This window comes from Leclercia adecarboxylata (assembly GCF_035787115.1).
Classification (GTDB): domain Bacteria; phylum Pseudomonadota; class Gammaproteobacteria; order Enterobacterales; family Enterobacteriaceae; genus Enterobacter; species Enterobacter adecarboxylatus_E.
Map to the genome: position 1 here is coordinate 1 of NZ_JALKTL010000001.1, position 112,683 is coordinate 112,683.

Sequence of the window (112,683 nt, forward strand, 5' to 3'; positions counted from 1 at the left end):
TGATTACATCGAAATGTTTTATAACAGTAAGCGTCGGCATGGTTCTAGCGATCAGATGTCACCGACAGAATATGAAAACCAGTATTATCAACGGCTCAGAAGTGTCTAGATTATCCGTGGCGATTCACAATGGCATTCTCGCAAGAGATAGTTAAGGTGCCAGCGGATGCATAGCTAGACAGAGCGATTAACAATACAGGTAGTAATTTCTTCATTTATTTATCCTTTATACGCTTTAGCTTTTTCAGCAGCGATATCCTTGATGCGTTGTAGCTTCTGCTGTGGTCGATTCAGTAAATCATCTAAGAGGTTTCGTTTAGAAAATCATACAACTCGTTACACCTCTCAGGAAATGTGACATACTCCACACCGCCTTTTGGTGGTAGCCATACAGTACACCTAATGAGCGACGGCTAATCTAAATCTCCTTAAATTTCAAGTGTGTAATAGAAATTAAAATGAAGCTCTTAAAGACAGTACCCGCTGCGATGATGTTAGCGGGAGGCCTGCTTGCGTCGTTAAATGCAGCAGCCGATGATTCCGTTTTTACTGTCATGGATGATCCCTCCACTGCACAGAAACCCTTCGAAGGCAACCTTAACGCAGGTTATCTGGCACAATCGGGCAATACGAAAAGCTCCTCCCTGACCGCTGACACTACTCTGACCTGGTACGGTAACACTACCGCCTGGTCACTGTGGGGCAACGCCAGCAACACTTCCTCTAACGATGAGCGCTCTTCCGAGAAATATGCGGTAGGTGGGCGTAGCCGTTACAACATGACTGACTATGATTATCTGTTCGGCCAGGCGAGCTGGTTGACCGACCGCTACAACGGCTATAAGGAGCGTGATGTGGCGACGGTGGGTTACGGTCGCCAGTTCCTGAATGGTCCGGTACACAGCTTCCGTTTTGAATTTGGTCCGGGTGTTCGTTACGACGAATACACCGATGGCGATACTGAAACCCAGCCACTGGGCTATGCCTCCGGCACCTACGCCTGGCAGCTGACTGATAACGCTAAATTCAGCCAGGGTGTTTCTGTCTTTGGTGCCGACGATACAACCGTCAACTCCGAGACAGCCCTGAATGTTGCGATTAACGCCCATTTCGGGCTGAAAGTTGCATATAACGTGACCTGGAATTCTGAGCCGCCAGCGTCTGCACCGGAACACACCGATCGCAGGACTGTCGTCTCTCTGGGCTACAAAATGTAATTATCACGGGCCAATAATATATTGGCCCGTTTTTAATTTTTGTGCTGATAAATAATAAACGCTGTTTTAAAATATAGCGGTAGCTAATATCTCCATATTCTCTCCATAATCCCTCGTTTTGATAACTGTTCAATTTATTTGACACGAATTGATAAATATTTTGACTATGCAAAAGTGTGATCCAGATCTAAACTGTGAGTACAGGCTAGATATTGCCTTAAGTTGGTCTGTATTAATTCAGTAAGAGAAAAACATTATGAATAAAATCACAACTGCATCTGCAGCATTAGTGCTTTCAGCACTGTCATTCGGCGTATTTGCCGCTGACGCTGTATATAACACTGCCAGTGACACCTCTACACAAATCGGCATCACTAAAGCCTCTGATGTAGAAGCCGGATCAAACATCGCCCCGGGCTCGCAATCCACCGGGCAATCCATGGATGACGCGTTCGACGTGCATAAACTGGTTGCCGGTGAATGGTCCTGATTGATTTTTCAGGCACAATAAATTCATTTGCGGGCAATTATTGCCACTAAAAAAACCGGATTTTGATGTACCGGTTTTTTTATTTTTGTCATTTTTGTAAAGATAATTAAAACGTAAGTTTATATTTGCATCAGGGCTGTAAACCAAACGTGAAATACTATCACGCGATAAGGGGAGGCCAGATTATCCCCATAACATCGCTGCCCAGCGTAATAACAGCATGGCACCACATATGGCGATTAACACAATCACCATCTTCCAGTGTTTTTTTGAAAAGCGTTTCGTCGGCATCAGATCGTCCTTGTCCAGTGGTTTGGTAAGTTTACCAAAGAACAAAGAGTATTGCGCTTCAGCGGGATACTAAAGCCTCAGGCACCTGCAACAACACGCGTCAAAACCAGTGAAACTTATCCGCCAGAATCACGAATAATGCGGTGGCAGAAAGAATGTTCAGGATAACGACGGTTCTGCTGGATACGTTCATAATTTGCCCCATAAAGTGTTGAAGGACCTGTTCAAGAATAGCTCAGCAACCCGGTATTGCGAGAAACTGTCTGAAATTCCACGTTAATCTCATGCAAAAGTACTAAAGCGTACAATCTGCTGTTAAGGGTGTTTTCACCCTTTTGTTAGTGTTACCATCAACGGGCTGATCGTAAATTGCCATTTTTCTGATTTCGATCCTGTGCATGATTGCGAGCCAATTTGACGATTGTTGGTCAGATGGTTTTGCAATTCACTGTAAATTAAAGATTATTCTCTTTGTATGTGCTCTTACGTGTGGGGCACCACTGCAAATAAGGACATAAAATGCCTGTAATTACTCTTCCTGATGGCAGCCAACGCCATTTTGACCGCGCCGTCAGCCCAATGGATGTTGCGCTGGATATCGGCCCTGGTCTGGCGAAAGCCACTATCGCTGGCCGCGTAAACGGTGAGCTGGTTGATGCTTCTGATTTAATCGAAAACGATGCGAAGCTGTCGATCATTACCGCCAAAGACGAAGAAGGTCTGGAGATCATTCGTCACTCCTGCGCGCACCTGCTCGGTCATGCAATCAAACAGCTGTGGCCTAATACTAAAATGGCTATCGGCCCGGTTATCGATAACGGCTTCTATTATGACGTTGACCTTGACCACACGCTGACCCAGGAAGATATCGAAGCCCTCGAAAAGCGTATGCACGAGCTGGCTGAGAGCAACTATGACGTCATTAAGAAGAAAGTGAGCTGGCACGAAGCGCGTGAAACCTTCGTGAAGCGTGGCGAAAGCTACAAAGTCACCATTCTCGATGAAAACATTGCCCATGATGACAAGCCTGGCTTGTATCATCATGAAGAATACGTCGACATGTGCCGTGGACCGCACGTGCCGAATATGCGCTTCTGCCACCACTTCAAACTGATGAAAACTGCGGGCGCTTACTGGCGTGGCGACAGCAACAACAAGATGCTGCAGCGCATTTACGGTACCGCGTGGGCCGACAAAAAAGCCCTGAACGCCTACCTGCAGCGCCTGGAAGAAGCGGCGAAGCGTGACCACCGTAAAATTGGTAAACAGCTCGACCTGTACCATATGCAGGAAGAAGCGCCGGGTATGGTGTTCTGGCACAACGACGGCTGGACTATCTTCCGTGAGCTGGAAACCTTCGTACGCTCCAAGCTGAAAGAGTACCAGTATCAGGAAGTGAAAGGCCCGTTCATGATGGACCGTGTGCTGTGGGAAAAAACCGGCCACTGGGACAACTACAAAGATGCGATGTTCACTACCTCTTCTGAGAACCGTGAATACTGCATCAAGCCAATGAACTGCCCGGGTCACGTTCAGATCTTTAACCAGGGTTTGAAATCCTACCGCGATCTGCCGCTGCGTATGGCGGAGTTCGGTAGCTGCCACCGTAACGAGCCATCAGGCGCGTTGCATGGTCTGATGCGTGTTCGTGGCTTTACGCAGGATGATGCGCACATCTTCTGTACTGAAGATCAGGTGCGTGATGAAGTTAACGCCTGTATTCGTATGGTCTACGATATGTACAGCACCTTTGGCTTCGAGAAGATCGTCGTCAAACTCTCAACTCGTCCTGAAAAGCGTATCGGCAGCGACGAGACCTGGGATCGTGCTGAGGCGGATCTGGCCGTCGCGCTGGAAGAGAACGGTATCCCGTTTGAATACCAGCTGGGCGAAGGCGCATTTTATGGTCCGAAAATTGAATTTACCCTGTATGACTGCCTCGATCGTGCTTGGCAGTGCGGTACTGTACAGCTGGACTTCTCCCTGCCGCAGCGTTTAAGCGCCTCTTATGTTGGCGAAGACAACGAGCGACAGGTGCCGGTAATGATTCACCGTGCGATCCTCGGTTCCCTGGAACGCTTCATCGGCATCCTGACCGAAGAGTTCGCGGGCTTCTTCCCGACCTGGCTTGCGCCGGTGCAGGTAGTAGTGATGAACATTACCGATTCTCAGTCTGAATACGTTAAAGAATTGACGCAGAAACTACAAAATGCGGGCATTCGCGTAAAAGCGGACTTGAGAAATGAGAAGATTGGCTTTAAAATCCGCGAGCACACTTTACGTCGTGTCCCGTATATGCTGGTCTGTGGTGATAAAGAGGTGGAAGCAGGCAAAGTTGCCGTTCGCACCCGCCGTGGTAAAGACCTGGGCAGTCTGGACGTAAATGAAGTGATTGAGAAGCTGCAACAAGAGATTCGCAGCCGCAGTCTTCAACAACTGGAGGAATAAGGTATTAAAGGCGGAAAACGAGTTCAAACGGCACGTCCGAATCGTATCAATGGCGAGATTCGCGCCCAGGAAGTTCGCTTAACAGGTCTGGAAGGCGAGCAGCTGGGGATTGTGAGTCTGAGAGAAGCAATCGAAAAGGCTGAAGAAGCTGGAGTAGATTTAGTTGAAATCAGCCCTAACGCCGAACCGCCAGTTTGTCGTATCATGGACTACGGCAAGTTCCTTTATGAAAAGAGTAAGTCTTCTAAGGAACAGAAGAAGAAGCAAAAAGTTATCCAGGTTAAGGAAATCAAATTCCGTCCTGGTACCGACGATGGCGATTATCAGGTAAAACTCCGCAGCCTGATTCGCTTTCTGGAAGATGGCGATAAGGCCAAGATCACGCTGCGTTTCCGCGGTCGTGAGATGGCCCACCAACAGATCGGTATGGAAGTGCTTAACCGCGTCCGTGACGATCTGAGTGAACTGGCAGTAGTCGAATCCTTCCCTACGAAGATCGAAGGCCGCCAGATGATCATGGTGCTCGCTCCTAAGAAGAAACAGTAAGGCCTTCAAGTAGCAATTCCTGTGGAGCCTACAGGCTTCGCAGGTTTTGTTCGCCTACGTTTCGTTTATTTAACAATGCGAAGTGGAAGTTATTAAAATGCCAAAAATTAAGACCGTACGCGGTGCTGCTAAGCGCTTCAAAAAAACCGGTAAAGGTGGTTTTAAGCACAAGCACGCTAACCTGCGTCACATTCTGACTAAGAAAGCTACCAAGCGTAAACGTCACCTGCGTCCAAAAGCCATGGTTTCTAAAGGCGATCTGGGCCTGGTAATCGCGTGCCTGCCGTACGCATAAGTCGTTAACGTTTAACTTTTTTAACTTAGAATAGATACAGGAGAGCACACATGGCTCGCGTAAAACGTGGTGTAATTGCACGTGCACGTCACAAGAAAATTTTGAAACAAGCTAAAGGCTACTACGGTGCGCGTTCACGCGTATACCGCGTTGCCTTCCAGGCTGTTATCAAAGCAGGTCAGTACGCTTACCGTGACCGTCGTCAGCGTAAGCGTCAGTTCCGTCAACTGTGGATTGCGCGTATCAACGCAGCAGCACGTCAGAACGGTATTTCTTACAGCAAATTCATCAACGGCCTGAAAAAAGCCTCTGTTGAAATCGACCGTAAGATCCTGGCTGACATCGCAGTATTCGACAAAGTAGCGTTCACCGCTCTGGTCGAAAAAGCGAAAGCAGCTCTGGCATAAGCCAGTTGAAAGGGGGAGCTCTGCTCCCTCTTTTCGTTTCAACAGCATCAAAACATTGACAATTTTCTGGCGACCCTTTTCAATAAGGCGACAGGTCCCATACCACACAAGGTAACGCAAGCATGAATGCTGCTATTTTCCGCTTCTTCTTTTACTTTAGCACCTGACATCAGGAGGCTAGCGCGTGAAAGACGAAACGGAAAACAGCGCCAGAAAGCCTCCTGATGGAGGCTTTTTTCGTATCTGCCGCTTGTAAATATCGCTACATAACGAGGAAAACCATGTCACATCTCGCAGAGCTGGTTGCCAGTGCAACGGCCGCCATTAACCAGGCCTCAGATGTTGCCGCGTTAGACAACGTCCGCGTCGAATATCTGGGCAAGAAAGGGCACCTGACCCTTCAAATGACTACCCTGCGTGAGTTGCCGCCAGAAGAGCGTCCGGCTGCAGGTGCGGTAATTAACGAAGCCAAAGAGCAGGTTCAGCAGGTGTTGAACGAGCGTAAAAACGCGCTGGAAAGCGCCGCGCTGAACGCCCGTCTGGCGGCTGAGACCATCGACGTCTCTCTGCCGGGTCGTCGTATTGAAAACGGTGGCCTGCACCCGGTCACGAGGACTATTGACCGCATTGAAAGTTTCTTCGGTGAGCTCGGCTTTACCGTGGCGACCGGCCCGGAAATCGAAGACGATTACCATAACTTCGATGCCCTGAATATCCCAGGCCACCACCCGGCACGTGCTGACCACGACACTTTCTGGTTCGATGCCACTCGCCTGCTGCGTACCCAGACTTCTGGCGTGCAGATCCGCACCATGAAAGAGAAGCAGCCGCCAATCCGCATTATTGCGCCAGGGCGCGTCTATCGTAACGACTACGATCAGACCCACACCCCAATGTTCCATCAGATGGAAGGGCTGATCGTTGATAAAAATATCAGCTTTACCAATCTGAAAGGCACCCTGCACGATTTCCTGAGCAACTTCTTTGAAGAAGATCTGCAGATCCGTTTCCGTCCGTCCTACTTCCCGTTCACCGAGCCTTCAGCGGAAGTTGACGTGATGGGTAAAAACGGCAAGTGGCTGGAAGTGCTGGGTTGCGGCATGGTTCACCCGAACGTTCTGCGTAATGTTGGCATTGACCCGGAAGTTTACTCCGGCTTTGCGTTCGGTATGGGCATGGAACGTCTGACCATGCTGCGTTACGGCGTCGCCGACTTGCGCGCTTTCTTCGAAAACGATCTGCGTTTCCTCAAACAGTTTAAATAAGGGCAGGACAGAACAATGAAATTCAGTGAACTGTGGTTACGCGAATGGGTGAACACCGCGCTCGACAGCGAGGCGCTCTCTAACCAGATCACCATGGCAGGCCTGGAAGTGGACGGCGTTGAGCCGGTTGCAGGCGCCTTTAACGGCGTGGTTGTCGGCGAAGTCGTGGAGTGCGGCCAGCACCCTAACGCAGACAAACTGCGTGTTACCAAAGTCAACGTGGGCGGCGAGCGCCTGCTCGATATCGTCTGCGGCGCGGCGAACTGCCGTCAGGGCCTGAAGGTGGCCGTGGCGACCGTGGGTGCGGTACTGCCAGGCGATTTCAAAATCAAAGCGGCGAAACTGCGCGGTGAGCCGTCTGAAGGCATGCTGTGCTCTTTCTCTGAGCTGGGTATTTCCGACGATCACTCTGGCATCATTGAGCTGCCAGCGGATGCGCCGATCGGTACCGACCTGCGTGAATATCTGAATCTTGATGACAACACCATCGAAATCAGCGTTACCCCGAACCGTGCCGACTGTTTAGGCATTATCGGCGTGGCCCGTGATGTGGCCGTTCTGAATCAAACCGAACTGAACGTACCAGAAATTGCGCCAGTTGCCGCCACCATCAGCGACACGCTGCCGATTCAGGTTGATGCTCCTGACGCCTGTCCGCGCTACCTTGGCCGAGTGGTTAAAGGCATCAACGTGAAGGCGCCAACGCCACTGTGGATGAAAGAGAAGCTGCGTCGCTGCGGCATTCGTTCTATCGACGCTGTGGTTGACGTTACCAACTACGTTCTGCTGGAGCTGGGTCAGCCGATGCATGCATTCGATAAGGATCGTATCGAAGGCGGAATCAAAGTGCGTATGGCGAAAGAGGGCGAAACCCTGGTTCTGCTCGACGGCAGCGAAGCCAAACTGAATGCCGATACCCTGGTTATTGCTGACCACAACAAAGCGCTGGCAATGGGCGGGATCTTCGGCGGCGACCACTCCGGCGTGAATGATGAAACCCAGAACGTGCTGCTGGAGTGCGCCTTCTTTAGCCCGCTGTCCATTACCGGTCGCGCGCGTCGTCACGGCCTGCATACCGATGCCTCTCACCGCTACGAGCGCGGTGTGGACCCGGCGCTGCAATATAAAGCGATGGAGCGCGCAACCCGCCTGCTGATCGACATCTGCGGCGGTGAAGCCGGTCCGGTTATTGATGTTACCAGCGAGGCGCATCTGCCGAAGCCTGCGACCATCACCCTGCGTCGCAGCAAGCTGGATCGCCTGATTGGCCATCACATTGCCGATGAGCAGGTGAGTGATATCCTGCGTCGTCTGGGCTGTGAAGTGACTGAAGGTCAGGATCAGTGGCAGGCCGTTGCGCCGAGCTGGCGTTTCGACATGGAGATCGAAGAAGATCTGGTGGAAGAAGTGGCCCGCGTTTACGGCTACAACAACATTCCTGATGAGCCAGTGCAGGCAGGCCTGGTGATGGGTTCCCATCGTGAAGCCGACCTCTCCCTGAAGCGTGTGAAAACCATGCTGAACGACAAAGGCTACCAGGAAGTGATCACCTACAGCTTTGTTGACCCGAAAGTGCAACAGCTGATCCACCCGGGCCAGGAAGCGTTGATCCTGCCAAGCCCAATCTCCAGCGAAATGTCCGCCATGCGTCTGTCGCTGCTGACCGGTCTGCTGGGCACCATCGTCTACAACCAGAACCGTCAGCAGAGCCGTGTGCGTATTTTCGAAACCGGCCTGCGCTTTGTTCCGGATACCCAGGCAAGTCTTGGCATTCGTCAGGATCTGATGCTGGCAGGCGCCATCTGCGGCAACCGTTATGAAGAGCACTGGGACCTCAGCAAAAACAGCGTTGATTTTTACGACCTGAAAGGCGATCTGGAATCTGTCCTGGAACTGACCGGTAAATTGTCTGAAATTGAGTTCCGCGCAGAAGCCATTCCGGCACTGCATCCGGGCCAGAGCGCCGCGATTTATCTGAAAGGTGAACGCGTTGGTTTCATTGGTGTTGTGCACCCTGAGCTGGAGCGCAAGCTGGATCTCAATGGCCGCACACTGGCGTTTGAGCTGGAGTGGAACAAGGTCGCAGACCGCGTCATTCCTGAGGCTCAGGAGATTTCTCGCTTCCCGGCGAACCGTCGTGATATCGCAGTTGTGGTGGCTGAAAATGTACCTGCCGCAGATATTTTGGCCGAATGTAAGAAAGTTGGCGTAAATCAGGTAGTTGGCGTAAACTTATTTGACGTGTACCGCGGCAAGGGCGTAGCAGAGGGCTTTAAGAGCCTGGCTATCAGCCTGATCCTTCAGGATACCAGCCGTACACTCGAAGAAGAGGAGATTGCCGCTACCGTCGCCAAATGTGTAGAGGCATTAAAAGAGCGATTCCAGGCATCATTGAGGGATTGAACCTATGGCGCTTACAAAAGCTGAAATGTCCGAATATCTGTTTGATAAGCTTGGGCTTAGCAAACGGGATGCCAAAGAGCTGGTTGAGCTGTTTTTCGAAGAGATCCGTCGCGCTCTGGAAAACGGTGAGCAGGTAAAACTCTCCGGCTTTGGTAACTTTGATTTGCGCGACAAAAATCAACGTCCGGGTCGTAACCCGAAGACGGGTGAGGATATTCCCATTACAGCTCGCCGCGTGGTGACCTTCAGACCCGGACAGAAGTTAAAAAGCCGTGTCGAAAACGCTTCACCCAAAGCAGAGTGAGATGATCTAACTAAAAAGGCCGCTAATGCGGCCTTTTTTCTTTGCGCAGCGCTAAACCCACCGTAAAATCAATCACATCATCCATCCGCAAAATGACGCTCATGCCCGACTTCGCCCGTCTGCAGTATCGCTCCGATCTGCGTAAATTGCTCTTTCTGTCACTGGGGCTGGTCATCGCGCTGGGACTGAGCCTTTGCGCGGGCGATCAATGGATCGGGCCGCAGTCATGGTTTACGCCCCGGGGCGAGCTGTTTATCTGGCAGATCCGTCTGCCGCGCACCCTGGCCGTGGTGCTGGTGGGCGCTGCGCTGGCGCTGAGCGGAACCATCATGCAGGCGCTGTTTGATAACCCGTTAGCGGAGCCTGGTCTGTTAGGCGTTTCGAACGGGGCCGGTGTCGGACTGATTGCCGCGGTGATGCTGGGGGGCGGAGCGCTGTCAGGCTGGCATTTGAGCCTCTGCGCAATCGCCGGGGCGCTTGTCATTACCCTTATTTTACTGCGTTTTGCCCGCCGCCATCTCTCGGTAAGCCGTTTGCTGCTTGCCGGGGTAGCGCTGGGCATTATCTGCAGCGCCCTGATGACCTGGGCGGTCTATTTTTCTACCTCGTTTGATCTGCGCCAGCTCATGTACTGGATGATGGGCGGCTTCGGGGGTGTGGACTGGGGGCAGGGCTGGCTGATGCTGCTGCTGGTACCCGCCATCGTCTGGGCCTGTTTTCAGGCCGCACCGCTGAACGTGCTGGTTCTGGGGGAGATTTCGGCCCGCCAGCTGGGTCTGCCGCTGACTTTCTGGCGCAACATCCTGGTGATAGCCATTGGCTGGATGGTGGGCGTGAGCGTGGCGCTGGCTGGCGCCATTGGCTTTATCGGGCTTGTTATCCCCCATATGCTGCGTTTGGGCGGCATTACCGATCACCGTCTGCTGCTGCCCGCTGCGGCCGTTGCAGGCGGCGCCACGCTGCTTATCGCCGACATCATTGCGCGGCTGGCGCTGACGGCGGCGGAGTTGCCGATCGGTGTCGTCACCGCTACGCTGGGTGCACCCGTATTTATCTGGCTATTATTAAAAGCTGGCCGCTAAGGCTGCCAATCTGAACGACAACCTGAGGGAATGCTATGCCGAACGATATTCTGAACACCGAAGTGACGACCATCGATGGAGAAAAGACCACCCTGGAAGGCTATAAGGGCCAGGTTCTGCTGGTGGTCAATGTGGCGTCTAAATGCGGTCTGACCCCACAGTACGAGCAGCTGGAAGCGATGCAGAAGGCGTGGGAAAAGGAGGGTTTCACCGTGCTGGGCTTCCCGTGCAACCAGTTCCTCGGCCAGGAGCCAGGCAGCGAAGAAGAGATCAAGACGTTCTGCAGCACCACCTATGGCGTGACCTTCCCGATGTTCAGCAAAGTGGATGTTAACGGTGAGAACCGCCATCCGGTTTATCAGAAAATGATTGCGGCAGCGCCAACCGCCGTTGCGCCAGAAGGCAGCGGTTTTTATGAGCGTATGGCCAGTAAGGGCCGCGCGCCGCTCTATCCGGACGATATTCTGTGGAACTTCGAGAAGTTCCTGGTAGGACGCGACGGAAAGGTAATCCAGCGATTCTCCCCGGACATGACGCCAGAGGATCCGGTTATCACCGCAGCGGTTAAACAGGCGCTGGCGAGCTAATGACCGTGCTGATGCAGCTCAGCGCCGTGGCGGTAAAAGGCCGGCTGGGCCCGCTCGATATTGCCGTTAATCACGGGGAGATCGTTCATCTCGTCGGTCCGAACGGCGCCGGGAAAAGCACTTTGCTCTCCAGGATGGCGGGCTTAACCCCTGGCGAAGGGGAGATCACCTTGCAGGGGGAGCCGCTTTCCCGGTGGTCTTCCGCGTCACTGGCCAGCCGCAGAGCGTATCTGGCGCAGCAGCAACCTGCGCCGTTCGCTATGCCCGTCTGGCACTACCTCATGCTGCATCAGCACAACAACCTGCATAAAACGTTGTTACATGACGTGGCGGCGATGCTGGGTATAGAAGATAAACTGTCCCGGCACGTGAGCCAGCTCTCGGGCGGAGAGTGGCAGCGCGTTCGGCTGGCAGCGGTGATCCTGCAAATTCATCCTGAAGGCAACCCGCACGGCCAGCTACTGCTGCTGGATGAACCGATGACAAGTCTCGATGTCGCCCAGCAGGTGGCGCTCGACAGAGCGTTAAGCGCCCTGTCAGGGAAGGGGATTGCGGTGATCATGAGCAGCCACGACCTGAACCATACGCTGCGCCATGCCCACCGTGTCTGGTTGCTGAAGCGAGGTCAGCTGATTGCCAGTGGGTCGCGTGACAACGTGCTGACGCCGCCGAACCTGGCCAAAGCGTACGATATGTCCTTCCGCCGCCTGGATATCGAAGGTCACAGAATGATCATTTCGACGTCACAGGAATAACCGCTTGTTGCAGAGCGACATATTCACAGGCTAAATTAGAGAAAACCTAAAAAATCAGAGGATTCGTCGGGAATGCGATTCTGTTTTCTCCTGGTAGCCGCGCTATTGCTTGCAGGATGCAGTAGCCATCGCGCTCCGCCGCCTAATGCGCGGCTGTCTGATTCTATCGCCGTGATTGCCGGTCTTAACGATCAACTGCACAGCTGGGGCGGTACGCCTTATCGCTATGGCGGCATGACGCGCGGCGGCGTAGATTGTTCCGGTTTTGTGCTGCTGACATTTCGCGATCGGTTTGCTCTGCAGTTGCCACGTGAAACGCGCCAGCAGGCGACAATAGGCACCGAAATTGACAAAGGCGACCTGTTACCAGGGGATCTGGTGTTCTTTAAAACCGGCTCTGGAGAAAGCGGACTGCATGTCGGAATATACGATACTGACAATCAATTTATTCATGCCTCAACCAGCCGCGGCGTGATGCGTTCTTCTCTCAACAACGTTTACTGGCGTAAAAACTTCTGGCAAGCCCGACGCATTTAACCCTGTCGCGCCTGGGTGGCGCGGCACTTTTTTAGCTTTAAATGAGATTCGTTTCCCGGTATTAATTTTTGGCTATCCAATGAATTGAATTAATTTTAAGCAATTCTGCTGGTTAGCGAAAACTGGCTATTAAACAGCAACCAGGATAAGATTATTTCAGGACTAAGGAAAATCCGAAAATTAAATGGAACGAATGAGATTATTCTTTTTAAAATCCAGAAGGTTGAATTGCTTCAGCATATGTTTCAGGATGTCTTGTATCGTCTTTAAATCAGGACGGACGCCATGATTGTGATGCTGGATGTTGCTTATCAAACAGAATTTTTATTAGTCCCCGCGCGCCATGACTCAGGAGCGCTCAAGGGTCTTGAAATAAACGTTAACTTTGTTGGCGTTAACAGCCCTGTGCGTATTCCTACCGAACTGATGCGCCCTTTGCTGACTCCCGCGCAGGAATTGATGCTGTTTCAGGAGCAACTCGCTCTGCTCGAAACCTGCAAACTCTTTTTTATTCAGCAACAACTTCTGGCATGGATAAATATATCTCCGGTGATTGTTGAATACCTGATAACGGAAGAGGAGGGTGTTTCAATATGTGAACGGTATCCGTGGCTGGAGTTCACCATTTATGAGAACTATCCAGGCCTTAACACAGGCAATTTAAATACCACGCTAATGAATTTCGCGCTGCGTTTTCCGCTGGTGCTGGGCAATTTTGGCGCCGGGGATGCATCAACCAAAGCCATTTTTGACGGCATGTTTAAACGTGTGGCCCTGGATAAGAGTTTCACTCAGCAGCATCTTACTGAAAATACATTTGATCCTTTTTTACGCGCGATCTTCACCCAGGTGTCGCCGTACTGTCAGTCGCTGATGGTGGCGGGCGTTGATGACGTCATGGCACTGGAGCGATTGTCGGTTTACGGCTTCAGCGCCATGCAGGGCAACCTGTGGCCTGCCGTCCCCCTTGAGCGAATCACCTCGCTGGTGCAGGGATAACCCTTGTCTTACCTGGTGTTTAACACCTGACAAACCCACTACACTAAAAGCAGGAGGACCTATGACCCTGTCTTTTACCGCGCACTGGCATGATGAACTACCCGGTTTTTATACGGCCCTGAAACCCACTCCCCTGAACAATGCCCGCCTGATCTGGCACAACACGGCGCTGGCTGACGAACTGGCGATCCCGGCCTCGCTGTTCAGTCCCGAACAGGGCGCTGGCGTCTTTGGTGGCGAAACGCTGCTGCCAGGCATGCAGCCGCTGGCGCAGGTCTACAGCGGCCATCAGTTCGGCGTCTGGGCCGGGCAGCTGGGAGACGGGCGGGGGATCCTGCTCGGTGAACAGCAGCTCGCCAACGGGCAAACTATGGACTGGCACCTGAAAGGCGCCGGGCTCACCCCTTACTCGCGTATGGGCGATGGCCGCGCCGTGCTGCGCTCCACCATCCGCGAAAGCCTGGCATCTGAAGCGATGCACGCCCTGGGTATTCCTACCACCCGCGCGCTGTCGATCGTCACCAGCGATACCCCCGTCGCGCGCGAGACCATGGAGCAGGGCGCGATGCTGATCCGCATTGCCCAGAGCCACGCCCGCTTCGGCCATTTCGAGCACTTCTACTATCGCCGCGAGCCGGAGAAAGTTCGCCAGCTGGCGGATTTTGTCATTCGCCATCACTGGCCACAGTGGCAGGACGACGCCGATAAGTACATTCTCTGGTTCCGCGACGTGGTGGCGCGTACGGCGTCGCTGATCGCCAGCTGGCAGACGGTGGGTTTTGCCCACGGCGTGATGAATACCGATAACATGTCGATCCTCGGGCTGACCATCGATTACGGCCCGTACGGTTTCCTTGACGATTATCAGCCGGGCTATATCTGCAACCACTCTGATTATCAGGGGCGGTACAGCTTTGATAATCAGCCAGCGGTAGGGCTGTGGAACCTGCAGCGCCTGGCCCAGTCGCTGTCCCCGTTTATCGAGGTGGAAGCGCTTAACGACGCGCTGGATAGCTATCAGGAAATATTGCTCCAGCAGTACGGCAAACTAATGCGCCGCAAGCTGGGGCTGATGACCCAGGAGAAGGGTGACAATACCCTGCTGAACAACCTGTTTGCGCTGATGGCCCGGGAAGGCAGCGACTACACCCGCACGTTCCGTATGCTGGGGCAAACCGAACAGCAAAGCGCAGCCTCGCCGCTGCGCGATGAGTTTATCGATCGTCAGGCGTTTGATGACTGGTTTGCCACTTACCGCGCACGACTGCAACAGGAGAACGTGGCGGATGATGTGCGCCAGGCGCAGATGAACGCCGTCAATCCGGCGATGGTGCTGCGTAACTGGCTGGCGCAGCGCGCGATCGAGCAGGCCGAAAAAGGCGATTACGCCGAGCTTCACCGCCTGCATGAGGCCCTGCGAACGCCGTATGTCGACCGCAACGATGACTATATCAGCCGCCCACCCGACTGGGGCAAGCGGCTTGAAGTGAGCTGTTCCAGCTAAGGTGCGAGAAAAACCTGTGGGGCAGGGTGCGATGGATGCTGGCCCACATGCACCTGCGCACCGTACCAGCGCGCCAGGTCATCAGCCTGTAAAACCAGCTGTGGCGTCCCCTGCGAGACGATCCTGCCCTCGTGCAGCAGCACGATCCGGTCTGCCCATAAGGCGGCCAGATTGAGATCGTGCAGCACCACGCAGACGTGCAGGTTTCCCTCGCCGGTGAGCGCCTTCAGCAGACGCAGCAGATGCTGCTGATGGTAAAGATCCAGCGCTGATGTTGGCTCATCAAGAAACAACCAGCCGCGTGGCGCCCCTTCGTACCACAGCTGCGCCAGCGCGCGGGCCAGCTGAACGCGCTGCTGCTCTCCGCCGGACAGCGCCGCATACTGGCGACCGGCCAGCGGCTGGCAGCCGGTAATACGCATCACCTCGTTGACGATCTGCGGCTCGGGCTGTGCTGTCCACGGCGAACGTCCCATGCCGATCACCGCCTCCACCGGCCAGTCAAAGCCGAGCTGGGTTTGCTGGCGCATCACTGCCCGCTGGCGCGACAGGCTCTGTGTACTCCAGCCCGTCAGCGCTTTTCCGTTAAGCCAACAGCAACCCGCATCCGGTTTGAGAAAACCGGTTAACAGGCGCAGCAGGGTAGATTTACCCGCGCCGTTGGGGCCGATTAGCGCCACCAGTTCTCCCTGAGAAAGCGACAGCGTTACGTCGCGCAGCACCGTCCGGCCCGCGACGCGGTAGGTTAAATCTTCGGCGAGTAAGGGTTCAGCCATGCTGGCCTCCGCGACGAAAGATAAGCCACAGGAACCAGGGCGCGCCGAGGATGCTGGTCAGCAATCCTACCGGCATCTCCGCCGGGGCGACCAGCGTGCGTGCGGCGGTATCGGCAATCAGCAGCAAAAACGCCCCCGCCAGCACCGAGCCGGGGATCGTTGCCCGGTGATCCGACCCCAGCCACATGCGCATCAGGTGCGGTACCACCAGGCCAATAAAGCCAATCACGCCGCTGACGGCCACCGCAGCGGCTACCAGAAGCGCGCTGCATAAAAGCAAAATGCGCTGGACGACCCGCACATCGACGCCCAGATAGTGCGCCTCTTCCTCGCCAAGCTGCAGCAGATTCAGGGCAGATGCCAGCCGCCAGATAACCAGCACCGTCGGGACCATCAGGGAGGTCATCGCCAGCAGGGTAGACCACTGGGCCTGGCCGAGGCTGCCCATTCCCCACAGTGAGAGCTGGCGCAGCTGAGCGTCATTGCTCACCCAGGAGAGCACCCCCACCGCTGAACCGCACAGGGCATTGATGGCGATCCCCACCAGCAGCAGGCGCGAAAGCGATCCTTCCCGCTGCTGGCTGAGCAGAAAAATAACGACTGTTGCCACCAGCGCGCCGAGAAAGGCCGCCAGCATCGGGGCGTAGAGCATCAGCAGCCCCGGCAGCGTAACGGGCAGCACCACCCACAGCGCGACGGCGCAGGCGGCACCGCTGCTGATCCCCAGCAAACCGGGGTCGGCAAGCGGGTTGCGAAACAGCCCCTGCATTACGCAGCCCGCCAGCGCCAGTGCCCCGCCGATCGCCAGTGCCAGCAGCACCCGCGGCAGGCGAATGGTGAGCCAGATCTGGCGCAACGCCTCGTCGCTGCCGTTCCAGAGCAGGTTCACCGGCAGACGCAACGCGCCAAAACCGGTGGCTAACAGCGTCATCAGGGCCAGCATCAGCGCCAGCCCCCATAGCGAGCAGAGGATTCTGCGCGACATCAGGGGAGCTGCTCCGCCCGGGTACGCAGCTCAACGATAGCCTGCGGCGTGCGCACGCTAAACCCGAGTAGCGCCATGTCGTCGATCTGTAACACCTGCTTATTGCGACCCGCCGGAGTTTGCGCCAGACCTGGCAGCTTCCACAGATTCGCTTCCCCACCCATCGCTGTTACCCCATCCTGAGAGATCACCACCAGATCCGGCTGGCTGGCTATCACTCCCTCCTGAGAGAGTGGCTGATAGCGGGTGAAGCCCTGCATGGCGTTACGTAGCCCGGCCGCGCGGATCGCCGCATCGGCGCCAGTATCCTGCCCGGCAGCCATGGCGGTCATTCCGCCGTGGTTGAGGATGAACAGCACCCGCTTGTTGAGCGGGGAAGAGGGGAGCGCGGCCAAAGCCTTTTGCAGGCTTTGGCGCAGAACTTCGCCTTCGGCAACGCGATGTGTTGCCGCAGCCACCACCCGCACTTTCTCGTCGATAACGCTCAGCGCATTGCTGCCCGGTACCGTCACCACGTTAACCTTGCTCTGTCCCACCTGTTTGAGCACCAGCGAAGGTTGCGCCTGGGCGCTGGCTAACACCAGCGTCGGCCGCATCGCCAGGATCCCCTCGGCGTTAAGCTGGCGCAGATAGCCCACGTCCGGCAGCGAGGCGGCCTGCTTCGGCCACTGACTGGTACTGTCACGCGCCACCAGCGAATCTCCCGCTCCCAGGGCATAGACAATCTCCGTCACGTCGCCGCCGAGGGTGACAATCTTCTCCTCAGGCGCGGCGAAAGCGGCCAGCGGCAGGGCGGCAATCAGGGCAAGCAGTTTCCTCATGCAGCCAGCCCTTTCACCGTCAGGGCGTCAATCTGAGAGCGCCACTGGCTCTGCTCCGGCTCGCCTTCAGTACGCTGACCATACAGCTGCGCGATTTGCGTGCCGTCGGCAGCAAACAGCTCAAGGCTGGTGACGTGGCCGTCGGCGGTGGGTTTACGCGTCACCCAGCTTTCAGCGATGGTCTCTTCCAGCAGATGCAGGGTGAAGGTCGGGTTGAAGATATTCAGCCAGCCTTTCATCGGCACCACTTTCTCTACCGCACCGGTGAAGATCTGCACGCAGCCGCGGTTGCCGACGAAAATCATGATCTCGTTACCTGCCTGACAAGCGGTGTCCAGCAGCTGCGCCAGGGCGCGGTTATCGACCCGACAGGCCAGATCGTCACCCACCAGACGAAACGCCTGCTGACGTGTCAGCGTGTGACGCTTAAGCAGGCCGAAAAACTGATGAACGTCAGTCATGGCGCGCCATTCGCTGTCCACCGTCGCCGCATCGACGTGAGCTACTTCTGCGCTGACATCGGCAGCCTTTAGTGAAAGCGGCGGGTTATCGGCGAAGATAAAGCGGGACAGCAGATCGCCCCAGGCGGGCATGTCCGTGTTATCGGTGGCGTAGACCTTCAGCAGCGCATCGCCCTGATGGTCGAAGAACTGGATGCTCTGGCGTTCGCCGCGGGCGGTGGTTTCACTGATATGAAATACGCTCGCCCACTGGTTCAGGAACAGGCGTAGATCCAGCGCACGCGGGTTAAGCACCAGTCCGGCATGGCCGTTCAGGTGCTGATTGGTAAAGGCGCCCACCTGCTCGTGGACCGCGTATTCATTGCGGCAGATGCATTTGGTTTCGCCTGCCGCTTCCAGCGCAGCGAGGATCTCGCGGATCTCGCCGTGCAGACGCCAGGCATCGTGCCCCACCCGCGTCCAGGTCAGTTCGGCTTCACTGATGTTCATCAGCGCCGCGATATCACGCGCGTATTTCCCTGGATTTTTTTCTTTTAATTCAAGCCAGCGTGTGTAGTGATTCATTGTCTCTTCCTTCCGGATAAATGCCCCGTAACCGGGGCAGGGGTATTACCACTGATAACTCACGAAAATCTTGCCGTTACGGCCATCCTGCGGGATGCCCTGCGGGGACCAGTACTCTTTGTCGAAGGCGTTGCCCAGCACCAGGGTAGTGGTCACGCCTTTAAGCGCCTGCTGGCCCTGATAGCTGACATAAAAATCGTTTACCGCGTACCCAGGCTGGTGGCTGTAGCTGCTGCTCACATGGGTGGAACGATCGGCAAAGGTGCCAATCCAGCCCACGTTGAAGCCGCTCTGCGCCAGCGGGATGTCCAGCTTGCTGGAGACGGTATCCGGATTGATGCTGGAGATATACTCGCCGGTGTCGGTGTCTTTGCCCCGGGTGCGGTTATAGGCCACATCCAGGCTGAACAGGCTGGCGGAGTATTTCGCCATCACGTCCCAGCCCCAGATTTTGGCGTTGGGTACGTTGTACGACATGGTGGTCGCGGCGGCAAAATCGACGGTGGTGGAGATGTAATCTTTTGCATGGGTATCAAAATAGCTGGCTTTGAACTCCAGCGCATCGTTGGCAAGCATCAGATCGTCAAAGCGCAGACCAAACCCGTACTCCTGGGTTTCGTTGGTTTCCGGGCGCAGGTTCGGGTTTGGCACCCAATAGTTAGTGTAGAACCGGCCAATGGAGAAGTGTCTGGCGTCGTTGTACATCTCGCCCATCGTGGGCGCACGGAAGGCCTGGGCATACGAGCCGAACATCATCAGCCAGTCCGTTGGCGAGACGGTGATCCCGGCGCGGGATGACCATTTATCGGCGTCCACATCCTCATAGCCGTCGCTGCTGCCGCTGTAGTTATCGTAGCGTGTACCGCCCAGCAGGGTGACGGGCAGATCGCGCAGGGTGATCTCATCCTGTAACCAGCCGGAGCTGAAGTCGATGCGCGCATCCGGGAAGCCGGTTGTGGCGCCAGAAGGGGACTGCTCCTGACGGTAATATTCACCGCCATAGGTAAGCAGGTGCGAGGCGAAGGAGTCAGCGAACAGGCGGGTGCGGTTTTCTACTTTACCGCCTTTGGTGGTCTGTTCGCGATATTCGCCGGTGCCGTCAATATTCTGGGCGTTAATGCGCGCCTCAGACCAGTAGACCCGGGCATCAGCATTCAGCCAGTCGTTACCTTCCGGGGCGATGTGATACCCCAACTGGACATCACGCTGAATGGTGGAGCGGTCAGTCAGCGGGTTGCTGCTGGCGTCCGCCTCGATGGTTTGCGGATTTTTCGGCTCCTGCGCCGCGTTATTGTAATAGCGCAATGAGCCGCTCAGGGACTGGGCCCGATCGATCTGCCAGCTGCCTTTTGCCAGCATGTTGTTGATCGACTCATCATTCGGCGCGGTCTCGCCGCCGCCCTGACGGATATCGCCACGATCCCGGCTCGACCATGCCACCAGGCCATCGAGCGTATCGGTACGGCCAAAGGCGCTGGCACCCATGCCGAAGCTGTGATCGCCGGTAGCGGCGGTGCTGAACACGCGGAAGCCGCTGTTCTCTCCGGCCTGGAGCAGATCTTTTGCATCCGCGGTGTCATAGGCAATCACCCCGCCCATTGCGCCGCTGCCGTACAGCAGGGCGGACGGCCCGCGCACGATCTCGATACGTTTGATCAGAGCCGGGTCAAGGAAGGTGCTGTTCAGGTGACCGGTATCGGTGCCCTGGCGGACACCATCCACCAGCACCAGCACGCCGCGACGATCGTAGCCGCGCAGATTCACGTCCTGGCCGTTGGTGCGCCCGGTGCCGTCGAGCGTCAGACCCGGAACGTGGCGCAGCAGATCGGCGGCAGAGCTCGCGGTCTGGTTTTCCGGGGCGGTGGCGTCAATAACGCTCACCATCATCGGGGCCTCAAAGGCGCTGCGGGCGTTACCGGTAGCGGTCACTGTTATATCGTCGGCGGCGGCAACGGCCGCTGCCGGCAGGGCACTGATAATTGCCAGCGCCAACAGCGACGGGCGTATAGACGCGGTGTTCAGGTATGGCATAGCCACTCTCCATTTAAAAGTGAAAAGCGCTGGCTGCCTGGGGGGAACCTGGGTGGCTGGCGAAGATGCTTATTTTGTGAGAATTAATTTTCCGGCATGGGTCTGGCGCAACAGATAGTGCTGGCCGTCATGCTCGATAATGACGCGTCCCTCCTCGCCCAACAGCTGTTTACTGTCGATGCGACGATCGGTTGCGCCCGGGGCAGGCTGTGTTTTGTCTTCAGGACGAGTAAGCGTTGCAGCAGTGTTATCCATACGTGACATAATGTTTTTCAAAATAGCAATCAATGTAACAATGATAATCATTATCAACAAATCGTTTTTAACGGCAAGCGTTTTATGAAAAAACAGTGACGGGAGCGAGAGTTGGGGAATGTGCGGCTTGTAAAAAGCCGGGTGGCGCTGCGCTTACCCGGCCTAGAGGATCGTGCTTTTCCAGGCCCGGTAAGCGCAGCGCCACCGGGCAGGGGATTTAAAAACGGCTATCGACGGCGGAGGCCAGCTTATCCAGCAGCACTTCGGTATCTTCCCAGCTCAGGCAGGGGTCGGTAATGGACTGACCATAAGTGATGGGCTGACCCACCACCACTTTTTGCGTCCCTTCGCGCAGGAAACTTTCGGCCATCACCCCGGCAATGGCGCTGGAACCGTTGCGGATCTGCTGACACACCTCATCGCAAACGTCCAGCTGGCGACGGTGCTGTTTTTGACAGTTGCCGTGGCTGAAATCCACCACCAGCTGCTCCGGCAGGTCGAATTCGCGCAGGGTGTCGCAGGCTTCCGCGATATCCTGAGGATAATAGTTCGGCTGTTTGCCACCGCGCATAATGATGTGGCCATAAGGGTTGCCGCTGGTCTGGTAGATAGTCATCTGACCGTTCTTGTCCGGGGAGAGGAACATATGGCTGGCGCGGGCGGCGCGGATGGCGTCCACCGCGATGCGGGTGTTGCCGTCGGTGCCATTTTTAAAGCCCACCGGGCAGGAGAGCGCCGAGGCCATTTCACGGTGGATCTGGCTTTCGGTGGTTCTGGCGCCAATCGCGCCCCAGCTGATCAGATCGGCGATAAACTGTCCGGTCACCATATCAAGAAATTCGGTGGCGGTGGGGACGCCAAGCTCGTTCACCTGTAACAGCAGCTTGCGCGCCAGCTGAATACCGTGGTTTACCCGGTAGCTGCCGTTTAAATCAGGATCGGAGATCAGCCCTTTCCAGCCAACCACGGTACGCGGCTTCTCGAAGTAGGTGCGCATGACGATTTCCAGGCGTGCCTGGTGCTTATCCCTGAGCCCCTTCAGGCGCCGGGCGTAGTCCATAGCGGCATCGAGATCGTGAATAGAGCAGGGACCTACGATCACCAGCAGACGGCGATCGTCCCCATTCAGGATTTTTTCAATACGTTTACGTGACGTTGTCACGTTATCGGCCACTGCCGCAGATACAGGGTACCGCTGGGCCAGCTCTGCTGGCGTCACCAGGCTGTCGATACGCGCTGTGCGGAGTTCATCGGTTTTATTCATGGTATTTCTCGGAATGTAGTGCTTCATCGGTAACTTACCGGGAAGTGATGGGCATCACCTTAAACCAATCCCCGCTGATTTCAAGTGCAGGGCACAAGCGTGCCCTGATAGGGATGCGAGTATAAAGGATTGCGAACCATTGTACTAGCCTGTTAGTACATGCGGCGGCTCAGGCCCATGATATCGAGGATCTTGGTGGCGATCTCTTCCACTGAATAGTTGGTACTGTTCAGCCAGGGGATATTGTTTTTGCGATACAGGGCTTCGACTTCGGCCACCTCCATGCGGCACTGGCGCATCGAGGCGTAGCGGCTGTTTTCCCGGCGCTCCTCGCGGATGGCGGCCAGCCGTTCAGGGTTAATGGTCAGACCAAACAGCTTATGTTGCAGCGGTTTCAGTGCCGCAGGGAGCACGAGGTTATCCATATCGTCGGCAATAAAGGGGTAGTTGGCGGCCCGGATGCCGAACTGCATCGCCAGATAGAGGCTGGTGGGGGTCTTACCGCAGCGCGAAACGCCCAAAAGTATCACCTGGGCCTGATCGAGATTGCGCAGCGAAATGCCGTCATCATGGGCAAGCGTATAGTCGATGGCCGCGATACGGGCATCGTACTTGGTAATGTTTGCCGGGTTCAGACCATGGGTACGGTGCGCTACCGGGGTGGGATCAAGCTTCATCTCCTGCTGGAGCGGAGCCACCAGCGCCTGCACAATGTCCTGACAAAATCCTTCGCTTTGCAGAATGATCTGGCGGATTTCCGGAATCACAATCGAGTAGAACACCAGCGGGCGCACGCCCGTCTGCTGGAAAATGGCGTCAATTTGATCTTTCACCGCTCTGGCGCGGCTTTCGTTTTCCACGAAGGGCAGCGTGATGCTGTTGATGGAAACCGGGAATTGCGACATGACCGCATGGCCCAGCACTTCGGCGGTGATCGCCGTACCATCGGAAATATAAAAAACGTGGCGATCGACAGCATTATCCATTTTGCACACTCGGTATATCAGATGTAATTGACTGAAAGCATAAATTAAAAAAGTAAAAAACGACAGTCATCCCACGCGGTAAAATAAAAATGAAACGGTATTTTTATTTTTAATGAAAGGGTTGTTTCATTTTTCAGAATCATGCTAAAGACCGATGTTTTTTGTGGTAACTCATAGGAATCATGAGGTTAGCATTTAAGCGGGAACAGTCTGAAAAGCTAAAAAATAAAAGTGCTTACACGATTCACCGTTTTTTTAGTGCGAATAAATATGACAGTATAAATACGCAGTAAGGAATTTCTCAAAACCCGTTCATATATCATAAAAGGATTGTTTCGATGTCCAACAATGGCTCGTCACCGCTGGTGCTTTGGTATAACCAACTCGGCATGAATGATGTAGACAGAGTTGGAGGCAAAAATGCCTCCCTGGGTGAAATGATTACAAATCTGTCTAGTATGGGTGTCTCCGTACCGAATGGATTTGCTACCACCGCCGATGCTTTTAACTACTTTCTGGATCAAAGCGGCGTAAACCAGCGCATTTACGAACTACTGGATAACACGGACATTGATGATGTCTCCGAGCTTGCCAAAGCCGGGACTCAGATCCGCCAGTGGATCATCGACACACCTTTCCAGCCTGAACTGGAAAAAGCCATTCACGACGCCTATAACCAGCTCTCCGCTGATGATGCAGAGGCCTCCTTTGCCGTGCGCTCCTCCGCCACCGCAGAAGATATGCCGGACGCTTCGTTTGCCGGGCAGCAGGAGACCTTCCTCAACGTGCAGGGCTACGACGCCGTGCTGGTGGCGGTAAAGCATGTGTTTGCTTCCCTGTTTAACGACCGCGCTATTTCCTATCGCGTGCATCAGGGTTATGACCACCGCGGCGTTGCGCTGTCGGCGGGCGTGCAGCGCATGGTGCGTTCGGATCTGGCCTCATCAGGTGTGATGTTCTCTATTGATACCGAATCGGGTTTCGATCAGGTGGTCTTTATCACCTCCGCCTGGGGTCTGGGCGAAATGGTGGTGCAGGGTGCCGTCAACCCTGACGAATTCTATGTTCATAAGCCAACCCTGACGGCGGATCGTCCGGCTATCGTGCGCCGTACTATGGGCTCGAAAAAAATCCGCATGGTTTACGCTCCGACTCAGGAGCACGGGAAGCAGGTGCGGATTGAAGACGTGCCGCAGGAGCAGTGCGACCGCTTCTCGCTGACCGATGCCGAAGTGCAGGAGCTGGCAAAACAGGCGGTGCAGATTGAGAAGCACTATGGCCGTCCAATGGATATTGAATGGGCCAAAGATGGCCACACCGGCAAGCTGTTCATCGTTCAGGCGCGTCCGGAAACCGTCCGTTCCCGCGGCCAGGTAATGGAGCGTTACACCCTGCATGACCAGGGCAAAATTATTGCTGAAGGCCGTGCCATCGGCCACCGCATCGGCGCGGGCCCGGTGAAAGTGATCCACGACATCAGCGAAATGAACCGCATTCAGCCCGGCGACGTGCTGGTGACCGACATGACCGACCCGGACTGGGAACCGATCATGAAAAAAGCGGCTGCGATTGTCACCAACCGTGGCGGCCGTACCTGTCACGCGGCGATCATTGCCCGTGAGCTGGGTATCCCGGCGGTGGTTGGCTGCGGTGACGCCACTGAACGCATGAAGGACGACGAGAACGTCACTGTCTCCTGCGCCGAAGGCGACACCGGTTATGTGTACGCGGAGCTGCTGGACTTCAGCGTGAAAAGCTCCAGCGTTGATACCATGCCGGATCTTCCGCTGAAGATCATGATGAACGTCGGCAACCCGGACCGGGCGTTTGACTTTGCCTGCCTGCCAAATGAAGGCGTTGGCCTGGCGCGTCTGGAGTTCATCATCAACCGTATGATTGGGGTCCACCCGCGTGCGCTGCTGGAGTTTGATGACCAGGATCCGAAGCTGCAAAAAGAAATTCGCGAGATGATGAAGGGCTATGACTCGCCGAAAGAGTTCTATGTCGGCCGTCTGACCGAAGGGATCGCGACCCTGGGCGCTGCCTTCTTCCCGAAACGGGTGATTGTGCGTCTGTCCGATTTCAAATCGAACGAATACGCCAACCTCGTGGGCGGCGAGCGTTACGAGCCGGAAGAAGAGAACCCGATGCTGGGCTTCCGTGGCGCCGGTCGCTATGTCTCTGACAGCTTCCGCGACTGTTTTGCCCTGGAGTGTGAGGCGGTGAAACGCGTGCGTAACGACATGGGCCTGACTAACGTCGAGATCATGGTGCCGTTTGTGCGTACCGTCGATCAGGCAAAAGCGGTGGTTGACGAGCTGGCCCGTCAGGGGCTGAAGCGCGGCGAGAACGGTCTCAAGATTATTATGATGTGTGAGATCCCGTCCAACGCCCTGCTGGCAGAGCAGTTCCTTGAGCACTTTGACGGTTTTTCCATCGGCTCAAACGATATGACGCAGCTGGCGCTGGGTCTGGATCGCGACTCCGGCGTGGTCTCCGCGCTGTTTGATGAACGTAACGAGGCGGTGAAAGCCCTGCTGTCGATGGCCATCCGTGCCGCGAAGAAACAGGGCAAGTACGTCGGCATCTGTGGTCAGGGACCTTCCGACCACGAAGACTTTGCCGCCTGGCTGATGGAAGAGGGGATCGACAGCCTCTCCCTGAACCCGGACACCGTGGTACAAACCTGGCTGAGCCTGGCCGAACTGAATAAATAACGGTTTTGCTCTGCAAGTGAAAAGGTGAGGATATCCATCCTCACCTTTTTTATTTTCTGCCAGACTTGCTCTCCATCACAAATAAAATAAAAAACGAAATATCATAATTTGCCTGTTAATTTAGACAATTGTTAGCGGGCAAAGTGTTGCTAATAATTGAGCCTCGAATGCGCGTGATACAGATACTTGCGCAACTGGTTGAAATAAGTTTTAACCTGATAAAAAGGCTCATTAAAAATGACAATTTCCTCTGTATTGAGTACGAAGGATAAAATAGGCTATGGATTAGGTGATATGGCCAGCGCGCTGGTCTGGCAAACGGCAACATTATTTCTTGCTTACTTTTATACTGATGTTTTTGGCCTGCCTGCCGCTATAATGGGTACCATGTTTTTAGTGGTCAGGGTGGTGGATGCGTTTGTCGATCCCTGCATTGGCGCCCTGGTGGATCGCACCCAAACCCGCCACGGTCGTTTTCGTCCCTGGCTGCTGTGGTTTGCCATTCCGTTTGGCGTCAGCTGCCTGATTACCTTCTATGTTCCGGACGCTGGGGCAACGGCAAAAATCATCTATGCCTGCGTCACCTACGCCATTTTGAGTCTTATCTACTCCGCCATTAACGTGCCGTACTGCGCCATGCCGGGTGCCCTGACGCTGGACCCGCGCGAGCGCCACTCTCTGCAATCCTGGCGCTTTGGCCTGTCGTTTATTGGCGGCCTGATCGTCACAGTTATCGCCTTACCGCTGGTCTCATATCTCGGCAATGGCAACGTCCAGAAGGGCTATTTTTATGCCATGAGCCTGATGGGGTTATTAGGCATTATTTTATTCTTCTGCTGTTTCTTCATGACCCGCGAGCGTTATTCTCCGCGTAATGACACCTCGGGCTCAATGCTGACAGATTTAAAATTACTGGCCGGAAATAGCCAGTGGCGAATCGTTTTTCTGTTCAATATTCTCCTGCTCACTGCGGTGGTGACGCGTGGTTCCGCGACCATGTATTACGTGAAATATGTCCTGCTGCGTCCTGAACTAATTTTTGCCTTTATCGTTTCGGGAATGGTGGCTTCGTTAAGCGGTGCCTTATTATCCGAACGTCTGCTGGGGAAATTTGACCGCGTTCGCGCTTATCAATGGACCATTATTTCCTTCGTCATTTTTGGGGCGCTGATTTTCTTCATTCCGCCTTCGCAGGTCTGGCTGATCTTCGGCCTGAACATTGTGTTTAGCTTCATACAAAACCTGACCACGCCGTTGCAGTGGACCATGTTCTCGGACGTGGTGGACTATGAAGAGCACCGGAGCGGTCGTCGTCTCGATGGGCTGGTGTTCTCAACCGCGCTGTTTGCCATCAAGTTTGGTCTGGCGCTGGGCGGTGCCGTGGTGGGATGGGTGCTGGGGATGGTGGATTACGCACCGGGTGAGGCCACTCAGGCCCCGCACGTGCTCGCCACGATTAACGCGCTGTTCACGCTGATCCCCTGTGGCCTGTTTATATGCATGGTGGTCCTGCTGGCTATCTACAAGCTCAACAGCCGCCTGGTGGACACTATTGCCCGTGAACTCGCGAGCAAGCGTGAAACCCGTAACGAGGCAGGGCATCTCAGCCCGGCAATACATTCTGCAACTCAGGAGTAACTGATGACTGCTATCTACAAGGACGCGGGACGTCCCGTACACGAGCGTGTCGCCGATCTACTGGCGCGCATGACCCCGGAAGAGAAGTTTGCCCAGATGCATGCATACTGGCTGATCCTTGATGAAAACGGCAACCACCGCGAACGTAGCGATTTGAGCGATGAGTTTGCCGGTGTCAGCGCCCAGGCCTCGTTAACAGAGCGGCTGAAGCTGGGCGTCGGACAGATCACCCGTCCTTTGGGCACCCATATCGTTGATGCCAGAACCGGCGTGCGCGCCGCTAATCGCCTGCAACGGATGATGATGGAGGAGACGCGGCTTGGCATTCCGGCGCTGTTTCATGAAGAGTGCCTGGTAGGGTTGCTGTGTAAAGACGCGACGCTCTTTCCCTCCTCGCTGAACTATGGATCGACCTGGGATCCGGAGCTGGTGCAGCGAGCGGCTGAGCAGATAGGTAAAGAGGCGCGCTCGGTCGGCTGCCAGCAGGGCCTTGCGCCGGTGCTCGACGTCTCTCGCGACGTGCGCTGGGGACGGACGGAAGAGACCTTCGGCGAAGATCCCTGGCTGGTGGGAGTGATGGCGACGGCGTATGTGAAAGGCTTGCAGGGCGATAAGCGCGATCTGCTGGCGACCCTCAAGCACTATGTCGGCCACTCTTTTAGCGAAGGGGCGCGTAACCACGCCCCGGTTCATCTTGGTTTTAGCGAACTTAATGACACCTTCCTGCTGCCCTTTGAGATGGCGGTGAAGCTGGCGAACGCCGGGTCGGTGATGCCGGCCTATCACGATATCGATAATCAACCCGGCCACAGCGATCGCTTCCTGCTCACCACGGTGTTGCGCGAACAGTGGGGCTTTGACGGCATTATCGTGGCGGATTACGGCGGTGTCAGTCTGTTACATCAGCATCACGGGGTATCTCATGATGCAGCCGAGTCGGCAGCGCTGGCCTTTAACGCCGGGCTGGACGTCGAACTGCCAAAAGATGACTGCGCCCGCCATCTGGCTGAAGCCGTAGAGCGCGGGCTGATACCGATGACGAAAGTCGACGAAATCGTGGCTCGCGTGTTAAGCGAGAAGTTCCGCCTCGGACTGTTTGAGCATCCCTACGTTGATGAAAACAGCATTGACCTGCAAAACGGCGAGACCAGGCAGGTGGCCCGCGAAGTGGCAACGCGCTCAATTACCCTGCTGGAGAACAACGGCATTCTGCCGCTGACTGGCAAGCCGCGGCTCGCCGTCGTCGGACCTACGGCGGACGATCCGCTGGCGCTGCTAAGCGGCTACAGCTTCCCGGTTCATCTGATTATCAGCGACATGCTGGAAGAGACCGCGCAGGTTACCACCCCGCTGCAGGCGCTGAAGCACTACCTTGGCGATGCTCACGTTCAGTACGCGAAAGGGTGCCATATCATCGAAAAGCGCATGGCGGGTGCGCCGGTTTTCCCGGGGGACAGCAGCGGTAAACCGATGCAGCAATCACCGGTCTCGCAGGATACCAGCCCGATCCCGCAGGCCGTGCGGATAGCCAACGACAGCGATGTTGTCGTGGCCTGCGTGGGCGATCTGGCAGGCCTGTTCCAGAGCGGCACCGTGGGAGAAGGCTCGGATACGGACAGCCTGAATCTGCCCGGCGTACAGCAGCAACTGCTGGAGGCGCTGGTAGAGACCGGCAAACCGGTGATCGTGGTGATGACCGGCGGGCGGCCCTACAACCTGCAGGGGCTGGAAGCGCGCGTGGCGGCACTGATGATGGCCTGGGCGCCGGGTCAGGAGGGCGGCTGGGCCATTGCCGACGTGCTGACGGGGCGGAGCGAGCCCCAGGGCAGGCTGGTGGTCAGCGTGCCGAAAAGCGCCGGGGCCATGCCTTTCTACTATAACCACAAGCTGAAAAGCGGCGGTACGCCGTTTGCCTTCCATTTTGGTGCCCGTTATCCCTTTGGCTATGGTCTGGGCTGGACGTCATTCAGCTGGGGAACCGCCCGACTGGCCGAGAGCAGGGTGCCCATCGACGGCGAAGTGACGCTGAGTATTGACGTGAAAAACAGCGGCGAGCGCAGCGGGAGCGACGTGGTTCAGGTTTACGTCCGGGACAAGGTCGCCAGCCAGGTGCGACCGCTGCAGGAGCTGAAAGCCTTTCAGCGCGTCACATTGTCTCCGGGCGAAAGCGCCACGCTCACCTTCACGCTGCCGGTGGATCTGTTCAACTTTACGCGCCGGGATGGTAAGCGCGTCGTGGAGCCGGGTGAGTTTGAGCTGCAGGTTGGGGCATCGTCAGCGGATATTCGCGAGGTGGTGACGGTGAAGGTGACCGGAGAGGAGCGGGTGTTGCCGGGTGAGTGGAAGATGCTCAGCGATTGCGTAGTGAGTCAGATTTAAGGTGCATGGGTTCCCCCTGTGCTTAATCAGGGGGAGCTAAATTAAAATGTGTAAAAAAAAACTCTCCTCTTCTTGAATAGCACAAATCCCTCAAAAAATCGGTTCACATAAGAATATTCTTGCGCACCTGAAATTAGCCCAGTACCAGTAGATATACTTTGCGTAAATATTGCCCGGTTATTGATGGCCTTTATTTCGAAAAGGCCTGTTTACCGCTAAGGGTCTGGATAAAAGTTACTTCTGCCTGTTTGCTCATGCGACAGACAGGTGACTGAATTAACAAAGATATATTTCATTTCAATATCAGGCGTAACATCGGTAATGATGAAGATTGATAACACGATTATAACAGTCAATCCTGTGACAGAAATGATGGAATGAATTCCGTAAATAATAATTAATGATGATAACAACATTCTTTTAATTTCTTCAGGGAACCTGTTTAATGAAATATAAAGCTGCGGCAATGGCTTGTATCTGTGCAGTATCTTTATCTGCTTGCTGTACTATTGTCGATGGAACAAAACAAAAAGTCGCGATTAACACTGACGCACCTGCGTTATTCAGTGTCAGGAATGCTGATGGAATGGAAGTCGCTAAAGGTATTGCTCCTGCTACCGTTAATTTAAAACGTGGTGATGCGCCTTATCACGTAGAAGTAAGAAGAACAGAAACAAGCCCTGTAACCAGAGGCGATATTAATGATAGTAGTAATGGCTGGATGTGGGGCAACATCTTGTTTGGTGGCCTAATTGGGATTGGTGTGGACCACTTTGACGGGGCAAGTCGTGACCTTGATAAGCAGATAATGCTGGTCACTATGAAAGACCCTAATCACCCAGAGCAGAACGCTAATGATTTTCAGCATGTAGGAGCTTTGGGTGAAATGCCAGTAACACCTGTCACCATTAACAACACGATAAATAACAAGCAGGGATAACTGTATTTACGTTAAAGCCTGAGTTGAGATCGGTATTGAGAGTCCATTCCTCAGCGGAACGGATAGAGAACTGTCGAGCAGAATAGAAAGAGCACGAGCCATATACAGGGCACCGTTTATTATCTCTGCTGTTTGCTAAGTAGCATTTAGCTAACATACCTGCACCATAGCCAAAGCGTCGCGCATTACCGCAACGTGATAGTGGTAGGGAGGCGCTTTTAAATGAACGCAAAGAAACAGCTAAGAGATGTGGATTGGATTTCACACTCCCTGGGCGGTGGAATGCGCACCTTAAGGCGCAACACAGACTGGGCATCTATCCCTACCATTCACAAGCAGACGACGTGTTTGTGGCACTCACTTCGGAATACCCTGGACGCAATTTAAGTGGTTGATTTGCAGAGGGAGAAAAGGAGCAGCTTCTTTGTGCTTCACACAGTTTGCACACTAACGCTTTACGAAACCGGTAACTCGCTGAAAAAAAAGCCCAACGTGGGAGTTGGGCAAAGACTACACACAGCAATTCGTTGTTTCACTCAGGGGATTTCCATGCTTATAAATCAAGGTGTTGTTGATTCATAACCGTGACCTAATAGTAGGCATAGCGAATTTTTGCGTCGATCAGATTCGTCTCAATAGTTTAAAAAGCATGAAGAATTTATGTAGTGAATTGAAGTAAATATAGGTAAAAAAGGGTTAAGCGGCGCTTAAGGTAAATTCAATTGATAAGTGTTGCTTAACATTCTGGTGGGTGGCCCCACCAGAACGGGAACGTTACTTTTTCAGCTCGTCCGTCTCTTGAAGCGCGGTAAGCAGAACATCAGGATCGGTCGGCGGCGAGGGGACTTCATGAACCCAGGCGGAGAAGAGGCGCCAGGAGACGGCAAGCAGCACCGGCCCGATAAACAGACCTATCATTCCGAAGGCAATCAACCCCCCGATAACGCCGGAGAGAATCAAAATCAACGGCAGGTCGGCTCCCATGCGAATCAGCAGTGGGCGGATCACGTTATCCATTGTGCCCACGACGCAGCTCCAGACCAGCAGGAAAGTGCCCCATGTGGTATCGCCGCTCCAGTAGAGCCAGATAATTGCCGGCACCAGAACCAGCAGAGGTCCCAGCTGCATCAGGCAGGTTAACAGCATCAGCACCGTAAAGAGGGTAGCGTAAGGTACCCCGGCGATCGCCAGACCAATACCGCCCAGCACCGACTGCACCAGCGCCGTCACGACCACGCCCAACGCCACGGCACGCACGGCCTGCGCCGCCAGCAGCATTGCCGCGTCGCCGCGCGCAGAGGCGAGGCGGGTGGCAAAATGACGAACCCCGAGCGCCACCTGCTCGCCGCGCCAGTAGAGCAGGGCGCTGAACAACAGCATCAGCACGCAGTGCACCACAAAGCGGCCAAGGTGAGCGGCGGTACCTACAAACCAGGTGGTGGTGGCGCCGATATAGGGCCGCACTTTCGCCATAATGGCGCTGCCGCCCATATCCAGCAGATTATGCCAGCCGGCATAGAGCTTATCGCCAATCAGCGGGATGTCGTTCAGCCATGCCAGCTCCGGCAAGGTCATATCGCCGCTGGTAATGCTGGTGATGAGCGGGCCGCTGCCGTCCACCAGGCTGTTCACCAGTAACGCGACAGGAATGACAAACAGCAATACCAGCAGTAGCGTCATCACCAGCACCGCCAGCGTCCGGCGGCCAAACAGCAAACGCTCAAGGCGAATGAACAGCGGCCAGGTGGCGATAACCACCGTGCCCGCCCACGCAAAGCCGAGAATAAAGGGCTGAACAATCCACAGACACGCAATAATCATGATTGCCAGAAACAGCACCGACAGCAAAATTTGCGCAACGTCCCTGGGCTGGTGTCGATTGACCATAAATGAAATTCACCTTTTAAGTACACCGGAAGACCGGCAAGAACATGAAACCGCATCACTACAATCATTAGTGATTTCAGCGATTTTTAACAGGCAGATTCTGCCTGTAATTCTGTCGGGCGGATACGCTTAAAATGTGATACAAAATGTGAGACACAACGCAAACGATTATCTACAACTATTCAGATTGGGCAGGGTCGACAGTAATGATCCCACAAATTTCTCAGGCACCCGGCGTCGTTCAGCTGGTGCTGAATTTTTTGCAGGCACTGGAGCAACAGGGTTTTACCGGCGATACCGCCACACGTTATGCCGACCGGCTGACCATGGCGACCGATAACAGTATCTACCAGCTACTTCCCGATGCAGTCGTTTTTCCCCGTTCTACCGCTGATGTGGCGCTCCTTGCCCGTCTGGCATCCCAGGAGCGTTTCGCTTCGCTGATTTTCACCCCGCGCGGTGGCGGCACCGGCACTAACGGTCAGGCGCTGAACACGGGGATCGTCGTCGACATGTCCCGCTATATGAACCGCATTATCGAGATCAATCCTGAAGAGGGATGGGTGCGGGTTGAGGCCGGGGTCATCAAGGATCAGCTTAATCAGTACCTGAAGCCTTACGGCTATTTTTTTGCCCCCGAGTTGTCGACCAGTAACCGCGCCACGCTCGGCGGGATGATCAATACCGACGCCTCCGGCCAGGGTTCGCTGGTGTACGGTAAAACCTCCGATCACGTCCTCGGCGTGCGGGCGGTACTGCTGGGTGGCGATATTCTCGATACCCAGCCGATGCCGGTTCAGCTTGCCGAAACGCTCGGGAAGGACAATACCACCACCGGACGGATCTACCGCACCGTACTGGAACGCTGTCGTGATAACCGACAACTGATTATTGATAAGTTCCCGAAACTGAACCGCTTCCTGACCGGCTACGACCTGCGTCACGTGTTCAATGACGATCTCAGCCAGTTCGATTTGACCCGCATACTTACCGGTTCCGAAGGGACGCTGGCTTTTATCACCGAGGCGCGCCTCGACATCACCCGCCTGCCAAAAGTGCGCCGCCTGGTAAATGTGAAGTACAACTCCTTCGATGCCGCGCTGCGTAATGCGCCCTTTATGGTGGATGCGCGTGCGCTGTCGGTTGAGACTGTCGACTCGAAGGTACTCAACCTGGCGCGGGAAGATATCGTCTGGCACTCGGTAAGCGAGCTTATCGCGGACGTGCCCGACAAAGAGATGCTGGGCCTGAACATCGTTGAGTTTGCTGGTGATGACGCTGAGCTTATCGAAAGCCAGGTCGATACCCTCTGCCAGCGGCTGGACGAGCTGATGGCCCGGGGTGAGGGCGGAGTAATAGGCTGGCAGCTGTGTAACGATCTCGCCGGCATTGAGCGTATCTATGCGATGCGCAAAAAAGCGGTGGGGCTGCTGGGTAACGCCAAAGGCGCGGCCAAGCCGATTCCATTTGCCGAAGATACCTGCGTACCGCCGGAAAATCTGGCGGACTATATTGTTGAATTTCGCGCCCTGCTCGACAGCCATGGCCTGAGCTACGGCATGTTCGGCCATGTTGACGCCGGGGTGTTGCACGTCCGCCCGGCGCTGGATATGTGCGACCCGCAACAGGAGATCCTGATGAAGCAGATCTCCGATGAGGTGGTCGCCCTTACCGCGAAGTACGGCGGCCTGCTGTGGGGCGAGCATGGGAAGGGCTTTCGCGCGGAGTACAGCCCGGCCTTCTTTGGCGAACAGCTGTATAGCGAGCTGCGTAAAATCAAAGCGGCCTTTGACCCGAACAACCGCCTCAACCCTGGTAAAATCTGCCCGCCAGAGGGCATTGAGGCCCCGATGATGCAGGTGGATGCGGTTAAGCGCGGCACCTTTGACCGCCAGATCCCTATTGCCGTGCGTTCTTCCTGGCGCGGCGCCATGGAGTGTAACGGCAACGGCTTGTGCTTTAACTTCGATGCCAAAAGCCCGATGTGCCCCTCGATGAAGATCACCAGCAACCGCATCCACTCCCCGAAAGGACGTGCGACCCTGGTGCGCGAGTGGCTGCGTCTGCTGGCCGACCGGGGTGTGGATCCGCTGGCGCTGGAAAAAGAGCTGCCGGAAAAACGCGCCAGCCTGCGCACCCTCGTCGAGCGTACCCGCAACAGCTGGCATGCGCGTAAAGGGGAGTATGACTTTTCCCACGAGGTGAAAGAGGCGATGTCCGGCTGTCTGGCCTGTAAAGCCTGCTCCACCCAGTGCCCGATCAAGATCGACGTGCCGGAGTTCCGCTCGCGCTTCCTGCAGCTCTATCACAGCCGTTATCTGCGCCCGATGCGCGATCATCTGGTGGCGAAGGTAGAGAGCTATGCCCCGCTGATGGCCCGCGCGCCGCGTACCTTTAACTTTTTTATCAATCAGCCGCTGGTGCGCAAACTCTCCGAGAAGCATATCGGCATGATCGACCTGCCGCTGCTCTCCACGCCTTCTCTGCAGCGCCAGATGGTCGGCCACCGATCCGCCAACCTCACCCTCGAACAGCTTGAGTCGCTAAGCGCTGAGCAAAAAGCGAAAACGGTGCTGGTGGTTCAGGATCCCTTTACCAGCTATTACGATGCGCAGGTGGTGGCCGATTTTATCCGTCTGGCCGAGCGGTTAGGGTATCAGCCGGTGCTGCTGCCGTTTTCCCCGAACGGCAAAGCGCAGCACATCAAAGGGTTCCTTACTCGCTTTGCGAAAACCGCGCAAAAGACCTCTGACTTCCTTAACCGGGTGGCGGAGCTGGGGATGCCAATGGTGGGTGTCGATCCGGCGCTGGTGCTCTGCTATCGTGATGAGTACAAACAGACCCTCGGCGACAAGCGTGGCGACTTCCACGTGATGCTGGTACACGAGTGGTTGCCAACGGTTGTCAATGCACAAACCGTGCAGGAGACCAGCGGCGAGCCGTGGTATCTGTTTGGTCACTGTACCGAAGTGACTGCGCTGCCGGGGTCGCCGGCGCAGTGGTCGGCTATCTTTGCCCGCTTTGGCGCGAAGCTTGAAAGCGTCAGCGTCGGCTGCTGTGGCATGGCCGGAACTTACGGGCACGAGGTGGTGAATCATGCCAACTCGCTGGGGATCTATGAGCTCTCATGGCACCAGGCGATGCAGCGTCTGCCGCGTAACCGTTGTCTGGCGACTGGCTACTCCTGCCGCAGCCAGGTCAAGCGCGTCGAAGGCAGCGGTGTGCGCCATCCTCTGCAGGCTTTACTGGAGATTATGGGATGATCTGGAAACGCGCGGTCACGTTGCAGGCATTAAATGCCATGAACAAAGGGACGCTGGCGGGGCTGCTGGATATTCAGTTCACCCGTATCGACGAGACAGAACTGGAAGCGACCATGCCGGTCGACAGCCGCACTCATCAGCCGTTTGGGCTGCTGCACGGCGGTGCGTCGGTCGTGCTGGCCGAAACGCTCGGTTCGGTGGCCGGCTATCTGTGCACCGAAGGTGAGCAGAAAGTGGTGGGGCTCGAGATCAATGCCAACCACATGCGCGCCGTGCGCAGCGGTCGGGTGCGCGGTGTTTGTCGCGCGCTGCATACCGGCTCGCGCCATCAGGTATGGCAGATTGAAATTCTGGATGAGCAAAACCGTCTGTGCTGCTCGTCGCGGCTGACCACCGCCGTGATATGAAGTAAAAGGCCGCAAATGCGGCCTTTTTATATTTTCTATCCTCTTGAGATACCAGTGTTTACTGGCGGTCCGCAAGAAATGCTAATTCGCGTACCCAAATTTATGGGATTATTCCTATGCTCCTTCAAGAGCTAAGCCATATTGAGTGCCGGAGATAAGCGCCGGATGGAGCGAGAAGCCCTTAAGATTACACTCCAGTAGTCTTAAGGGCTTTCTGTTTACTGCGCTCAATAATCGTTGTTAATGTCCTGCATGGCAGACAGGATAACCAGACCGGTAATGACGACGGCAACGACGGCGGCTGTCACAAGTGCAATGAGCATTTCCCCTCCGTATGCGGCCCTTTTGCAGAAGCATAGCGCATCAGGAGACGATCGCCTCAGCCATGCGACTGAGATTCAGAATACGCTTACAGTGGAAGGAGACCCTGTTGAGGTGCGTTCTGCCTCCAGCGTCGCTCAGTATTTTGCGGGAAGTTTGATGATTTTTATCAGCCGACCCTCTTTCATTTCCACATAACCACCGGCTTTCAGATCGGCCAGAATACGCATCACACCGCTACGGGAGAGCTGCGTTTTATCGCGGATATATTTTTCTGCGGTGATCCTGGCGCGGAAACCCTCATCCTCGTCCATCAACTCCAGCAGCTGCTTTCGAATTAATTCATAGGCTGTGGGCGCTCCTGCGGGCATAACATGGTGATAAAGCCGGTTATAGACAAACATCATATGGCGGGAGACCAGCCCCCACAAATCGTTTTCTTTGCAGATGTCGTTAACTTTATCGATCGGAAGAACGCCAATTGTGCACGGCTTAATTGTTTTGAAATAGTCGTCAAAATAGATATCCGTCATGTTCGCCAGACCAAAGACTGCCGGGCTGTTGGCGGTGGACAGCAGCATATTGTTGCTTCGGCGATAGAGCGCCACGCTGCCCTCGATTATCAGATAACACATTCCCTGACCTTTAATACAAAAATCGAACTGTTCTCCCCGCTGAACGTGGTGAAGGGTCGCGTAAGGTTGCAGATGGGAAATAAGCTCCTGTGACCAGGGCGACCCACGCTGAACCGAACCGGGAGGCGTCGTTGGCGATGACATGAAATGACCTGTTAGCTAAGGGTGACGTAATGTCGGTTATTATAGTGCCCATCCGCTTTACCGAGCCCTTGTTAAGCGATGCGGATCAATATTTTTGCGGCAGATGATGAATATCGAGCAGCACACCCCGCTGCATGGCGATATAACCTCCGGTGCGTAATTCCGACAGGATACGCATGATCCCGCTGCGGGAGAGGTAGGTCCGGCTTTTGATATACGCCGCAGCCGTGGTGTTGAGTCGTACCGATTCAGGCTCCTGTAACAGCTCGACTAATTGCAGACGGATGATGTCGTACGCAGACATTTGCGATATCTGCGAGCAGTGCTCGTAAATGCGAGAAACGGTATAAATCAACAGCCGGGAAAAATACTCCCATAGCCCGTCATTGGCCACGAGCTGATTGAATAGTTCCAGCGGCATGCGCGCCACCTCGGCATCTTCCAGCGCTCTCGCGTATAAATGTTCCGAACATAGCTGGCTGCTGACGCCAATAATAAAGGGGGCCGATTCTGAATTCAGCACTACCCCGTCGCCACGGCGATGCAAGGCCACGCTGCCACTTAATAACAGCCAGCACAGACGGATATCCGCTTCGTAATAGTGCACCACATCGCCTTTATTCATCGTCACGGTCTCGGTAAAAGGACGAAGATGTGCAATAAGTTTGTCTATGTCTGCAAAAGGTTTTAACGCCAGCGAAGATATGTTGGGATTGGCCTTTACCGCCGTCATTCGGGTATTCATCAGGTGACCTCAATCTTACTGAAACAATCGGGTGTTCAAAACCGGGCGGGATTATCGTAAAAAGTATTGATACTGGGAATATCAATCGCGGGTCTAAAATTAGACCGGAATAAGTATTTGAGGTTTAACCAGATGATAAATAAGTGTTTTTATCATGTAGTCTATTAATAGACCCAGCAGCGTGGCGGAGGGCCCTATTCACGAGGAAAAGACAAAAGAAAAGTTCCTGGGCTGATGCTCAACGCTGAGGTGAGTGGGATGAGGTCGTTGCAGAGTCTACAACTAGACTGAAAAATCATTTGAGTTTAGAAATGTCTTTATATAAATTGCCGCCATGTGAGTAAAAAACAAGCAGCGCCTGGTACAGGTAGATATCGCTTTACCTCTTTTACTTACAAAAAAGGAATCAGCATGTCGGATATATAAAAATAAAAGGTGATACACACCTTATGGATGCTTTTGCCTAAAAAAATGGTGATAACAAACGTTATTAAGGAAAGCGTTTTATGAAAAAAACAATGATTGTTTTATCGACTCTGGCTGCAGTTTGTTCATCCTCTGCCTTTGCAGCAGCTGGTACGGTTAATTTTTCCGGAAATATCCTTGATTCCGCCTGTGATGTTGCTGTCGCTTCGCAAAACCAGACGGTAATTATCGGCAACTTTTATAGATCAGAATTTACGGAAAAGGGGGACAGAACCGCAGCAAAAGACTTCGACATTATATTAAAAGATTGTCCGGATACTGTTACATCAGCGAAAGTCCGTTTTGACGGTGCGCCGGATAAAGTCGATCCGAGTCTGCTGGCAATTAACAGTGCAGTTGAGGGGGCGGCGAGCGGCGTGGCGATTAATCTGATGTCAGCGGATAAAACCGATCTGCCACTGCACGGTGAGAACAACTATAACTATGATCTGAGCAACACTCAGGATAATACTCTGAAATTTTTTGCGCAGTATATTTCGACGGCATCAAGCGTGACCGCGGGATCGGCAAACTCCGTTGCCAACTTCTCTGTCGTCTATAACTGATTTCCTGACTGAACATCAGGTGGGGCCGGAAACGGCCCCGTTTTTACTGAGGTATGCGATGAATTTTGTTCCCAAATGCCTGCTCGCCAGCCTGCTTATTATGCCGGGCGTTTCGGCTGTACAGGCAGGTATCATTATAGGCGGAACACGTCTTATATTTGATGGCAGCAAAAAAGAAGCCGCTCTCAACGTGAAAAATCCTGACGATTCACCGTATCTGGTTCATTCGTGGATAGATGCATTGAGTGACAGCGCTCAGAAACCGCCTTTTATTATTACGCCGCCTCTTTACCGGTTGGATAAAGGCCAGCAAAACGTTGAACGGATTGTATTAACCGGGGCATTACCGCAGAACCGGGAAACGTTGTTCTGGCTGAATATCAAGTCGATTCCATCAGCTACCACAGCAGAGAACTCGCTGCAGATAGCGGTAAAAACGCGAATTAAATTAATTTATCGCCCGACTAGTTTAAAGCGCTCAACACCAGAGGAACAGGCGGATAAATTAATCTGGCGACGCAACGGGAATAAAATAGAAATCACAAACCCCACTGATTATGTGATGAATTTTAACGAAATCATCGTCGGCGGTAAAAAAGTGCCCGAGGTAACCTGGATATTGCCGCATGCACAAGCGGCAATATCCCTCCCTGAACAAACGACGACCGGAGCAGTGATATTTAAATTAATTAATGATTATGGCGGCACAGGGGAAGCGCATACGGCAAACCTGTGACAAGTAACAGGGTGACAGGTGATGTTCATGGAGTAGCGCCAGGATGGGGAACAGCGGATATAAAATCACGTTGCTTGCAGGATTTATAACTCTCGCACTGACTGAGGGTGCAAATAAAATTTATGCGCGCGAATATTTTAACCCTGAATTGATTGAGCTTGATAATCCTGGCATCGACAGGGCTGATTTAATCGGCTTTGAAACAGGTTCTCAGGCTGCGGGGGTTTATCATGTCGATATTATTCTTGACGGTCAGCTAACGGAGACCCGGGACGTCGCCTTTGCTAACGTCACTGACAGTCAGGGCGAATCGCGGCTTGAACCCTGTCTTAGCGTCGACGCGTTAACGCAATGGGGTGTCAAAACGGAGCGCTTTCCCGGGCTCAGTCAGCCAGGGTCTCCTTGCGCACGCCTGGACGCTATTCCTCAGGCCAGTACCGATTTTCAGTTTGCCAGCCAGCGCCTTGTCATCAGCGTGCCACAGGCCGCGCTGACGATACAGGCCAGAGGCTACGTCCAGCCTGCGCAGTGGGACGATGGGATCACCGCCGCCATGCTCAACTACTCTCTGAGCGGTGCACGCATCCTGAACAGGAACGGTGGCAGCGACAACACCCAGTACGCGAACCTGCGGCCAGGTTTCAATATTGGCCCGTGGCGACTGCGAAATTACGCTACCTGGTCACGAGACGGCGAAGGTCAGACGCGGTGGGATCATGTCTATACCTGGCTCCAGCGGGGCATTGTCCCGCTGAGTGCGCAGCTCACGCTGGGGGAAAGCTCATCGCCGGCAGACGTGTTTGACAGTATGCCTTTTCGCGGCATGCAGCTGGCCTCAGACGATGACATGCTGCCGGATTCGCTTCGGGGATACGCGCCGGTAGTACGTGGTATTGCCAGGAGCAACGCACAGGTGATTATTCGCCAGAACGGCTACCAGATTTACCAGAACTACGTCGCGCCGGGCACCTTTGAAATTAGCGATATGTATCCAACAGGCGGCGCAGGAGATCTCGACGTCACTATTAAAGAAGCCGACGGCAGCGTACAGCATTTTACCGTGCCGTTTGCCTCTCTGCCGGTATTGCAGCGTGAAGGGCAGCTGAAATATGCCGTCACCGCCGGGCAGTATCGCCCCTGGGATCATGGCGTCGATAAGACCCCGTTCAGCCAGCTGACCGGCATCTATGGTCTTCCGTATGGTCTGACCCTGTATGGTGGATTTGAGGGCGCGAGCAAATACCAGTCTCTGGCTCTCGGGATGGGCAAAAATATGGGCGATTTCGGCGCGTTTTCTGCGGACGTCACCCAGGCCTGGTCAACCCCGAAAGAGGAACACGCATCACAGGGGCAATCCTGGCGGACGCGGTACAGCAAGAATTTTGTGAAAAGCGGGACCAACGTTGCCATCGCGGGTTATCGCTACTCCACCCGCGGATATTACGGGATGCAGGAGGTGCTGGACGCTTATGGCAGCGACAGCGCGTTTAACGATCGGCGTCGTAATCGCGCCGAGTTAACCATGAACCAGACCCTGGGCAACACTCTGGGCTCACTGATGTTAAGTGCCGTGGCGGAAGATTACTGGAACGTCGATCAAACGAAGACCTCATGGAGCCTGGGCTATAACGCTTTCTGGCGCAGCGTCAGCTACGGTCTGACCTATACCTGGAGCGGCAGCGACAGTCGTTATGCTAAAGAGCAGATGGCGTCCTTTAACATCAGCGTGCCGCTGGCGGCCTTCCTGCCGCAAACCTGGGTCAATTACGCGGTTACCGTCAGTAAGAACAGGGGTGCCACCCACAGTATGGGGATGAACGGCACGGCGCTCGACAATAATGCCCTGAGCTGGAATGTGCAGCAGGGGTACGGCGCCGATAACCGGGACTACACCGGCAATATTAACGGAGATTACAAAGGCACCTACGGCGAAGCGACCGCTGGTTACAGCTACGACCAGTACAGTGACCGGTTGAATTACGCTCTCCAGGGCGGCGTGGTGCTGCATGCCGACGGCGTAACCTTTGCCCAGCCCCTGGGCGAGACCAGCGTGTTAATACAAGCGCCTGGCGCGGCAGGGGTAGGGGTGCAGAATCAGTCCGGGGCCAGAACTGATTACCGCGGTTATGCCCTGAGCAGCAATTTGACGCCGTACCGGAAAAACGACATCTCGCTGTTGACCGATACCTTGCCTGTTAATGTCGAACTGGCGCAGACGGTGCAGACGGTGACACCCACCCGGGGAGCGCTTGTGCGTGCCAGCTATGTCGCCAGCGTTGGGTTGCGGATCCTGATGACGCTCACCCGGCAAAATGGCCAGCCCGTTCCGTTTGGTGCCGTCGCGACGGAGAACGGAACGCAGAATGCGGGCTTTATTGTGGGAGAGAGCGGCCAGGTTTATTTAACCGGTTTGCAGCAGGATGTGAAATTAACGGTGAAGTGGGGCGAGAGTGAACAGCAGCGTTGCCAGGCTCACTACGCCCTGAATAACAAACAACCGGCCGGCGATATTATTCGTGCGGACGTTGTTTGCCATTAATGGAATGATTGTGGATGATTCAACATGCTAATTATCTGGCGCGTATTAATAGTGCTGGCAACCGTTTTTCCGCTGTCCGGCTATGGTTGTGAATATACCGTTATCGGCGCCCCGTATAACGTTAATTACGGCAATATTATTGTTCAGCGTGATGTCCCCGTCGGGGAGGCGATAAGCAACGAAATTTATGGTTCGCTGGCGCTGGCCTATAGCTGTACGCCCACGGGGAACGAAGGTTCAACCGCAGGCATGAAGAGCGCAGGCCTGGCCTATGCGTTTACTACCGCCAGTGGACGCCGGGTATATCAAACCGGGTTGCCCGGCGTTGGGATCTCCGTGGGATATTATGAAAAAACCACCGCCGGGGACGCCAGTTTTAATGGAACAACCTGGCTGGGAGCCGATCTTTTCACTGCTTCCTGGAGTTCGAACAGCAATGAAATACACGCCAGCCAGTTCCAGCCGATTATTCAGTTCTGGAAAACCGGCACTATTACGTCAGGTTCCGTAAACGGGCTTCTGGCCTCTTTTGTGGCCTGGACAGAGCAATATCGGGGCGGCACCACGGCGCCCGATATCCCCGTCTATGCGGGAACCGGTTCGATTACGCAGGTGGCCTGCGCCATCACCACGCCAAATCTGGTATTCCTCCTCGGCGACGTACCGTTAAGCCGTTTCGGCAACACTGTCGGCACTCTACCGGATGGGGCCCAAAGCACGCTTAACCTCGGCCTCAACTGCGACAGCGGGGCGAATATTAACGTCACGCTGAGCGGCATTCCGTACCCTGAATCCGGTAACAGCAGCGTGCTGGCGTTATCCGGCCAGGGAGCGGAGGGCGTTGCAGACGGTGTCGGTGTGCAGCTGCTTTATAACGGCGTGCCGCTGGTATTAAACAGCACGGTTGCGCTCAAACAGGCGAATGGTGGTCAGGAGAGTTTGCCGATCACGGCCCGCTACTATCAAACCAAAACCTCAGTAAGCACCGGAACCGCAAATGCCAGTGCCACCCTGATCCTCACCTATCAGTAAAAGGAAAATATCGATGAGGCTGAATATCATCGGGATAGCGATCGCCTGCCTGTTTACCGCCGGGGCGGCGGCAGACGGCGTGAATATCGCTGTAAAAGGGAGGATCGTCGCCACGCCCTGCGTCTTTAACGGAGGGAGCCCGGTGGTAAACGTTAATCTGGGAAATATACAGGCAAAAAATATGGCCACGCCAGCGTCGTCCTCTGCGCCTGTGCCTTTTACGTTGAACTTTACCCAATGTCCGGCGGTAACACAGCGCGTGACGGTCACCTTTACCGGAACAGCCGATCCCGATGCGGGGACAAACTACTACAGGAATAGCGGTACCGCGAGAAATATCGCGCTGGGCATTATTGAAACCCGTACGGGGAATTTAAAAGGGTCGGGGAGCAGCCTTACCCGCAATATTAATGACGATCGCACCACCACCCTGAATATGCAGGCCATTGCCTATTCTGATACCGGCGGAGTGACGCCAGGCACAATTAGCGTCGCCGTGGTCGCGACGCTGGAATATAACTGAATGAGTGAGGGAAATACCGCCGATGGTGAACGTGCTTATTAATGAGACAGAGACATTTTACTGCTATGCGCTGAAAAAAATGATTATCGAACAGTTCGGAACGCAGGCCGGATGTGACATAAATTTTATGACGGACTTTACCCGGAAGAATATCAGCTGTGCTGATATCCTGGTGCTGTCTCTGTGCCGGGGCGAGCCTTTCATCTGTACGCCAGAATTACTGGCGCGTAAGAAAGGGGTGATGATTGGTCTGATCAACGGCGAACGCTACAGTAAAGAGACATTACCGGTCTGTTTTCAGGAGATAATATTCGTGTCACGGAATGCGCCGCTGGACGATTTTTACCAGATTTTCCAGGCGGCCCGGCATACCTTGCAGTGCCACGAGGAAAACCCAGTCACTCACGCCTGTGCAGGGTGTCATCACCGGGCGCTATCGCCGCGGCAAACCGTCATTATGGCCAGCCTGTACCAGGGGTTATCGACAACCGCTATTGCGGAAAAGCTGAAGATCGACAGCAAAACGGTGTATGCGCACAAGTACGACGTCATGCAGAAGTTTCAGCTGGACAGCGATCACGATTTACAGGCGTTGCTGACCAGAATGCGTGAAAAAAACATGCAGATAAATTTGTTGCGGGAATGTCTGAGAGCATAACTGCCATATAACCCCCTGAAATGAGCCCGCCAGCGCGGGCTGATGACTTTTCTGGCTATTCTAAAAATAGGGGCCATCATTGCCCCTTATTTTCCCTGCCCTTTGAATATCGTCGAAGCAAGTTCCAGCCGTCCAGAGCCAGCAACACAAGTGCAGGCACCGTGCTTAAAACCATTAGGACTGCAAATACAAACTCCACATGTGAATTACCCCGCCACATTGCGCACCACTTCCCATTCCAGATTGATAAAGCGGCCACTTTGTCCCCTCTCAAAACCCGTCTCGATATCATATCTCCACGGAAAATCAGATTTCATAAAGACATGAAGCCCAGCGGCAGGGCTGTAATGCCGCCGCGCTTTTTGCAACTGCATGCATAAACGCTCGGTAACGCTGCCGGGATTACGGCACAGGACGATCACATCACCGCTGGCGTAATGCGCGCCCACGGCCATTACAAGTGGCTCGGAGTGAGGGGCGTGATTTGCGATGCGGATTGACGTAAGTCGGGTGCTGCTGATGTCCTGGGCGTCACCCTCGTTTACGAGGATTACCTCGTGCAGGTTCTTTACGGCAGGGTTAGATACCAGCGCCTTAGCGGCCTGCCGGTTCTCAGCGTTATACGTTGCGACGAGGCTAATCTTCTTTGTCATGGATTTCATTCCCTGGAAAATTCCCGCAATGAAAGCATGGGTAATGTCAGGGATTCAAATAGGTTGTATAGATCGATACGGGAATATTGATCGTCTCAATCGATCGATGCATGCAGTCCACCCGACGATAGTGTAGACGTCAAACCCCCAAACCATTCACTTGAAGAATTCCGCAGTCTCAATTGCTGTATTTATATACAGTAATTATAAGAAAAAAGGTGGCAACTCCATGTTTGCCCTGGTTGATGTGAACTCATTTTATGCGTCCTGCGAATCTGTTTTTAGGCCCGACCTGAAGGGCCGACCTGTCGTCGTTTTGTCGAATAACGACGGGTGCGTTATTGCCCGAAGTGCTGAGGCAAAACAATTAGGGATCGCAATGGGTGAGACGTACTTCAAACAACGTGATTTATTCCGGCGTAACAACGTTGCCACATCCTCAAGCAATTATGAGCTTTACGCCGATATGAGCCACAGGGTGATGACCACTCTGGAAGAAATGTCTCCGCGCGTTGAAATTTACTCGATTGACGAGGCCTTTTGCGACCTTACCGGGGGGCGGAACTGCCGAAATTTGGAGGACTTTGGTCGGGAAATCCGCGCTACAGTTTTACGGAATACACATCTGACCGTTGGCGTTGGGATAGCCCAGACCAAAACCCTGGCGAAACTTGCGAACCATGCAGCAAAAAAGTGGCCGCGGCAGACCGGGGGCGTCGTGGATTTATCAAATATCGATCGTCAGCGGCGTTTGATGTCTATCGTACCCGTAGAGGATGTCTGGGGAGTAGGTCGACGCATCAGTAAAAAGCTGATCACTATGGGCATAACCAATGCCTGCCAGCTCGCCGATACATTACCATGGGTCATTCGTAAACATTTTAACGTGGTGTTAGAGCGCACGGTGCGTGAACTACGCGGTGAGCCTTGTCTGGAACTGGAAGAGTTTGCACCGGCGAAGCAGGAGATCGTCTGTTCGCGCTCGTTCGGCGAGAGGGTAACGGACTACGAGCAGATGCATCAGGCTATTTGCAGTCACGCGGCGCGCGCAGCGGAAAAATTGCGCGCTGAGCATCAGTATTGCCGCTACATTTCTGCATTCGTCAAAACCTCGCCGTTTGCGGTTAACGAGCCGTACTACGGCAACAGCGTCTCCGTAAAACTCCTCACCCCTACCCAGGATACCCGCGACATTATCAACGCCGCAGTGCGCTGCCTGGATAATATCTGGCGTGACGGCAATCGATATCAGAAAGCAGGCGTAATGCTGGGGGATTTTTTCAGTTCTGGTATCGCGCAACTGAATCTTTTTGACGACATTACTCCGCAGAAAAACAGCGAGAAACTAATGGAGGTACTGGATCTTCTTAATGCAAAAGACGGAAGAGGCACTCTGTTTTTTGCGGGTCAGGGTATCCAGCAGCAGTGGCAGATGAAAAGGGAAATGCTATCACCACGCTATACTACAAGATTTTCGGATTTACTGATTGTCCGCTGAAACTGGACATACCTCAGCGGTCTAAATTACGGATTTTAGGGGCATATTTGGGGGCAGAATCGCATCTGGGGGCATGTTTGGGGGCATCTAAATGCCCTACATTGTCCGTTGATGTCTATATGTCTAAGATGCTAACTCGCTGATTTTAAATTAATCCCTTGATTTTAGAGATTTAAAAAAATCTATCCCAAAAATAGGCATTTTCTATACATATTTTCGTTTTTGACCGTTTCCGTCGATTTCCTCCTTTAATTATCAATATTATCAACACATTAAACATTATCCTTCGGGCCTGATAAGCCCGTCAGCAGGGTCTATGCTTAATGAAACCAGACAAAAAGGGCGATTAAGCCGAATGTCCCTGCAACTGAGGGGTTGAAGTGATAATCATTATCACTAACATGGTGTTATGCCCAGGGGGCGCAATACATGAGGTGGACTTATGGAACAGCATTCAGAAACGTTTGATCCGACAGATTTTGCGTGGCGAGGGTTATCGCTGACGCCTGCCGCTGCAGCGCACATTCGCGAACTGGTCAGCAAACAGGCAGGCATGCTTGGCGTGCGGTTAGGGGTAAAGCAGACGGGCTGCGCCGGTTTCGGCTATGTTCTGACCACCGTAAACCAGCCGGAGAAAGACGATCTGGTTTTTGAACATGAAGGCGCCCGACTCTATGTGCCGCTACAGGCGATGCCGTTTATTGACGGTACGGAAGTGGATTACGTGCGCGAAGGCTTAAACCAGTTATTCAAATTCAATAACCCGAAAGCCCAGAACGAATGCGGCTGCGGCGAAAGTTTTGGGGTATAGGCGGTATTATGTCTCGACATACTGAAGCAACTGACGATGTCAACACCTGGTCCGGTGGCCACATTAATTATAAAGAGGGCTTTTTCACCCAATTGCAGACCGACGAGCTGGCAAAAGGGATCAATGAAGAGGTCATTCGCGCCATTTCGGCCAAACGTAACGAACCCGAGTGGATGCTCGAGTTCCGCCTGAATGCGTTCAGGGCCTGGCTGGAGATGGAAGAGCCGCACTGGCTGAAGGCGCATTACGACAAACTGAATTATCAGGATTACAGTTACTACTCTGCGCCATCCTGCGGCAACTGTGACGACACCTGCGCCTCTGAGCCTGGTGCGGTGCAGCAGACCGGGGCCAATGCCTTTTTAAGTAAAGAGGTGGAAGAGGCCTTCGAACAGCTCGGGGTGCCGGTGCGTGAAGGACGCGAGGTGGCGGTGGACGCCATCTTTGACTCGGTCTCGGTGGCCACTACCTATCGTGAAAAACTGGGTGAGCAGGGGATCATCTTCTGCTCCTTCGGCGAAGCCATCCACGATCATCCTGAGCTGGTGAAGAAGTACCTCGGTACCGTGGTGCCGGGCAACGATAACTTTTTTGCGGCCCTCAACGCGGCGGTGGCGTCTGACGGCACCTTTATCTACGTGCCGAAGGGCGTACGCTGCCCGATGGAGCTCTCTACTTATTTCCGCATCAACGCCGAGAAGACCGGTCAGTTCGAACGCACGATTCTCGTCGCCGATGAGGGCAGTTACGTCAGCTATATTGAGGGCTGTTCCGCCCCGGTGCGCGACAGCTACCAGCTTCACGCGGCGGTGGTGGAAGTGATTATCCATAAAGACGCGGAAGTGAAGTACTCCACCGTGCAGAACTGGTTCCCGGGGGATAACAATACCGGCGGTATCCTGAATTTCGTCACCAAGCGCGCCCTGTGCGAAGGCGAAAACAGCAAGATGTCCTGGACCCAGTCGGAAACCGGTTCAGCCATCACCTGGAAATACCCGAGCTGCATTCTGCGTGGAGATAACTCCATCGGTGAGTTTTACTCGGTGGCGCTGACCAGCGGACATCAGCAGGCCGATACCGGCACCAAGATGATCCACATCGGTAAAAACACCAAATCGACCATCATCTCGAAAGGGATCTCGGCGGGGCAGAGCCAGAACAGCTACCGGGGCTTAGTCAAAATCATGCCGACGGCCACCAACGCCCGCAACTTTACCCAGTGCGACTCAATGCTGATTGGTCCGGACTGCGGGGCGCACACCTTCCCGTATGTGGAGTGTCGTAACAACAGCGCCCAGCTGGAGCACGAAGCGACGACATCGCGAATTGGTGAGGACCAGTTGTTCTACTGCCTGCAGCGCGGCATCAGCGAAGAGGATGCCATCTCGATGATTGTGAACGGCTTCTGTAAGGATGTGTTCTCTGAACTGCCGCTGGAGTTTGCCGTGGAAGCACAGAAATTACTGGCGATCAGCCTCGAACACAGCGTCGGTTAAGGATTAAGGAAAGCACATGTTAAGCATCAAAGATTTACAGGTCAGTGTGGAAGAGAAAGCGATCCTGCGCGGCCTGAGCCTGGAGGTTCGTCCGGGTGAAGTCCATGCCATTATGGGGCCAAACGGCTCGGGGAAAAGCACGCTCTCCGCGACGCTGGCCGGACGCGAAGATTACGAAGTGGTTGGCGGTTCGGTAGCGTTTAAAGGCAAAGATCTGCTGGAGCTCTCCCCTGAAGAGCGCGCTGGCGAAGGTATTTTTATGGCCTTCCAGTATCCGGTGGAGATCCCGGGCGTCAGTAACCAGTTCTTCCTGCAGACCGCGCTGAATGCGGTGCGCAAATACCGCAGCGAAGAGGAGCTGGATCGCTTTGATTTCCAGGATCTGATGGAAGAGAAGATTCAGCTGCTGAAGATGCCGGAAGATCTGCTTACCCGTTCGGTCAACGTCGGTTTTTCCGGCGGGGAGAAGAAGCGTAACGACATTCTGCAGATGGCGGTGCTGGAGCCGGAGCTGTGCATTCTTGATGAAACCGACTCCGGACTGGATATCGACGCCCTGAAGATTGTCGCCGACGGGGTTAACGCCCTGCGCGACGGCAAGCGGTCCTTTATCATCGTCACCCACTATCAGCGCATCCTTGATTACATCAAGCCCGATTATGTGCACGTGCTCTATCAGGGGCGGATTGTGAAATCCGGTGATTTCACGCTGGTGAAACAGCTGGAGGAGCAGGGCTATGGCTGGCTTAGCGAACAGCAGTAACGCGCTGCAGCAGTGGCACCGTCTGTTTGAAGCGCAGGGCGAGACGCGCTCGGAACAGGCGCAGCAGCACCTGCAGCAGATGCTTCGCCTCGGGTTGCCGACGCGTAAGCACGAAAACTGGAAATACACCCCGCTGGAAGGGCTACTCAACGGCCAGTTTGTGGCGCGTCCGGCAAGCGTCGCGCCCGGCGACCGGGATACGCTGGCGCTGAATCTTGACGCCACGCGGCTGGTCTTCGTTGACGGGCGCTTTAGCGCAGAGCTGAGCGACAGCACCGAAGGCAGCGGGTTTGACGTCGTGATTAACGACGAGCGCCAGAGCCTGACGGCACCGGTTCAGCCGGAGCTGTTCCTGCATCTGACCGAAAGCCTCGCGCAGAGCGTGACCCATATCAGCGTTAAACGTAACCAACGGCCTTCTAAGCCGTTGCTCTTGCTGCATATTACACAGGGTCTGGCAGACGAAGAGATCAACACCGCCCATTATCGCCACCATCTTGAGCTGGCGGAGGGGGCAGAAGCGACGATCGTTGAACATTACGTCAGTCTCAATGAGATGCGTCACTTCACCGGCGCGCGCCTGACCATGAACGTGGCGGCCAACGCCCGGCTGCACCACATTAAGCTGGCGTTTGAGAACGCGTTGAGCCACCACTTCGCCCATAACGATCTGCAGATTGCCGCCGATGCGTCGGCCTTCAGCCACAGCTTCCTGCTCGGGGGCGCGGTACTGCGCCACAACACCAGCACCCAGCTGAACGGCGAAAATACGACCCTGCGCATCAACAGCCTGGCGATGCCGGTGAAATCCGAAGTGTGCGATACCCGCACCTGGCTTGAGCACAACAAGGGCTACTGCAACAGCCGTCAGCTGCATAAAACCATCGTCAGCGATAAGGGGCGGGCGGTATTCAACGGTCTTATCAACGTGGCGCAGCACGCCATTAAAACCGACGGGCAGATGACCAACAACAATCTGCTGATGGGTCGACTGGCGGAAGTGGACACCAAACCGCAGCTCGAGATCTATGCTGATGACGTGAAGTGCAGCCACGGCGCTACCGTAGGGCGGATTGATGATGAGCAGATGTTCTATCTGCGCTCCCGCGGGATCGATAAGCAGGCGGCAGAGAAGATGATCCTTTACGCCTTTGCCGCTGAACTGACCGAAGCCCTCGACGATGAAACATTAAGACAGCAGGTGCTGGCACGTATCGGCCAGCGTCTGCCCGGAGGTGTGGCATGAATTTCCCTGTAGAGAGAGTGCGGGCGGACTTTCCCGTCCTGACCCGTGAAGTAAACGGTCTGCCGCTTGCCTATCTCGACAGCGCCGCCAGCGCGCAAAAACCCGCGCAGGTGATCGATGCCGAGGCAGAGTTTTACCGGCACGGTTATGCGGCGGTACACCGGGGGATCCATACCCTCAGCGCCGAAGCGACGCAGCGGATGGAAAACGTCCGTACCCGGGCGGCGGCGTTTTTGAACGCCCGCTTGCCGGAAGAGCTGGTCTTTGTGCGCGGTACCACCGAAGGGATCAACCTGGTTGCCAATAGTTGGGGCAGTGCGGAGGTGCATGCCGGGGATAACATCATCATCAGCCAGATGGAGCACCATGCCAACATTGTGCCCTGGCAGATGCTGTGCGAGCGCGTCGGGGCTGAACTGAGGGTGATCCCGCTTAACGAGGATGGCACCTTACAGCTTGAACAGCTGGATACCCTGCTTGATGAACGCACCCGGCTGGTGGCCATTACCCAGGTCTCCAACGTGCTGGGCACCGAAAACCCGGTGGCGGAAATTATCGCCAGAGCCCATCAGGTAGAGGCGAAAGTGCTGATCGATGGCGCGCAGGCGGTGATGCACCACAGCGTTGACGTGCAGGCGCTGGACTGCGACTTCTACGTCTTCTCCGGGCATAAGCTCTACGGGCCTACCGGGATCGGCGTACTGTACGTCAAAGACGAGATTTTACAGGCCATGCCGCCATGGGAAGGGGGCGGGTCGATGATCGCCACCGTCAGCCTGAGCGAAGGCACCACCTATGCCCGTGCGCCGTGGCGCTTTGAGGCGGGCACCCCCAACACCGGCGGCATTATCGGGCTGGGCGCGGCCATGGAGTATGTCTCAGGCATCGGCCTTGATGCCATCGCCGAATATGAGCAGATGCTGATGCGCTACGCGCTAACCGAGCTGGCCAGCGTACCGGATCTCACCCTGTACGGCCCGGCGGATCGTCTGGGGGTCATTGCCTTCAATCTTGGCAAACACCACGCCTATGACGTCGGCAGTTTTCTCGATAACTATGGTGTGGCGGTGCGTACCGGACACCACTGCGCTATGCCGCTGATGGCGTTCTATCAGGTACCGGCGATGTGCCGCGCATCGCTGGTGATGTACAACACAATGGAAGAGGTCGACAGACTGGTGGCAGGGCTGAAGCGTATCCACCATCTGCTGGGCTAAAAATAGGGGCAAGAAATGGCTGCGTTGCCAGACAGAGATAAATTGCTGCGTAACTTTACGCGTTGCGCAAACTGGGAAGAGAAGTACCTCTACATCATTGAGCTGGGGCAGCGTCTGCCTGCCCTTAGCGAGGATGACCACATTCCGGAAAATAGTATTCAGGGCTGTCAGAGCCAGGTGTGGATAATAATGCACCAGAACGAAACCGGGGTGATTGAATTAGCGGGTGACAGTGATGCGGCAATAGTCAAAGGCCTTATTGCCGTCGTGTTTATTTTATATCAGCAGATGTCTGCTCAGGATATTGTCGCCTTTGACGTGCGTCCGTGGTTTGAAAAAATGGCGCTTACGCAGCATTTAACCCCCTCCCGTTCCCAGGGGCTTGAGGCGATGATCCGCGCAATCCGCTCCAAAGCCGCCAACATTAGCTAAACTATCAGGACAGCCCTCATTCTGTTCCGCGAGACGGCTCCCGCCTCGCGGATTTTTCAGCTTTCTGACGTTCTGTCAGTGAATAAGGAATCCCAGTATGAAGCGCGCGTCTCTATTAACTCTTATTCTCTTTGGTTCGCTCAGTGCGATTAATTGCGCCCGGGCGGTGGATTATCCTTTGCCGCCGGCTGGTAGTCGGCTTATCGGGCAAAACCAGACGTATATTGTTCAGGAAGGTGATAATAACCTGCAGGCTATTGCGCGTCGGTTTAATACCGCTGCGCATTTAATACTCGAAACCAATAATACCATCGCTCCGGTCTATCCGGCGCCAGGAACGGTCATCACCATTCCTTCGCAGATGCTGCTCCCGGATACACCCCGGGAGGGGATCGTGGTGAATCTGGCGGAGCTGCGACTCTACTACTATCCGCCGGGTGAAAACAGCGTGCAGGTCTATCCGCTGGGCATTGGCCAACTGGGGCTGGATACGCCTGTAACCACCACCCACATCAGCCAGAAGATCCCTAACCCGACCTGGACGCCAACCGCGGGCATCAGAGCGCGCTCGCTGGCGCAGGGTATCAAACTGCCCCCGGTAGTACCCGCAGGGCCAAATAATCCGCTGGGGCGCTTTGCGCTGCGTCTGGGCGTGGGCAATGGTGAGTACCTGATCCATGGCACCAGCGCACCGGACAGCGTGGGGTTGCGCGTCAGTTCCGGCTGTATGCGAATGAACGCGCCTGATATTAAAGCGCTCTTCGCCCAGACCCGTGTCGGCACGCGGGTGCAAATCATCAATGAGCCGGTGAAGTTCTCGGTTGAGCCGGACGGTAAGCGCTATGTTGAAGTGCATCGCCCGCTGGCGATGGAAGAGGGAGAAAACCCCCAGACGATCGCTATCACGCAGTCCAGCGCCTTTACGACGTTTATCTCGCACGGCGGTAGCGATAAGCTGCTGGTGAACAAAGCGTTGTCGCGTCGGTCGGGGATCCCGGTGGTCGTCTCAAGCGGTGCCGGGGCAGCTACTGAAAGTACCGGGCTTTCAGCGCAGAACAGTCGCTTGCCGGTGGCGGTGATGCAGGGTGAACAAGAACAGGCAATTCAGTAGAACGAAACGAGAGGCAAAAAAAATGGCGCACAATGTGCGCCATTTTATTAACACAGGTACTATTACTTACGGTATTTAGTAGCCTGGTTGTCCAGACGCTGGTTAGCGCGAGCTGCGTCATCTTTAGCAGCCTGAACGTCGGAACGCATTGCGTTCACGTCGTTGCTCAGCTGGTCAACTTTAGCGTTCAGAGTCTGAACGTCAGAAGACAGCTGATCGATTTTAGCATTGCTGGAGCAACCTGCCAGCAGAGTAGAACCCAGGATTACCGCGCCCAGTACCAGTTTAGTACGATTCATTATTAATACCCTCTAGATTGAGTTAATCTCCATGTAGCGTTACAAGTATTACACAAAGTTTTTTAGGTTGAGAATATTTTTTTGATGGGAATATGCCTATTTTTGATCGTTCGCTCAAAGAAGCACCTGTTTTGACTATTTCGTGAAAAATATTGTGTTAAAACAGACAATTTTCATCGGATTCCTCTTAGAAAATGACCCCATTAAATAGAAAAACCCGATTTGCTTTTCTAATAAATTTGTCTGATAGCGGAAATAAAAAAAGCGTCCCGAAGGACGCTTTTTATACAAATTAATTCGTTCGAAATTATTACAGGACGTGAACAGATGCGGTATTAGTGGTGCCGCTTGGAACCAGCGCACCGGATACCATCACCACAACGTCGCCTTTCTGCGCCAGGCCACGTTCAACCAGCTGCAGAGCCACTTCTTTACCCAGACGGTAGAAATCGTCAGTAGAGGCGATCTCTTTCACCAGGTGTGGTACTACGCCTTTGCTCAGCACCAGCTGACGCGCAGTCACTTCATTGGTGGTCAGGGCCAGAATGGTGGCGTTCGGGAAGTATTTACGTACGGCTTTGGCAGATTTGCCGCCCTGGGTCGCAACAACGATCAGCGGGGCTTCCAGTTTCTCAGCAGTTTCAACCGCGCCACGGCAAACGGCTTCAGTGATGCGCAGTTTACGGCTGTCGTTGTTGTTGTCCAGACGGCTCTGCATTACGCGGTCGGTACGTTCGCAGATGGTCGCCATGATGGTGACAGCTTCCAGCGGGTATTTACCCTTCGCGGATTCACCGGAGAGCATCACCGCATCGGTACCGTCGAGAATGGCATTGGCCACGTCGCCGGCTTCAGCGCGGGTTGGACGTGGGTTTTTGATCATGGAGTCCAGCATCTGCGTTGCGGTGATAACCACTTTACGCGCGCGAACACACTTCTCGATCATCATCTTCTGCGCGAAGATAACTTCTTCAACCGGGATCTCAACGCCCAGGTCACCACGTGCAACCATGATGCCGTCAGACGCTTCGAGAATTTCGTCGAAGTTGTTAAGGCCTTCCTGATTTTCGATTTTGGAGATGATCTGGATGTTTTCGCCGCCGTGGGCTTTCAGGTGCTCACGGATTTCAACGACATCAGAACGTTTGCGGATAAAGGATGCCGCAACGAAGTCAACGCCTTGCTCGCAACCGAAGATCAGATCCTGTTTGTCTTTTTCAGCCAGCGCAGGCAGAGCGATAGAAACGCCTGGCAGGTTAACGCCTTTGTTTTCGCCCAGGTCGCCGTTGTTCAGTACCTTACAAACAACGTTTTTGCCTTCGATTGCGGTGACTTCCATACCGATCAGGCCGTCGTCCACCAGCACGGTGTTACCGACGGACAGGTCGCTGGTGAAGCCTTCATAGGTCACAGCAACGATTTCACTGTTGCCGACAACAGACTTGTCTGTAGTGAACGTGAAGGTCTGGCCCGCTTTCAGAGAAACGTCGTTGCCGCCTTCCAGTTTAATGGTACGAATTTCTGGACCTTTGGTATCCAGCAGGATTGCTGCTTTTTTACCGGTCTTGCTCATCACGTTGCGCAGGTTCTGGATGCGCTGGCCGTGTTCAGCATAGTCACCGTGAGAGAAGTTCAGACGCATCACGTTCATGCCGGCGTCCAGCATTTTGGTCAGCATCTCTTCAGATTCGGTTTTCGGGCCGATGGTGCAAACAATTTTCGTCTTTTTCATGACAGTCTTAGTCTTTAAGTTGAGAAGGATATGGAAATCTCGCTCCGGGTGCGCAGGGCCTCGGAGTCAAACCTGTGTTGCGAAATTTTTTTTGACACGCAGTAAGAATAGGTGACATCAATTGAGCGTGCAGAAGAATGTGTGCCTGTGTTTCAGCCCAGGAGGAGAGGGTAAGTTGATTGCGTTGTTTTTTGTAGTCCAAGCGCTGAAACCATTCATCAGGAGTTTGGCGCGCATTATACGCTGAAAGATGCGCAAAAGGAAAATGAAAACAGCGTTTCAAAAATTTTATATGCAGTTTCACAAAGGATTGTTATCAACGCGTTAAGGTTCACAGCAAGGATGTTGCGCCCGGGAAAAAGCTTACGGCAAACGCCCCATTTTTACGCCGTTCACCTCATTGTTGTTTCTCCACTATTGATTGCCATAAATTCGCTTTATCGCGTCTTCCGCCTGCCACGCGGTATATCACTCAAAGTTATAAGATATTCCATTTCATTCATTTAAAAGCTAATAACGCCTGTTTACTATCGTTTGGACATCCATACTGCTAAACCGCCACAGGCGAACGGATTACCAGAAGAATGATTGTACTCAGGAATATTTCGAAGATTTTTGACAACGGAAAAGTGGCGCTGACGGCCGTTGATAACGTAAACCTGGCGATAGAGCAGGGCCAAATTTATGGAATTATTGGCTACAGCGGCGCGGGTAAAAGTACCTTAATCCGCCTGCTTAACGGCCTGGAAAAACCGACCACCGGCAGCGTGACCATTAACGGGCAGGACATCTCTGCGGCAAAAGGCGAAACCCTGCGCCAGGCGCGGCTGAAAATCAGTATGGTGTTTCAGCACTTCAACCTGCTGTGGTCGCGCACGGTAAGCGAGAACATCGCCTTCTCCATGCAGATTGCCGGGGTGCCCAAAGCCAAAATCAAAGCCCGCGTGGCGGAGCTGGTTGAGCTGGTGGGGCTGAAAGGCCGGGAACAGGCGTACCCTTCGCAGCTCAGCGGCGGGCAAAAGCAGCGCGTCGGTATCGCCCGCGCCCTGGCGAATAACCCTGACGTACTGCTCTGCGATGAAGCCACCTCGGCGCTGGACCCGCAGACCACCGATCAGATCCTTGATCTGCTGCTCGACATCAACCGCCGCTTTAAGCTGACCATTGTCCTCATCACCCATGAGATGCACGTGGTGCGCAAAATCTGCGACCGCGTGGCGGTGATGGAAAACGGCAAAGTGGTGGAAGAGGGCGACGTCCTGCAGGTCTTTACCCACCCGCAGCAGCCGATTACGCAACAGTTTGTGCGTCAGGTCAGCCAGTACGCTGAAGAAGAGACCTTTAACACTGAGCTGGCGAACGCACTGGAAGGCACCGTTATCAAGCTGACCTTTACCGGACACAGCACCCACAAACCGGTGGTGGGTGAACTGACGCTGCGCTACGGCCTGCCGTTTAACATTCTGCACGGCAAAATGACGCAAACCGCTCACGGCGTGTTCGGCCAGCTCTGGCTGCACGTGGTGGCAACAGATGAACAACTGAACAATATCCTCGCCGATTTGCAGCACAGTGATATTGAAGGCGAGGTAATTAAACATGGCTGAGAATCTCTTCCCGCACCTGAAATGGGACCAGCTCTGGGCCGCCACCCTGGAAACGCTGTACATGACGGCACTCTCCGGCGTTGCGACCTTTGTTCTTGGCCTGATCCTCGGCCTGGCGCTGTTTTTAACCGCCCGCGGCGGGATGTTCCACAACCGCACGGTCTACAGCGTGATTTCGATTGTGGTGAACGTGTTCCGTTCGATCCCGTTCATCATCCTGATTGTGCTGCTGATCCCCTTCACCAAAACCGTGGTGGGAACCATCCTCGGGGCTAACGCAGCGCTGCCCGCGCTGATTGTTGGTGCCGCGCCGTTCTACGCCCGTCTGGTAGAGATCGCCCTGCGTGAAGTGGACAAAGGGGTGATTGAGGCGACACGCTCAATGGGCGCCCGCCTGAGCACGTTAATTTTTCGGGTTTTACTGCCGGAATCCTCACCTGCTCTGGTCTCAGGGATCACGGTGACGCTGATTGCGCTGGTGAGCTACAGCGCAATGGCGGGGGTAATTGGTGCCGGTGGTCTGGGAAATCTGGCTTATCTGGAAGGATTCCAGCGCAACCATGGTGACGTCACGCTGGTGGCAACGGTGACCATTTTGATCATCGTTTTCATTATCCAGTTCTGCGGCGACATCATTACCTCTCTGTTAGATAAACGTTGAACAAACACACTAATAATACATACACAGGAACCATCATCATGAAAAAGACACTGACGTTGATCGCCGCAGCAACCCTGAGCGCCCTGAGCTTTGCCTCCTGGGCTGACACCCTGACCGTGGGGGCGTCCAACACCCCGCACGCAGAAATCCTGGAGCAGGCGAAGCCGATCCTGGCGAAGCAGGGTATCGATCTGGAGATCAAACCCTTCCAGGACTACATCCTGCCGAACACCGCGCTGGCGGGTCGTGACATCGATGCCAACTACTTCCAGCATATCCCTTACCTGAATAGTGTCCTGAAAGACCACGCCGGGGATAAAGAGTACGATTTCGTCAGCGCCGGTGCGATCCACATCGAGCCGATCGGTATCTACTCCAAAAAATACAAATCGCTGAAAGATCTGCCGGAAGGCGGCAAAATCATCATGCGTGATGCCGTGTCTGAAGAGGGCCGTATCCTCTCTATCTTCGAGAAAGAGGGCGTGATCAAGCTGAAGCCGGGCATCGATAAAGTGACCGCGCGCATCAGCGACATCGTTGAGAACCCGAAAAAGCTGCAGTTTACCCCGAACGTTGAAGCCTCACTGCTGCCGCAGATGTACAACAATGACGAAGGCGCGGCCGTGGTGATCAACGCCAACTACGCCATCGACGCTGGCCTGGATCCGGTTCATGACCCGATTGCGGTAGAGAGTGGTGAAAATAACCCGTACGCCAATATCATCACCGTGCACCGTGGCGATGAGAAGAAGAAAGATATCGTCGCGCTGGTGGACGTGCTGCATTCTAAAGAGATTCAGGACTGGATCCGCACCAAGTATAAAGGCGCAGTGATCCCGGTTAACAACTGATTTATCCGTTTGATCTCAAAGCCCGACGGGTCTCTCGTCGGGCTTTTTTTGTATACAGGCGATGAATCTATTAAGCTGGCATTTTAAGGCAACGGAGTGAAAGTCATGGGCAATGTGACCAAAGACGAAGCGCTGTATCAGGAGATGTGTCGCGTGGTAGGCAAAGTCGTGCTTGAAATGCGGGATTTGGGGCAGGAGCCGAAGCATATCGTCATCGCCGGGGTGCTGCGCACCTCGCTGGCAAACCAGCGGGTGAAACGCAGTGAATTAACTACCCAGGCGATGGAAACCGTGGTTAAAGCGCTGGCCGGTTAGGCTGCCAGCGCCTCTTCCTTACCGCGCAGCAGGTAAGAGATTACGCCGTTAAAAAAGTCGCCGGGTAGTTCTGCACCCGGTTGATCGCCTGGCCCGCCACGGTGATCACCTTCATTCATCGTTAATCAACGCCAGCATCGTCTCCTTCAGCAGCTGATAATGACCACGGTCGTGAAGGCAGGGTGTTGCGCAACGCCTGCGGCAGCAAAACTCACCCCAGCGTTTACGCTGCTGAAAAAAACGTACTGCTTTTGCGTCTGGCGCAAATCCTCTGCCGGATTCGGCATTTCTCAAGGTGCCTGATTGCTGGTTTACTGTCTTCAGGCTGAGAACAAGAGGAACAGGGCAATGGGCAAACTGATAAATACGTTACGGCGGTTTTTTACCGCAAGATCGGAAGAGAACAGCGCGCAGCGTATTATTGAATCTATTTTGCCTGCTGCCAGCCTGTACGGGGTAGACATCGCCAACATCGATCCGGAGTGGTTCCATGAGCAAACGCCACGCTGAACGCCGCCTGGTACGGGAAACCTGGTGGAATGAGGTGTGCAATTTTCATGGCATGACCCGCTATTCTGGACGCTAACCTCCAAAAACCACCGCAAGTTTTGTCCCCGGCTTAGCTTCCTGCTAAGGTCACTGGCGTCCTCTTCCTGCGCCAGTTAAACGAATGAACAGCAAAAAATTTTTACACCGGGGGATCCTGATTTGGCTCATGCTCTGCCTGCCCGGCAGCGTGCTGCTGTATGCCGAACAGATCCGCCGCCAGTTCTGGGAACGCGACCGTGAATTTGCCTCGGCGTTTGCTGAGACTGGCGCGGTCCTGACCCAGAATGAGTCGGTGCTGCCCCTGTTGAATGGCGACGAGGATCTGGCGGCGCTGCGTAAAAAATTTCCACAAATACGCGACCTGCAAAAGACCGTTGGACGCGCACTCGACGCCGCCCGTGTCGAGCCCGTGGCGGGCACGCAGTACTGGCTCTACAACCCGTGGCGACAGATCCGGGTGCTGATCGACCTCGCGCCAGTCATGAACGACTGGCCCGGATTTACCCACATCACCCTGAATCTTAAAGGCGAGCAATCGTCAGCTCCCACAGCGGCCTTCTGGCACTGGCAACGGCAGTTTTCCCAGCATACCCAGCCGTTTATTCTGCAGGCCGAAGCCCGCCCGGCATGGCTGAAAGTGACCCTGCTGCCGTTTTTCCTGCTGTTTATCGGCTGGGGCATCGTGGCGGCGGCAGGCGGTGCGATCCTCTGGCAGCGTAAGCAGCGGCAGAATGCTGACCAGCGCGCCTGGTACTATCAACACGCCCGGCTCAATACCCTGGGGGAGATCACCGCGGGTATCGTGCATGAGATCAACCAGCCTCTGACAGCGGTTCAGACCTGGATTCAGGGGGCGCAGCGACAGCTGCGTCAGGATAATCCGGCGGCGGTGTCGCAGGCGCTGGGTTCGGCGCTGGTGCAAACCCAGCGGATTGCCGAGCTGCTGACCCGCTTTCGTGAACATGTAACTCAGGAGACGGTGGCGCTGGGCGATGTCGATCTGGCCGAGTGCTGGCAGCATGTCGGCAACCTGCTCGAGCATGAGCGTACCGCCAGGCATATTCGTCTCACCCATGATTTTGCCGCCGACGCCCGTACGCTGATCGCTGACCGGCTGTGGCTTGAACAGGTGCTGCATAACCTGCTCAGCAACGCCCTTCAGGCCCAGCAGGATAGCGCGGCGGGCTGGGTGCATATCCGCAGTCATCGCGCAGGCGAACGTGTCCATATTGAGATTGCCGACGGCGGCCCGGGCTTCACTCCGGAAGCGCTCCACAACGCCTTCATGCCCTTTTACAGTGGGCGTCAGGGCGGCACGGGTCTGGGCATGACCTTGACCGAGTCGTTAGTTACCCGCATGAATGGCACGCTCTCTCTGGACAACGCGCCAGAAGGCGGGGCCAGGATCAGATTGCAGTTTGCTTACCCCGGGAGTCAGGTACATGGATAACGTCATCTGGTTAATTGATGATGATGCTTCAGTCAGGGAGTCGCTGGTGTTCCTGTTATCGGGGATGCACTGGCGCGTGGAGCCCTTCGACAGTATTGCTGCGTTTATGGCCGCGCAGGGGGCGGAAAAAGCCCTGACCGGCTGCCTGCTGCTGGACATGCGTATGCCGGGCAAAGGCGGGCTGGCCTGGCTGGAGGAGGGGGAGTGGCCGTGGCCGCTGCTGCCGGTGATCCTGATGACCGGCCACGGGACCATTGATGCCTGCCGACGCGCGTTCCACAACGGTGTCTATGAGTTTTTCACCAAGCCGCTGGACGCCGATAAACTGATCGAATCCATTACCGCCGCCCTCGCCGAGAGCCAGCGTCGGGTGGTGGGATGGCAGGAGGCACAGCGGGTCAGGGCACGATTTGAACAGCTCACCGCCCGGGAACACGAGGTGCTTCTGGCCTTAATGGAAGGCAGCAGTAATAAAGAGGTCGCTGCCCGGCTTCATCTCTCGCCCAGAACCGTGGAAGCACACCGGGCGGCGGTGTTCGTCAAGCTGGGGGTCACAAGCCTGGTGCAGGCCATCCGGGAGTACGACAAATTGCAATCCGTATAACTACCAGGCTCGCTGCGTAGTCAACCGAATAACAATACATCGCCCGCTTCGATACGCTGCATCTGTTCCCACTGACAAGAGGATGTGCGATGAAAAAGTTAATGATGGCGGCAGTGTGTGTAGCAGGGATGGTCAGCGTATCGGCGCATGCACAATCCGTTGCGCAAAAGAGTCTCTCCCTGGCCCAGGCGAACGTTCTGGCCAGCGCGGCGATTCAGGCCTGCATGGCCAAAAATTATCAGGTCAGCGTCACGGTGGTGGATCGCGCCGGGGTGGTCAAAGCGGTACAGCGCACGGATAACGCCGGTCCACACACCCTGAAAGCCAGCGAGATGAAAGCCTTTACCGCGCTCAGCACTAAAAACGCGTCGGGTAAGGTAATGGAGTCCGCCCAGAGCAACGCGGGTGCGCAGAACCTGCGTGATATCCCGGGCCTGCTGCTGCTGGCTGGGGGCTTACCGGTGAAGGAAGGCGATGAGGTGATTGGCGCCATCGGCATTGGCGGCGCGCCGGGTGGTCATCTGGATGAAGCCTGCGCTCAGCAGGCCGTGGATGGCCTGGCGAAATCCTGATGTTAAAAAGCCCCCGATGCGAACATCGGGGGCTTTTTGCATTAGATCTTGCAGGCGTCGCCGCAATCATCGTCCGCCACGATCGCCTGCGCTTTTTTATCTGCATCTTCAAGGCGTTCAGCGTTACGTTCTTCGGCTTCATCCAGCCCGTCAAACACCAGATTGTTGAGATCAATTTCCATCATATACCTGCTTTGTTCGGTTTTTGTTCCAGGTCGTATTATAGAGCAAAACAATGGGACGAGGCACCCCAGCGCACATAAGGATAATCCTTGCCATACTGATGACTCACCCGGGCTCAGGAGGAGAGATGATCGTCTTATGTAAAACCTGCGGCACGTCTTATGACGTTGACCGCGAACCGCAGCACTGCGCCATTTGCGAAGATGAGCGCCAGTACGTACCCGCGACGGGCCAGGCGTGGGTGGATTTTTCCACCCTAATCAGCACGCACACCAACAAATGGCAGCAGCTTGAACCCGGCCTGCTGAGCATTAAAACCGTGCCCGCCTTTGCCATTAACCAGCGCGCTATTTTACTCCAAACCCCGCAAGGTAACGTGCTGTGGGACTGCATCGCCAATCTCGACCCGGCCACCTATACGCTGGTGAACGCGCTCGGGGGGATCGACGCCATCGCCATTTCTCATCCACACTACTACACCACCATGCAGGACTGGGCTGCGGCCTTTAATGCTCCGGTCTACCTGCACGCCTGCGATCGGCAGTGGGTGATGAGACCCAGCCCGGCGCTGCGCTTCTGGGAGGGGGACAGCCTTGAGATCGCACCTGAGGTGACGCTGCACCGGCTGGGCGGCCATTTTGCCGGGGGGACGGTACTGCACTGGAACCGCGATGGCGGCGCTCTGCTGGCCGGGGATATCCTGCAGGTGACCCCGGGAAAAGACGCGGTGTCCTTTATGTGGAGCTACCCGAATATGCTGCCGCTGTCGGCAGAAGAGGTGGCTGACATCGCCGCGCGGCTGGACAATGTCGTCTTCGAACGCCTCTGGGGCGCCTTTGAAGGGCAGAATATTGCCGCCAGTGGGCGCGAGATTGTCATGCGGTCGGTCCAGAAATATATTGCTTGTCTGAACGCGAGACCGGTGGGTAAACTGCAAAAACCGTGATCTTGATCATGCCTGTAACAATCACAAAAAAATGAGACATTGCTATGCAACATATCATTGAAGGTTTTCTCAGCTTTCAAAAAGAAGTTTTTCCGCAACGTAAAGACCTTTTCCGCAGCCTGGCGTCCAGTCAGAATCCCAAAGCGCTGTTTATCTCCTGCTCTGACAGCCGCCTGGTGCCGGAATTAGTCACGCAGCAGGAGCCGGGACAGCTCTTTGTCATTCGCAATGCGGGCAATATCGTGCCCCCTTTCGGGCCTGAGCCGGGCGGCGTTTCGGCCACCATTGAGTACGCGGTCGTGGCGCTGGGCGTCACCGATATCGTGATCTGCGGCCACTCTAACTGCGGCGCGATGAAGGCGATTGCCGATAACGCTAACCTCGAGCCGATGCCGGCCGTTTCTCACTGGCTGCGCTACTCCGATGCGGCGAAAGCGGTGGTGGAGAATAAAACCTGGGACAACGCGACGGACAAAGTCAACGCGATGGTGCAGGAGAACGTCTTCGCTCAGCTGAGCAACATCAAAACCCATCCTTCCGTCGCGGTTGGCCTGCGTAACAACGCCATTCGCCTGCACGGCTGGGTCTACGATATCGAAAGCGGCGATATTCGCGCGCTGGATAAAGAGACCAAAACCTTCGTCTCCCTGTCCGACAACCCTGGCGTTTACTTCGAGTAAACCGCGCTATTCAGGGCGGGTGACCCGCCCTGACATTCCTTATGGCAGCACTTCGAGCTTCAGCCCCGCGCGCTTCGCCGTTTCGGGCAGCAGATCCACCTTCGTGACGTATCCGTCCGGGTCGAGACAGCGATTTGCCGCTCTTGCCTGGTCCAGTATCGCCTGATCCCAGTAAATGCGCTTACGCTGATCGCCTTCGGTGGTCAGAATGCACTCCATCTCGCCATCCAGCGCGCGGTAACGCCGCCAGCTGTTCGCCGGAACAGAAACAACGGAACGTTCAGGCGCAACAATGCTTACCTCTTCGCCTTCCTGATTCCAGGTTACCTCCAGGGTGCCCTTAAAGACCATGATCACCTGTACGTCCGGACACAGGTGGCGTCCCACCACGCAATCGGCGGCCAGGCGCAGCCACTCAACGGAAAAGCCGTGCGGGTTGACGATGGCCGGCGCCGCGTGTTTATCCTGACTGATGCCAAAGCCGATCGCCGGGGCAATCTCGCCGCCGTGGCCGGGCAGGACCGAATCAAGTAACCCCGCCGCCGACCAGCGACGATCCTCTCCGGTCACCGCCCGCTGGCGCATCTCTTCCACAGAGTAGTGACGCAGGGCGGCAATCTCGTCCGCCGCCAGCGGCGTCAGCAGCCCCGCCGGTTCCGGCAGGGTATCGCCCGCATTCACGTCGATGAGCATATTTTCTTTGCTCAGATAGAGGCCATACTCGCTGGCCGCGTGCAGAATCGACGGATGCCAGATAATTCCGCCGGTGTTATTCCCGCCGAGCACCGTATAGACCATGCCGCAGGTCTCTTCTTTGCTGACGTTGGTAAAGCCGCGGAAGATCCAGGTGGGGATGGAAAGGATCGCCGGGGCGCTGAACTCGGCTTCATTTTCACCGTTGGCGCCCCAGCGAAAACGCCAGGTTCCTTCATGGATCAAAAATACCTCGGCGGTGAAGTGCAGATGCAGGTTATTAGTTACCCCTTTCGGCATCGCCGCCGCGCCGATGTTAAAGCCGTGCGGCTCCGGGATATTCACCACCTGGGCGGACGACTGGGTCACGCCGGGGCCAATAAAGGAGTAGTTCTGTTTCAGGTGCGAGCCGGGAAGCTTGCAGTCGATAAACGCAAGATTACAGGACACCATATCATCGGGTGCAACCAGACGGCTTCTGGCCAGTTCCGGGGTAATGTGACGTGCTTTCATGTTCTCTCCTGTTAATAGCCTGATGCGCCGGTAGTGGGGATGGCATTGCCGCGCGCCAGGGCGATGGCTTCGCGTGAAGCGCGACCAAGTTGCATGACGTCGTTCGCCGGGGTGACAAACTGAAAACCTTCGCTGATGCGCCGGGCGGCAGCGTCGCCGGAGGTACAAAAGATCCCCGCGATTTTCTGCTGCTGACGACAGCGGCTGACCACCCGCTCGATAGCGGCCAGCATTTCAGGGTGGCGTGATTCGGCGCTGGCGCTGCCGGTCAGGGTCAGCGACAGATCGTTCGGGCCGATAAACACGCCGTCGAGCCCGTCGGTGGCGAGGATCGCATCGAGGTTCGATAGCCCGTCGCGGGTTTCAATCATCGCCAGGGTCAGGATCTCCTCGTTGGCGTACTGCGGATAATCGGCCCCGCCATACAGCAGTCCGCGGGCCGGGCCAAAGGAGCGGTTGCCCAGCGGCGGATAGCGGCAGGCGGCCACAAAGCGTCGGGCCTCTTCTGGGGTTGAGATCATCGGGCAGATAATGCCGTAGGCGCCTGCATCCAGCATGCGCATGATCTGCGCCGGATCGTTAGCGGATACACGCACCAGCGGTACCGCCGGGGTGGCGGAGAGCGCCTGTAGCATCGACAGCGCGCTGGCAAAATCAATCATGCCGTGCTGCAGATCGACGGTGACCGCATCAAAGCCCTGATGGCCGACGATTTCAGCGCTGTAGCTGGACGGGATCGCCAGCCAGCCGTTAATAATGGCGCTGCCCTCCGGCATTGCTTTGAGTCTGTTCTTACGCATGTAAACACTCCTGGATCCAGTGACGTAGGGGGGGAGCCACCTCATCGGGCGCTTCGAGCAGGGTAAAGTGCCCGGCAGAGGCGAGAGTGACGAGCTTTGCCTGCGGCGCACACTCTGCTACCCGCTGATGGTGAGACGGCGTGCAGAGAGGATCGTGCAGGCCGTTGATAACGGTAATGGGGCAGGCGAGGGCGTACAGCCCCGGGCGATTGTCCCGTCGGGTAATGGCGATTTCGGTCTGCGTCGCCAGGGTCTCAGACCCGCACTCCAGCGCCATCTGGCAGATCAGATCGTGCAGAGCCACATCCTGGTTGCGCGCCGGGGCAACGTACTTCGGCCACAGGCTGGCGGACAGCCAGTTCGCCAGCCCCTGCTGGCGCGCGGCGCGCACCGCCTCGCGCCGGGAAGCGGCATTTTCCGGGGGATCGGCAAGCGGATTGACCGACAGCAGCGCCAGCCCGGCAATGCGCTGCGGCGCGTCGGCGACCATTTGCAACGCCACAATCGCCCCCAGCGAAAAGCCCGCCAGCAGGAAGCGGGGCGGCAGTTCGCTCAGCAACCGCTGCGCAGCCTCCGGTGCCGAGGTAAAATCCGTCAGCGTAATGCACCGCGCATCAGAGACGTTGAGCCTGTCGAGTACCGGTTGCCAGAGGCGCTGGTTACAGAGCGTGCCGCTAATCAGCACCAGCGGCAGGGCGTGATTATTCATAGGTATCCTCAGGTTGCTGTCCAGCCGCCGTCGACCATCAGCGCGCTGCCGGTGATCATCAGTGCGGCGTCGGAGGCCAAAAACACCACCGGCCCCATTACGTCTTGCAGGGTGCCGGTGCGTCCGAGCTTGATGTTCTCCAGCACGTAGCGGTGAAAGGCTGGATCGGCCAGCGAGGGGGCGGAAAGCGCCGTCTCAATAAAGGTCGGGCAAAGGGTGTTGACCCTGATCCCGTCCCCGCCAAGCTCCAGCGCCATGGATTTAGTTAACCCCTCCAGGGCAAATTTCGACGCACAGTAGACGCTGCGCTGCGGGCCGCCGACGTGCCCCATCTGCGAGGAGATATGAATGATTGAGCCCGCTATTTTCTGCTCGCGCATCCGCGCCGCCACCCGCTGGCTGACAAAAAAGGTGGCCCGCAGGTTGATCGCCATCACCGCGTCAAAGTTGGTTTCGCTGACCGCCAGAAACGGCTCGTGACGCGCCAGACCGGCGCTGTTCACCAGAATGTCGAACGCGGGCAGGTGTTCTGTTACGGCTTCAACCTGTGCGACATCGGTGATATCCAGCGCCACCGGGTGTAACACCAGCCCGCGCCCGGCGGCGAGCGTTGCCGCCGCGTCGAGCGCCTCACGATCCCGGGCGGCGATCCACACCTGCGCGCCACTCTGGGCCAGGGCAACAGCGCAGGCGAACCCCAGCCCGCGGGAGCCACCGGTCACCAGGGCACGCTTTCCGTGCAGGGAGAAGGAGGGCATCTCGGGAAAGGTCATGGCTTATACCTTCTCTCTGACCGGTGCCGGGGTGGCGTAAGGCACCTCCACCTGGCCGTAACGGCGCACGCGGATATTGGCCTGTTCGGCATGGCCGGCAAAGCCTTCCAGCAGGGACAGGCGTGAGCAGTAGCTGCCGATCTCGGCGGTGGCCTCATCGCTGAGCACTTTTTGCCAGGTGCAGGTTTTCATGAACTTGCCGACCCACAGGCCGCCGGTGTAACGCGCCGCTTTTTGCGTCGGCAGGGTGTGGTTGGTGCCGATCACCTTATCGCCATAGGCGACGTTGGTGCGCGGGCCGAGGAACAGGGCGCCAAAGTTGGTCATATTGGCCAGGAACCAGTCGTCGCGGTTGGTCATTACCTGCACATGCTCCGAGGCGATACGGTCGGCTTCGGCAAGCATCTCATCGTAGCTGTCGCAGACGATGATCTCCCCGTAATCGTGCCACGCCTGACGGGCGATGTCGGCGGTAGGCAGTTTTTCCAGCAGGCGCTCCACCTCCCGCAGCGTCTCTTTTGCCAGCGTCATCGAGTTGGTCAACAGAATGGCGGGGGTGGTGACGCCGTGTTCGGCCTGTCCCAGCAGGTCGGTGGCACACATTTCAGCATCGACGGTGTCGTCGGCAATCACCAGTGTCTCGGTCGGGCCGGCAAAGAGATCAATCCCGACCCGGCCAAAAAGCTGACGTTTTGCCTCCGCCACAAAGGCGTTGCCAGGGCCGACCAGCATATCCACCGGGGCCAGCGAATCGGTGCCCAGCGCCATCGCGCCGATAGCCTGAATGCCCCCCAGCGCGTAAATCTCCGTTGCCCCGGCCATTTTTTGTGCCGCGACGATGGCCGGGGCAGGCTCGCCACCGAACGGCGGGGCACAGCTCACGATACGGGAGCAGCCCGCCACGTTGGCGGTAATAATCGACATATGCGCCGATGCCAGCAGCGGATATTTCCCGCCCGGGACATAACAGCCCACCGCGTTAATGGGAATATTTTTATGCCCGAGAATGACCCCGGGGCGGGTTTCAATTTCCAGGTCGCGCAGGCACTCTTTTTGGGCGCGGGCAAAATTAAAGACCTGCGCCTGGGCAAATTCAATGTCGTGAATATCCTGGCGGCTTAATTTATTCATGCAGGCGTTAATTTCCGCATCCGTCAGGCGATAATCCTGACGATCATAGCGGTCGAACTTAACGGATAATTCGCGAATGGCTTTATTCCCGCGTTTTTCAATATCCGCCAGAATAAGTTCCACCGTTTCTCTTATCTGGCGCTGCGCATCCTGACGTTCCTGGACCGGTTTACTGGTTTTCAACATATAAGCCACAATATCTTCCTCATATATTTAAGATGACGACTATCCTCCCGGCGGGCCGGGATAACTGTACTGGTAAAAAGAATTACTGGTCGCGCGCGGGGGCGAGTGGGCCGTTAATAGATAATTCCGCAGACGGAGGCATTTTACGGTTATTCACCCAGCGCACGGAGAGCGGGGTTGCCATCGCCGCAATAACCGACAGGCCAGCAATAAACAGATAGCCGGACGAGAGGTTAATGTGCTGCATCATTACCCCCATAATCACCGGCCCGGCAAACATGCCGCAGGAGTAAATGGTCTGGAACAGCCCCATGCGCGTGGACTGCTCATCGGAGGTGGTATTGACCACGCTGAGGGACATAAACGCGGCGAACGCCATCCCGAAGGAGAACCCCGCCAGCGCCTGCATGATGTAGATCAGATACAGGCTGGTGGTGAAGGGAATGCCCAGGGTGGAGATCACCTGCAGCACAATACCCAGCACCGCGGTTTTGACCAGACCCAGACGCTGATAAAAGACGCTGCTGCACAGGGCAATGGCCAGGGCGTAGAAGATCAGGTGGATATTACTCAGCAGGGTTAAGATCCCGGCGCGGGCGCCAAGCTGCTCGGCATAGATAGGCGTGAGCGTGTCGCGGGTGGCAAAGGGCACCAGAATAACGACGGTGGCGAGTATGCCAATCAGCCACACCGAACGGTCGGCCAGCTGCAGGCGGGCCCCGGCGATACAGGCTTTCAGCGTCGGGGCTTTCACCGGGTCGTGCACGTCGCGAATGCGGGTGGTGAGGAACAGCGCCACCAGCGCCGACACGCAGGAGACGAAAAATGCGATGTTGTTCGCAAAATAGTGAATCAACAGGCCGCCGATGCAGTTGCCGAGAAACACCCCCAGCGGCCCGGCCAGCGCCAGAAAGGCCACGGCGGCCGGGGCATCTTTGCGGTCAAAGTAGCGAATAAACAGAATGTTGTAGAGCACCCAGGTGGCGGCGGTGACGCCGTCAGCGGCTTTGGCCAGATAGAGGGTGATGGCGTTAGGCTCCAGCCAGGCCAGTGGCCAGGCGATAATCGGCAGCACCAGCGCGACCTGAATAAAGATTTTTCGACTCTTCACCACATCGGAAACAATCCCCAGCGGAAAGCGGATCAGCAGGGTGGCGAGACCGCTGGCCCCCATGATGATCCCCATCACCTGCGGCTCCATCCCCTGATTGATCATCATCGGGGCCAGAAATGCATCAATGCTGTGAATACAGATAAAAAACAACACGCTGATGATAAAAAACAGCCGGGCTTCGGGTCGGCGTAACAGTGCTCGAAACATGGTCGTGAACCTCGTAAAAAGTAATGGGTTATAACCAGCCAAGTACAACGTTTACCGGCTCAATCCTTTTGGATACTGCCCAATTCGCCCGGTACAATTGACGGTGTGAAAACTGTGCTGCATACGTATTCAAAAATTGAAGTTACGAAAAGGTTTCAATTTTGTAAAGGTCGTTTGTCACCATTGTGAAAAAAATAATTCAGGCTGTTGCATACGCATGCAAAGATGGTGTAAGTATAAAAAGTACCCGCTGCCTGCGGCGCGGTGACAGGGGAGTGCCCCGTCAACGATGCCGGTTCGGAAAGCGTCAGGGATAAGGAACACACGGTAATGAAACGTAAGACTTTTACAGCGGTGACCTCTCAGCAGGTGGCGCAACTGGCGGGGGTATCACAATCGGCGGTATCCCGCACCTTCACGCCTGGAGCCAGCATCTCGCCGGCAACGCGTGAGAAAGTGCTCAAGGCCGCGCGTGAGCTGGGCTATCGGCCAAACGCCATCGCCCGCTCGCTCAACACGGCCCGCTCGCGGATCATCGGCGTGGTGATCTCCTATTTTGATAACCAGTTTTACCCCCAGGTGCTTGAGGCGCTGGCGCAAAAACTGGATACCCTCAACTATCACCTGCTGCTGTTTGTCGGTGACCGTGACGGGAACGTAGATCGGATTTTTGACCAGATCATGCAGTACCGGGTGGACGGCATCGTGCTGGCCTCGGTCACCCTGTCGCTCGATCTCTCCCAGGAGTGTCTTGCCGCCGGGATCCCGGTGGTGCTGTTCAACCGCAGCGAAGAGAGCGGAATGGCCTCGAGCGTCAACAGCAATAACGAGGCGGCTTCCCGCCAGATTGCCGAGTTTTTACTGGCGGCAGGTCACAAGCGTTTTGCCTACGTGGGCGGCGTGGCGGACTCTTCCGTCAATATTGCCCGCCAGCGCGGGTATCGGCAGGCTCTTCAGGAGCAGGGGATTGACGATATTCGGGTGGTCAACGGGAATTACGATGCGCAGGAGACCGCCCGCGCGGCCTACGCGCTCTTCTCCGCGTCGCCCGCGCCGGACGCCATTTTTGTCGCCAACGATCATATGGCGGTGATCGTCATGGACGTGGCGCGCTACGAGTTCGGCCTGCGCATCCCGGAAGATGTCTCCATTGTGGGATACGACGATATCGGCCCGTCCGGCTGGGCATCGTATGCCTTAACCTCCGCCTCGCAGCCCGTAGAGGCGATGGTCAACGCCACGGTGGAATTACTGATGAAGCAGATCGACAGCGGCACGATCGAACCTGAACAAATTACCGTGCCGGGCAAGCTGGTGGTACGGCACTCCGCGCGCCGACCGCAGGCGGGAGCCATCGAGGCCGAGGGTTATGACATGTTCCAGACGCAGGAGGACAAATGAGCAGATTGCCGGGCTTCAGCCCTCAGTTCGACTCCATTCAACAGTTTATTCTCACCCTGACCCATGTGGTCTGGGAGCAAAAGGATATCGGCCAGCTCGCCGATTTTTACGCCACGCCGGTGGTCTTTATCACCCCGGAAAAACAGCTGACCGATCTGCCGCAATTTATGCGCCTGACACTGGAGGCGATGCACAGCTTTCCCCAGCGCACCGTGCTGACGGAGGACATTCTGGCGACCCAGAATCCCGGCAATGAGTATTATGCCGCCCAGCGCACCATCGCCTGCATACGCCATATGGGGGAAGGCTTCTTCGGCGCTCCCAGCGGCAAAACCCTCTGGGTCCGCACCTGGGCTGACCGCATCTGTGCCGACGGCGCGGTGCGCCAGGAGTGGCTGCTGCAGGACAGAGCGGCAATTGTGGCCCAGCTCGGGCTCAACGTGCAGGCGTTCGCCCGTGATCTGGCGGGGATGCAGGAGCAGCTCGGTATTGCGCCTGCATCCGCCGAGACGCTGGATGCCCGCTGGGCGGGTGGCCCGGAAGGTGATGACGTTGAAGGGCCGGTTGCCGGGGTGGTGGAGCGCTATCTGACCATGTGGGCAGGCGGCAACAGCGGTACCGTACCGGGTCTGTACCACCCGGCGGCAACGCTCTATGCGCCGGGCCACTGTAGCGGCACGGGAGAGCAGGAGATCGCCGCGCTGCTGTCGGGCTACCGGGCCTCATTTGCCGACAGCGAAGTGCAGCTGCACCACCTGATTGTGCGTCGGGATCCTGGCGAGCCGGTCCGTATTTCGCTGCGCTGGTCGCTCCTGACCTGGCACGACGGCTACGGAAAATTTGGCGTGCCGAGCCGCAAGCCGGTATCAATTACCGGTATCAGCCAGCTTGAATTACGCGATGGTTTAATTATCCGTGAATATCTCGGCATTGATGAATTAGCCATCTGGTCGCAAATCGTTAATTAAGCGGAGGTCTGCCTCCGTTATATTTCTTAATTAAACGTTTTTAAATCCGCCGCAATAAATATTGCGGCGCCATTCTCCATCCATTCCGGGTGCGGGATCGTATTGTCTGAAAAAAGAAGCAGGAGGTCACATGTCTTCAACCGAAGCAACGAATAAAGCTCCAGCCGTACCTGAAAAAAACAGCAAACCCACCCGTGATGAGCCGGTATTACAGGTTGAGCGTCGCGACTTTATTGATTTAGTGCCGGAAAAACGTCCGCGTGCGCAATCATTACGCGGGTTCGATGAGTGTTATACCGATATTGTCGATTATATTGTTCGCTGTACTCATAAAATATGGGACGAGCGCGACGTGGGATTAATTTATACCCACTATACGCACAACTGCGTGTTATATAACGCGCTGGGCACCCTCTATACCCGCGAGCAGGTGGTGCAGGATACCCTGCAACGCCTGGTGGCCTTCCCGGAGCGTCGCGGCATGGCGACCCAGGTGATCTGGAACGGTAACGACGTCGACGGTTTTTATACCTCGCACCTGGTAACCGGCAGCGGACGCCATACCCAGTTCAGCCATCTGGGTAAACCGACTAACCGCACCTTTGTTACCCGCACCGTGGCCGACTGCATGATCCACGAGAATAAAATCTATCGCGAGTGGGTGGTGAGCGACAACATGTCCCTGATGAAGCAGCTGGGGCTGAATACCGACGAAATTGCCTTCAATATGGCGAAGGAGCAGTTCGACAAGGGCTTTCGCGTCACCGACATCGGTGAAAACGGCCGCATGCTGGGGCAGTATCCGCCGGAGATGGTCTGCGACGTCTCCATCGCCCATACCGACACCGAAGAGCAGTGCCTGCGCTGGATGCACGAAATCTATAACCGCCGGATGCTCGGCAAGATCAAAGAGGTTTACGCGCCAAACGTTCAGTGGCACGGACCGCTGATGAAAGAGCTGTACGGCACGGCGTCAGTGACCCACCAGACTCTGGCCCTGATCGGCATGATCCCCGATGGCGCCTGGCTGCCGCAGCATATCTGCTCCAATCCGTGCGACGAAGGCGGCACTAAGGTGGCGATTCGCTGGATCATCGAGGGGCACCACCTGGGCTACGGCGAGCTGGGTAAACCGACAGGCAAGCGTCTGTTTGTGATGGGCATGTCTCACTACCACATTATTAACGGCAAAATTGTCGACGAGTGGGTGATATACGATCACCTGGCACTGCTGGCACAAATCAAACTGGGTCAAATGGAGGAAGCATAATGTCTGTAGAGTCAATCGTTGACCAGGTGAGCTGGATCAAGCGTCCACAGGGGCAGGATGCGCAGGCCGACAGGTCGTTAACCGACACGGTCAGCGCCATTATCGCGCGCGTAAAGGGCGAGGGCGATGCGGCCCTGAGAGCCTTCTCGCAGCAGTTTGATAAGGTCGTGCCCGTGCAGTTCGAAGTGACTGCTGAGGAGATCGAAACCGCACTGCGCGAGATGGATCCTCAGACCCGCCGCGACAGCGAGTTTGCCATCGCTCAGGTGAGGCGCTTTGCTGAGGCCCAGCTCGCCACCATGCAGCCGCTGGAGGTGGAAACACTGCCTGGCGTCCATCTGGGGCATCGTATAATCCCGGTGCAGACGGTGGGCTGCTACGTGCCAGGGGGCCGTTACCCCATCCTCTCCGCGCCGGTGATGTCCATCGTGCCTGCAACGGTTGCCGGATGCGAACAGATCATCGCCTGCCTGCCACCGGCGGCGCACCCGTCGATGATTGCGGTCTGCCACCTGGCCGGGGCGCATCGTATTTTTAAGATCGGCGGCGCCCAGGCTGTGGCGGCGATGGCCTGGGGCACCGAAAGCGTGCCGGCAGTGGATAAAATTGTCGGACCGGGCAACGCCTTTGTGAACGAGGCCAAGCGTCAGGTGTTCGGTAAAGTGGGGATTGACGCCCTGGCGGGGCCGAGCGAGATTTTCACCATCGCCGACGACAGTGCCGACGCGCGCATTATTGCCGCCGATCTGCTGGCTCAGGCCGAACATGATGTGCACACCCGCGTCGGGCTGGCAACCACCAGCCGGGCGATTGCCGAAGGAACCCTGGCAGAAATTGATCGTCAGCTGAGGACGCTCCCGACCGCCGCGACGGCGGGTGAGGCCTGGCGTCGTCAGGGGGAGATCGTCGTTTGCGACAGCGAAGCGCAGCTGATTGCTTTCGCCGATTACATGGCGACCGAGCATCTGCAGGTGCATACCCGCGATCCGCACGGCACGGCGGCGAAGATCCGCAATTACGGTTCGCTGTTTATCGGCCAGAACGCCAGCGTGGTGTTCTCGGACAAATGTTGCGGCACTAACCATACCCTGCCAACCATGGCGGCGGCACGCTATACCGGCGGGCTGTGGGTGGGGGCCTACGTCAAGATCTGCACCCACCAGTGGATCGATGAGCAGGGCATTGCGGCGATTGCGGAACCGGCGATTCGCCAGAGCCGCACCGAGGGGATGCAGGGGCACCGCCGTGCCGCGGAGATCCGTCTGCGTCCGGAGGCGCTCGACGCCATCACCTCCGGGTTGCGCGACTAACCGCGACGGGAGGTCAGACGCGATTCTGGCCTCCGGCATAACCTTAAGAGAACGCTATGCAAAACATGCGGCTGATCCCACCTGAGGATGCGCCAGAAGAGATAGCCCGACGGCTGGCGATAATTGACGCGCAGGCGCAGCTGAACGCCATTCTCGGGATAAACCCGGGCGCGTTGGCCGAGGCGCAGGCGTGCCAGAGGCTGCGGCGGCGTGGCCAGCTGCTGGGGCCCCTGCACGGCGTGCCCCTGATCCTAAAAGATAACATCGCCTGCGCCGGGCTGCCGTTAACGGCCGGATGTCAGGCGCTGGCCGCGCTTCGACCCGCAGGCGACGCGCTGGTGGTACGCCGTCTGCGGGCTGCCGGGGCCATTATCCTCGCCCGGGCCAATATGTCTGAATTTGCCTTTGACGTCCGCTCCCGCAGCTCCCTTGGCGGCGACGTGCTTCACCCGCAGTTTCCGGCGATCACGGCCGGCGGCTCCAGCGGGGGCAGCGCTGCTGCAGTGGCGGCCGGCATGGCGGAGGGGGCGCTGGGCACCGACACCGGCGGCTCGATCCGTATCCCGTGCAGCTATACCGGGCTGGTGGGGTTAAGACCGGGGGTGCGCAGGGCGCAGATGGAGGGCATCGCGCCGCTCTCCCTCAGCAAAGACACGGTGGGGCCGATGGTGCACAGCGTGCAGGATGCGGCCCTGCTGCATGCGATTATCCAGGGCCAGTCGCCCGCAGCCCTTGAGTCGCGCAGCCTGCAAGGGGTACATCTGGGGGTGATAGGCGCTCTCGAAGGACAGGATCCGCAGCAGGGGGAGGTCTGGCAGGCCGCTCTTTCGCGGCTTGCGCGCAGCGGCGCCACGCTGGTGGAGATCGACCTGCCGATCCTGGGCGAAATTGAGGTGGCGACATGCCTGAGCCTGTGCGAGTTTCGGGTGGGATTTGACGCCTGGTTAAAACAGCATCCTGGCGCCCCCAGGGATCTGCGAGCCATTGTGGCCTCCGGGCAATTTTTGCCGGAGTTTTTACCGCTGCTGACGCAAATGCTCGCCTGCGACACGCTGAAAACCCCGGCATGGCTCGCCGGACGGCAGCTGCGGCGTCGGCTGCGTCAGGCTCTGGCGCAACGAGCGGAGCACGAGCGTATCGACGGTTTTCTCTACCCGACGGTGAGCCGGATCCCGGACAGCCTGGAGAAAATGCCGCCCGGATGCGCGCCTGAGCTTGCGGCCATCAGCGGTTTCGCCGCCATTACGCTGCCCTGCGGCAGAACGCGGAGCGGCTTTCCCGTGGGGCTGGAGATCCTCTCGCCAGCGGCGGATGAAGCGCCACTGCTGGCGCTGGCCGCCGCCTGCGAAAACGCCTTTACTCGGCCGTAAACGCCAGCCGTCTGCGCACACGTGAGGCGGGCTGGGCGGCGGCTTTCGCCATCGCCTCGCCGATCTCGGCGCACGCCACCAGACCCTGAACGAAGGGGCGATCGTGCATCAGATACGGCAGTGCACCGAAGGCGATGCGCCCGCGCAGGTAGTCCGGCGCCAGCAGGGTGTAATCGTCGCCGACGTCGGGGATCTCCTCGCCAGCAGAGACCAGCTGTTCACGCAGGGAAGGGAACGGCAGGTCTTTGGTTTTGAGTGGTTTCTGTCCCCGGGCGTCGATAAAGGTATCGAAAATCCAGCGTTGCCCGTCGGCATCAATCACCGTCCGGTTACCGTCTGCTGTCATTTCATAATCGTCCCCCAGCGCCTCAATGCTGATGATGCCCGCCTCACGCAGGGCCAGCAGCCTGCGGATCGACCGGGAGGGGATCGCCGCATAGTTGTCGATGAACACCCGCGCCAGCCCCGTTTTAAAGCGTTCCCGGTCGTTGTCATCAAGGTGCGGGACAACCTTCTCAACGGCCTCGTGCAGCCGCAGCACCGTATAGCGCCAGGGTACCGTACGCCTGTCCCGCTTGTTGCGTTCCACTTCATCCAGATTGGAGACCGCCCAGCGGAACGGGCCATGTTGTCGTCTGTCGGCAAACCAGGCCTCGCGAATCGTGTCGGGGGTCAGGGTCTCTAAGGCTATCGCCTTGCTCCACTGCGGGTCGGCCTGCTTCAGCTCCTCAACCATCAGGCGAAACACCCGATCCAGCAGGCCCTCGCTGCCCTGCTGGATCGCCGCCTCGATGGCCCGATCGGTGACCAGGCTTAAGGGTTCATAGGGGATAGGGCAGTAAAAGTCGGCTTCGGGCAGAATACCCGAGCGGGACATCAGCACAATCTTCAGCGCCTCGCTCTTCTCATCCAGCCGGAAGCGGATCTGTTCGTCATCGGTCTCAATGAATGTACCGTGCTGCGCGGCGACCGCCATTGCCGCGTCCAGGCCGCTCAGAGAGGTGCCCATGATGCCCACCTTGCCCGCAGCGATGCTGGCCTCCATCAACCCGGACCAGGGGCTCGGGAAGAAGTCGCGCGGGGAAGTGTCTTCGTCTGGCCAGACGTGGCCGGTGGCGATAACGGCCAGCTCAAAATGTTCCGGGGTGGGTTTGCCGCCGCTCCAGATGCTCACGCCTTCGGCGCTGGCCTGCAAATCGGTGACCTGACAGGACTCCAGCACGTTGACCTCGAAGCCCTGTTTTCTCGCCTGCGTGACGACCGCCTGAAACCGATCGCGGAAATACTGGCCCAGCAGAATACGCGGAAGGAACTGTCGGTCGTGCAGGGCCGATTTTTGCACGCCGTAGCGCGCCAGATGCGCTTCGCTCTGCGCGCGCAGCCACTCAAGATAGGTCTGGAACAGGGGCGGGATCTCAATGCTGGCGATGTTAGCCAGCATCATGCGCGAGTTATCTTCATCGCTGTAGGGCATCCCGACGCCTGCCTCTTCGGCCTGCTCATAGACGGTGACACAGAGCGGCGTATTCTGTTTCAGAAGAGAGAAGAGGGTATAGATCCCCGTGGGGCCTGCTCCAACAATGGCAATCTTTTTCATTGTGTCCACCTGCTATGTTTTACCGAATCCATGGGATAAAAGCCATGCAGGATAAGTGTGGTAGAAAACGGTTGATGAGCAACTTAGAAACGAAGCTGGAAGCGATAAATCAGAGAAGAAGAGGAGTTGCACCATTTCAGGACTGAAATGGTGCGTCCGAGTGGACTCGAACCACCGACCCCCACCATGTCAAGGTGGTGCTCTAACCAACTGAGCTACGGACGCACTGTAGAGAATGGTGCGTTCAATTGGACTCGAACCAACGACCCCCACCATGTCAAGGTGGTGCTCTAACCAACTGAGCTATGAACGCATTGTTGTGTGTGACAACGGGGACGGATATTAGCGGCAGTGGCCGCACGAGGCAAGAGGCAAACCGCAAATTTCTTTCAGATTTCACGCGATTGCTCTATTCCCGCGCAAAATGAAGAGAAAGTAGCCGCCCGCAGGCGGCTGGCGGGTGATTAACGTGCGGCGCGTTGCAAAATAACGCTGGATGGCTGGCGCTGTAAAAAACGCATACGCAGCATCATCATCACGGCGGCGGAGGTCAGGCCGATGATAAAGCCCATCCAGAAACCGGCCGGACCCATGCGATCCACCACCAGATCGGTGAGGGCGAGGATATAACCGCTCGGCAGACCCAGCACCCAGTAGGCGATAAAGGTAATAAAGAAGATCGATCGCGTATCTTTATAGCCGCGCAGCACCCCGCTGCCGATCACCTGAATGGAGTCGGAGATCTGATATATCGCTGCCAGCAGCATCAGCTGCGAGGCTAACAGCACCACTGCCGGGTTGTCGTTGTAGAGCAGGGCGATCTGCTCGCGCAGCGCGACGGTGAACAGCGCGGTACAGACGGCCATACACACTCCCACGCCAATGCCGGTGCGGGCGGCAATTTGCGCTTCCAGGGTGGAGCCCTGGCCCAGGCGATAACCGACGCGTATGGTCACCGAGGCCGCAAGCGACAGCGGCAGAACGAACATCAGCGAGCTGAAGTTCAGGGCGATCTGGTGACCGGCCACATCCACAATCCCCAGCGGGGAAACCAGCAGGGCCACCACGGCGAACAGCGTTACCTCAAAGAACAGCGCCAGGGCAATGGGCAGGCCCAGCTGCACCAGACGTTTAACTACCTCCATGTCCGGCTTGCTGAAACCCGCGTCGTTGCGGATGTCACGCATGGAACGGGCGCGCTTCACATACGAGATCATGCCGAAGAACATGACCCAGTAGACCGCCGCCGTAGCGACGCCGCAGCCGACACCGCCCAGTTCAGGCATACCGAAATGGCCATAAATAAAGATGTAGTTGACCGGAATATTGACCAGCAGGCCGATAAAACCCATTACCATGCCCGGCTTGGTCTTTGCCAGACCTTCACACTGATTACGCGCCACCTGGAAGAATAAATATCCCGGCGTACCCCACAGCAGAGCGCGTAAATAGCCGACGGCTTTATCCGCCAGGGACGGATCAATATTGCGCATGGCGTGAATAATATAGCCCGCGTTCCACAGCACCAGCATGATCAGCACCGATACCAGACCGGCAAGCCAGAATCCCTGACGGATCTGGTGGGCGATACGCTCCCGCCGCCCGGAGCCGTTCAGCTGGGCAATCACCGGCGTTAACGCCAGCAGCAGGCCGTGGCCAAAGAGGATAGCCGGTAGCCAGATAGAGGTGCCGATAGCCACCGCGGCCATGTCGGTGGCGCTGTAGCCGCCCGCCATCACGGTATCAACAAATCCCATTGCCGTCTGGGCGATCTGCGCGAGTATCACCGGCATTGCCAGAGCTAATAACTGACGCGCTTCATTCATGTACTTCTGCACGTGAACACCTTTGATATTGTTGTTATTCGAAAGAAAAAAAGCCGCTGCGAAACGCAGCAAGAAGAAGATGCGGGGAAGTCCAGCTATTGTAGCGGGGATAAGCTAATTATCTAGTGAAAAAATCGCCAGAAAAGGGGGGTACTGGCAACCTCTATTTCCAGCTGTTATTGTGGTGGGATTAAACGGTGTCAACACCGAAGGAACAAACAGGAGTTGTAAGCATGTTTACTGGTATTGTGCAGGGCACCGCGAAACTGGTGTCCATTGATGAAAAACCCAACTTCCGCACCCATGTCGTGGCCCTGCCGGATGAGATGCTGGACGGGCTGGAGACCGGGGCATCGGTGGCACACAACGGCTGTTGTCTGACGGTAACCGAAATTAACGGTAACTTAATCAGCTTCGATTTAATGAAAGAGACGCTACGTATCACCAATCTGGGCGATCTGGTTGAGGGTGATATTGTTAACGTAGAGCGCGCCGCGAAATTTAGCGACGAAATTGGCGGACATTTAATGTCGGGCCATATTATGACCACCGCGGAAATCGCGAAAATCCTGACTTCGGAAAATAACCGTCAAATCTGGTTCAAGGTTCAGGATCCGGCATTAATGAAATACATCCTTTATAAAGGCTTTATTGGCGTGGATGGTATTAGCCTGACCGTCGGTGAAGTGACCCCAACCCGGTTCTGCGTACACCTTATCCCGGAAACGTTACAGCGCACGACGCTCGGCAGCAAAAAACTGGGCCATCGGGTGAATATCGAAATCGATCCGCAAACCCAGGCGGTAGTCGATACCGTCGAACGCGTACTGGCGGCAAAAGAGGCCGCGGCTATCCAGCAGACGCTTAACGACGCCTGATAAAAAAATACCCCGGCTTGCCGGGGTATTTTTTTTAGCGGGCAACCCGCAGGCCATGTTCCACGCCGCGGCTGAATACCACCTGCCACAGCTGGATATCACGGGCGCGAAACGCACCGGCACAGGCATTCAGATAGTAGCTGAACATCCGTTTAAATCGTTCTGAATAGTTGTCAGCGATCTCCGGCCAGCTTGCAAGGAAGCGCTCATGCCATGCCATCAGCGTGGTATCGTAATCAGCGCCAAAATTATGCCAGTCCTCCATCACAAAATGAGATTCGCTGGCATTTGCAATCTGGCGAACTGAGGGTAAACAGCCATTCGGAAAGATGTACTTATCTATCCAGGGATCGACACGATGGTCGGTCTTTCTCGAGCCAATGGTATGCAGAAGGAACAGACCATCCGGCTTCAGGTTGCGATCCACCACCTCAAAATAGGTCTGGTAGTTTTTCGGCCCCACATGTTCGAACATCCCCACCGAGACAATGCGATCGAACTGGTCATCCAGATCGCGGTAATCCTGCAACAGGATGGTGACATCCAGACCGGCGCAGCGTTCCTGCGCCATGCGTTGCTGTTCCGCTGAAATGGTGACCCCCACCACGCTAACACCGTAGTGCTGCGCCATGAATTCCGCCAGACCGCCCCAGCCGCAGCCGATGTCCAGCACCTTCATGCCGGGTTGCAGCTGCAGTTTTTCGCAGATCAGGCGCAATTTATCCTGCTGGGCCTGCTCAAGGCTGGTCGCCTCTTTCCAGTATCCGCAGGAGTACTGCATGGCCGGGTCGAGCATGCGGGTGAACAGGTCGTTACCAAGATCGTAATGCTCTTTGCCGACAATCCAGGCGCGCTTTTTACTTTGCAGGTTGAACAGGCGGGCAGTGGCAATACGCAGGGTATCCTTCAGGTGGCTGGGCAGTTGCTGTTCCAGGCCCGCCCTCAGGACGTTATTGAAAAAAATATCCAGGCGCTCGCACTCCCACCAGCCGTCCATATAGCTTTCGCCAAGTCCCAGGGACCCTTCCTGCAGGACGCGTTTAAAAAAATCGGGGTGTTTGACCTGCAAATCGAAGGATGCCGGGCCGTTGATGGTAATACCCGCGCGGCTCAGCATTTCATTGATTATCCGGTACCAGTTATCTTTGCGAACGCTGACTTCTTCCAGACACGATGAACTCATAGCTTCTCCACCACATGATGTGATCAGAACCCTTAAACAGCGTAGACGCTCTTTATGGTTTGTGAGAAATCTCACGGTGTAACCCGCGAGGCTAGTATCCGACGTAGAACAGAGGAAGGGAGATAACCCTTGCCGAAAGGCTATCCATGCTAAAACGGGAGCATTCCGGCTCCCGTTAATACTTAATAATTGTCGTATTTATCAGAATGCGCTGATAAGTATAGGCCTGATAAACGGGGGCTTCAACAGAAAATCGTTAGCACCCTAAGCAGTTACGCAATCAGGCGCGTGTGGTCTCTGCCTGCATGCTGTCGTGCTGCTGACGGGCAGGAACATACTGCATCCGGTAGCCCAGGGCTGCGAGGGCGACGGTTGCCACCATCACGCTGGTGGTGGTCAGCAGCGGGGTGGCAATCAGCCAGGAGACCAGCAGGCTGGCGAGGAAGCAGAGGCCCAGCTGGAGCGTGTTCTGCAACGCGGCCGCGCTGCCGGTCGCCTGCGGGAAGGGGCGCAGCGCCTGTGCTACCACGATAGGGTAGATCCCGCCGTTCGCTACCGCCATCAGGCAGAAGGGCACCAGCAGTTCCGCCAGCTTCACGCCCGGGATAAACCCGACCGCCCAGGTGCCGATCACGCTGGCGGCAAACAGGCCAAGCAGCCACGGCAGCATCTGGTAACCCTGCCATTTTTGCAGGGCGGCGCGGCAACCGTACCCCCCAATAAGGAAGGCGATAGTCTGCGGGACGTAGCTCAGGCCGATAACCGCCGGGCTATAACCCATGTCGCTGAGGATAAATGGCGAGCCGGTCAGCCAGGCAAAGAAGCTGGCAGAACAGGCGGCGTAAATCAGCACATTGCCGCGGTAAATGCGGGAGTGAAGCAGGGTTAAAAAGGTGACGCGCGAGGTTGGCTGCGCCTCTTTTTTTATCGCCGCCGGTTTAAGGAAAAAGGCCGGGAGCATCAGCACCAGGGTGATGGCAAACAGTACCGCAAAAATAGCCTGCCAGCTGAAGTGGGCGAGGATCCAGCTGCCGAGCAGCGGCGCCAGGGCGGGGGAGAGTCCAACCAGCGGCATAATGGTGGCGAAAATGCGGTTGGTTCGCGTCGCCGGGTAGTAATCCGTCACCAGCGCCTGCCAGGTCACCGCCGCGGCGCACACACCTACCGCCTGGATAAAGCGCAGCACCAGCAGCCAGGTGGCGTCGCGCACCCACAGCATGCCCAGACAGCCGAGCGCGAAAATGGCTAAGCCAGCCAGCAGAACCGGCTTACGCCCGAAGCGGTCGGACATCGGTCCCCACAGCAGCTGTGCAAAAGCAAAGCCGGCCAGAAACAGGCTCAGGCTGGCGCTGATGGCGGCGGCCGGAGTTTGCAGATCGTCCTGCATGATGGAGAACGCAGGCAGATACATATCGGTGGCGAGAAAGCCCAGCACGCTTAAGCCGCCGAGCCAGACTAAAAATCCTTTCCCGGGTTTCATTGTCTTATTGTCCTTGTGGGTGCAGGTTTGAATAGCCGGTGAGTGTAGGCAGTGCAAACCCGCTTGTGAAACGCTAATATTTGGCGGTTGCATTCAAATTTTTTGCAGGCAGAAAATGTGGTCAGAATATTCCCTTGAAGTAGTGGATGCCGTCTCGCGTAACGGTAGTTTTAGCGGTGCGGCGCAGGAGCTGCACCGCGTGCCTTCGGCTGTCAGTTACACGGTGCGTCAGCTTGAGGAGTGGCTGGCTGTGCCGCTGTTTGAGCGGCGCCACCGTGACGTGGTGCTGACCCCGGCCGGGATGTGGTTTTTGAAGGAGGGGCGCTCTGTTATCAAAAAAATGCAGATCACCCGCGAGCAGTGCCAGCAGATCGCCAACGGCTGGCGCGGGCACATCTCCATTGCGGTAGATAACATCGTTCGCCCTGAGCGCACCCGGCAGATGATTGTCGACTTTTACCGCCATTTCTCAGACGTTGAGCTGCGGGTCTCCCAGGAGGTCTTTAATGGCGTATGGGATGCGCTGGCGGACGGCAGGGTAGAGATGGCGATCGGCGCCACCCAGGCGATACCGGTGGGAGGGCGCTATGCCTTTCGCGATATGGGTATGCTGAGCTGGGTCTGCGTAGTGGCAAGCCATCATCCGCTGGCTGCGCTCCCCGGGCCGCTCAGCGATGACACCTTGCGCACTTGGCCGTCGCTGGTGCGGGAGGACACCTCCCGCTCGCTGCCAAAACGCATCACCTGGCTGCTGGATAACCAGCGGCGGGTTGTTACGCCGGACTGGGAATCGTCGGCGACCTGCCTCTCGGCCGGATTATGCGTGGGGATGGTGCCGGTCCATTTTGCCCGTCCGTGGATAGACCGCGGTGACTGGGTAGAGCTGACGCTCGAGAATCCGTTTCCGGATGCGGCCTGCTGTCTTACCTGGCAACAAAACGACATATCACCTGCGCTGGCGTGGCTGCTGGATTATCTGGGGGACAGTGAAACGATGAACAGAGAGTGGCTGCGGGAGCCAGAGGTGCTGGCTCCCTGAGCGGATCAACGGCGGTAGTCGCGGAACGGGCCATCGGCGACGGAGCGGCGTTCGATCAGCCGCGGATGCACTTCAATGGACTGCGACTCTTCGCGTTTATTGACGATACGATCCAGCAGCATGTTGAAGGCGGTCTCCCCCAGCGAATCTTTTGGCTGGTGGATGGTCGTCAGCGCCGGGGTGAAGAAACGGGCGTTACGCACGTTGTCATACCCTATCAGCGAAACGTCCTGCGGGACGCGCAGCCCCATTTCGTCGGCGGCACACAGGGCGCCCATCGCCATCACGTCGCCGCCGCAGAAAATAGCGGTCGGACGCGGCGTCTGGGAGAGGATCTGCTGCATGGCGCGATAGCCGGATTCAGGCTCAAAGTCGCCCTGCACGATCCAGTTTTCCGGCACCGTGATCAACGCTTCTTCCATCGCTTTCATAAAACCGGCCAGGCGACCGGCGCCGGTATTGCGCTCCAGCGCCCCGGGGATGACGCCAATGTCACGATGACCGCGTTCAATCAGATAACGTCCGGCCATATAGCCGCCTTCAAAGGCGTTATCGATCACCGAGTCGGTGAAGTCGGCTTTCGCTTCGCCCCAGTCCATCACCACCATCGGGATGTTGCGATACTCTTCCAGCATCGTCAGCAGGGACTCCGGGTATTCAGAGCACATCACCAGCAGGCCGTCGACGCGCTTTTGCGCCATCATCGACAGATAGGCCCGCTGTTTTTCCAGGCTGTTCCAGGCATTGCCGAGGATCAGGGTGTAGCCTTTCTGGAAGCAGTTTTTTTCTACCGCTTCGATAATTTCTGCGAAGTAAGGGGCTTCGCTGCTGGTCGCCAGCAGTCCGATCGACTTGGTGTGATTCACCTTCAGACTACGGGCCACCGCGCTCGGTGAGTAGTGCAGCTCTTTAATGGCCGCCCAGACGTTGTTACGCGTCTCTTCCGCTACGAAGCGGGTTTTGTTAATAACATGTGATACGGTTGTAGTGGAAACGTTTGCGCGTTTCGCCACGTCTTTAATTGTTGCCATCAGATGTCACTCCAGACCATATCTTAAGCTCCTGAAAAACCAATAGGTAAACGTTTGCCTTCACTCGCCCTATTTGCGCAATTTGCATTGCGGTACGCCGGGAAAACGACACAGGACGTCAGGAGGGGGTCAATGGCCGGTACGCTAATAAATTTAGCGTGGAATTTTGTCTGATCTTGACCAAAAGGGGAAGAGTAAAAATGGATATCAATCTAAATCCAGCAAGATTTTTACCCTTAACTGTGCAAAAATGAGCAAGCTCACTCTTCATGGGGTGATTAAAAGGAGAAAAATTGATGAGTACCGATCTTAAGTTTTCGCTGGTTACCACCATTATTGTTCTGGGTCTGATCGTTGCTGGCGGTCTGACTGCTGCGCTGCACTGATCCCCGCGAGGGAGCGCGCGCTCCCTCATCTCCCTTCTCTCATTGTTACGCTTGCGGCAAAAATCTTTTGCCGAATTGTTAACTTCTCATTTTTTGTGATTGATGTCATGCTTTCGCCATCATTGTTCTGTGTCGCCTGACGACACGGTGTCTGGAGTTGAAGTATGAGAATCAATTTTCCGCTGCTGGCCCTGGCCATCGGTGCTTTTGGTATTGGCACTACTGAGTTTTCTCCGATGGGGCTGTTACCGGTTATTGCCCGGGGTGTGGATGTTTCTATTCCCGCTGCAGGCATGCTAATCAGCGCCTACGCCATCGGTGTGATGGTGGGTGCGCCGCTGATGACCCTGCTGCTGTCGCACCGCGGTCGCCGGAATGCGCTGATCTTCCTGATGGCGATCTTTACCCTCGGCAACGTCCTGTCGGCGCTCTCTCCGGATTACACCACCCTGATGCTGTCGCGCATTCTGACCAGCCTGAACCACGGCGCCTTCTTTGGTCTCGGGTCGGTGGTTGCCGCCAGCGTGGTGCCAAAGCATAAGCAGGCCAGCGCCGTGGCAACCATGTTTATGGGGCTGACCATCGCCAATATCGGCGGCGTTCCTGCTGCCACCTGGATGGGCGAAGCGATCGGCTGGCGCATGTCATTCCTGGCGACGGCGCTGCTGGGCGTGGTCTCGATGGTCGCGCTGTTCCTCTCCCTGCCGGCAGGTGGCGCGGGAGCAAAACCGGAGGTGCGTAAAGAGCTGGCGGTGCTGATGCGCCCGCAGGTGCTCTCGGCCTTGTTGACTACCGTTCTCGGTGCCGGGGCGATGTTCACCCTCTACACCTATATCGCGCCGGTGTTGCATGACATCAACCAGGCGACCCCGGCCTTTGTCACTGCGATGCTGGTGTTGATTGGCGTCGGTTTTTCGCTTGGCAACTTCCTGGGCGGCAAGCTGGCAGATCGCTCCGTGAGCGGCACCCTGAAAGGCTTTTTACTGCTGCTCATCGTGATCATGCTGGCGATCCCCTGGCTGGCGCGTAACGAAGTGGGGGCGGCTGTTGCGATGGTGGTATGGGGAATGGCGACCTTTGCGGTGGTGCCACCGCTGCAGATGCGGGTGATGCGCGTGGCCAGCGACGCGCCAGGGTTATCCTCTTCCGTCAATATTGGAGCATTCAACCTGGGCAATGCACTGGGGGCTGCAGCCGGTGGGGCGGTGATCTCTGGCGGGCTGGGTTACAGCTTTGTGCCGGTGATGGGTGCCATCATTGCGGCGCTGGGGCTGCTGCTGGTGCTGACTGCGGACAGAAAACAACCTGAACCGGTCTGCGCTACCGAATAAAACAAAAAAGCAGAAGGCCAGGCCTTCTGCTTTTTTCGTTACGCCGCGAAGTTCTTCGCTACAAATTCCCAGTTAACCAGTGCCCAGAAGTGCTCAAGGTAGTTCGGGCGCGCATTGCGGTAATCGATGTAGTAGGCGTGTTCCCATACATCGACCGTCAGCAGCGGGGTGGCGTGGCTGGTCAACGGCGTGCCCGCATTGGAGGTGGAGACGATAGCCAGTTTACCGTCCGCCTCTTTCACAAGCCAGGTCCAGCCTGCGCCAAAGTTCTTCACCGCCGCGTCGGTAAACGCCGCTTTAAAGTCGGCAAAGCTGCCAAACGCGGCAGTGATGGCCGCAGCCAGCTCACCCGTCGGTTCGCCACCTGCATCTGGCGCCAGGCAGTGCCAGTAGAAGGTGTGGTTCCACACCTGAGCGGCATTATTAAACACGCCGCCGTCAGAACTGCGCACGATCTCTTCCAGGGATTTTCCCTCAAATGCCGTACCGGCGATCAGGTTATTCAGATTGTTAACGTAAGTCTGGTGGTGTTTGCCGTAATGGTATTCCAGGGTCTCCGCAGAGATATGCGGGGCCAGGGCGTCTTTTGCATATGGTAATGCAGGTAATTCAAACGACATTGCTTCTCTCCTTATTATAGTGATCCATTCAATAACCATATTGAATGTAAGGGTAGGGTAGCAAATTGAAAGGCTATGCAAAAGAGGAACTTACCCCGCCGGTTAGCCAGCGGGGCAGAGAAGATTAACGCAGGTTGCTGGGCTTCATCACCCGGCGTGCGCCGACGTAATGGCGCTGCCAGTAGTCTTCGCTCAGAGAGGTGATCTGAATATCCTGGCCGGTGCGTGGCGACTGAATAAATTTGCCGTTGCCGACGTAGACGCCAACGTGATCGGCAGTACCCCGACCACGGGTACGGAAGAACACCAGATCGCCGCTTTCAAGCTCGCCGCGCTCAACCGGCGAGGCGTCACGCAGGTGGTACATTTCGTTGGCAGTACGCGGAATGCGGAATTTAACCAGATCTTTATAGGCGTAATAGACCAGTCCGCTGCAGTCGAAGCCGGTACGCGGTGAGGATCCGCCCCAGCGATAGGGTTTACCGATCTGGCCCATCAGCTTATTCAACGCCGTTTTTTGCGCTTTTTGCACCCGGACTTTATGCGCGTCGGCAAGGGTGGTGGGCTTGCTGGTTTTGACGCACTGCGCTTTACGCCCTTTACGGGTGGTGCATTTTTCTGTCACAGCGCGGGAGGCGGTTTGTGTGGTACGGGGCGCGCTGCGGGAGGAATTTTTGCTTTTTTTGCTGGAGGTGACTGGCTGTGTTTTAGCGAGGCTGCTTTTTTTGCTGCTCTTTTTACTGGTGGTGCTTTTTTTACTGGTGCTCTCTTTTTTTGCGGTTTTGCTGGTGCTGCTTTTTTTCTTAGGTTCGGTTGCTTTCGCCAGATGCGTTTTATGGGCGGCAGAAGGCCGCGCCTGCTCTGAGGCGTTTGCCACCGGCGTGAAGGTGAGAGATGAAAAAAGCAAAGCACAGAGGGTGATCGAGAATGTATTTATTCGCGCCACTGGGCATTCCCCTGGTAATCGCAGGTTATTAAATAGAGCTGCGTATGATTTACAAAACTTGTCGATTCTAATCTATAAAAAGCCCCAACGTTAATAAACTTTTTGCATCTAAAACTGTGTTTCGTTAACGAGTGCAAAAAATCAGAATTTCAATGGAGTGCATTGTACATTCGCTGAACAAAGCTGCAGGGAATATTGCGATAAGTTAGTTTTACAATGCAACTTTACGTCGGGCGCGGTAAAATTACATACGTGACGAAAATGTTATTTTCCGTAGTCGGCCTGAAACGCTACAATGTCAGACGATTGCCGTAACAGAAGTTAAAGGAAGCAAGACATGAGCACTACTATTGAAAAAATTCAGCAGCAAATTGCTGAAAACCCGATCCTGCTGTACATGAAGGGTTCTCCGAAACTGCCAAGCTGTGGTTTCTCCGCGCAGGCGGTTCAGGCGCTGTCAGCCTGTGGCGAACGTTTTGCTTACGTTGATATTCTGCAGAACCCGGATATCCGCGCTGAGCTGCCAAAATACGCGAACTGGCCGACCTTCCCGCAACTGTGGGTTGACGGAGAACTGGTTGGCGGTTGCGACATCCTGATTGAGATGTATCAACGCGGCGAGCTGCAACAGTTGATCAAAGAGACGGCTGCGAAATACAAATCTGAAGAGCCTGGCGCCGAGTAATGCTCCGCGTGCGGTAAATAAAAAGCGACCTTGCGGTCGCTTTTTTTATACGTTGTTTTCGGTGTCCGGCAGCGGCCAGCCACCGAGGCGTTTCCAGCGGTTAACAATTTCGCAAAACAGTTCCGCCGTACGTTCGGTGTCGTACAGGGCAGAGTGCGCCTGGGTGCCGTCAAAATCAATGCCGGCGGTAATGCAGGCTTTAGACAGCACGGTTTGCCCCAGCGCCAGCCCGCTTAAGGCTGCCGTATCGAAGGTCACAAACGGGTGGAACGGGTTACGCTTGAGCGACGCCCGCTCGGCGGCGGCCATCATAAAGCTGTGATCGAAGGTCGCATTGTGCGCCACCATGATCGCGCGATTACAGTTCTGATCTTTCATTCCCTTGCGGACCATTTTAAAAATGGCATGCAGCGCGTCATATTCACTCACTGCCCCGCGCAGCGGGTTATGGGGATCAATGCCGTTAAACGCCAGCGCCTCAGGCTGCAGGTTCGCCCCTTCAAAAGGTTCGACGTGGAAGTGCAGCGTGGAGTCCTGCAGCAAATTGCCCTGTTCATCCATTTTCAACGTGATGGCGGCAATTTCCAGCAGCGCATCGGTTTTGGCGTTAAATCCAGCGGTTTCGACATCAATCACGACAGGATAAAAACCACGAAAACGGTCGCACAGACCGGTAAGTTGAGCGTTATCGGACATCTGGATCTCTTACAAGGGGGAAAAAAAGCAGTGCGCATTATGGCAAATTTTGCAGCGAGATGCAGTAAAACAACGGGCGCATGGTGCGCCCGTCAGGATCAGTTGCCCAGACCGCGACCGGCGTCTTTGGCTTCGATCAATTCGATTTTATAACCGTCTGGATCTTCAACGAAGGCGATAACGGTGGTGCCGCCCTTAACCGGACCCGCTTCACGCGTTACGTTGCCGCCATTGGCGCGAATACGTTCGCAGGCTTCAGCGGCGTTATCCACTTCCAGCGCGATGTGCCCATAGGCGGTGCCCAGCTCGTAGTTATCGACACCCCAGTTATAGGTGAGCTCGATGACCGCTTCGTCGCTTTCCGGGCCGTAACCGACAAACGCCAGGGAGTATTTGTATTCCGGGTTTTCGCTGGTGCGCAGCAGGGTCATGCCCAGCACGTTGGTATAAAACGCGATAGAACGTTGCAGATCGCCAACGCGCAGCATGGTGTGAAGTAGGCGCATATTATCCTCTTAGCTTTTTATCATCTTGAACAGAAACGATGTTTTAGTATAGCGGCGAATTGTCGCCGCTATCAATGCAGGGATTATAAAGACGGATAATCGGTATAACCTTCCGCGCCGCCGCCGTAGAAGCTCTCCGGGCGCTGGGGGTTCAGCTCGGCTTTACGCTGCAAACGGGCAACCAGGTCCGGATTGGCAATGTAGGCGCGGCCAAAGGCCACCGCATCAATCAATCCTTTGTTGATCAACTCTTCGGCTTTCTCCGGCGTATACGCGCCAGCGCCGATGATCACACCCGGGAAGCGATCGCGCACTTTCTGACGGAAGGCATCCGTGTACGGCTCGCCACCGGCCCAGTCTGGCTCGGACATGTGCAGCCAGGCAATGCCACGTTTTGCCAGTTCTTCAATCAGGTACAGCGCATCGGCCTCTTCGTTCGGGCCATTGTCCACGTTCTGGAAGGAGCCGATCGGCGAGACGCGAATGCCAATGCGATCCGCGCTCCACTCATTCGATACGGCATCAATCACTTCCAGCACCAGACGGGCGCGATTCTCAACGCTGCCGCCGTACTGGTCAGTACGCTGGTTGGAGGATGGCGACAGGAACTGGTGCAGCAGGTAGCCGTGAGCCCCGTGCAGCTCCACCAGATCGAAACCGGCTTCGCGGGCGTTGGCGACGGCCTGGCGGAAATCGTTCACAATCCCCGGGATCTCGTCCAGCTCCAGCGCGCGTGGGGTGGTAGTGTCAACGCGGATGGCATTGCCGTTCTCATCGCGCAGGGAGGTGCGGGTGCCCGCGTTGATGGCAGAGGCAGAAACCGGCGCCTGGCCTTCAGGCTGGATGCTGCTGTGTGAGATACGGCCGGTGTGCCACAGCTGCACCGCGATGCGACCCTCTTCAGCATGCACGCCGTCGGTAATTTTCTTCCATGCCGCGATCTGTTCCGGGCTGTGCAGGCCAGGCGCGCCGGCATAGCCTTTTGCCTGGGCAGAGATCTGCGTGGCCTCGGAGATGATCAGGCCTGAGCTGACGCGCTGGCGATAGTATTCGCCCATCAGCGGGGTCGGAATATCGCCCGGCTCAATGCTGCGCAGGCGGGTAAGGGGCGCCATAAAGACACGGTTTGGTGCTTCGATCGCGCCCACCTTAAGTGGGGTAAATAATTTTTCGGCTGACATAGTGGCTCCTGAGTAGACCGGTCGTCTAGTAATTTGCGAAATAAAAACGCCTGTTAATTGCCAGGCGTAGCAATGATGTTTTTGACATGATCCAGCGCGCTCTCCAGCGGCAGCGCGCTGCGGGACATTTTGGCCTGCAGGTTGGCGCCCAGCCACAGGGAATAGAGCACCTGAGCCTGGGTGAGCGGTTCGCCGGTGAAGGCCAGTGATTTCTCGTCCCGCCCATTCGCCAGCGCCTGCGCCAGCAAAGCGATCACGCCCGTGGCCCCTTTATCCATCGCCGTGCGCATATCTTCCGAGAGATCGCACACTTCGGCAGAGAGTTTTACCGTCAGACAGCCGCTGATAATGCCCTGCGCGCAGAACTGGGTCAGCGTCTCCTGATAATAAGCCAGAACACGATCGCGATAATTGCCCTTACCGCTGGCGAAATGGCTGGCCAGACGCTGATGGTAATCCGCATAGTGCCGCTCCAGCAGCGCCACGCCAAACGCCTCCTTTGAGCGGAAGTAGTGGTAAAACGACCCCTTCGGCACATCGGCGGTTTTCAGCAGCTCGCTCAGACCCATTCCGGTAAAACCGCGGTGCATGCAAAGACGCTCGCCGGTCGCCAGCAGATGGTCGCGTGTATCGTGTTCAGTGTGCTTATTCATGCCGTCAATATAGTAGACCAATCGGTCTACTGCAAGTCTTACGTTCGACGGCAGGGAGCAAGCAGATCCATTTGTGGCTGATAAACCGTCGTGCGGATGTTCATCATCCCGAGCACCGTAGAGAAAAGGTTGTCCTGCGACACCACCTTGTTCGCTGCCTGCTGGCGCAGACACTGTCCATCCACGCCAAAGTTCTTTTTATAGTCCGGCGACAGCCAGAACAGAAAAGGAATATGCGTCTGCTGCGCAGGTGCCAGCATGTACGGCGTGCCGTGCAGATAGAGCCCGTTTTCCCCCAGCGATTCACCGTGATCGGAGAGATACACCAGCGCCGTATTCATGGTCGCCTGGCGTGCTTTCAGGGCGTCGATGGTCTTGCTCACTACGCTGTCGGTATAAAGAATGGTGTTGTCATAGGTGTTTATCAGCGCCTGATGATCGCAGTCCTGAATCTGGTTAGTGTCGCAGGTCGGGGTAAATTTGCGGTACTGCGCCGGGTAGCGCTGATAATAGGCCGGGCCGTGGCTGCCCATCAGGTGGATCACCAGCACCGTATCCTGTTTCAGGCCATCCAGGGTGTCGTTCAGACGATACAGGTCAACGTCATCAATACAGGACTTGTCCCTGCAGAACTGATCCAGCTTCCATTGCGTCATGTCGGTGTGCGGAATGCGGTTACAGGCCCCTTTACAGCCGCCGTCGTTGTCCCGCCACAGCAGGTTTACCCCGGCATGGGCCAGCACATCCAGTAACCCCTCCTGATGATGGGCCAGATCGGCATCGTATTTTTTGCGCGGCATTCCTGAGAACATGCAGGGTACGGAGACGGCGGTTTCGGTCCCGCACGGGGAGGCCTGCGGAAAGTTAATTACGTTCTGCTTCTCCAGCTCAGGGTTGGTGTCGCGACCATAGCCGTTAAGGGAGTAGTTGTCCGCCCGGGAGGCTTCACCTACCACCAGTACCAGCACGGTTTTTTTCTGCTGCGCCATCAGCACCGGGCCTTTACGTGCGTCTTCACCGAGGCGGATTAAGGTCTGATCCCCGGCGAACCAGCGTGCCTTGCTGTATTTGACGATGGCGCTGACGTAGTTGGCGGGCGTTACCATCTTGACGATGCCTTTGTTATTGCGAAACAGCGAGGCATAGTCCTTATAAAAGACTGCTGCCACCAGAACAATCACCACCAGGCTTGCGAGGATCGCCGCCACGCGCATAAGCAGCGTCTGCCACCACTTACCCGGACGAATCCGGATCATTGCCAGTACGGTGGCAGGCACCAGCCCGGCGATCGCCAGCCACAACAACAGCTGGGGAGTGATCAACGCTTCAGCCTCCTGCGAGTTGGTCTCAAAGACATTGACCATCATGTTCTGGTCAATCACCGCGCCGTAGGTAAACATAAACCAGGTCGCCGCCGCGCAGCCAAGGGTGAGCAGCACCAGCAGCGGCTTGCGGATCAGCGGAATGTTCAGAATGCTGAAGACGATGACCCAGCCGCAGAACAACACCAGCGGCACGGTGAGGGCAAAAATAAAATCATGCAGCCGGGCCGGGGAAATCACCTGCCAGCTGCGGTGAATAAAGAGGGCGTTCAACAGCGTAAACAGGAGCGCGCAGCCCAGCGTAAATTTCGCATCGTTACACTGTAACTTTTTTAGCGTCAGCATCATCATTAAAACCCGCAAGCGTCGTGATGAAGCGAGTATAGGGAGCGAAGATTAGTGAAACCTTAATGCCACAATTCTGAGGTTGACCGCTTGCGTAACCCCGGCTTAAGGTCTTCACTTTACTGAATCTTAGGTTTCGGGAGGTGCGTGTGGCTGAACAACTGGAGTTCTTTCCTGTCCAGAGCCCATGCCGGGGGATTTGCCAGTCGGATGAACGCGGATTTTGTCGCGGCTGTATGCGCAGCCGGGAAGAGCGCTTTAACTGGCAGTCAATGAGTGATGCCCAGAAACAGGAGATTCTGCGCCTGTGTCGCCAGCGTCTTTTGCGTAAAATGCGCGCAAACAAGTCCCCCGAAGCCGAAGAACCCCAGCAGCCCTCACTGTTTTAGCCCCGTAAACGCGTATACTCTCCCCCAGACTTTTTTAAAGGAAATTGCTATGGTTCAGCGTATTACCCTTGCCCCACAGGGCCCGGAGTTTTCCCGTTTTGTCATGGGCTACTGGCGTCTGATGGACTGGAACATGTCCGCACAGCAGCTGGTCAGTTTTATTGAGGCGCACCTGGATCTGGGTATCACCACTGTCGATCACGCCGATATTTATGGCGGCTACCAGTGTGAAGCGGCCTTTGGCGAGGCGATGAAGCTCTCTCCGGCGCTGCGTGAGCGCATGGAGATCGTCACCAAATGCGGTATCGCCACCACCGCGAAAGCAGAACATGCGCTCGGCCACTACATCACCGATCGCGACCACATTATCCGCAGTGCAGAACAGTCCCTTACCAATATGGCGACCGATTACCTGGACCTGCTGCTGATCCATCGCCCGGATCCGCTAATGGATGCCGATGAGGTTGCCGAAGCCTTCCTTACACTGCATCAGAGCGGCAAGGTACGTCATTTTGGTGTATCCAACTTTACGCCAGCGCAGTTTACCCTTCTGCAGTCGCGCCTGCCGTTTACCCTGGCCACCAACCAGGTTGAGATTTCACCGGTCTATCAGCCGCTGCTGCTGGATGGCACCCTCGATCAGCTTCAGCAGCTGCGTATTCGCCCGATGGCGTGGTCATGCCTCGGCGGCGGGCGTCTGTTTAACGACGAGGCGTTCCAGCCGCTGCGCGATGAGCTGGCACAGGTGGCCCAGGAGCTGAATGCCGAAACCATTGAGCAGGTAGTCTACGCGTGGATTTTACGTCTGCCATCCCAGCCGCTGCCGATCATCGGTTCCGGCAAAATTGAGCGCGTGCGTTCGGCGCTGGCGGCAGAACAGCTGAACATGACGCGTCAGCAGTGGTTCCGCATCCGTAAAGCCGCGCTGGGTTACGACGTGCCGTAATTCTCTATTTGTCTGACTTTCCGGTTAAATCTTTGCCCCTGGTATAAACTTAAGGGGCAAAAAATAACCAAGGAGGTCATATGAAGCGATTTACTCTGGCAGTGTTGACGTTGGTGGTGTGCGCAGGTGCGCAGGCCGCTAGCGAAGAAGTCAAGATGAACCTCGTCACGCCTCAGGGAATAGGCCAGTCCATCGGGTCGGTAAAAATCACCGAAACCGACAAAGGCCTGGAGTTTTCACCTGATCTTAAAGCCCTCCCACCGGGCGAACACGGTTATCACGTCCACGCGAAAGGCTCTTGCGAACCGGCCATGAAAGAGGGCAAACCGGCCGCCGCTGAGGCCGCGGGTGGACACCTCGATCCCCAGAACACCGGCAAACATGAAGGACCCGAGGGCATGGGCCACTTAGGCGATCTGCCTGCGCTGGTGGTCAATAACGACGGCAAAGCCACCGACCCGGTAGTCGCCCCCCGCCTTAAAAAGCTGGATGAGGTGAAAGGCAAGGCGCTGATGATCCATGTTGGCGGCGATAATATGTCGGATCACCCTAAACCCCTGGGTGGTGGCGGGGAGCGCTACGCCTGCGGCGTGATCTGATCGTTTAAGGTGCCCGGTACGGGCGCCTGTTCAAGCTGAGACAGTGAGCAGTGCAGTCGCCAGATCAGGGCTGCGAGCTCCTGGCCGGCTGGCTGCGGGTGCTGCGCCAGGGCATCACAGATGCGCTGAAGCTCATTAAGCGTGGTGGCCAGCGGACGCTGCTGTACGCCGCGTTCGCTCATGATGTCGCGTAACAGCGAGACAGCAACGTCACGCACCCGCGAGAGCGGATCCGAGCGGGTCTCCCAGTCGCGCAGCTGCCAGACCACGTGGCTACAGTTCAACAACACCACGCCCCAGCGCAGCAGCCAACGGCGCGCGAGCGCATCCTGGCTGTTATTGAGCTGATTCACATGGTGATAAACCAGTGATTCGTAACTATTCTCGCTAAGCCGTGGCCTGCGGCTCAGCTGATCGACAAATCCCCGCCGCAGCTCCCGGATGTGACGCCGACTTTTACGTGCGTCCGATCCCGGTCGCAACACCGCAAAAGCCAGCCACGTCAGCCCGACACCCAGAATTTTTGCCAGGTCATCATTCAGAAAATCGGCAAAGTCATACACCGGCGGGTTGGTCACCGAAATAAAGGAGCCCATAAAGACGATAAGCTGCCCCCACAGACCCGCCATGGCGGGCATCTGCTGCTTTAGCAACTGCATGGTGGTCAGCAGCGGGAACAGAAACAGCAGAAACAGCCAGAGATCAGAGATCTGTACCATCAGGCCAAATTTGACCACAAAGCTGAACAGCGAGAGCAGGATCAGGGTGCGCAACAGCAGCGTGAGGGAGTTAAAAGGCGAGGCCGCCACTGAATAGAGCACGCTGCTGATGGCAGCCAGAGTCAGGGCAGCCCCGCCAGCGTCCCACTGGGCGGCAATCGTCCAGGCCCCTACCAGGCTAAGGGCGCAAAAGGTACGAAAGCCGCTCCACACCGCTTCAATATTATCGGTATGCCGGGCCAGCGCCGGGCTGCGGGGAACAATAAATTCTGTTATCGGGGTGGCCGTTTCGACGGCGGATATCCAGCGGCTGCCGCGCAGATAGAGACGGCAGAAATAGCGTAGCCGCTGCCAGAAGGCCCGGTGGCGGTAATCCGCGTGGTTGCCGGGCCTGAGTGGCACAAGGATCCGCGCCACGGTATAAAAATCGGTTTCTGGCCGGGCAAGCGCGGCTAACAGTTCATCGATAACTTCCCGGGTATGGGCGGGTGGATTGGGCCAGTTCAGCAGCATGCGGCGTAGACTTGAGATGGCGCTGGTCATCCGCAGCTGCTGGTGGAGAAGATAATTAAGCAGGGCATTCTGGCGGCGAAAACGGTAGTGGCTCCAGAAGGCCTGAATGCGCAGCAGATTCATGGTCAGGATCTGGGCGATGACCTTCTCATGGGCCAGGCGTATAGCATCGTTGCTGTCGGGTTGCCACAGCAGGCTGGCATGCTCCAGCAGCCGTGCGTGCATGGTTTTCAGGGCGGTGATCAGCGCTGTGCCGTCGGAAGTGCTGGGCAGGATCATCATCATCACGCCGCCGCTGAGGATCCCGATGATCACTTCGCACACGCGAGCCTGGGCAATATCCCACAGCTGGGTGGTATCGAGGATGTCGATTACCGGGAAGGCAATGATCGCCGCGGTGTAACCGGCCAGCTGGAAGGCGTAGGCGACGTTATTGCTGAAATGGGCGCAGGCCCAGGTGCAGACAGCCAGCCAGGCTGCCATGCTGAACAGAAACAGCCAAGGGTCATTGAGAGTGTGACCGGCGATAATCAGCGCCGCAGTGGCACCCAGCAGGCTGCCTGCCACGCGTCCCAGGCTTTTACTGATCACCCCCCCAACGGTCGGGAAGCTGACCACCGCCGCCGAGGTCATCGCCCAGTAGGGTTCATCAAGGCTGAGACAATAGGCGACGGTAAGGGCCAGACACATCGCAATCCCGTTGCGCAGGGCATAACGCCACTGCGCTGGCGTTGCCCTGAACCAGGGCAGCTTGCGCCAGGAGAAAGCGGGCAGGTTCACCGGGCGGTTCCGATGGAAACGGTACAGGTAGTGCCAGAGACCAGCGTCAGATCAGACGGCAACTTGTCGAAGCTGATACGCACCGGGATACGCTGCGCCAGCCGCACCCAGGGAATATTGGGCTTTACGTCAGGCACCAGGCCTGAATCGGTCTCCACGCTCTGATCGTAGATAGCGCGGCCGATACTGGATACGCGTCCCTGCAGGGTTTCTGAGCTGCTGTAGAGCACGATCCGGGCCGGGGCGCCCTCGCGGATATGACGAAGTTTGGTCTCTTCAAAATAGCCCACCACGTAAAATGAGTGACTGTCGACCAGGGCGAACACCGGCTGGCCGGTGGTGGCGTAATCGCCCCTACGGGTCGAAAGATTTGTCACCCAGCCGTCGACCGGGGCTTTGACCTCCGTCTGGTTTAGCTGCCATTGCGCCTGTTTAAGCGTCGCTTCGGCCACCGCGACGCTGGCCTGCATCGCCTTGACGTTGATATTGGCGGTATCCAGATCTTCTGCAGAGATATAGTTTTTTGACAGATGGCGGCGACGGTTCGCTTCATTATTGGCTTTCGCCAGATCGGACTGGGCTTTTGCCAGCTGAGCCTCGGCGTTTAGTACCGCGATGTGGAATGGCGTGTCATCAATCTTAAACAGCACTTCGCCCGCCCGCACAAACTGGTTATCTTTAATATTCAGAGCGGTAATGGTGCCTGACACCTGTGGCGTCACGCTGACCTGTTCGGCGCGCACTTTTCCATCCCGGGTCCAGGGGGACTGCATATAATAATTCCACAGCCACCATCCGGCGACGAGCGCCAGGGCCAGCACCAGCAGTGATGAAAAATATTTAATTGTTTTCATAAGCATAGTCACCAGACAATCAACAGTACCAGGCCCAGGCATACCGCGAGGACAAACAGCGAAAGATCCATCAGCATGGGGTGCCAGATTTCACCGGAGTAGATCCAGTCGCGCAGTAAGCGGTGGGTGACAAGCCAGAGAACAAAACCCAGCATCACCGCTTTAAACAGGGGAGGAAAGTAAACCGAGGCACCGACTATCAGATCCTGAAGCGGTAACCCCGTGGCGTTAAGCGTGAACTTCACGTGCCGGTTCCTTTGCAAATGGGGTCGTGGCCGAAAGTGCGGCCGCATAACGCACTGGGGCGTCACAATAAAGTGTAAATCAGACTGGCATCAAGGTTGAATGCAGTATTGCATTTGTTTTGGCAATATAAATGCTGCACACTATTCTAAAATCAGTATAATAACTTAGCAAGCTAATTATAAGGAGATGAAATTGGAATCGCCATTAGGTTCTGATCTGGCCAGGTTAGTACGCATCTGGCGTGCTCTGATTGACCATCGCCTGAAACCTCTGGAATTGACACAGACGCACTGGGTCACGCTGCATAACATTCATCAGCTGCCGCCCGACCAGTCACAGATCCAACTGGCAAAAGCGATTGGCATTGAGCAGCCATCACTGGTACGTACGCTCGATCAACTGGAAGAGAAGGGGCTGATTTCACGCCAGACCTGCGCCAGCGATCGTCGTGCCAAGCGGATTAAACTCACTGATAAAGCCACCCCCATCATTACAGAGATGGAGGCAGTCATCAGCAAAACGCGCGGTGAGATCCTCTCCGGGATCACGCCCGCTGAACTGGAACTGTTAATCTCGCTGGTTGGCCGGCTTGAGCACAATATCAATGAGTTGCAGTCCCGCGACTGACCTTTAAAAAAGCCTTGCGAACGCAAGGCTTTTTCTTTACTGGAATACCACCACCCGGTTACGCCCGGTCTCTTTCGCCTCATACATCGCCTTATCTGCGCGCTCGACGCAGGTTTCAGCGCTGATTTTCGACGTGGCGGTAAACACCCCCATACTGATGGTGATGGGTTCGGGAAGTTGCCCGTCCGAGCTGGCTTTATCAAAGCTGCTCAGTTTTAAGCGTATCCGTTCCGCAACCTGGCGTGCCGCGTCGGGTGGGGTATGGGTAAGCAGCAGGACAAACTCTTCTCCCCCGATGCGTGCCGCAACGTCCTGCGGTCGTACCGAATCCATCAACAGTTGGGCGACAAACTGCAAAACCTTATCCCCCTGCAGGTGCCCGTAGCAGTCGTTGATACGCTTAAAACGATCGAGGTCGCTGACGATAACCGAGACCGGCTCCGTGGATTTTACCGAGCGGAGGGCATGGTTCAGGGCATCATAAAAATAGCTACGGTTGTAAAGCCGTGTCAGCGGATCGCGAATGGAGTTCTGATAAGACTGTTGATACTTCAAGTGCGATTCACGATAAAGATTAAATACGTCATACAGCAGGACAAAAATAATCAGCAGCGTGGCGACGGCTTCAAATAAGCGTGCGCGATACCATGAAACATCTTCCGCATGTCCACCGAAAAACAGCATAGCAAGCGTTGCGATATAACAGACACATAAGAAATTACCGCCGATCCAGAACACATTGCGTACTCGCGTAACACGCATCAGAGTCGCTAATGAAATAACCCATAGCGAGATTAACGCTATGTTAATTGGCTGTCTCCACAGCAACATGTATTGGCGGGTGTCATTATCAACCAGATCTAATGCTAACAAAGCAGAATTGCTGGAATAAAACCACGCCAGCATTAATATCAGGGCCGTATAAAGAGACATGCCAATGATGACTGAAACATGGAAAATCCGTGACAACGGTTTGTTGCGAACAGCGTACAGCAGTGCCGAAATAATAAACAGCACCGCCATCAGCAGATGACGGAACATAAAGTAGATCATGGCGTCGTTATAGTTAACGACGTTGAACTGATACAGGTCCAGCCATGCCGGGTAGCAGGAAAGGGTGCCCACCATCAGCAGAGCGGAACCTGCAAAGGCGAATGCAAAGGCTATCAGATATAAACGCATTCTGTCGCACCAGTATTTCATTGCCATGAAGCAGGCAATAAAAAGGTGAAACACCAGTAAAAAAATAGTGAGCATGGGAAATAAAAGCGGTGAAACTGACGGAATCTTTTCGACCTGCCCGATAAACATAGCGTGCAGTATTCCGATTACAATAAAACAGCCAACAAAGAACTGTACGTACTTGTTGTTAATATAACGACTTATCGCAATCATATATTTTGTTAAAGTTAAGGGTGAAAGATTTACGAATAGTCTCATAAGCGCTGACAAAATACTTTGCGCAGGAACAAGAGATATAAGAATTAAATATAAGAGCAGTGAATGTATTATTTAAATATATTCGTATGGTTGATGATTAACAGAAATGGACGTGGTCAGGCGACCACGTCCATAACGATATTAACGCGGGGAGACGGTAACCTGGCTGCCATTGCTGGCCAGAACAACACGTTGGCCAGTGACAAACTGTGTGTTGCCTTGTTTCTGGACCACCATGATGGTGCTGCCGTCATCCTTGCGGATCTCTAACTCAACGCCCTGAGATTTATTCATCGCACCCTGGACGCCCTGACCCGCAACGCCACCCGCTACGGCACCCGCCGCGGTTGCCAGAGAACGACCTGTGCCGCCACCGACGGTATTACCGAGGAAGCCACCCAGTACCGCACCGCCAAGTGCGCCGATCACGTTGTTATCTTCACCACCCTGAATCTGTACCGGGCGCGTGTTCACGATGGTGCCATAAGTGACTTGCTGAACCTGTTTCGCCTCAGAGGCACTGTAAACATCGCCGGAGAGGGAGCTGTCATTCACACAGCCAGCCAGAGTAAATCCAACAAGCGAAACGGCCAGTACACGTAACATCATTTGAATCTCCTGTTCACCAAAAAACGCTCTGTGAGCATCCGTTATGGCTAAATTATATGGCATCGGATGCCATAAATCCTATCTTTGCTCAAACACAATCAGAATGGTACCCGATTCTGACTCAACCATGCCTATACAAAGGAGGCCATCTCCCTGTGAGAGAGACGGATAATTCCTGGAATGATGCGTAGCGCCAGCTATTGTTAAAAAGTATTAGTCCGCCGTAGCATTGAAAATTGGTTTATGGTGGAGTGAGTCATTAGCCCAAACGGATTAAGGAAAACGGATGAAATCGGGTCGCTACATTGGCGTAATGTCAGGAACCAGTCTGGATGGTGTGGATGTTGTCCTGGCGGCAATAGATGAGAATATGGTTGCACAGCAGGCAAGCCTCAGCTGGCCTATTCCCCAGGAGACGAAACAGGCGATCCTCAATATCTGTCAGGGCCAGAAGCTGACGCTGTCGCAGCTGGGGCAGCTGGATACGCAGCTCGGATGTCTGTTCGGTGATGCGGTACTGGCGCTGATGCAGCAGGAGAATCTGCGCCCGCAGGATGTGGTGGCGATCGGCTGTCATGGCCAAACCGTATGGCATGAACCAGGCGGCAATGCCCCCCACACTCTGCAAATTGGTGATAACAACCAGATCGTTGCCAAAACCGGGGTGACGGTAGTGGGTGATTTCCGCCGCCGGGACATGGCCCTCGGCGGGCAGGGCGCGCCGCTGGTTCCCGCATTCCATCACGCCCTGCTGGCACACCCGACGGAGCGGCGCATGGTGCTGAATATTGGCGGTATCGCTAACCTCTCCTTATTGATCCCCGGTCAGCCGGTCCGCGGCTTCGACACCGGGCCAGGAAATATGCTGATGGACGCCTGGATCTGGCGTCAGGCGGGTAAACCCTACGATAAAGACGCGCAGTGGGCCTGCAGCGGCAAGGTCATTATCCCACTGTTGCAAAGCATGCTGTGCGATCCCTATTTTGCCGCTCCCGCGCCGAAAAGTACCGGACGGGAATACTTCAACTACGGCTGGCTTGAGCGCCAGCTGGCAAACTTCCCGGGCCTGGCGCCTGAGGATGTGCAGGCCACGCTGGCAGAGCTTACGGCCGTTTCGGTGTCGGAACAGGTGCTGCTGAGCGGTGGCTGCGAGCGTCTGCTGGTGTGCGGCGGCGGCAGCCGTAACCCGCTGGTGATGACGCGTCTCGCCGGTCTGCTACCGGGTACGGAAGTGACCACCACCGACCAGGCGGGGATCAGCGGTGATGACATGGAGGCGCTGGCCTTCGCCTGGCTGGCGTGGCGGACGGTTGCAGGTCTGCCGGGGAATTTACCCTCCGTGACCGGTGCCCGTGAAGCCAGCGTGTTAGGTGCTGTTTTTCCAGCGAATCCGCGGCAAAATCAGAGTTAACCGAATTTCACTTAAGCATACCCTGGGCGAAAATAGCCGAAAAAACGGGAGGGCGTTCGCGCCCTCCGGGACCAGGAAAGTCTTCGGAATTGACCCATGAAAAAACTGCTTCTTGCTTTTACCCCCTTTCTGCTGGCGAGCTGTAGCGTCTACAATCAGTTCGTCGAGCGCATGCAAACCGACACGCTGGCCTATCAGTGTGACGAAAAACCCCTCACCGTGAAGCTCAATAATCCTCGTCAGGAAGTCAGTTTCGTGTATGACAATAAGCTGTTGACGCTGAAGCAGGGGATCTCTGCCTCCGGCACCCGATACAGCGACGGCGTGTATGTCTTCTGGTCGAAAGGCGACGGTGCGACGGTATACAAGCGCGATCGCATCGTGCTGAACAATTGTCAGATCGAAAATCCGAAGCGTTGAGATTTTGCAGGGGGCGGCGCACAATAGCGTCACCCATTGTCAATGTCAGCTAACGCCATGTCAGATAACGACGAATTGCAGAAAATCGCGCACCTGCGTCGCGAATATACTAAAGGCGGCCTGCGTCGCCAGGATCTTCCCGCTGAGCCGCTGGTGCTGTTTGAGCACTGGCTGAAACAGGCCTGTGAAGCACAGCTGGCCGATCCCACCGCGATGGTGGTCGCCACCGTCGACGAAAATGGTCAACCTTTCCAGCGCATTGTCCTCCTCAAGCATTATGACGATAAAGGACTGGTGTTCTACACCAACCTCGGCAGCCGCAAGGCGCAGCATCTCGAAAACAACCCGCGCATCAGTCTGCTCTTCCCGTGGCATATGCTGGAGCGCCAGGTGATGGTCACCGGCACCGCTGAGCGGCTCTCTACTCTTGAAGTGGTGAAGTATTTCCACAGTCGTCCGCGCGACAGCCAGATTGGCGCCTGGGTCTCTAAACAGTCGAGCCGCATCTCTGCCCGTGGCGTGCTGGAAAGCAAGTTCCTGGAGCTGAAACAGAAATTCCAGCAGGGTGAAATCCCTCTACCGAGTTTCTGGGGCGGTTTCCGCGTCCCGGTCCAGCAGATGGAGTTCTGGCAGGGCGGCGAACATCGCCTCCATGACAGATTTCTATACCAGCGCGATAACGGCGCGTGGAAAATCGATCGACTGGCGCCATAATCCCCAAAATTTGTTCTCTTAAGCGCTGGTACAACGGGTGTCAGCGCTTTATTCTATGTTCCTTTCGCGTCTGGCGAAAAGTCGTGTACCGGCAAAGGTGCAGTCGTTTTATACATGGAGAATTTGATGGCAAGCAGTAACTTGATTAAACAATTGCAAGAGCGGGGGCTGGTAGCCCAGGTGACGGACGAGGAAGCGTTAGCAGAGCGACTGGCGCAAGGCCCGATCGCGCTCTATTGCGGCTTCGATCCTACCGCTGACAGCTTGCATTTGGGGCATCTGGTTCCTTTGTTATGCCTGAAACGCTTCCAGTTGGCAGGTCATAAGCCTGTGGCACTGGTCGGCGGCGCAACGGGTCTGATTGGCGACCCGAGCTTCAAAGCCGCTGAGCGTAAACTGAATACGGCAGACACCGTGCAGGAGTGGGTGGCGAAAATCCGCAAACAGGTTGCCCCATTCCTCGACTTCGACTGTGGTGAGAACTCAGCGATTGCCGCGAACAACTACGACTGGTTTGGCGGCATGAACGTGCTGACCTTCCTGCGTGATATCGGCAAGCACTTCTCCGTTAACCAGATGATCAACAAAGAAGCGGTGAAGCAGCGTCTGAACCGTGACGATCAGGGCATCTCCTTTACCGAGTTCTCCTACAACCTGCTGCAGGGTTACGACTTCGCCTGTCTGAACGAGCTGCACGGCGTTGCGTTGCAGATTGGTGGCTCCGATCAGTGGGGGAATATCACCTCCGGTATCGATCTGACCCGCCGTCTGCACCAGAATCAGGTCTTCGGTCTGACCGTTCCGCTGATCACCAAAGCCGACGGCACCAAGTTCGGTAAAACCGAAGGCGGCGCGGTATGGCTCGATCCGAAGAAAACCAGCCCGTACAAGTTCTACCAGTTCTGGATCAACACTGCGGATGCTGACGTCTATCGCTTCCTGAAGTTCTTCACCTTTATGGACATCGAAGAGATCAATGCCCTGGAAGAAGAAGACAAGAACAGCGGTAAAGCGCCACGTGCGCAGTACGTGCTGGCCGATGAAGTCACTAAGCTGGTTCACGGTGAAGAGGGCCTGGCGGCTGCGAAGCGAATTACCGCAAGCCTGTTCAACGGCACCCTGAGCGATCTGAGCGAAGCGGACTTCGAACAGCTGGCGCAGGATGGCGTACCGATGGTGGAGATGGACAAAGGCGCCGATCTGATGCAGGCCCTGGTTGACTCTGAGCTCCAGCCGTCCCGTGGCCAGGCGCGTAAAACCATCGCCTCGAACGCCATCACCATCAACGGTGAAAAACAGTCTGACGCGGAGTACATCTTCGCTGACAGCGATCGTCTGTTTGGGCGTTATACCTTACTGCGTCGCGGTAAAAAGAATTACTGTCTGGTTTGCTGGAAATAATCATAAAAGCACAGGGGCGTGGGAAACCACGCCCCTTTATTTTTTCAGGGTTGTGGTAAGAAAATGAAGAATATCCTCGCCATCCAGTCCCATGTTGTCTTTGGGCATGCTGGCAACAGCGCCGCTGAATTTCCGATGCGTCGTCTCGGGGCCAATGTCTGGCCATTAAATACCGTTCAGTTTTCCAACCACACGCAATACGGTAAGTGGACCGGTTGCGTGATGCCGCCGGCTCATCTCACGGAGATTGTTCAGGGCATCGCTGATATCGACAAACTCAAAACCTGCGATGCCGTGCTGAGCGGTTATCTGGGTTCAGCAGAGCAGGGCGAGCATATTCTCGGAATCGTTCGCCAGGTAAAAGCGGCGAATCCGGCGGCAAAATATTTCTGCGATCCGGTGATGGGCCATCCGGAAAAAGGCTGTATCGTGGCGCCGGGCGTAGCTGAGTTCCACGTGCGTCATGCGCTGCCTGCCAGTGATATCATCGCGCCGAACCTGATTGAGCTGGAGATCCTCTGCGAGCATCCGGTGAACAGCGTAGAGGAGGCCGTTGCGGCGTCCCGTGAGCTGATTGCAATGGGGCCGGAGATCGTGCTGGTGAAACATCTGGCCCGTGCCGGGTTAAGCGCGGATCGCTTTGAGATGCTATTGGTAACCAAAGATGAAGCCTGGCATATCAGCCGTCCGCTGGTGGATTTCGGCAGCCGTCAGCCAGTGGGTGTGGGCGACGTGACCAGTGGTCTGCTGCTGGTGAAACTGCTGCAGGGCGCAACGGTGCGTGATGCCCTTGAGCACGTCACGGCGGCGGTGTATGAGATTATGATTGCCACCAAGGCCATGCAGGAGTACGAATTGCAGGTGGTAGCCGCCCAGGATCGTATCGCGAAGCCAGAGCACGTTTTCAGCGCGACCCAGCTTTGACATCAATGCCCGGCGGCGCTGCGCTTGCCGGGCCTACACAGCTTGTAGGCCGGGTAAGCGCCAGCGCCATCCGGCAATAAACCGCTCTCTTACTTTAACCCTTCCGCTTCCAGCGCTGCCGCCACGGCAGGACGCTCTGCCATCCGCGCCATATAAGCGTCGATATGGCTTAACCCTTCCATGTTCAGCTTCACGGCACGCGCCCAGCGCAGAACAGTAAACAGATACGCATCGGCAATGGTGAAGCGCTGACCGCAAATCCACTGCTCATCTTTCAGCGATTCGTTCACGTACTGCAGTTTTTTCTCCAGCAGGGCGCGGACGGTGGGTTTGTACTCTTCCGGAGTATCCGGACGGAACAGCGGGGTAAAGCCCTTGTGCAATTCGGTGGCAATGTAATTCATCCATTCGATGGTCTTATAGCGGGCAATACTGCCGGCAGGCGCCAGCAGCTGGCGATCCTCGACGCTGTCGGCAAGGTATTGCATGATGGCAACCCCTTCGGTCAGCAGGGTTCCATCATCGAGCAGCAGAGCCGGGACCTGGCCTTTAGGATTCACTGCGAAAAAATCATCGCCGTTTTCCAGACGCTTTTTCATCAGATCAACACCGTTGAGTGTGAAATCTTTACCGCTCTCGCGCAGCGTAATGTGGGAGGCAAGAGAGCAGGCGCCTGGTTTATAGAACAGTTTCATCGGTCACTCCTGTTTACGTTGATTTAGCCTATGGTAGTGCGGCACAGAATAAAAAAAAAGCCGCTAACGCACAGTTAGCGGCTTCCGTTCAGTCGTTTCCCGATGACATTACGCGGTCGCGGTTTTGCTCGCGTTGGCGTTGATGTCGTCGTCCTGAGTCATGCGATTCAGTTTTGGTGCAGTCAGCAGCATCAGCACAGCGATCACTGCGGTAGCGATACCAATCTGCAGGAATACATCCCCGTACACGTTCAGGGAAACCAGCGGATCGGTTACGTCAGACGGCACGGCCATCAGGTTCGCGATTTTACCGGCGATGATGGCAGCACCGGCAGTGGTCAGGAACCAGCTACCCATGATGAAGCCCATCAGACGCTGTGGCACCAGCTGAGCAACCATCGCCAGACCCAGGCCGGAGATCATCAGCTCACCGATAGACTGCAGCGCGTAGCTCAGGATCAGCCAGTTAACAGAGACGATACCCGCGTCGGTGGCGAATTTCGCGCCCAGCGGCAGCACCAGGAAGGCGCCAGAGCACAGCACCATACCCACCGCAAATTTGTGCGGCATTGGCAGGCGGTCGCCCATCTTGTTGTAGATAGCGGCCAGAATCGGGCTACCCACCATGATCCAGAACGGGTTCAGCGCCTGGAACTGCTCAGGTTCGAACGCGATACCGAGGATTGAGTGCTCAACGTTACGAATCGCGAAGAAGTTCAGTGACGTTGGCATCTGGCTGTACAGCACGAAGAAAACAATCGCTTCAACCATCAGGATGAAGGCCACAATCATCTTACGACGTGCCGCGCCCTGCATAGAGAATGCTTCTTTCGCGAAGATGCAGACGATACCCAGTGCAACCACGCCCAGTACCGCACGCGCGATACCCTGGTTGTGCAGCAGCCAGGTCGCGACAGCCACCAGAATCACCACGCCCACGATAGTTGCCAGCAGTTTGCCCATCTGTACCGGGGCAAAGTCAGGTTTTGAACCGTAATCTTTTACCCAGTTGCGGCAGAACAGGAAGTTCACCACGGTGATCAGCATACCGACAAAGCTCAGGGCAAATGCCACGCTCCAGCCGAATTTCGCTGCCAGCCATGGCGTCGCCAGCATGGAGAAGAAGGAACCGATGTTGATGGACATGTAGTACATGGTGAATGCACCGTCCAGACGCGGGTCATCTTTCTTATAGCAGGTAGAAAGCAGGGAAGACGGGTTCGCTTTGAACAGACCGTTACCGACCGCGATGGTCGCCATACCCATATAAACCACACCGGCATCGTGGCCAGACCATGCTACCAGACCATAACCGATCGCCAGAACGATGGCGCCCAGCAGGATGACACGCTTGGTCCCCAGTACTTTATCGCCCAGCCAGCCGCCAATAGCGACCAGACCGTATACCAGAGCACTGAAAGAAGAGAACAACGTGATGGAATCGGCTTCGGACATACCCAGTTGTTTAACCAGGTAAACGGCCATGATCCCTTGCAGACCGTAGTAACCAAAACGTTCCCACAGCTCAATAGAGAAAATGAGATAGAACGATTTCGGTTGTTTGAAAGCGTTAAGACTTACGCTCTCTTCAGCTGGTTTATTGTTTGCAGTAGACACATATACCTCTTTTTTTACATCCCATATTAACGGGGGTGTTCATAGCGTGATGAACGTAGTCCATCCGCTTTATAGTTATAGTGGGAGGGGAAACGGCGGGTAATGTTCACTATCCTGACCCGTCTGGCAAGACATTTGTAATAGTCTGTTACATTTAACTCCTGCCCTATAATGCGCCAGAAACCTAAATGTTATTTAGCGTTAAATTTTACCGTTACGTTTAAACTGGTTTTTTTCACTATCGGTCAGCGGCAAAGGTGGGTGGTTGGCGATATGTTCTGCTGTAAAAGGTATCAACCAGTGATATGGGCTAGATTCTTAAAAATAACCGGACATATCTACGGCGATGAAGGGGGTATTTCTCAATGCTATAAGGCTTTAATATCCATTTTTATACATAAAATTAACAGCGTGTGAACAGGGTGATCGCGATCACATTTATATAGAAAATTTCGCTGACAAAAAAACAATTAACCTGTTTGATTGTTATATAGCCATACAATTCGCGAAGCATAAAGTTTAACACAGCCGGAAAAACTGCAAAAGGCGAGTCGGAGAGAGTGACGTGCTCAGTATAAGGGCTTTAGGTGATAAAAAACCGCCGGGTGACGGTTTCAGTGGTCGGTTTTCTCTTTAAATTCACAGAGATCTTCAATAATACAGGAGCCACACCGGGGTTTACGCGCAATGCAGGTATAGCGGCCGTGCAGGATCAGCCAGTGATGGCAATCGACCTTAAACTCCGCCGGAACCACCTTCAGCAGCTTGTCTTCAACCTGCTCCACGTTTTTGCCTGGAGCGAAATTTGTGCGATTGCAGACGCGAAAGATATGGGTATCCACCGCAATGGTCGGCCAGCCAAAAGCGGTGTTCAGCACGACGTTGGCCGTCTTGCGGCCCACGCCAGGCAGAGCCTCCAGCGCGGCGCGGTCTTCCGGCACCTCGCCCCCGTGCAGCTCCATCAGCATCCGGCAGGTCTTAATGACGTTCTCAGCTTTGCTGTTAAACAGGCCGATGGTTTTGATGTACGTCTTCACCCCTTCCACGCCCAGCTCAAGCATCGCCTGGGGCGTATTGGCGACGGGGTAGAGCTTCGCGGTGGCCTTATTCACGCTCACGTCGGTGGCCTGCGCGGAGAGCAGCACCGCGATCAGCAGCTCAAACGGGGAGGTAAAATTCAGCTCGGTGGTTGGATGCGGGTTGTTCTCCCGCAGGCGCTGCAAAATGGTTAAACGTTTCTCTTTGTTCATGAGGCCTTCTCAGGGATCCCTTCCTCTGCACTGCGTGTGGCCGCGCGGCGCTTACGTTTCTCATCAATCAGGTATTTCACCGCCAGCATCATGCCCAGACCAATAAACGCGCCCGGGGGCAGCATCGCCAGCAGGAACGGCGTATCGGTGTGGAACACCTCTATGCGCAGGGCTTTTGCCCATCCGCCCAGCAGCGCATCTGCGCCGTCGAACAGGGTGCCATTGCCGAGGATCTCGCGCATTGAACCCAGCACGAACATCGCCCCGGTTGCTCCCATGCCGATGGCAAAGCCATCGAGGGCGGAAATCAGCGGATCGTTTTTTACCGCAAAGGCTTCGGCGCGGCCCACCACAATACAGTTGGTCACAATCAGCGGGATAAAAATCCCCAGCGACTGATAGAGGCCGAAGGCGTAGGCGTTGATGAGCATCTGCACGACGCTCACTACCGAGGCGATGATCATCACGTAGATCGGAATACGGATTTCTGACGGCGTCCAGCGGCGGAGGGCAGAGATAGACAGATTGGTCAGGGTCAGCACCAGGGTAGTGGCAAGACCCAGCCCCAGCGCGTTGGTGGCGGTGGAGGTGACGGCCAGCAGCGGACACATCCCCAGCAGCTGTACCAGGGCGGAGTTATTTTTCCACAGCCCCTGAACAAAAACCTCTTTTACCTGGCTCATGATCGCTCCTCACAGGTGGGCAGATTATTAAGCTGCGCAGGCAGCGTTTGCGCGTAGACCCCTGCACGTTTGACCGCGTTCACCACCGCGCGGGGGGTGATGGTCGCACCGGTAAACTGATCGATATCACCGCCATCTTTTTTCACCGCGAACGCCGGATCGTCAATACCCTGGATGACTTTGCCGGCGAACTGCAGGATCCAGTCGCTTAAGCGGGTTTCGATTTTATCCCCAAGCCCGGGCGTTTCATGATGTTGGGTGACGCGGGTACCCAGCACGGTGCCGGAGAAATCAGTGCCGATCAGCAGCTGGATAGCACCGGAGTAGCCATCCGGCGCGGTGGCTTCCATTACCACGCCTGCCGGGGTATCGCCTTTACGGGCGATAAAAACGCGGTGAACGCCTTTGCCCAGTGCCGGGGCCTGGACAAGATAACAGCTTTTCTGCAGATCGTTGTCGTAGCGTTCCGCCGGGATCACCTGGTCAAATAGCGCTTTTTGCTGACGGGCCGCCTGTTCATCAATGGTGGATTTGGTTAACCCGTTGACCAGCGCGGTCATGCCGGTCAGCACGGCGGCAAAGAGTGCCAGCGTCACGCCGTGTTTTTGCATCGTTTTTAACATGGCGAGTCCCTTAGCGATGGCCGTACACGCGCGGACGCGTGTAGTAGTCGATGAGCGGCACGGTGATGTTCGCCAGCAGCACGGCGAAGGCCACGCCATCCGGATAACCGCCAAAGCTGCGGATCAACCACACCAGCAAACCGGCCAGCGCACCAAAAATCAGGCGTCCACGGTTAGTGGTAGAGGCCGTCACCGGATCGGTGAGAATAAAGAAGGCACCCAGCATGGTTGCGCCGGAAAGCAGATGGATCTGCGGGGAGGCCAGCGATTCCGGCGAGAAGAACCACCCCAGCCCGGAGCAGATCGCCAGGGTCAGCAGGAAGCTCACCGGAATATGCCAGCGGATCGCCTTCTGCCACAGCAGAAACAGGCCGCCCGCCAGATAAGCGAGGTTGACCCACTGCCAGCCCGCGCCCGCCAGCACACCGCTGTAAATCGGGTACTGCAGGATCTGCTCCACGCTATGGCCCGCGTGCAGGGAGGTTTTAAAGGTATCAAGCGGCGTCGCCTGGCTGATGCCGTCCACGCC

General features: G+C 55.8%; 114 protein-coding genes, 2 tRNA genes, 1 other RNA gene and 1 other annotated feature (1 of these 118 only partly in view). Of the genes, 66 read left to right on the forward strand and 51 right to left on the reverse strand.

The window, feature by feature from the left end; translation table 11 throughout:
- From MXM41_RS00005 to MXM41_RS00015, 3 genes are all read left to right on the forward strand, one after another.
- A partial coding sequence (locus MXM41_RS00005) for an IS3 family transposase (protein WP_137986747.1) occupies positions 1–109 on the forward strand: 109 nt, incomplete at its 5' end.
- 349 nt (positions 110–458) lie between these two features.
- Positions 459–1,217: a YdiY family protein gene (locus tag MXM41_RS00010; RefSeq protein ID WP_325929157.1), complete on the forward strand. Its 759-nt coding sequence runs from the start codon at positions 459–461 to the stop codon at positions 1,215–1,217.
- 256 nt (positions 1,218–1,473) lie between these two features.
- Positions 1,474–1,707 (forward strand): hypothetical protein, encoded by a 234-nt coding sequence (locus tag MXM41_RS00015; protein WP_325929158.1) that lies wholly within the window; start codon positions 1,474–1,476, stop codon positions 1,705–1,707.
- Between the two features lie 183 nt (positions 1,708–1,890).
- Here the strand turns inward: MXM41_RS00015 and yniD are convergent, their stop codons facing one another.
- Both yniD and yncL read right to left on the reverse strand, forming a co-directional pair.
- Positions 1,891–1,998 carry a small membrane protein YniD gene (gene yniD, locus MXM41_RS00020; RefSeq protein WP_325929160.1) on the reverse strand — a complete coding sequence of 36 codons (108 nt, stop codon included), beginning with the start codon at positions 1,996–1,998 and terminating at the stop codon, positions 1,891–1,893.
- Positions 1,999–2,098: 100 nt separating this feature from the next.
- The gene (yncL, locus tag MXM41_RS00025; protein ID WP_325929162.1) at positions 2,099–2,203 is read right to left on the reverse strand and encodes a stress response membrane protein YncL; all 105 of its coding nucleotides are present in this window, start codon (positions 2,201–2,203) and stop codon (positions 2,099–2,101) included.
- Between the two features lie 314 nt (positions 2,204–2,517).
- On the opposite strand from yncL, the gene thrS reads away from it, so the two are divergent.
- The 14 genes from thrS (at position 2,518) to selO (ending at position 15,130) form a co-directional block, all read left to right on the forward strand.
- Positions 2,518–4,446: a threonine--tRNA ligase gene (thrS, locus tag MXM41_RS00030; protein WP_325929163.1), complete on the forward strand. Its 1,929-nt coding sequence runs from the start codon at positions 2,518–2,520 to the stop codon at positions 4,444–4,446.
- Positions 4,447–4,449: 3 nt separating this feature from the next.
- Positions 4,450–4,992, forward strand: coding sequence for a translation initiation factor IF-3 (gene infC / locus MXM41_RS00035; RefSeq protein ID WP_023616141.1), 543 nt, complete (start codon positions 4,450–4,452; stop codon positions 4,990–4,992).
- 97 nt (positions 4,993–5,089) lie between these two features.
- Complete coding sequence (gene rpmI / locus MXM41_RS00040; protein ID WP_001124225.1) at positions 5,090–5,287, forward strand: 50S ribosomal protein L35; 198 nt, start codon at positions 5,090–5,092, stop codon at positions 5,285–5,287.
- A 50-nt stretch (positions 5,288–5,337) separates the two neighbouring features.
- Entirely contained in the window at positions 5,338–5,694 is a 357-nt protein-coding gene (rplT, locus tag MXM41_RS00045) for a 50S ribosomal protein L20 (protein WP_000124850.1), read from the forward strand.
- A gap of 117 nt (positions 5,695–5,811) precedes the next feature.
- Positions 5,812–5,935 (forward strand) — a sequence feature (Phe leader region).
- On the forward strand, positions 5,817–5,861 hold the full coding sequence (gene pheM, locus MXM41_RS00050; protein WP_001386830.1) for a pheST operon leader peptide PheM: 45 nt from the start codon (positions 5,817–5,819) through the stop codon (positions 5,859–5,861). It overlaps the preceding feature by 45 nt.
- A gap of 40 nt (positions 5,936–5,975) precedes the next feature.
- Positions 5,976–6,959 carry a phenylalanine--tRNA ligase subunit alpha gene (gene pheS / locus MXM41_RS00055; protein ID WP_325929164.1) on the forward strand — a complete coding sequence of 328 codons (984 nt, stop codon included), beginning with the start codon at positions 5,976–5,978 and terminating at the stop codon, positions 6,957–6,959.
- A gap of 15 nt (positions 6,960–6,974) precedes the next feature.
- Entirely contained in the window at positions 6,975–9,362 is a 2,388-nt protein-coding gene (pheT, locus tag MXM41_RS00060) for a phenylalanine--tRNA ligase subunit beta (protein ID WP_325929165.1), read from the forward strand.
- 4 nt (positions 9,363–9,366) lie between these two features.
- Positions 9,367–9,666, forward strand: a complete 300-nt coding sequence (gene ihfA, locus MXM41_RS00065; protein ID WP_006820203.1) for an integration host factor subunit alpha — start codon at positions 9,367–9,369, stop codon at positions 9,664–9,666.
- Positions 9,667–9,767: 101 nt separating this feature from the next.
- A complete protein-coding gene (gene btuC / locus MXM41_RS00070; RefSeq protein ID WP_325929166.1) occupies positions 9,768–10,748 on the forward strand; it encodes a vitamin B12 ABC transporter permease BtuC in 981 nt (326 codons plus the stop codon).
- A 35-nt stretch (positions 10,749–10,783) separates the two neighbouring features.
- Positions 10,784–11,335, forward strand: coding sequence for a glutathione peroxidase (locus MXM41_RS00075; RefSeq protein ID WP_325929167.1), 552 nt, complete (start codon positions 10,784–10,786; stop codon positions 11,333–11,335).
- The gene (gene btuD / locus MXM41_RS00080; RefSeq protein ID WP_325929168.1) at positions 11,335–12,090 is read left to right on the forward strand and encodes a vitamin B12 ABC transporter ATP-binding protein BtuD; all 756 of its coding nucleotides are present in this window, start codon (positions 11,335–11,337) and stop codon (positions 12,088–12,090) included. Before MXM41_RS00075 ends, btuD begins: the two co-directional genes overlap by 1 nt.
- Positions 12,091–12,162: 72 nt before the next feature.
- Entirely contained in the window at positions 12,163–12,627 is a 465-nt protein-coding gene (locus MXM41_RS00085) for an NlpC/P60 family protein (RefSeq protein WP_325929169.1), read from the forward strand.
- A 285-nt stretch (positions 12,628–12,912) separates the two neighbouring features.
- On the forward strand, positions 12,913–13,626 hold the full coding sequence (locus MXM41_RS00090) for an EAL domain-containing protein (protein WP_325929170.1): 714 nt from the start codon (positions 12,913–12,915) through the stop codon (positions 13,624–13,626).
- 61 nt (positions 13,627–13,687) lie between these two features.
- Positions 13,688–15,130 carry a protein adenylyltransferase SelO gene (selO, locus tag MXM41_RS00095; RefSeq protein WP_325929172.1) on the forward strand — a complete coding sequence of 481 codons (1,443 nt, stop codon included), beginning with the start codon at positions 13,688–13,690 and terminating at the stop codon, positions 15,128–15,130.
- On the opposite strand, the gene MXM41_RS00100 is transcribed toward selO, so the two are convergent.
- The 8 genes from MXM41_RS00100 to ppsR form a co-directional block, all read right to left on the reverse strand.
- Complete coding sequence (locus MXM41_RS00100) at positions 15,127–15,906, reverse strand: heme ABC transporter ATP-binding protein (protein WP_325929173.1); 780 nt, start codon at positions 15,904–15,906, stop codon at positions 15,127–15,129. The genes selO and MXM41_RS00100 overlap by 4 nt on opposite strands.
- Positions 15,899–16,891, reverse strand: a complete 993-nt coding sequence (locus tag MXM41_RS00105) for an iron ABC transporter permease (protein ID WP_325929174.1) — start codon at positions 16,889–16,891, stop codon at positions 15,899–15,901. The genes MXM41_RS00100 and MXM41_RS00105 overlap by 8 nt, the downstream gene beginning before the upstream one ends.
- Positions 16,891–17,712 (reverse strand): hemin ABC transporter substrate-binding protein, encoded by an 822-nt coding sequence (locus MXM41_RS00110; RefSeq protein WP_325929175.1) that lies wholly within the window; start codon positions 17,710–17,712, stop codon positions 16,891–16,893. The genes MXM41_RS00105 and MXM41_RS00110 overlap by 1 nt, the downstream gene beginning before the upstream one ends.
- On the reverse strand, positions 17,709–18,737 hold the full coding sequence (chuS, locus tag MXM41_RS00115; RefSeq protein WP_325929176.1) for a hematinate-forming heme oxygenase ChuS: 1,029 nt from the start codon (positions 18,735–18,737) through the stop codon (positions 17,709–17,711). The genes MXM41_RS00110 and chuS overlap by 4 nt, the downstream gene beginning before the upstream one ends.
- Positions 18,738–18,782: 45 nt before the next feature.
- Complete coding sequence (locus MXM41_RS00120; protein ID WP_325929177.1) at positions 18,783–20,768, reverse strand: TonB-dependent hemoglobin/transferrin/lactoferrin family receptor; 1,986 nt, start codon at positions 20,766–20,768, stop codon at positions 18,783–18,785.
- A gap of 69 nt (positions 20,769–20,837) precedes the next feature.
- A complete protein-coding gene (gene hemP, locus MXM41_RS00125; protein WP_181247255.1) occupies positions 20,838–21,074 on the reverse strand; it encodes a hemin uptake protein HemP in 237 nt (78 codons plus the stop codon).
- Between the two features lie 166 nt (positions 21,075–21,240).
- Positions 21,241–22,287: a 3-deoxy-7-phosphoheptulonate synthase AroH gene (gene aroH / locus MXM41_RS00130; protein WP_325929178.1), complete on the reverse strand. Its 1,047-nt coding sequence runs from the start codon at positions 22,285–22,287 to the stop codon at positions 21,241–21,243.
- Between the two features lie 152 nt (positions 22,288–22,439).
- The gene (ppsR, locus tag MXM41_RS00135; RefSeq protein ID WP_325929179.1) at positions 22,440–23,273 is read right to left on the reverse strand and encodes a posphoenolpyruvate synthetase regulatory kinase/phosphorylase PpsR; all 834 of its coding nucleotides are present in this window, start codon (positions 23,271–23,273) and stop codon (positions 22,440–22,442) included.
- 338 nt (positions 23,274–23,611) lie between these two features.
- Between ppsR and ppsA the strand changes: the two genes are divergently transcribed.
- From ppsA to MXM41_RS00155, 4 genes are all read left to right on the forward strand, one after another.
- Positions 23,612–25,990 (forward strand): phosphoenolpyruvate synthase, encoded by a 2,379-nt coding sequence (gene ppsA, locus MXM41_RS00140; RefSeq protein ID WP_325929180.1) that lies wholly within the window; start codon positions 23,612–23,614, stop codon positions 25,988–25,990.
- A gap of 237 nt (positions 25,991–26,227) precedes the next feature.
- Positions 26,228–27,628, forward strand: coding sequence for an MFS transporter (locus tag MXM41_RS00145; protein WP_325929181.1), 1,401 nt, complete (start codon positions 26,228–26,230; stop codon positions 27,626–27,628).
- Positions 27,629–27,631: 3 nt separating this feature from the next.
- The gene (locus MXM41_RS00150; protein WP_325929183.1) at positions 27,632–30,007 is read left to right on the forward strand and encodes a glycoside hydrolase family 3 N-terminal domain-containing protein; all 2,376 of its coding nucleotides are present in this window, start codon (positions 27,632–27,634) and stop codon (positions 30,005–30,007) included.
- 445 nt (positions 30,008–30,452) lie between these two features.
- The gene (locus MXM41_RS00155; protein ID WP_325929184.1) at positions 30,453–30,947 is read left to right on the forward strand and encodes a hypothetical protein; all 495 of its coding nucleotides are present in this window, start codon (positions 30,453–30,455) and stop codon (positions 30,945–30,947) included.
- A gap of 475 nt (positions 30,948–31,422) precedes the next feature.
- Here MXM41_RS00155 and rprA read toward each other — a convergent pair.
- Both rprA and ydiK read right to left on the reverse strand, forming a co-directional pair.
- Positions 31,423–31,533: antisense sRNA RprA (gene rprA, locus MXM41_RS00160), an RNA gene on the reverse strand.
- Between the two features lie 188 nt (positions 31,534–31,721).
- Complete coding sequence (gene ydiK, locus MXM41_RS00165) at positions 31,722–32,834, reverse strand: AI-2E family transporter YdiK (RefSeq protein WP_325929185.1); 1,113 nt, start codon at positions 32,832–32,834, stop codon at positions 31,722–31,724.
- A 206-nt stretch (positions 32,835–33,040) separates the two neighbouring features.
- Here ydiK and MXM41_RS00170 point away from each other — a divergent pair, with 206 nt between their 5' ends.
- Positions 33,041–36,097 (forward strand): FAD-binding and (Fe-S)-binding domain-containing protein, encoded by a 3,057-nt coding sequence (locus MXM41_RS00170; RefSeq protein WP_325929187.1) that lies wholly within the window; start codon positions 33,041–33,043, stop codon positions 36,095–36,097.
- Positions 36,094–36,504 (forward strand): 1,4-dihydroxy-2-naphthoyl-CoA hydrolase, encoded by a 411-nt coding sequence (menI, locus tag MXM41_RS00175; protein ID WP_325929188.1) that lies wholly within the window; start codon positions 36,094–36,096, stop codon positions 36,502–36,504. Before MXM41_RS00170 ends, menI begins: the two co-directional genes overlap by 4 nt.
- Positions 36,505–36,962: 458 nt before the next feature.
- Here the strand turns inward: menI and MXM41_RS00180 are convergent, their stop codons facing one another.
- Together MXM41_RS00180 and MXM41_RS00185 are read right to left on the reverse strand one after the other, a co-directional pair.
- The gene (locus MXM41_RS00180; RefSeq protein WP_325929189.1) at positions 36,963–37,604 is read right to left on the reverse strand and encodes a winged helix-turn-helix transcriptional regulator; all 642 of its coding nucleotides are present in this window, start codon (positions 37,602–37,604) and stop codon (positions 36,963–36,965) included.
- 85 nt (positions 37,605–37,689) lie between these two features.
- Positions 37,690–38,349, reverse strand: coding sequence for a helix-turn-helix domain-containing protein (locus MXM41_RS00185; RefSeq protein ID WP_325929190.1), 660 nt, complete (start codon positions 38,347–38,349; stop codon positions 37,690–37,692).
- Positions 38,350–38,855: 506 nt separating this feature from the next.
- Here MXM41_RS00185 and MXM41_RS00190 point away from each other — a divergent pair.
- The 6 genes from MXM41_RS00190 (at position 38,856) to MXM41_RS00215 (ending at position 44,868) form a co-directional block, all read left to right on the forward strand.
- Positions 38,856–39,380, forward strand: a complete 525-nt coding sequence (locus tag MXM41_RS00190) for a fimbrial protein (protein ID WP_325929191.1) — start codon at positions 38,856–38,858, stop codon at positions 39,378–39,380.
- A gap of 58 nt (positions 39,381–39,438) precedes the next feature.
- Positions 39,439–40,116: a molecular chaperone gene (locus MXM41_RS00195; protein WP_325929193.1), complete on the forward strand. Its 678-nt coding sequence runs from the start codon at positions 39,439–39,441 to the stop codon at positions 40,114–40,116.
- Between the two features lie 43 nt (positions 40,117–40,159).
- Positions 40,160–42,655 carry a fimbria/pilus outer membrane usher protein gene (locus tag MXM41_RS00200; RefSeq protein ID WP_325929194.1) on the forward strand — a complete coding sequence of 832 codons (2,496 nt, stop codon included), beginning with the start codon at positions 40,160–40,162 and terminating at the stop codon, positions 42,653–42,655.
- A 24-nt stretch (positions 42,656–42,679) separates the two neighbouring features.
- Positions 42,680–43,687 (forward strand): fimbrial protein, encoded by a 1,008-nt coding sequence (locus MXM41_RS00205; protein WP_325929195.1) that lies wholly within the window; start codon positions 42,680–42,682, stop codon positions 43,685–43,687.
- Between the two features lie 13 nt (positions 43,688–43,700).
- Positions 43,701–44,210 carry a fimbrial protein gene (locus tag MXM41_RS00210; protein WP_325929196.1) on the forward strand — a complete coding sequence of 170 codons (510 nt, stop codon included), beginning with the start codon at positions 43,701–43,703 and terminating at the stop codon, positions 44,208–44,210.
- 127 nt (positions 44,211–44,337) lie between these two features.
- A complete protein-coding gene (locus tag MXM41_RS00215) occupies positions 44,338–44,868 on the forward strand; it encodes a helix-turn-helix transcriptional regulator (RefSeq protein WP_325929197.1) in 531 nt (176 codons plus the stop codon).
- A 206-nt stretch (positions 44,869–45,074) separates the two neighbouring features.
- Here MXM41_RS00215 and MXM41_RS00220 read toward each other — a convergent pair whose 3' ends face one another.
- Positions 45,075–45,521 (reverse strand): hypothetical protein, encoded by a 447-nt coding sequence (locus tag MXM41_RS00220; RefSeq protein WP_325929199.1) that lies wholly within the window; start codon positions 45,519–45,521, stop codon positions 45,075–45,077.
- A 229-nt stretch (positions 45,522–45,750) separates the two neighbouring features.
- On the opposite strand from MXM41_RS00220, the gene MXM41_RS00225 reads away from it, so the two are divergent.
- The 8 genes from MXM41_RS00225 (at position 45,751) to ldtE (ending at position 54,095) form a co-directional block, all read left to right on the forward strand.
- Entirely contained in the window at positions 45,751–47,019 is a 1,269-nt protein-coding gene (locus MXM41_RS00225; protein WP_325929200.1) for a Y-family DNA polymerase, read from the forward strand.
- A 442-nt stretch (positions 47,020–47,461) separates the two neighbouring features.
- Positions 47,462–47,830 carry a Fe-S cluster assembly scaffold SufA gene (gene sufA, locus MXM41_RS00230; protein WP_325929201.1) on the forward strand — a complete coding sequence of 123 codons (369 nt, stop codon included), beginning with the start codon at positions 47,462–47,464 and terminating at the stop codon, positions 47,828–47,830.
- A gap of 8 nt (positions 47,831–47,838) precedes the next feature.
- Complete coding sequence (sufB, locus tag MXM41_RS00235) at positions 47,839–49,326, forward strand: Fe-S cluster assembly protein SufB (protein ID WP_325929202.1); 1,488 nt, start codon at positions 47,839–47,841, stop codon at positions 49,324–49,326.
- Positions 49,327–49,342: 16 nt separating this feature from the next.
- Positions 49,343–50,089: a Fe-S cluster assembly ATPase SufC gene (gene sufC / locus MXM41_RS00240; protein WP_325929203.1), complete on the forward strand. Its 747-nt coding sequence runs from the start codon at positions 49,343–49,345 to the stop codon at positions 50,087–50,089.
- The gene (sufD, locus tag MXM41_RS00245; protein ID WP_325929204.1) at positions 50,064–51,335 is read left to right on the forward strand and encodes a Fe-S cluster assembly protein SufD; all 1,272 of its coding nucleotides are present in this window, start codon (positions 50,064–50,066) and stop codon (positions 51,333–51,335) included. The genes sufC and sufD overlap by 26 nt, the downstream gene beginning before the upstream one ends.
- Complete coding sequence (sufS, locus tag MXM41_RS00250) at positions 51,332–52,552, forward strand: cysteine desulfurase SufS (protein WP_325929205.1); 1,221 nt, start codon at positions 51,332–51,334, stop codon at positions 52,550–52,552. Before sufD ends, sufS begins: the two co-directional genes overlap by 4 nt.
- 15 nt (positions 52,553–52,567) lie before the next feature.
- On the forward strand, positions 52,568–52,984 hold the full coding sequence (sufE, locus tag MXM41_RS00255; RefSeq protein WP_325929206.1) for a cysteine desulfuration protein SufE: 417 nt from the start codon (positions 52,568–52,570) through the stop codon (positions 52,982–52,984).
- Between the two features lie 97 nt (positions 52,985–53,081).
- On the forward strand, positions 53,082–54,095 hold the full coding sequence (gene ldtE, locus MXM41_RS00260; RefSeq protein WP_325929207.1) for a L,D-transpeptidase LdtE: 1,014 nt from the start codon (positions 53,082–53,084) through the stop codon (positions 54,093–54,095).
- A 62-nt stretch (positions 54,096–54,157) separates the two neighbouring features.
- On the opposite strand, the gene lpp is transcribed toward ldtE, so the two are convergent.
- The 3 genes from lpp to MXM41_RS22770 all read right to left on the reverse strand — a co-directional run bounded on the left by lpp (position 54,158) and on the right by MXM41_RS22770 (position 56,430).
- A complete protein-coding gene (gene lpp / locus MXM41_RS00265; RefSeq protein WP_001082307.1) occupies positions 54,158–54,394 on the reverse strand; it encodes a murein lipoprotein Lpp in 237 nt (78 codons plus the stop codon).
- Positions 54,395–54,704: 310 nt separating this feature from the next.
- Positions 54,705–56,126 carry a pyruvate kinase PykF gene (pykF, locus tag MXM41_RS00270; protein WP_325929209.1) on the reverse strand — a complete coding sequence of 474 codons (1,422 nt, stop codon included), beginning with the start codon at positions 56,124–56,126 and terminating at the stop codon, positions 54,705–54,707.
- A 7-nt stretch (positions 56,127–56,133) separates the two neighbouring features.
- Positions 56,134–56,430: a hypothetical protein gene (locus tag MXM41_RS22770; RefSeq protein ID WP_418936755.1), complete on the reverse strand. Its 297-nt coding sequence runs from the start codon at positions 56,428–56,430 to the stop codon at positions 56,134–56,136.
- Positions 56,431–56,710: 280 nt separating this feature from the next.
- Here MXM41_RS22770 and MXM41_RS00275 point away from each other — a divergent pair, with 280 nt between their 5' ends.
- From MXM41_RS00275 to fumD, 4 genes are all read left to right on the forward strand, one after another.
- Positions 56,711–57,733 (forward strand): methionine ABC transporter ATP-binding protein, encoded by a 1,023-nt coding sequence (locus MXM41_RS00275; protein WP_325929210.1) that lies wholly within the window; start codon positions 56,711–56,713, stop codon positions 57,731–57,733.
- On the forward strand, positions 57,726–58,394 hold the full coding sequence (locus MXM41_RS00280; RefSeq protein ID WP_130588973.1) for a methionine ABC transporter permease: 669 nt from the start codon (positions 57,726–57,728) through the stop codon (positions 58,392–58,394). Before MXM41_RS00275 ends, MXM41_RS00280 begins: the two co-directional genes overlap by 8 nt.
- A gap of 38 nt (positions 58,395–58,432) precedes the next feature.
- Positions 58,433–59,245, forward strand: coding sequence for a MetQ/NlpA family ABC transporter substrate-binding protein (locus MXM41_RS00285; protein ID WP_039029111.1), 813 nt, complete (start codon positions 58,433–58,435; stop codon positions 59,243–59,245).
- Between the two features lie 105 nt (positions 59,246–59,350).
- On the forward strand, positions 59,351–59,560 hold the full coding sequence (fumD, locus tag MXM41_RS00290; protein ID WP_032617775.1) for a fumarate hydratase FumD: 210 nt from the start codon (positions 59,351–59,353) through the stop codon (positions 59,558–59,560).
- On the opposite strand, the gene MXM41_RS00295 is transcribed toward fumD, so the two are convergent.
- Complete coding sequence (locus MXM41_RS00295; protein ID WP_325929216.1) at positions 59,557–59,679, reverse strand: hypothetical protein; 123 nt, start codon at positions 59,677–59,679, stop codon at positions 59,557–59,559. The genes fumD and MXM41_RS00295 overlap by 4 nt on opposite strands.
- Before the next feature lie 229 nt (positions 59,680–59,908).
- Between MXM41_RS00295 and MXM41_RS00300 the strand changes: the two genes are divergently transcribed.
- From MXM41_RS00300 to MXM41_RS00315, 4 genes are all read left to right on the forward strand, one after another.
- Positions 59,909–60,070, forward strand: a complete 162-nt coding sequence (locus tag MXM41_RS00300) for a hypothetical protein (protein WP_325929217.1) — start codon at positions 59,909–59,911, stop codon at positions 60,068–60,070.
- Between the two features lie 160 nt (positions 60,071–60,230).
- The gene (locus tag MXM41_RS00305; protein ID WP_325929218.1) at positions 60,231–61,559 is read left to right on the forward strand and encodes a sensor histidine kinase; all 1,329 of its coding nucleotides are present in this window, start codon (positions 60,231–60,233) and stop codon (positions 61,557–61,559) included.
- Positions 61,552–62,163 (forward strand): response regulator transcription factor, encoded by a 612-nt coding sequence (locus MXM41_RS00310; RefSeq protein WP_325929219.1) that lies wholly within the window; start codon positions 61,552–61,554, stop codon positions 62,161–62,163. Before MXM41_RS00305 ends, MXM41_RS00310 begins: the two co-directional genes overlap by 8 nt.
- Before the next feature lie 89 nt (positions 62,164–62,252).
- Positions 62,253–62,735 carry a heme-binding protein gene (locus MXM41_RS00315; RefSeq protein WP_325929220.1) on the forward strand — a complete coding sequence of 161 codons (483 nt, stop codon included), beginning with the start codon at positions 62,253–62,255 and terminating at the stop codon, positions 62,733–62,735.
- A gap of 41 nt (positions 62,736–62,776) precedes the next feature.
- Here the strand turns inward: MXM41_RS00315 and MXM41_RS00320 are convergent, their stop codons facing one another.
- Positions 62,777–62,917, reverse strand: coding sequence for a hypothetical protein (locus tag MXM41_RS00320; RefSeq protein ID WP_032617828.1), 141 nt, complete (start codon positions 62,915–62,917; stop codon positions 62,777–62,779).
- A 128-nt stretch (positions 62,918–63,045) separates the two neighbouring features.
- Between MXM41_RS00320 and MXM41_RS00325 the strand changes: the two genes are divergently transcribed.
- Both MXM41_RS00325 and MXM41_RS00330 read left to right on the forward strand, forming a co-directional pair.
- On the forward strand, positions 63,046–63,864 hold the full coding sequence (locus tag MXM41_RS00325; RefSeq protein ID WP_325929221.1) for an MBL fold metallo-hydrolase: 819 nt from the start codon (positions 63,046–63,048) through the stop codon (positions 63,862–63,864).
- 44 nt (positions 63,865–63,908) lie between these two features.
- Positions 63,909–64,544, forward strand: a complete 636-nt coding sequence (locus MXM41_RS00330) for a carbonic anhydrase (RefSeq protein WP_325929222.1) — start codon at positions 63,909–63,911, stop codon at positions 64,542–64,544.
- 39 nt (positions 64,545–64,583) lie between these two features.
- Here MXM41_RS00330 and MXM41_RS00335 read toward each other — a convergent pair whose 3' ends face one another.
- The 6 genes from MXM41_RS00335 to MXM41_RS00360 all read right to left on the reverse strand — a co-directional run bounded on the left by MXM41_RS00335 (position 64,584) and on the right by MXM41_RS00360 (position 70,670).
- On the reverse strand, positions 64,584–65,750 hold the full coding sequence (locus MXM41_RS00335) for a cupin (protein ID WP_325929223.1): 1,167 nt from the start codon (positions 65,748–65,750) through the stop codon (positions 64,584–64,586).
- Between the two features lie 11 nt (positions 65,751–65,761).
- The gene (locus MXM41_RS00340; RefSeq protein WP_325929224.1) at positions 65,762–66,550 is read right to left on the reverse strand and encodes an HpcH/HpaI aldolase family protein; all 789 of its coding nucleotides are present in this window, start codon (positions 66,548–66,550) and stop codon (positions 65,762–65,764) included.
- On the reverse strand, positions 66,543–67,259 hold the full coding sequence (locus MXM41_RS00345) for an alpha/beta hydrolase (RefSeq protein ID WP_325929226.1): 717 nt from the start codon (positions 67,257–67,259) through the stop codon (positions 66,543–66,545). Before MXM41_RS00345 ends, MXM41_RS00340 begins: the two co-directional genes overlap by 8 nt.
- 8 nt (positions 67,260–67,267) lie before the next feature.
- Positions 67,268–68,032 carry an SDR family NAD(P)-dependent oxidoreductase gene (locus tag MXM41_RS00350; RefSeq protein WP_325929227.1) on the reverse strand — a complete coding sequence of 255 codons (765 nt, stop codon included), beginning with the start codon at positions 68,030–68,032 and terminating at the stop codon, positions 67,268–67,270.
- Positions 68,033–68,035: 3 nt separating this feature from the next.
- Positions 68,036–69,358, reverse strand: a complete 1,323-nt coding sequence (gene hisD, locus MXM41_RS00355; RefSeq protein ID WP_325929228.1) for a histidinol dehydrogenase — start codon at positions 69,356–69,358, stop codon at positions 68,036–68,038.
- A 73-nt stretch (positions 69,359–69,431) separates the two neighbouring features.
- Entirely contained in the window at positions 69,432–70,670 is a 1,239-nt protein-coding gene (locus MXM41_RS00360) for an MFS transporter (protein WP_325929229.1), read from the reverse strand.
- 330 nt (positions 70,671–71,000) lie between these two features.
- On the opposite strand from MXM41_RS00360, the gene MXM41_RS00365 reads away from it, so the two are divergent.
- The 5 genes from MXM41_RS00365 to MXM41_RS00385 all read left to right on the forward strand — a co-directional run bounded on the left by MXM41_RS00365 (position 71,001) and on the right by MXM41_RS00385 (position 76,989).
- Positions 71,001–72,071 (forward strand): LacI family DNA-binding transcriptional regulator, encoded by a 1,071-nt coding sequence (locus tag MXM41_RS00365; protein ID WP_325929230.1) that lies wholly within the window; start codon positions 71,001–71,003, stop codon positions 72,069–72,071.
- Entirely contained in the window at positions 72,068–73,039 is a 972-nt protein-coding gene (locus MXM41_RS00370; protein WP_325929232.1) for a nuclear transport factor 2 family protein, read from the forward strand. The genes MXM41_RS00365 and MXM41_RS00370 overlap by 4 nt, the downstream gene beginning before the upstream one ends.
- A 130-nt stretch (positions 73,040–73,169) precedes the next feature.
- Positions 73,170–74,309 (forward strand): ester cyclase, encoded by a 1,140-nt coding sequence (locus MXM41_RS00375; protein ID WP_325929233.1) that lies wholly within the window; start codon positions 73,170–73,172, stop codon positions 74,307–74,309.
- A complete protein-coding gene (hisD, locus tag MXM41_RS00380) occupies positions 74,309–75,619 on the forward strand; it encodes a histidinol dehydrogenase (protein ID WP_325929234.1) in 1,311 nt (436 codons plus the stop codon). Before MXM41_RS00375 ends, hisD (MXM41_RS00380) begins: the two co-directional genes overlap by 1 nt.
- Positions 75,620–75,675: 56 nt before the next feature.
- The gene (locus MXM41_RS00385) at positions 75,676–76,989 is read left to right on the forward strand and encodes an amidase family protein (RefSeq protein ID WP_325929235.1); all 1,314 of its coding nucleotides are present in this window, start codon (positions 75,676–75,678) and stop codon (positions 76,987–76,989) included.
- Here MXM41_RS00385 and MXM41_RS00390 read toward each other — a convergent pair.
- From MXM41_RS00390 to mdtK, 4 genes are all read right to left on the reverse strand, one after another.
- Positions 76,976–78,586: an FAD-NAD(P)-binding protein gene (locus MXM41_RS00390; protein ID WP_325929236.1), complete on the reverse strand. Its 1,611-nt coding sequence runs from the start codon at positions 78,584–78,586 to the stop codon at positions 76,976–76,978. The two genes, MXM41_RS00385 and MXM41_RS00390, sit on opposite strands and share 14 nt — an antisense overlap.
- Positions 78,587–78,734: 148 nt before the next feature.
- Positions 78,735–78,811 (reverse strand) — tRNA-Val (locus MXM41_RS00395).
- Between the two features lie 11 nt (positions 78,812–78,822).
- Positions 78,823–78,899 (reverse strand) — tRNA-Val (locus MXM41_RS00400).
- A 151-nt stretch (positions 78,900–79,050) separates the two neighbouring features.
- Positions 79,051–80,424, reverse strand: a complete 1,374-nt coding sequence (gene mdtK / locus MXM41_RS00405; RefSeq protein ID WP_325929237.1) for an MdtK family multidrug efflux MATE transporter — start codon at positions 80,422–80,424, stop codon at positions 79,051–79,053.
- A 221-nt stretch (positions 80,425–80,645) separates the two neighbouring features.
- On the opposite strand from mdtK, the gene MXM41_RS00410 reads away from it, so the two are divergent.
- A complete protein-coding gene (locus tag MXM41_RS00410) occupies positions 80,646–81,290 on the forward strand; it encodes a riboflavin synthase subunit alpha (RefSeq protein ID WP_325929238.1) in 645 nt (214 codons plus the stop codon).
- A gap of 34 nt (positions 81,291–81,324) precedes the next feature.
- Here the strand turns inward: MXM41_RS00410 and cfa are convergent, their stop codons facing one another.
- Positions 81,325–82,473 carry a cyclopropane fatty acyl phospholipid synthase gene (cfa, locus tag MXM41_RS00415; RefSeq protein WP_325929239.1) on the reverse strand — a complete coding sequence of 383 codons (1,149 nt, stop codon included), beginning with the start codon at positions 82,471–82,473 and terminating at the stop codon, positions 81,325–81,327.
- A 280-nt stretch (positions 82,474–82,753) separates the two neighbouring features.
- Positions 82,754–83,953 (reverse strand): purine nucleoside transporter PunC, encoded by a 1,200-nt coding sequence (gene punC / locus MXM41_RS00420; RefSeq protein ID WP_325929240.1) that lies wholly within the window; start codon positions 83,951–83,953, stop codon positions 82,754–82,756.
- Between the two features lie 115 nt (positions 83,954–84,068).
- Here punC and punR point away from each other — a divergent pair, with 115 nt between their 5' ends.
- On the forward strand, positions 84,069–84,992 hold the full coding sequence (gene punR, locus MXM41_RS00425; RefSeq protein ID WP_325929241.1) for a DNA-binding transcriptional activator PunR: 924 nt from the start codon (positions 84,069–84,071) through the stop codon (positions 84,990–84,992).
- 5 nt (positions 84,993–84,997) lie between these two features.
- Here punR and purR read toward each other — a convergent pair whose 3' ends face one another.
- Positions 84,998–86,023 (reverse strand): HTH-type transcriptional repressor PurR, encoded by a 1,026-nt coding sequence (gene purR, locus MXM41_RS00430; protein ID WP_325929242.1) that lies wholly within the window; start codon positions 86,021–86,023, stop codon positions 84,998–85,000.
- Positions 86,024–86,319: 296 nt separating this feature from the next.
- On the opposite strand from purR, the gene cydH reads away from it, so the two are divergent.
- Positions 86,320–86,409, forward strand: coding sequence for a cytochrome bd-I accessory subunit CydH (gene cydH, locus MXM41_RS00435; RefSeq protein ID WP_003029209.1), 90 nt, complete (start codon positions 86,320–86,322; stop codon positions 86,407–86,409).
- A gap of 164 nt (positions 86,410–86,573) precedes the next feature.
- A complete protein-coding gene (locus tag MXM41_RS00440) occupies positions 86,574–87,740 on the forward strand; it encodes an MFS transporter (protein WP_325929243.1) in 1,167 nt (388 codons plus the stop codon).
- Between the two features lie 38 nt (positions 87,741–87,778).
- Here MXM41_RS00440 and sodB read toward each other — a convergent pair whose 3' ends face one another.
- On the reverse strand, positions 87,779–88,360 hold the full coding sequence (sodB, locus tag MXM41_RS00445; RefSeq protein ID WP_325929245.1) for a superoxide dismutase [Fe]: 582 nt from the start codon (positions 88,358–88,360) through the stop codon (positions 87,779–87,781).
- Between the two features lie 124 nt (positions 88,361–88,484).
- Positions 88,485–89,306 carry a C40 family peptidase gene (locus MXM41_RS00450; protein ID WP_325929246.1) on the reverse strand — a complete coding sequence of 274 codons (822 nt, stop codon included), beginning with the start codon at positions 89,304–89,306 and terminating at the stop codon, positions 88,485–88,487.
- Positions 89,307–89,643: 337 nt separating this feature from the next.
- Between MXM41_RS00450 and grxD the strand changes: the two genes are divergently transcribed.
- Positions 89,644–89,991 (forward strand): monothiol glutaredoxin 4, encoded by a 348-nt coding sequence (gene grxD / locus MXM41_RS00455; RefSeq protein WP_032617810.1) that lies wholly within the window; start codon positions 89,644–89,646, stop codon positions 89,989–89,991.
- Positions 89,992–90,036: 45 nt separating this feature from the next.
- On the opposite strand, the gene rnt is transcribed toward grxD, so the two are convergent.
- The 5 genes from rnt to eptA all read right to left on the reverse strand — a co-directional run bounded on the left by rnt (position 90,037) and on the right by eptA (position 94,694).
- Positions 90,037–90,687 carry a ribonuclease T gene (rnt, locus tag MXM41_RS00460; protein WP_325929248.1) on the reverse strand — a complete coding sequence of 217 codons (651 nt, stop codon included), beginning with the start codon at positions 90,685–90,687 and terminating at the stop codon, positions 90,037–90,039.
- A gap of 98 nt (positions 90,688–90,785) precedes the next feature.
- Positions 90,786–91,193: a lactoylglutathione lyase gene (gene gloA, locus MXM41_RS00465; protein WP_325929249.1), complete on the reverse strand. Its 408-nt coding sequence runs from the start codon at positions 91,191–91,193 to the stop codon at positions 90,786–90,788.
- Between the two features lie 83 nt (positions 91,194–91,276).
- A complete protein-coding gene (locus tag MXM41_RS00470; protein ID WP_325929250.1) occupies positions 91,277–92,374 on the reverse strand; it encodes an alkene reductase in 1,098 nt (365 codons plus the stop codon).
- A 53-nt stretch (positions 92,375–92,427) separates the two neighbouring features.
- Positions 92,428–93,027: a TetR/AcrR family transcriptional regulator gene (locus MXM41_RS00475; RefSeq protein WP_325930806.1), complete on the reverse strand. Its 600-nt coding sequence runs from the start codon at positions 93,025–93,027 to the stop codon at positions 92,428–92,430.
- A 38-nt stretch (positions 93,028–93,065) separates the two neighbouring features.
- On the reverse strand, positions 93,066–94,694 hold the full coding sequence (gene eptA, locus MXM41_RS00480) for a phosphoethanolamine transferase EptA (RefSeq protein WP_325930807.1): 1,629 nt from the start codon (positions 94,692–94,694) through the stop codon (positions 93,066–93,068).
- A 149-nt stretch (positions 94,695–94,843) separates the two neighbouring features.
- Here eptA and MXM41_RS00485 point away from each other — a divergent pair, with 149 nt between their 5' ends.
- The 3 genes from MXM41_RS00485 (at position 94,844) to sodC (ending at position 96,628) form a co-directional block, all read left to right on the forward strand.
- Positions 94,844–95,083 (forward strand): DUF1289 domain-containing protein, encoded by a 240-nt coding sequence (locus tag MXM41_RS00485; RefSeq protein ID WP_325929252.1) that lies wholly within the window; start codon positions 94,844–94,846, stop codon positions 95,081–95,083.
- Between the two features lie 49 nt (positions 95,084–95,132).
- Complete coding sequence (locus tag MXM41_RS00490) at positions 95,133–96,029, forward strand: aldo/keto reductase family oxidoreductase (RefSeq protein WP_325929253.1); 897 nt, start codon at positions 95,133–95,135, stop codon at positions 96,027–96,029.
- An 80-nt stretch (positions 96,030–96,109) separates the two neighbouring features.
- Positions 96,110–96,628, forward strand: coding sequence for a superoxide dismutase [Cu-Zn] SodC (gene sodC, locus MXM41_RS00495; RefSeq protein WP_325929254.1), 519 nt, complete (start codon positions 96,110–96,112; stop codon positions 96,626–96,628).
- Here sodC and MXM41_RS00500 read toward each other — a convergent pair.
- The 3 genes from MXM41_RS00500 to MXM41_RS00510 are packed head-to-tail and all read right to left on the reverse strand — an operon-like array spanning position 96,607 to position 99,739.
- Positions 96,607–98,640: an FUSC family protein gene (locus MXM41_RS00500; RefSeq protein ID WP_325929255.1), complete on the reverse strand. Its 2,034-nt coding sequence runs from the start codon at positions 98,638–98,640 to the stop codon at positions 96,607–96,609. The genes sodC and MXM41_RS00500 overlap by 22 nt on opposite strands.
- Positions 98,637–99,500: an HlyD family secretion protein gene (locus MXM41_RS00505; protein WP_325929257.1), complete on the reverse strand. Its 864-nt coding sequence runs from the start codon at positions 99,498–99,500 to the stop codon at positions 98,637–98,639. Before MXM41_RS00505 ends, MXM41_RS00500 begins: the two co-directional genes overlap by 4 nt.
- Before the next feature lie 2 nt (positions 99,501–99,502).
- Positions 99,503–99,739, reverse strand: a complete 237-nt coding sequence (locus MXM41_RS00510) for a DUF1656 domain-containing protein (RefSeq protein ID WP_325929259.1) — start codon at positions 99,737–99,739, stop codon at positions 99,503–99,505.
- Positions 99,740–99,926: 187 nt separating this feature from the next.
- Here MXM41_RS00510 and slyA point away from each other — a divergent pair, with 187 nt between their 5' ends.
- Positions 99,927–100,367, forward strand: coding sequence for a transcriptional regulator SlyA (gene slyA, locus MXM41_RS00515; protein ID WP_325929260.1), 441 nt, complete (start codon positions 99,927–99,929; stop codon positions 100,365–100,367).
- 36 nt (positions 100,368–100,403) lie between these two features.
- Here slyA and MXM41_RS00520 read toward each other — a convergent pair whose 3' ends face one another.
- Both MXM41_RS00520 and slyB read right to left on the reverse strand, forming a co-directional pair.
- On the reverse strand, positions 100,404–101,762 hold the full coding sequence (locus tag MXM41_RS00520) for a GGDEF domain-containing protein (protein WP_325930808.1): 1,359 nt from the start codon (positions 101,760–101,762) through the stop codon (positions 100,404–100,406).
- Between the two features lie 186 nt (positions 101,763–101,948).
- Entirely contained in the window at positions 101,949–102,416 is a 468-nt protein-coding gene (gene slyB, locus MXM41_RS00525) for an outer membrane lipoprotein SlyB (protein WP_325929261.1), read from the reverse strand.
- Positions 102,417–102,702: 286 nt separating this feature from the next.
- On the opposite strand from slyB, the gene anmK reads away from it, so the two are divergent.
- The 5 genes from anmK (at position 102,703) to pdxY (ending at position 107,286) form a co-directional block, all read left to right on the forward strand.
- Complete coding sequence (gene anmK, locus MXM41_RS00530) at positions 102,703–103,827, forward strand: anhydro-N-acetylmuramic acid kinase (protein ID WP_325929262.1); 1,125 nt, start codon at positions 102,703–102,705, stop codon at positions 103,825–103,827.
- Positions 103,828–103,923: 96 nt separating this feature from the next.
- The gene (gene mliC, locus MXM41_RS00535) at positions 103,924–104,247 is read left to right on the forward strand and encodes a C-type lysozyme inhibitor (RefSeq protein ID WP_325929263.1); all 324 of its coding nucleotides are present in this window, start codon (positions 103,924–103,926) and stop codon (positions 104,245–104,247) included.
- 57 nt (positions 104,248–104,304) lie between these two features.
- The gene (gene pdxH, locus MXM41_RS00540) at positions 104,305–104,961 is read left to right on the forward strand and encodes a pyridoxamine 5'-phosphate oxidase (protein WP_325929264.1); all 657 of its coding nucleotides are present in this window, start codon (positions 104,305–104,307) and stop codon (positions 104,959–104,961) included.
- A 126-nt stretch (positions 104,962–105,087) separates the two neighbouring features.
- Complete coding sequence (gene tyrS, locus MXM41_RS00545; protein WP_325929265.1) at positions 105,088–106,362, forward strand: tyrosine--tRNA ligase; 1,275 nt, start codon at positions 105,088–105,090, stop codon at positions 106,360–106,362.
- Between the two features lie 63 nt (positions 106,363–106,425).
- Complete coding sequence (gene pdxY, locus MXM41_RS00550) at positions 106,426–107,286, forward strand: pyridoxal kinase PdxY (protein ID WP_325929266.1); 861 nt, start codon at positions 106,426–106,428, stop codon at positions 107,284–107,286.
- A gap of 89 nt (positions 107,287–107,375) precedes the next feature.
- On the opposite strand, the gene gstA is transcribed toward pdxY, so the two are convergent.
- The 6 genes from gstA to rsxD all read right to left on the reverse strand — a co-directional run.
- A complete protein-coding gene (gene gstA / locus MXM41_RS00555) occupies positions 107,376–107,981 on the reverse strand; it encodes a glutathione transferase GstA (RefSeq protein WP_325929267.1) in 606 nt (201 codons plus the stop codon).
- A 108-nt stretch (positions 107,982–108,089) separates the two neighbouring features.
- The gene (gene dtpA, locus MXM41_RS00560; RefSeq protein WP_325929269.1) at positions 108,090–109,598 is read right to left on the reverse strand and encodes a dipeptide/tripeptide permease DtpA; all 1,509 of its coding nucleotides are present in this window, start codon (positions 109,596–109,598) and stop codon (positions 108,090–108,092) included.
- Positions 109,599–110,212: 614 nt separating this feature from the next.
- The gene (nth, locus tag MXM41_RS00565) at positions 110,213–110,848 is read right to left on the reverse strand and encodes an endonuclease III (RefSeq protein WP_325929270.1); all 636 of its coding nucleotides are present in this window, start codon (positions 110,846–110,848) and stop codon (positions 110,213–110,215) included.
- A complete protein-coding gene (locus MXM41_RS00570) occupies positions 110,845–111,531 on the reverse strand; it encodes an electron transport complex subunit E (RefSeq protein WP_325929271.1) in 687 nt (228 codons plus the stop codon). The genes nth and MXM41_RS00570 overlap by 4 nt, the downstream gene beginning before the upstream one ends.
- Entirely contained in the window at positions 111,528–112,154 is a 627-nt protein-coding gene (rsxG, locus tag MXM41_RS00575) for an electron transport complex subunit RsxG (protein WP_325929272.1), read from the reverse strand. Before rsxG ends, MXM41_RS00570 begins: the two co-directional genes overlap by 4 nt.
- A gap of 10 nt (positions 112,155–112,164) precedes the next feature.
- Positions 112,165–112,683 carry the 3' portion of an electron transport complex subunit RsxD gene (gene rsxD, locus MXM41_RS00580; RefSeq protein WP_325929273.1) on the reverse strand. 534 nt of this gene lie beyond the right edge of the window, so 519 of the gene's 1,053 nt are visible here — the last part of the coding sequence; its start codon lies off the right edge, out of view; the stop codon is at positions 112,165–112,167.

Bases quoted from the DNA above. Each gene is read 5' to 3' on its own strand.
- MXM41_RS00010 (WP_325929157.1), top strand. From the start codon at position 459: ATGAAGCTCTTAAAGACAGTACCCGCTGCGATGATGTTAGCGGGAGGC.
- MXM41_RS00015 (WP_325929158.1), top strand. From the start codon at position 1,474: ATGAATAAAATCACAACTGCATCTGCAGCATTAGTGCTTTCAGCACTG.
- yniD (WP_325929160.1), bottom strand. From the start codon at position 1,998: ATGCCGACGAAACGCTTTTCAAAAAAACACTGGAAGATGGTGATTGTG.
- yncL (WP_325929162.1), bottom strand. From the start codon at position 2,203: ATGGGGCAAATTATGAACGTATCCAGCAGAACCGTCGTTATCCTGAAC.
- thrS (WP_325929163.1), top strand. From the start codon at position 2,518: ATGCCTGTAATTACTCTTCCTGATGGCAGCCAACGCCATTTTGACCGC.
- rpmI (WP_001124225.1), top strand. From the start codon at position 5,090: ATGCCAAAAATTAAGACCGTACGCGGTGCTGCTAAGCGCTTCAAAAAA.
- rplT (WP_000124850.1), top strand. From the start codon at position 5,338: ATGGCTCGCGTAAAACGTGGTGTAATTGCACGTGCACGTCACAAGAAA.
- pheS (WP_325929164.1), top strand. From the start codon at position 5,976: ATGTCACATCTCGCAGAGCTGGTTGCCAGTGCAACGGCCGCCATTAAC.
- pheT (WP_325929165.1), top strand. From the start codon at position 6,975: ATGAAATTCAGTGAACTGTGGTTACGCGAATGGGTGAACACCGCGCTC.
- ihfA (WP_006820203.1), top strand. From the start codon at position 9,367: ATGGCGCTTACAAAAGCTGAAATGTCCGAATATCTGTTTGATAAGCTT.
- btuC (WP_325929166.1), top strand. From the start codon at position 9,768: ATGCCCGACTTCGCCCGTCTGCAGTATCGCTCCGATCTGCGTAAATTG.
- MXM41_RS00075 (WP_325929167.1), top strand. From the start codon at position 10,784: ATGCCGAACGATATTCTGAACACCGAAGTGACGACCATCGATGGAGAA.
- btuD (WP_325929168.1), top strand. From the start codon at position 11,335: ATGACCGTGCTGATGCAGCTCAGCGCCGTGGCGGTAAAAGGCCGGCTG.
- MXM41_RS00085 (WP_325929169.1), top strand. From the start codon at position 12,163: ATGCGATTCTGTTTTCTCCTGGTAGCCGCGCTATTGCTTGCAGGATGC.
- MXM41_RS00090 (WP_325929170.1), top strand. From the start codon at position 12,913: ATGATTGTGATGCTGGATGTTGCTTATCAAACAGAATTTTTATTAGTC.
- selO (WP_325929172.1), top strand. From the start codon at position 13,688: ATGACCCTGTCTTTTACCGCGCACTGGCATGATGAACTACCCGGTTTT.
- MXM41_RS00100 (WP_325929173.1), bottom strand. From the start codon at position 15,906: ATGGCTGAACCCTTACTCGCCGAAGATTTAACCTACCGCGTCGCGGGC.
- MXM41_RS00105 (WP_325929174.1), bottom strand. From the start codon at position 16,891: ATGTCGCGCAGAATCCTCTGCTCGCTATGGGGGCTGGCGCTGATGCTG.
- MXM41_RS00110 (WP_325929175.1), bottom strand. From the start codon at position 17,712: ATGAGGAAACTGCTTGCCCTGATTGCCGCCCTGCCGCTGGCCGCTTTC.
- chuS (WP_325929176.1), bottom strand. From the start codon at position 18,737: ATGAATCACTACACACGCTGGCTTGAATTAAAAGAAAAAAATCCAGGG.
- MXM41_RS00120 (WP_325929177.1), bottom strand. From the start codon at position 20,768: ATGCCATACCTGAACACCGCGTCTATACGCCCGTCGCTGTTGGCGCTG.
- hemP (WP_181247255.1), bottom strand. From the start codon at position 21,074: ATGATTATCATTGTTACATTGATTGCTATTTTGAAAAACATTATGTCA.
- aroH (WP_325929178.1), bottom strand. From the start codon at position 22,287: ATGAATAAAACCGATGAACTCCGCACAGCGCGTATCGACAGCCTGGTG.
- ppsR (WP_325929179.1), bottom strand. From the start codon at position 23,273: ATGGATAATGCTGTCGATCGCCACGTTTTTTATATTTCCGATGGTACG.
- ppsA (WP_325929180.1), top strand. From the start codon at position 23,612: ATGTCCAACAATGGCTCGTCACCGCTGGTGCTTTGGTATAACCAACTC.
- MXM41_RS00145 (WP_325929181.1), top strand. From the start codon at position 26,228: ATGACAATTTCCTCTGTATTGAGTACGAAGGATAAAATAGGCTATGGA.
- MXM41_RS00150 (WP_325929183.1), top strand. From the start codon at position 27,632: ATGACTGCTATCTACAAGGACGCGGGACGTCCCGTACACGAGCGTGTC.
- MXM41_RS00155 (WP_325929184.1), top strand. From the start codon at position 30,453: ATGAAATATAAAGCTGCGGCAATGGCTTGTATCTGTGCAGTATCTTTA.
- ydiK (WP_325929185.1), bottom strand. From the start codon at position 32,834: ATGGTCAATCGACACCAGCCCAGGGACGTTGCGCAAATTTTGCTGTCG.
- MXM41_RS00170 (WP_325929187.1), top strand. From the start codon at position 33,041: ATGATCCCACAAATTTCTCAGGCACCCGGCGTCGTTCAGCTGGTGCTG.
- menI (WP_325929188.1), top strand. From the start codon at position 36,094: ATGATCTGGAAACGCGCGGTCACGTTGCAGGCATTAAATGCCATGAAC.
- MXM41_RS00180 (WP_325929189.1), bottom strand. From the start codon at position 37,604: ATGTCATCGCCAACGACGCCTCCCGGTTCGGTTCAGCGTGGGTCGCCC.
- MXM41_RS00185 (WP_325929190.1), bottom strand. From the start codon at position 38,349: ATGAATACCCGAATGACGGCGGTAAAGGCCAATCCCAACATATCTTCG.
- MXM41_RS00190 (WP_325929191.1), top strand. From the start codon at position 38,856: ATGAAAAAAACAATGATTGTTTTATCGACTCTGGCTGCAGTTTGTTCA.
- MXM41_RS00195 (WP_325929193.1), top strand. From the start codon at position 39,439: ATGAATTTTGTTCCCAAATGCCTGCTCGCCAGCCTGCTTATTATGCCG.
- MXM41_RS00200 (WP_325929194.1), top strand. From the start codon at position 40,160: ATGGGGAACAGCGGATATAAAATCACGTTGCTTGCAGGATTTATAACT.
- MXM41_RS00205 (WP_325929195.1), top strand. From the start codon at position 42,680: ATGCTAATTATCTGGCGCGTATTAATAGTGCTGGCAACCGTTTTTCCG.
- MXM41_RS00210 (WP_325929196.1), top strand. From the start codon at position 43,701: ATGAGGCTGAATATCATCGGGATAGCGATCGCCTGCCTGTTTACCGCC.
- MXM41_RS00215 (WP_325929197.1), top strand. From the start codon at position 44,338: ATGACGGACTTTACCCGGAAGAATATCAGCTGTGCTGATATCCTGGTG.
- MXM41_RS00220 (WP_325929199.1), bottom strand. From the start codon at position 45,521: ATGACAAAGAAGATTAGCCTCGTCGCAACGTATAACGCTGAGAACCGG.
- MXM41_RS00225 (WP_325929200.1), top strand. From the start codon at position 45,751: ATGTTTGCCCTGGTTGATGTGAACTCATTTTATGCGTCCTGCGAATCT.
- sufA (WP_325929201.1), top strand. From the start codon at position 47,462: ATGGAACAGCATTCAGAAACGTTTGATCCGACAGATTTTGCGTGGCGA.
- sufB (WP_325929202.1), top strand. From the start codon at position 47,839: ATGTCTCGACATACTGAAGCAACTGACGATGTCAACACCTGGTCCGGT.
- sufC (WP_325929203.1), top strand. From the start codon at position 49,343: ATGTTAAGCATCAAAGATTTACAGGTCAGTGTGGAAGAGAAAGCGATC.
- sufD (WP_325929204.1), top strand. From the start codon at position 50,064: ATGGCTGGCTTAGCGAACAGCAGTAACGCGCTGCAGCAGTGGCACCGT.
- sufS (WP_325929205.1), top strand. From the start codon at position 51,332: ATGAATTTCCCTGTAGAGAGAGTGCGGGCGGACTTTCCCGTCCTGACC.
- sufE (WP_325929206.1), top strand. From the start codon at position 52,568: ATGGCTGCGTTGCCAGACAGAGATAAATTGCTGCGTAACTTTACGCGT.
- ldtE (WP_325929207.1), top strand. From the start codon at position 53,082: ATGAAGCGCGCGTCTCTATTAACTCTTATTCTCTTTGGTTCGCTCAGT.
- lpp (WP_001082307.1), bottom strand. From the start codon at position 54,394: ATGAATCGTACTAAACTGGTACTGGGCGCGGTAATCCTGGGTTCTACT.
- pykF (WP_325929209.1), bottom strand. From the start codon at position 56,126: ATGAAAAAGACGAAAATTGTTTGCACCATCGGCCCGAAAACCGAATCT.
- MXM41_RS00275 (WP_325929210.1), top strand. From the start codon at position 56,711: ATGATTGTACTCAGGAATATTTCGAAGATTTTTGACAACGGAAAAGTG.
- MXM41_RS00280 (WP_130588973.1), top strand. From the start codon at position 57,726: ATGGCTGAGAATCTCTTCCCGCACCTGAAATGGGACCAGCTCTGGGCC.
- MXM41_RS00285 (WP_039029111.1), top strand. From the start codon at position 58,433: ATGAAAAAGACACTGACGTTGATCGCCGCAGCAACCCTGAGCGCCCTG.
- fumD (WP_032617775.1), top strand. From the start codon at position 59,351: ATGGGCAATGTGACCAAAGACGAAGCGCTGTATCAGGAGATGTGTCGC.
- MXM41_RS00295 (WP_325929216.1), bottom strand. From the start codon at position 59,679: ATGAATGAAGGTGATCACCGTGGCGGGCCAGGCGATCAACCGGGTGCA.
- MXM41_RS00300 (WP_325929217.1), top strand. From the start codon at position 59,909: ATGGGCAAACTGATAAATACGTTACGGCGGTTTTTTACCGCAAGATCG.
- MXM41_RS00305 (WP_325929218.1), top strand. From the start codon at position 60,231: ATGAACAGCAAAAAATTTTTACACCGGGGGATCCTGATTTGGCTCATG.
- MXM41_RS00310 (WP_325929219.1), top strand. From the start codon at position 61,552: ATGGATAACGTCATCTGGTTAATTGATGATGATGCTTCAGTCAGGGAG.
- MXM41_RS00315 (WP_325929220.1), top strand. From the start codon at position 62,253: ATGAAAAAGTTAATGATGGCGGCAGTGTGTGTAGCAGGGATGGTCAGC.
- MXM41_RS00320 (WP_032617828.1), bottom strand. From the start codon at position 62,917: ATGGAAATTGATCTCAACAATCTGGTGTTTGACGGGCTGGATGAAGCC.
- MXM41_RS00325 (WP_325929221.1), top strand. From the start codon at position 63,046: ATGATCGTCTTATGTAAAACCTGCGGCACGTCTTATGACGTTGACCGC.
- MXM41_RS00330 (WP_325929222.1), top strand. From the start codon at position 63,909: ATGCAACATATCATTGAAGGTTTTCTCAGCTTTCAAAAAGAAGTTTTT.
- MXM41_RS00335 (WP_325929223.1), bottom strand. From the start codon at position 65,750: ATGAAAGCACGTCACATTACCCCGGAACTGGCCAGAAGCCGTCTGGTT.
- MXM41_RS00340 (WP_325929224.1), bottom strand. From the start codon at position 66,550: ATGCGTAAGAACAGACTCAAAGCAATGCCGGAGGGCAGCGCCATTATT.
- MXM41_RS00345 (WP_325929226.1), bottom strand. From the start codon at position 67,259: ATGAATAATCACGCCCTGCCGCTGGTGCTGATTAGCGGCACGCTCTGT.
- MXM41_RS00350 (WP_325929227.1), bottom strand. From the start codon at position 68,032: ATGACCTTTCCCGAGATGCCCTCCTTCTCCCTGCACGGAAAGCGTGCC.
- MXM41_RS00360 (WP_325929229.1), bottom strand. From the start codon at position 70,670: ATGTTTCGAGCACTGTTACGCCGACCCGAAGCCCGGCTGTTTTTTATC.
- MXM41_RS00365 (WP_325929230.1), top strand. From the start codon at position 71,001: ATGAAACGTAAGACTTTTACAGCGGTGACCTCTCAGCAGGTGGCGCAA.
- MXM41_RS00370 (WP_325929232.1), top strand. From the start codon at position 72,068: ATGAGCAGATTGCCGGGCTTCAGCCCTCAGTTCGACTCCATTCAACAG.
- MXM41_RS00375 (WP_325929233.1), top strand. From the start codon at position 73,170: ATGTCTTCAACCGAAGCAACGAATAAAGCTCCAGCCGTACCTGAAAAA.
- hisD (WP_325929234.1), top strand. From the start codon at position 74,309: ATGTCTGTAGAGTCAATCGTTGACCAGGTGAGCTGGATCAAGCGTCCA.
- MXM41_RS00385 (WP_325929235.1), top strand. From the start codon at position 75,676: ATGCAAAACATGCGGCTGATCCCACCTGAGGATGCGCCAGAAGAGATA.
- MXM41_RS00390 (WP_325929236.1), bottom strand. From the start codon at position 78,586: ATGAAAAAGATTGCCATTGTTGGAGCAGGCCCCACGGGGATCTATACC.
- MXM41_RS00410 (WP_325929238.1), top strand. From the start codon at position 80,646: ATGTTTACTGGTATTGTGCAGGGCACCGCGAAACTGGTGTCCATTGAT.
- cfa (WP_325929239.1), bottom strand. From the start codon at position 82,473: ATGAGTTCATCGTGTCTGGAAGAAGTCAGCGTTCGCAAAGATAACTGG.
- punC (WP_325929240.1), bottom strand. From the start codon at position 83,953: ATGAAACCCGGGAAAGGATTTTTAGTCTGGCTCGGCGGCTTAAGCGTG.
- punR (WP_325929241.1), top strand. From the start codon at position 84,069: ATGTGGTCAGAATATTCCCTTGAAGTAGTGGATGCCGTCTCGCGTAAC.
- purR (WP_325929242.1), bottom strand. From the start codon at position 86,023: ATGGCAACAATTAAAGACGTGGCGAAACGCGCAAACGTTTCCACTACA.
- cydH (WP_003029209.1), top strand. From the start codon at position 86,320: ATGAGTACCGATCTTAAGTTTTCGCTGGTTACCACCATTATTGTTCTG.
- MXM41_RS00440 (WP_325929243.1), top strand. From the start codon at position 86,574: ATGAGAATCAATTTTCCGCTGCTGGCCCTGGCCATCGGTGCTTTTGGT.
- sodB (WP_325929245.1), bottom strand. From the start codon at position 88,360: ATGTCGTTTGAATTACCTGCATTACCATATGCAAAAGACGCCCTGGCC.
- grxD (WP_032617810.1), top strand. From the start codon at position 89,644: ATGAGCACTACTATTGAAAAAATTCAGCAGCAAATTGCTGAAAACCCG.
- rnt (WP_325929248.1), bottom strand. From the start codon at position 90,687: ATGTCCGATAACGCTCAACTTACCGGTCTGTGCGACCGTTTTCGTGGT.
- gloA (WP_325929249.1), bottom strand. From the start codon at position 91,193: ATGCGCCTACTTCACACCATGCTGCGCGTTGGCGATCTGCAACGTTCT.
- MXM41_RS00470 (WP_325929250.1), bottom strand. From the start codon at position 92,374: ATGTCAGCCGAAAAATTATTTACCCCACTTAAGGTGGGCGCGATCGAA.
- MXM41_RS00475 (WP_325930806.1), bottom strand. From the start codon at position 93,027: ATGAATAAGCACACTGAACACGATACACGCGACCATCTGCTGGCGACC.
- eptA (WP_325930807.1), bottom strand. From the start codon at position 94,694: ATGCTGACGCTAAAAAAGTTACAGTGTAACGATGCGAAATTTACGCTG.
- MXM41_RS00490 (WP_325929253.1), top strand. From the start codon at position 95,133: ATGGTTCAGCGTATTACCCTTGCCCCACAGGGCCCGGAGTTTTCCCGT.
- sodC (WP_325929254.1), top strand. From the start codon at position 96,110: ATGAAGCGATTTACTCTGGCAGTGTTGACGTTGGTGGTGTGCGCAGGT.
- MXM41_RS00505 (WP_325929257.1), bottom strand. From the start codon at position 99,500: ATGCTTATGAAAACAATTAAATATTTTTCATCACTGCTGGTGCTGGCC.
- slyA (WP_325929260.1), top strand. From the start codon at position 99,927: ATGAAATTGGAATCGCCATTAGGTTCTGATCTGGCCAGGTTAGTACGC.
- MXM41_RS00520 (WP_325930808.1), bottom strand. From the start codon at position 101,762: ATGATTGCGATAAGTCGTTATATTAACAACAAGTACGTACAGTTCTTT.
- slyB (WP_325929261.1), bottom strand. From the start codon at position 102,416: ATGATGTTACGTGTACTGGCCGTTTCGCTTGTTGGATTTACTCTGGCT.
- anmK (WP_325929262.1), top strand. From the start codon at position 102,703: ATGAAATCGGGTCGCTACATTGGCGTAATGTCAGGAACCAGTCTGGAT.
- mliC (WP_325929263.1), top strand. From the start codon at position 103,924: ATGAAAAAACTGCTTCTTGCTTTTACCCCCTTTCTGCTGGCGAGCTGT.
- pdxH (WP_325929264.1), top strand. From the start codon at position 104,305: ATGTCAGATAACGACGAATTGCAGAAAATCGCGCACCTGCGTCGCGAA.
- tyrS (WP_325929265.1), top strand. From the start codon at position 105,088: ATGGCAAGCAGTAACTTGATTAAACAATTGCAAGAGCGGGGGCTGGTA.
- pdxY (WP_325929266.1), top strand. From the start codon at position 106,426: ATGAAGAATATCCTCGCCATCCAGTCCCATGTTGTCTTTGGGCATGCT.
- gstA (WP_325929267.1), bottom strand. From the start codon at position 107,981: ATGAAACTGTTCTATAAACCAGGCGCCTGCTCTCTTGCCTCCCACATT.
- nth (WP_325929270.1), bottom strand. From the start codon at position 110,848: ATGAACAAAGAGAAACGTTTAACCATTTTGCAGCGCCTGCGGGAGAAC.
- MXM41_RS00570 (WP_325929271.1), bottom strand. From the start codon at position 111,531: ATGAGCCAGGTAAAAGAGGTTTTTGTTCAGGGGCTGTGGAAAAATAAC.
- rsxG (WP_325929272.1), bottom strand. From the start codon at position 112,154: ATGTTAAAAACGATGCAAAAACACGGCGTGACGCTGGCACTCTTTGCC.